General features: G+C 65.2%; 108 protein-coding genes and 3 riboswitches (2 of these 111 running past the window's edge). Of the genes, 77 read left to right on the top strand and 31 right to left on the bottom strand.

Going from position 1 to position 114,195, the window contains the following annotated elements; all coding sequences use genetic code 11:
* Positions 1-1,198: the 5' portion of an oxalyl-CoA decarboxylase gene (gene oxc / locus JJB99_RS25565; protein ID WP_200495030.1), read on the bottom strand. The gene continues 536 nt to the left of window position 1, outside the view; 1,198 of the gene's 1,734 nt are visible here — the first part of the coding sequence; the start codon lies at positions 1,196-1,198; its stop codon lies off the left edge, out of view.
* A 73-nt stretch (positions 1,199-1,271) separates the two neighbouring features.
* Positions 1,272-1,967, bottom strand: a complete 696-nt coding sequence (locus JJB99_RS25560) for a GntR family transcriptional regulator (RefSeq protein ID WP_200495029.1) — start codon at positions 1,965-1,967, stop codon at positions 1,272-1,274.
* Between the two features lie 351 nt (positions 1,968-2,318).
* Here JJB99_RS25560 and JJB99_RS25555 point away from each other — a divergent pair, with 351 nt between their 5' ends.
* From JJB99_RS25555 to JJB99_RS25510, 10 genes are all read left to right on the top strand, one after another.
* Positions 2,319-4,448: an acetate--CoA ligase family protein gene (locus JJB99_RS25555; protein WP_200495028.1), complete on the top strand. Its 2,130-nt coding sequence runs from the start codon at positions 2,319-2,321 to the stop codon at positions 4,446-4,448.
* Positions 4,449-4,646: 198 nt separating this feature from the next.
* Positions 4,647-5,489, top strand: coding sequence for an IclR family transcriptional regulator (locus JJB99_RS25550; RefSeq protein WP_200500302.1), 843 nt, complete (start codon positions 4,647-4,649; stop codon positions 5,487-5,489).
* A 115-nt stretch (positions 5,490-5,604) separates the two neighbouring features.
* Complete coding sequence (locus JJB99_RS25545) at positions 5,605-6,573, top strand: Bug family tripartite tricarboxylate transporter substrate binding protein (protein WP_200495027.1); 969 nt, start codon at positions 5,605-5,607, stop codon at positions 6,571-6,573.
* Positions 6,570-7,055 (top strand): tripartite tricarboxylate transporter TctB family protein, encoded by a 486-nt coding sequence (locus JJB99_RS25540; protein WP_200495026.1) that lies wholly within the window; start codon positions 6,570-6,572, stop codon positions 7,053-7,055. The genes JJB99_RS25545 and JJB99_RS25540 overlap by 4 nt, the downstream gene beginning before the upstream one ends.
* Entirely contained in the window at positions 7,055-8,554 is a 1,500-nt protein-coding gene (locus JJB99_RS25535) for a tripartite tricarboxylate transporter permease (RefSeq protein WP_200495025.1), read from the top strand. Before JJB99_RS25540 ends, JJB99_RS25535 begins: the two co-directional genes overlap by 1 nt.
* 115 nt (positions 8,555-8,669) lie before the next feature.
* Positions 8,670-10,472, top strand: a complete 1,803-nt coding sequence (locus JJB99_RS25530; RefSeq protein ID WP_200495024.1) for an adenine deaminase — start codon at positions 8,670-8,672, stop codon at positions 10,470-10,472.
* 152 nt (positions 10,473-10,624) lie between these two features.
* The gene (gene gcl, locus JJB99_RS25525) at positions 10,625-12,415 is read left to right on the top strand and encodes a glyoxylate carboligase (RefSeq protein ID WP_200495023.1); all 1,791 of its coding nucleotides are present in this window, start codon (positions 10,625-10,627) and stop codon (positions 12,413-12,415) included.
* An 11-nt stretch (positions 12,416-12,426) separates the two neighbouring features.
* Positions 12,427-13,212, top strand: a complete 786-nt coding sequence (gene hyi, locus JJB99_RS25520; RefSeq protein WP_200495022.1) for a hydroxypyruvate isomerase — start codon at positions 12,427-12,429, stop codon at positions 13,210-13,212.
* A gap of 210 nt (positions 13,213-13,422) precedes the next feature.
* The gene (locus tag JJB99_RS25515) at positions 13,423-14,310 is read left to right on the top strand and encodes a 2-hydroxy-3-oxopropionate reductase (RefSeq protein WP_200495021.1); all 888 of its coding nucleotides are present in this window, start codon (positions 13,423-13,425) and stop codon (positions 14,308-14,310) included.
* Between the two features lie 112 nt (positions 14,311-14,422).
* Complete coding sequence (locus tag JJB99_RS25510) at positions 14,423-14,806, top strand: DUF1236 domain-containing protein (RefSeq protein ID WP_200495020.1); 384 nt, start codon at positions 14,423-14,425, stop codon at positions 14,804-14,806.
* 72 nt (positions 14,807-14,878) lie between these two features.
* On the opposite strand, the gene JJB99_RS25505 is transcribed toward JJB99_RS25510, so the two are convergent.
* Both JJB99_RS25505 and JJB99_RS25500 read right to left on the bottom strand, forming a co-directional pair.
* Positions 14,879-15,475, bottom strand: coding sequence for a thiamine pyrophosphate-dependent enzyme (locus JJB99_RS25505; RefSeq protein ID WP_200495019.1), 597 nt, complete (start codon positions 15,473-15,475; stop codon positions 14,879-14,881).
* A gap of 8 nt (positions 15,476-15,483) precedes the next feature.
* Positions 15,484-16,044: a thiamine pyrophosphate-binding protein gene (locus JJB99_RS25500; protein ID WP_200495018.1), complete on the bottom strand. Its 561-nt coding sequence runs from the start codon at positions 16,042-16,044 to the stop codon at positions 15,484-15,486.
* Between the two features lie 246 nt (positions 16,045-16,290).
* On the opposite strand from JJB99_RS25500, the gene JJB99_RS25495 reads away from it, so the two are divergent.
* Positions 16,291-17,340, top strand: a complete 1,050-nt coding sequence (locus JJB99_RS25495) for a hydroxyacid dehydrogenase (protein ID WP_200495017.1) — start codon at positions 16,291-16,293, stop codon at positions 17,338-17,340.
* 212 nt (positions 17,341-17,552) lie between these two features.
* Entirely contained in the window at positions 17,553-17,762 is a 210-nt protein-coding gene (locus JJB99_RS25490) for a hypothetical protein (protein WP_200495016.1), read from the top strand.
* Between the two features lie 118 nt (positions 17,763-17,880).
* Here JJB99_RS25490 and JJB99_RS25485 read toward each other — a convergent pair whose 3' ends face one another.
* From JJB99_RS25485 to JJB99_RS25460, 6 genes are all read right to left on the bottom strand, one after another.
* On the bottom strand, positions 17,881-18,456 hold the full coding sequence (locus tag JJB99_RS25485) for a GNAT family N-acetyltransferase (protein WP_200495015.1): 576 nt from the start codon (positions 18,454-18,456) through the stop codon (positions 17,881-17,883).
* A gap of 6 nt (positions 18,457-18,462) precedes the next feature.
* Complete coding sequence (locus tag JJB99_RS25480; protein ID WP_200495014.1) at positions 18,463-20,820, bottom strand: Orn/Lys/Arg decarboxylase N-terminal domain-containing protein; 2,358 nt, start codon at positions 20,818-20,820, stop codon at positions 18,463-18,465.
* Positions 20,821-20,936: 116 nt separating this feature from the next.
* Entirely contained in the window at positions 20,937-23,153 is a 2,217-nt protein-coding gene (locus JJB99_RS25475; RefSeq protein WP_200500301.1) for a xanthine dehydrogenase family protein molybdopterin-binding subunit, read from the bottom strand.
* Between the two features lie 8 nt (positions 23,154-23,161).
* The gene (locus JJB99_RS25470) at positions 23,162-24,178 is read right to left on the bottom strand and encodes an FAD binding domain-containing protein (protein WP_200495013.1); all 1,017 of its coding nucleotides are present in this window, start codon (positions 24,176-24,178) and stop codon (positions 23,162-23,164) included.
* Positions 24,175-24,666: a (2Fe-2S)-binding protein gene (locus JJB99_RS25465; protein WP_200495012.1), complete on the bottom strand. Its 492-nt coding sequence runs from the start codon at positions 24,664-24,666 to the stop codon at positions 24,175-24,177. Before JJB99_RS25465 ends, JJB99_RS25470 begins: the two co-directional genes overlap by 4 nt.
* A 149-nt stretch (positions 24,667-24,815) precedes the next feature.
* A complete protein-coding gene (locus JJB99_RS25460) occupies positions 24,816-25,295 on the bottom strand; it encodes an Lrp/AsnC family transcriptional regulator (RefSeq protein ID WP_200495011.1) in 480 nt (159 codons plus the stop codon).
* 133 nt (positions 25,296-25,428) lie between these two features.
* Here JJB99_RS25460 and ald point away from each other — a divergent pair, with 133 nt between their 5' ends.
* The 30 genes from ald to JJB99_RS36965 all read left to right on the top strand — a co-directional run bounded on the left by ald (position 25,429) and on the right by JJB99_RS36965 (position 56,336).
* The gene (gene ald, locus JJB99_RS25455) at positions 25,429-26,544 is read left to right on the top strand and encodes an alanine dehydrogenase (protein ID WP_200495010.1); all 1,116 of its coding nucleotides are present in this window, start codon (positions 25,429-25,431) and stop codon (positions 26,542-26,544) included.
* Positions 26,545-26,722: 178 nt separating this feature from the next.
* Positions 26,723-26,941 carry a hypothetical protein gene (locus JJB99_RS25450; RefSeq protein WP_200495009.1) on the top strand — a complete coding sequence of 73 codons (219 nt, stop codon included), beginning with the start codon at positions 26,723-26,725 and terminating at the stop codon, positions 26,939-26,941.
* Positions 26,942-27,051: 110 nt separating this feature from the next.
* Positions 27,052-28,110: a YeiH family protein gene (locus JJB99_RS25445; RefSeq protein ID WP_200495008.1), complete on the top strand. Its 1,059-nt coding sequence runs from the start codon at positions 27,052-27,054 to the stop codon at positions 28,108-28,110.
* A 109-nt stretch (positions 28,111-28,219) separates the two neighbouring features.
* Positions 28,220-29,392, top strand: a complete 1,173-nt coding sequence (locus JJB99_RS25440; protein ID WP_200495007.1) for a fumarylacetoacetate hydrolase family protein — start codon at positions 28,220-28,222, stop codon at positions 29,390-29,392.
* 248 nt (positions 29,393-29,640) lie between these two features.
* A complete protein-coding gene (locus JJB99_RS25435; protein ID WP_200500458.1) occupies positions 29,641-29,922 on the top strand; it encodes a hypothetical protein in 282 nt (93 codons plus the stop codon).
* Positions 29,919-30,689, top strand: a complete 771-nt coding sequence (locus JJB99_RS25430; RefSeq protein ID WP_200495006.1) for a FadR/GntR family transcriptional regulator — start codon at positions 29,919-29,921, stop codon at positions 30,687-30,689. Before JJB99_RS25435 ends, JJB99_RS25430 begins: the two co-directional genes overlap by 4 nt.
* Before the next feature lie 2 nt (positions 30,690-30,691).
* Positions 30,692-31,618, top strand: a complete 927-nt coding sequence (locus JJB99_RS25425) for a Gfo/Idh/MocA family protein (RefSeq protein WP_200495005.1) — start codon at positions 30,692-30,694, stop codon at positions 31,616-31,618.
* A gap of 2 nt (positions 31,619-31,620) precedes the next feature.
* Positions 31,621-32,697, top strand: coding sequence for an aldose epimerase family protein (locus tag JJB99_RS25420; protein WP_200495004.1), 1,077 nt, complete (start codon positions 31,621-31,623; stop codon positions 32,695-32,697).
* Complete coding sequence (locus tag JJB99_RS25415; protein ID WP_200495003.1) at positions 32,694-33,575, top strand: SMP-30/gluconolactonase/LRE family protein; 882 nt, start codon at positions 32,694-32,696, stop codon at positions 33,573-33,575. Before JJB99_RS25420 ends, JJB99_RS25415 begins: the two co-directional genes overlap by 4 nt.
* Before the next feature lie 73 nt (positions 33,576-33,648).
* Positions 33,649-34,719, top strand: a complete 1,071-nt coding sequence (gene chvE, locus JJB99_RS25410) for a multiple monosaccharide ABC transporter substrate-binding protein (RefSeq protein ID WP_200495002.1) — start codon at positions 33,649-33,651, stop codon at positions 34,717-34,719.
* Positions 34,720-34,892: 173 nt separating this feature from the next.
* The gene (gene mmsA, locus JJB99_RS25405) at positions 34,893-36,470 is read left to right on the top strand and encodes a multiple monosaccharide ABC transporter ATP-binding protein (RefSeq protein WP_200495001.1); all 1,578 of its coding nucleotides are present in this window, start codon (positions 34,893-34,895) and stop codon (positions 36,468-36,470) included.
* Positions 36,467-37,657, top strand: coding sequence for a multiple monosaccharide ABC transporter permease (gene mmsB / locus JJB99_RS25400; protein ID WP_200495000.1), 1,191 nt, complete (start codon positions 36,467-36,469; stop codon positions 37,655-37,657). The genes mmsA and mmsB overlap by 4 nt, the downstream gene beginning before the upstream one ends.
* A 156-nt stretch (positions 37,658-37,813) precedes the next feature.
* The gene (locus tag JJB99_RS25395; RefSeq protein ID WP_200494999.1) at positions 37,814-38,473 is read left to right on the top strand and encodes an HAD family hydrolase; all 660 of its coding nucleotides are present in this window, start codon (positions 37,814-37,816) and stop codon (positions 38,471-38,473) included.
* 4 nt (positions 38,474-38,477) lie between these two features.
* Positions 38,478-39,428, top strand: a complete 951-nt coding sequence (locus tag JJB99_RS25390) for a sugar-binding transcriptional regulator (RefSeq protein ID WP_200494998.1) — start codon at positions 38,478-38,480, stop codon at positions 39,426-39,428.
* Between the two features lie 266 nt (positions 39,429-39,694).
* Complete coding sequence (locus JJB99_RS25385; protein WP_200494997.1) at positions 39,695-41,005, top strand: ABC transporter substrate-binding protein; 1,311 nt, start codon at positions 39,695-39,697, stop codon at positions 41,003-41,005.
* Positions 41,006-41,095: 90 nt separating this feature from the next.
* Positions 41,096-41,968, top strand: a complete 873-nt coding sequence (locus tag JJB99_RS25380) for a carbohydrate ABC transporter permease (RefSeq protein ID WP_200494996.1) — start codon at positions 41,096-41,098, stop codon at positions 41,966-41,968.
* Between the two features lie 3 nt (positions 41,969-41,971).
* Positions 41,972-42,802, top strand: coding sequence for a carbohydrate ABC transporter permease (locus tag JJB99_RS25375; RefSeq protein WP_200494995.1), 831 nt, complete (start codon positions 41,972-41,974; stop codon positions 42,800-42,802).
* Positions 42,803-42,818: 16 nt separating this feature from the next.
* Complete coding sequence (locus JJB99_RS25370) at positions 42,819-43,826, top strand: ABC transporter ATP-binding protein (protein ID WP_200494994.1); 1,008 nt, start codon at positions 42,819-42,821, stop codon at positions 43,824-43,826.
* Between the two features lie 30 nt (positions 43,827-43,856).
* On the top strand, positions 43,857-44,630 hold the full coding sequence (locus JJB99_RS25365; RefSeq protein WP_200494993.1) for an SDR family NAD(P)-dependent oxidoreductase: 774 nt from the start codon (positions 43,857-43,859) through the stop codon (positions 44,628-44,630).
* A 38-nt stretch (positions 44,631-44,668) separates the two neighbouring features.
* Positions 44,669-46,315, top strand: coding sequence for an FGGY-family carbohydrate kinase (locus JJB99_RS25360; protein WP_200494992.1), 1,647 nt, complete (start codon positions 44,669-44,671; stop codon positions 46,313-46,315).
* Positions 46,316-46,320: 5 nt separating this feature from the next.
* Positions 46,321-47,256, top strand: coding sequence for a carbohydrate kinase family protein (locus JJB99_RS25355; protein ID WP_200494991.1), 936 nt, complete (start codon positions 46,321-46,323; stop codon positions 47,254-47,256).
* 123 nt (positions 47,257-47,379) lie between these two features.
* Positions 47,380-48,801, top strand: coding sequence for an amidase (locus JJB99_RS25350; protein ID WP_200494990.1), 1,422 nt, complete (start codon positions 47,380-47,382; stop codon positions 48,799-48,801).
* 83 nt (positions 48,802-48,884) lie between these two features.
* A complete protein-coding gene (locus tag JJB99_RS25345) occupies positions 48,885-49,835 on the top strand; it encodes an ABC transporter permease (RefSeq protein ID WP_200494989.1) in 951 nt (316 codons plus the stop codon).
* Complete coding sequence (locus JJB99_RS25340) at positions 49,832-50,725, top strand: ABC transporter permease (RefSeq protein WP_200494988.1); 894 nt, start codon at positions 49,832-49,834, stop codon at positions 50,723-50,725. The genes JJB99_RS25345 and JJB99_RS25340 overlap by 4 nt, the downstream gene beginning before the upstream one ends.
* 2 nt (positions 50,726-50,727) lie before the next feature.
* On the top strand, positions 50,728-51,741 hold the full coding sequence (locus JJB99_RS25335) for an ABC transporter ATP-binding protein (RefSeq protein ID WP_200494987.1): 1,014 nt from the start codon (positions 50,728-50,730) through the stop codon (positions 51,739-51,741).
* A complete protein-coding gene (locus JJB99_RS25330) occupies positions 51,738-52,739 on the top strand; it encodes an ABC transporter ATP-binding protein (RefSeq protein WP_200494986.1) in 1,002 nt (333 codons plus the stop codon). The genes JJB99_RS25335 and JJB99_RS25330 overlap by 4 nt, the downstream gene beginning before the upstream one ends.
* A 55-nt stretch (positions 52,740-52,794) precedes the next feature.
* A complete protein-coding gene (locus tag JJB99_RS25325; protein WP_200494985.1) occupies positions 52,795-54,291 on the top strand; it encodes an ABC transporter substrate-binding protein in 1,497 nt (498 codons plus the stop codon).
* 400 nt (positions 54,292-54,691) lie between these two features.
* The gene (locus JJB99_RS25320; RefSeq protein WP_200494984.1) at positions 54,692-55,669 is read left to right on the top strand and encodes an ABC transporter substrate-binding protein; all 978 of its coding nucleotides are present in this window, start codon (positions 54,692-54,694) and stop codon (positions 55,667-55,669) included.
* A gap of 380 nt (positions 55,670-56,049) precedes the next feature.
* Positions 56,050-56,217, top strand: a complete 168-nt coding sequence (locus tag JJB99_RS36345) for a hypothetical protein (RefSeq protein WP_246774992.1) — start codon at positions 56,050-56,052, stop codon at positions 56,215-56,217.
* Positions 56,218-56,228: 11 nt separating this feature from the next.
* Positions 56,229-56,336: a hypothetical protein gene (locus JJB99_RS36965; RefSeq protein WP_246774991.1), complete on the top strand. Its 108-nt coding sequence runs from the start codon at positions 56,229-56,231 to the stop codon at positions 56,334-56,336.
* A gap of 41 nt (positions 56,337-56,377) precedes the next feature.
* On the opposite strand, the gene JJB99_RS25310 is transcribed toward JJB99_RS36965, so the two are convergent.
* Both JJB99_RS25310 and JJB99_RS25305 read right to left on the bottom strand, forming a co-directional pair.
* The gene (locus JJB99_RS25310) at positions 56,378-56,998 is read right to left on the bottom strand and encodes an alpha/beta hydrolase (RefSeq protein WP_200494983.1); all 621 of its coding nucleotides are present in this window, start codon (positions 56,996-56,998) and stop codon (positions 56,378-56,380) included.
* Positions 56,995-57,933 carry a ring-cleaving dioxygenase gene (locus JJB99_RS25305; protein ID WP_200494982.1) on the bottom strand — a complete coding sequence of 313 codons (939 nt, stop codon included), beginning with the start codon at positions 57,931-57,933 and terminating at the stop codon, positions 56,995-56,997. The genes JJB99_RS25310 and JJB99_RS25305 overlap by 4 nt, the downstream gene beginning before the upstream one ends.
* Before the next feature lie 129 nt (positions 57,934-58,062).
* Here JJB99_RS25305 and JJB99_RS25300 point away from each other — a divergent pair, with 129 nt between their 5' ends.
* The 3 genes from JJB99_RS25300 to JJB99_RS25290 all read left to right on the top strand — a co-directional run bounded on the left by JJB99_RS25300 (position 58,063) and on the right by JJB99_RS25290 (position 60,252).
* Complete coding sequence (locus JJB99_RS25300) at positions 58,063-58,956, top strand: LysR family transcriptional regulator (RefSeq protein ID WP_200494981.1); 894 nt, start codon at positions 58,063-58,065, stop codon at positions 58,954-58,956.
* Between the two features lie 47 nt (positions 58,957-59,003).
* Positions 59,004-59,402 carry a hypothetical protein gene (locus JJB99_RS25295; protein ID WP_200494980.1) on the top strand — a complete coding sequence of 133 codons (399 nt, stop codon included), beginning with the start codon at positions 59,004-59,006 and terminating at the stop codon, positions 59,400-59,402.
* A gap of 493 nt (positions 59,403-59,895) precedes the next feature.
* Positions 59,896-60,252, top strand: a complete 357-nt coding sequence (locus JJB99_RS25290) for a hypothetical protein (RefSeq protein ID WP_246774990.1) — start codon at positions 59,896-59,898, stop codon at positions 60,250-60,252.
* A gap of 197 nt (positions 60,253-60,449) precedes the next feature.
* Here JJB99_RS25290 and bluB read toward each other — a convergent pair whose 3' ends face one another.
* Genes bluB through cobU form a run of 3 tightly spaced genes read right to left on the bottom strand, consistent with a single transcriptional unit; the run spans position 60,450 to position 62,369 of the window.
* Positions 60,450-61,082, bottom strand: a complete 633-nt coding sequence (bluB, locus tag JJB99_RS25285) for a 5,6-dimethylbenzimidazole synthase (RefSeq protein ID WP_200494979.1) — start codon at positions 61,080-61,082, stop codon at positions 60,450-60,452.
* A 4-nt stretch (positions 61,083-61,086) separates the two neighbouring features.
* On the bottom strand, positions 61,087-61,869 hold the full coding sequence (gene cobS / locus JJB99_RS25280) for an adenosylcobinamide-GDP ribazoletransferase (protein ID WP_200494978.1): 783 nt from the start codon (positions 61,867-61,869) through the stop codon (positions 61,087-61,089).
* Positions 61,866-62,369 (bottom strand): bifunctional adenosylcobinamide kinase/adenosylcobinamide-phosphate guanylyltransferase, encoded by a 504-nt coding sequence (cobU, locus tag JJB99_RS25275; protein WP_200494977.1) that lies wholly within the window; start codon positions 62,367-62,369, stop codon positions 61,866-61,868. The genes cobS and cobU overlap by 4 nt, the downstream gene beginning before the upstream one ends.
* A 122-nt stretch (positions 62,370-62,491) precedes the next feature.
* On the opposite strand from cobU, the gene cbiB reads away from it, so the two are divergent.
* The gene (gene cbiB / locus JJB99_RS25270) at positions 62,492-63,433 is read left to right on the top strand and encodes an adenosylcobinamide-phosphate synthase CbiB (protein ID WP_200494976.1); all 942 of its coding nucleotides are present in this window, start codon (positions 62,492-62,494) and stop codon (positions 63,431-63,433) included.
* A gap of 11 nt (positions 63,434-63,444) precedes the next feature.
* Positions 63,445-64,410, top strand: a complete 966-nt coding sequence (gene cobD / locus JJB99_RS25265) for a threonine-phosphate decarboxylase CobD (protein WP_200500299.1) — start codon at positions 63,445-63,447, stop codon at positions 64,408-64,410.
* Here the strand turns inward: cobD and JJB99_RS25260 are convergent.
* Together JJB99_RS25260 and cobO are read right to left on the bottom strand one after the other, a co-directional pair.
* Positions 64,399-65,847 (bottom strand): cobyric acid synthase, encoded by a 1,449-nt coding sequence (locus JJB99_RS25260; protein ID WP_200494975.1) that lies wholly within the window; start codon positions 65,845-65,847, stop codon positions 64,399-64,401. The genes cobD and JJB99_RS25260 overlap by 12 nt on opposite strands.
* A 5-nt stretch (positions 65,848-65,852) precedes the next feature.
* Positions 65,853-66,488 (bottom strand): cob(I)yrinic acid a,c-diamide adenosyltransferase, encoded by a 636-nt coding sequence (cobO, locus tag JJB99_RS25255; protein WP_200494974.1) that lies wholly within the window; start codon positions 66,486-66,488, stop codon positions 65,853-65,855.
* 40 nt (positions 66,489-66,528) lie between these two features.
* A riboswitch (cobalamin riboswitch) is annotated at positions 66,529-66,745 on the top strand.
* A 96-nt stretch (positions 66,746-66,841) separates the two neighbouring features.
* Between cobO and JJB99_RS25250 the strand changes: the two genes are divergently transcribed.
* Genes JJB99_RS25250 through cobJ form a run of 7 tightly spaced genes read left to right on the top strand, consistent with a single transcriptional unit; the run spans position 66,842 to position 74,743 of the window.
* Entirely contained in the window at positions 66,842-67,216 is a 375-nt protein-coding gene (locus JJB99_RS25250) for a DUF1636 family protein (RefSeq protein ID WP_200494973.1), read from the top strand.
* Entirely contained in the window at positions 67,213-68,247 is a 1,035-nt protein-coding gene (cobW, locus tag JJB99_RS25245; protein WP_200494972.1) for a cobalamin biosynthesis protein CobW, read from the top strand. The genes JJB99_RS25250 and cobW overlap by 4 nt, the downstream gene beginning before the upstream one ends.
* Complete coding sequence (gene cobN / locus JJB99_RS25240; RefSeq protein WP_200494971.1) at positions 68,247-71,492, top strand: cobaltochelatase subunit CobN; 3,246 nt, start codon at positions 68,247-68,249, stop codon at positions 71,490-71,492. The genes cobW and cobN overlap by 1 nt, the downstream gene beginning before the upstream one ends.
* The gene (gene cobG / locus JJB99_RS25235) at positions 71,489-72,649 is read left to right on the top strand and encodes a precorrin-3B synthase (protein WP_200494970.1); all 1,161 of its coding nucleotides are present in this window, start codon (positions 71,489-71,491) and stop codon (positions 72,647-72,649) included. The genes cobN and cobG overlap by 4 nt, the downstream gene beginning before the upstream one ends.
* Positions 72,649-73,278 carry a precorrin-8X methylmutase gene (locus JJB99_RS25230; protein ID WP_200494969.1) on the top strand — a complete coding sequence of 210 codons (630 nt, stop codon included), beginning with the start codon at positions 72,649-72,651 and terminating at the stop codon, positions 73,276-73,278. The genes cobG and JJB99_RS25230 overlap by 1 nt, the downstream gene beginning before the upstream one ends.
* A 2-nt stretch (positions 73,279-73,280) precedes the next feature.
* Positions 73,281-74,012 carry a precorrin-2 C(20)-methyltransferase gene (locus JJB99_RS25225; RefSeq protein WP_200494968.1) on the top strand — a complete coding sequence of 244 codons (732 nt, stop codon included), beginning with the start codon at positions 73,281-73,283 and terminating at the stop codon, positions 74,010-74,012.
* Entirely contained in the window at positions 74,009-74,743 is a 735-nt protein-coding gene (gene cobJ / locus JJB99_RS25220; protein ID WP_200494967.1) for a precorrin-3B C(17)-methyltransferase, read from the top strand. Before JJB99_RS25225 ends, cobJ begins: the two co-directional genes overlap by 4 nt.
* Here the strand turns inward: cobJ and JJB99_RS25215 are convergent.
* Complete coding sequence (locus JJB99_RS25215; RefSeq protein WP_200494966.1) at positions 74,719-75,465, bottom strand: cobalt-precorrin-6A reductase; 747 nt, start codon at positions 75,463-75,465, stop codon at positions 74,719-74,721. The genes cobJ and JJB99_RS25215 overlap by 25 nt on opposite strands.
* On the opposite strand from JJB99_RS25215, the gene cbiE reads away from it, so the two are divergent.
* The 8 genes from cbiE to cobT all read left to right on the top strand — a co-directional run bounded on the left by cbiE (position 75,464) and on the right by cobT (position 82,671).
* Entirely contained in the window at positions 75,464-76,657 is a 1,194-nt protein-coding gene (gene cbiE, locus JJB99_RS25210; RefSeq protein ID WP_200494965.1) for a precorrin-6y C5,15-methyltransferase (decarboxylating) subunit CbiE, read from the top strand. The genes JJB99_RS25215 and cbiE overlap by 2 nt on opposite strands.
* The gene (locus JJB99_RS25205) at positions 76,654-77,022 is read left to right on the top strand and encodes a cobalamin biosynthesis protein (RefSeq protein ID WP_200494964.1); all 369 of its coding nucleotides are present in this window, start codon (positions 76,654-76,656) and stop codon (positions 77,020-77,022) included. The genes cbiE and JJB99_RS25205 overlap by 4 nt, the downstream gene beginning before the upstream one ends.
* Positions 77,019-77,801, top strand: coding sequence for a precorrin-4 C(11)-methyltransferase (cobM, locus tag JJB99_RS25200; protein ID WP_200494963.1), 783 nt, complete (start codon positions 77,019-77,021; stop codon positions 77,799-77,801). Before JJB99_RS25205 ends, cobM begins: the two co-directional genes overlap by 4 nt.
* A complete protein-coding gene (locus JJB99_RS25195; protein WP_200494962.1) occupies positions 77,801-79,111 on the top strand; it encodes a cobyrinate a,c-diamide synthase in 1,311 nt (436 codons plus the stop codon). The genes cobM and JJB99_RS25195 overlap by 1 nt, the downstream gene beginning before the upstream one ends.
* Positions 79,108-79,839: a uroporphyrinogen-III C-methyltransferase gene (gene cobA, locus JJB99_RS25190; protein ID WP_200494961.1), complete on the top strand. Its 732-nt coding sequence runs from the start codon at positions 79,108-79,110 to the stop codon at positions 79,837-79,839. The genes JJB99_RS25195 and cobA overlap by 4 nt, the downstream gene beginning before the upstream one ends.
* A gap of 45 nt (positions 79,840-79,884) precedes the next feature.
* Positions 79,885-80,105: riboswitch (cobalamin riboswitch) on the top strand.
* A gap of 37 nt (positions 80,106-80,142) precedes the next feature.
* Entirely contained in the window at positions 80,143-80,820 is a 678-nt protein-coding gene (locus JJB99_RS25185) for an energy-coupling factor ABC transporter permease (protein WP_200494960.1), read from the top strand.
* Between the two features lie 38 nt (positions 80,821-80,858).
* The gene (cobF, locus tag JJB99_RS25180; protein WP_200494959.1) at positions 80,859-81,608 is read left to right on the top strand and encodes a precorrin-6A synthase (deacetylating); all 750 of its coding nucleotides are present in this window, start codon (positions 80,859-80,861) and stop codon (positions 81,606-81,608) included.
* A 10-nt stretch (positions 81,609-81,618) separates the two neighbouring features.
* Complete coding sequence (cobT, locus tag JJB99_RS25175; protein ID WP_200494958.1) at positions 81,619-82,671, top strand: nicotinate-nucleotide--dimethylbenzimidazole phosphoribosyltransferase; 1,053 nt, start codon at positions 81,619-81,621, stop codon at positions 82,669-82,671.
* Here cobT and JJB99_RS25170 read toward each other — a convergent pair.
* Positions 82,664-83,236: a histidine phosphatase family protein gene (locus JJB99_RS25170; RefSeq protein ID WP_200494957.1), complete on the bottom strand. Its 573-nt coding sequence runs from the start codon at positions 83,234-83,236 to the stop codon at positions 82,664-82,666. The two genes, cobT and JJB99_RS25170, sit on opposite strands and share 8 nt — an antisense overlap.
* Positions 83,237-83,308: 72 nt before the next feature.
* A riboswitch (cobalamin riboswitch) is annotated at positions 83,309-83,510 on the top strand.
* Between the two features lie 117 nt (positions 83,511-83,627).
* Here JJB99_RS25170 and JJB99_RS25165 point away from each other — a divergent pair.
* The 9 genes from JJB99_RS25165 (at position 83,628) to JJB99_RS25125 (ending at position 95,784) form a co-directional block, all read left to right on the top strand.
* The gene (locus tag JJB99_RS25165; RefSeq protein WP_200494956.1) at positions 83,628-85,976 is read left to right on the top strand and encodes a TonB-dependent receptor; all 2,349 of its coding nucleotides are present in this window, start codon (positions 83,628-83,630) and stop codon (positions 85,974-85,976) included.
* A gap of 12 nt (positions 85,977-85,988) precedes the next feature.
* Positions 85,989-87,404 carry a PepSY-associated TM helix domain-containing protein gene (locus tag JJB99_RS25160; protein WP_200494955.1) on the top strand — a complete coding sequence of 472 codons (1,416 nt, stop codon included), beginning with the start codon at positions 85,989-85,991 and terminating at the stop codon, positions 87,402-87,404.
* Between the two features lie 143 nt (positions 87,405-87,547).
* On the top strand, positions 87,548-88,981 hold the full coding sequence (locus tag JJB99_RS25155; protein WP_200494954.1) for an NAD-dependent succinate-semialdehyde dehydrogenase: 1,434 nt from the start codon (positions 87,548-87,550) through the stop codon (positions 88,979-88,981).
* 243 nt (positions 88,982-89,224) lie between these two features.
* Positions 89,225-90,157, top strand: a complete 933-nt coding sequence (locus tag JJB99_RS25150) for an N-carbamoyl-D-amino-acid hydrolase (protein ID WP_200494953.1) — start codon at positions 89,225-89,227, stop codon at positions 90,155-90,157.
* Positions 90,158-90,290: 133 nt separating this feature from the next.
* Positions 90,291-91,892 (top strand): ABC transporter substrate-binding protein, encoded by a 1,602-nt coding sequence (locus JJB99_RS25145; protein WP_200494952.1) that lies wholly within the window; start codon positions 90,291-90,293, stop codon positions 91,890-91,892.
* A gap of 17 nt (positions 91,893-91,909) precedes the next feature.
* Complete coding sequence (locus tag JJB99_RS25140) at positions 91,910-92,851, top strand: ABC transporter permease (protein WP_200494951.1); 942 nt, start codon at positions 91,910-91,912, stop codon at positions 92,849-92,851.
* A complete protein-coding gene (locus JJB99_RS25135) occupies positions 92,848-93,771 on the top strand; it encodes an ABC transporter permease (protein WP_200494950.1) in 924 nt (307 codons plus the stop codon). The genes JJB99_RS25140 and JJB99_RS25135 overlap by 4 nt, the downstream gene beginning before the upstream one ends.
* A gap of 34 nt (positions 93,772-93,805) precedes the next feature.
* Entirely contained in the window at positions 93,806-94,795 is a 990-nt protein-coding gene (locus JJB99_RS25130) for an ABC transporter ATP-binding protein (protein WP_200494949.1), read from the top strand.
* A complete protein-coding gene (locus JJB99_RS25125; protein ID WP_200494948.1) occupies positions 94,792-95,784 on the top strand; it encodes an ABC transporter ATP-binding protein in 993 nt (330 codons plus the stop codon). Before JJB99_RS25130 ends, JJB99_RS25125 begins: the two co-directional genes overlap by 4 nt.
* An 87-nt stretch (positions 95,785-95,871) precedes the next feature.
* Here JJB99_RS25125 and JJB99_RS25120 read toward each other — a convergent pair whose 3' ends face one another.
* Positions 95,872-96,387 (bottom strand): SRPBCC family protein, encoded by a 516-nt coding sequence (locus JJB99_RS25120; RefSeq protein WP_200494947.1) that lies wholly within the window; start codon positions 96,385-96,387, stop codon positions 95,872-95,874.
* Positions 96,388-96,591: 204 nt separating this feature from the next.
* On the opposite strand from JJB99_RS25120, the gene JJB99_RS25115 reads away from it, so the two are divergent.
* A complete protein-coding gene (locus JJB99_RS25115; RefSeq protein WP_200494946.1) occupies positions 96,592-97,290 on the top strand; it encodes a winged helix-turn-helix transcriptional regulator in 699 nt (232 codons plus the stop codon).
* A gap of 84 nt (positions 97,291-97,374) precedes the next feature.
* Positions 97,375-97,797: a GFA family protein gene (locus JJB99_RS25110; RefSeq protein ID WP_200494945.1), complete on the top strand. Its 423-nt coding sequence runs from the start codon at positions 97,375-97,377 to the stop codon at positions 97,795-97,797.
* A gap of 431 nt (positions 97,798-98,228) precedes the next feature.
* Here JJB99_RS25110 and JJB99_RS25105 read toward each other — a convergent pair whose 3' ends face one another.
* The 11 genes from JJB99_RS25105 to JJB99_RS25055 all read right to left on the bottom strand — a co-directional run bounded on the left by JJB99_RS25105 (position 98,229) and on the right by JJB99_RS25055 (position 109,083).
* Positions 98,229-98,516 carry a YciI family protein gene (locus tag JJB99_RS25105; RefSeq protein ID WP_200494944.1) on the bottom strand — a complete coding sequence of 96 codons (288 nt, stop codon included), beginning with the start codon at positions 98,514-98,516 and terminating at the stop codon, positions 98,229-98,231.
* 64 nt (positions 98,517-98,580) lie between these two features.
* Positions 98,581-99,555 (bottom strand): sugar ABC transporter substrate-binding protein, encoded by a 975-nt coding sequence (locus JJB99_RS25100; RefSeq protein WP_200494943.1) that lies wholly within the window; start codon positions 99,553-99,555, stop codon positions 98,581-98,583.
* Positions 99,556-99,596: 41 nt separating this feature from the next.
* Complete coding sequence (locus JJB99_RS25095; RefSeq protein WP_200494942.1) at positions 99,597-100,574, bottom strand: ABC transporter permease; 978 nt, start codon at positions 100,572-100,574, stop codon at positions 99,597-99,599.
* Positions 100,571-101,521 carry an ABC transporter permease gene (locus JJB99_RS25090; protein ID WP_200494941.1) on the bottom strand — a complete coding sequence of 317 codons (951 nt, stop codon included), beginning with the start codon at positions 101,519-101,521 and terminating at the stop codon, positions 100,571-100,573. Before JJB99_RS25090 ends, JJB99_RS25095 begins: the two co-directional genes overlap by 4 nt.
* Positions 101,514-103,037, bottom strand: a complete 1,524-nt coding sequence (locus JJB99_RS25085) for a sugar ABC transporter ATP-binding protein (protein WP_200494940.1) — start codon at positions 103,035-103,037, stop codon at positions 101,514-101,516. Before JJB99_RS25085 ends, JJB99_RS25090 begins: the two co-directional genes overlap by 8 nt.
* Positions 103,034-104,428, bottom strand: coding sequence for an FAD-linked oxidase C-terminal domain-containing protein (locus tag JJB99_RS25080; protein ID WP_200494939.1), 1,395 nt, complete (start codon positions 104,426-104,428; stop codon positions 103,034-103,036). The genes JJB99_RS25085 and JJB99_RS25080 overlap by 4 nt, the downstream gene beginning before the upstream one ends.
* Before the next feature lie 55 nt (positions 104,429-104,483).
* On the bottom strand, positions 104,484-105,368 hold the full coding sequence (locus tag JJB99_RS25075) for an intradiol ring-cleavage dioxygenase (RefSeq protein ID WP_200494938.1): 885 nt from the start codon (positions 105,366-105,368) through the stop codon (positions 104,484-104,486).
* 14 nt (positions 105,369-105,382) lie between these two features.
* Entirely contained in the window at positions 105,383-106,285 is a 903-nt protein-coding gene (locus JJB99_RS25070; protein WP_200494937.1) for an NAD(P)-dependent oxidoreductase, read from the bottom strand.
* Positions 106,286-106,305: 20 nt separating this feature from the next.
* A complete protein-coding gene (locus JJB99_RS25065) occupies positions 106,306-107,679 on the bottom strand; it encodes an amidohydrolase family protein (RefSeq protein WP_200494936.1) in 1,374 nt (457 codons plus the stop codon).
* A 4-nt stretch (positions 107,680-107,683) separates the two neighbouring features.
* Positions 107,684-108,763 (bottom strand): maleylacetate reductase, encoded by a 1,080-nt coding sequence (locus JJB99_RS25060; protein WP_200494935.1) that lies wholly within the window; start codon positions 108,761-108,763, stop codon positions 107,684-107,686.
* The gene (locus tag JJB99_RS25055) at positions 108,760-109,083 is read right to left on the bottom strand and encodes a Dabb family protein (protein WP_200494934.1); all 324 of its coding nucleotides are present in this window, start codon (positions 109,081-109,083) and stop codon (positions 108,760-108,762) included. The genes JJB99_RS25060 and JJB99_RS25055 overlap by 4 nt, the downstream gene beginning before the upstream one ends.
* A 107-nt stretch (positions 109,084-109,190) precedes the next feature.
* Here JJB99_RS25055 and JJB99_RS25050 point away from each other — a divergent pair, with 107 nt between their 5' ends.
* From JJB99_RS25050 to JJB99_RS25035, 4 genes are all read left to right on the top strand, one after another.
* Entirely contained in the window at positions 109,191-110,114 is a 924-nt protein-coding gene (locus tag JJB99_RS25050; RefSeq protein ID WP_200494933.1) for a LysR family transcriptional regulator, read from the top strand.
* A 13-nt stretch (positions 110,115-110,127) separates the two neighbouring features.
* Entirely contained in the window at positions 110,128-111,573 is a 1,446-nt protein-coding gene (xylB, locus tag JJB99_RS25045; RefSeq protein ID WP_200494932.1) for a xylulokinase, read from the top strand.
* 129 nt (positions 111,574-111,702) lie between these two features.
* On the top strand, positions 111,703-113,226 hold the full coding sequence (locus tag JJB99_RS25040; protein WP_200494931.1) for a sugar ABC transporter ATP-binding protein: 1,524 nt from the start codon (positions 111,703-111,705) through the stop codon (positions 113,224-113,226).
* On the top strand, positions 113,219-114,195 hold the 5' portion of the coding sequence (locus JJB99_RS25035; RefSeq protein ID WP_200494930.1) for an ABC transporter permease subunit. The gene runs 64 nt beyond the window's last position; only the first 977 of its 1,041 coding nucleotides appear in the window; the start codon lies at positions 113,219-113,221; the stop codon falls past the right edge of the window. Before JJB99_RS25040 ends, JJB99_RS25035 begins: the two co-directional genes overlap by 8 nt.

Genomic DNA, 114,195 nt, shown 5'->3' with positions numbered 1-114,195 from the left:
CGGGATGATCCTTGATGACGTTCTTCAGCACGCCGAGCGCGCCGTGATAGTCCATCGGCGACTTGTTGTTCATCAGCTTCGGCGCCATCTTGGCGACGTTCTCTTCGCGCTTGGACGAGATCGCCTTGGTCCATTCGGCGGGCGGGGCAGCCCAGCTCGATCCCATCGCCTGGTTGAAGGCGGAGACGACCGAACCGATGTCGCCGACCACGGGCGCGACGATCTCGACGTTGGAGTCCATCTCGCGCGGCTCGATGTCGACCTGGATGAACTTCTTCGGCGTCTCGCCCCAGCTCTTGCCCTTGCCGTGCGAGAGCAGCCAGTTCAGCCGCGCGCCGATCAGCAAGACGACGTCGGAGTCCTTCAGCACGGTCGAACGTGCCGCGCCGGCGCATTGCGGATGCGTGTCGGGCAGCAGGCCCTTGGCCATGCTCATCGGCAGGAACGGCACGCCGCTCTTCTCGACGAAGCTCTTGATCTCCTCGTCGGCCTGCGCATAGGCCGCGCCCTTGCCGAGAATGATCAGCGGACGCTTTGCGCTCTTGAGCACGTCGAGCGCACGCTTGACCGAAGCGGGCGAGGGGAGCTGCGCGGGAGCTGCGTCGATCACCTTGACCAGCGATTTCCGGCCGGCGTCGGCGTTCATCACCTGGCCAAACAGTTTTGCCGGCAGATCGAGATAGACGCCGCCCGGACGGCCCGAGACCGCAGCGCGGATGGCGCGGGCGAAACCGATGCCGATGTCCTGGGCGTGCAGCACGCGATAGGCCGCCTTGCACAGCGGCTTTGCGATCGCGAGCTGGTCCATTTCCTCGTAGTCGCCCTGCTGGAGGTCGACGATCTCGCGCTCGGAGGAGCCTGAGACCAGGATCATCGGATAGCAGTTGGTGGTGGCGTGGGCGAGCGCGGTGAGACCGTTGAGGAAGCCGGGCGCCGAGACCGTGAGGCAGACGCCGGGCTTCTTGGTGAGATAGCCGGCGATGCCTGCGGCATAGCCGGCGTTCTGCTCGTGGCGGAAGGAGATCACGCGAATACCGGCGGCCTGCGCCATGCGGCCCAAATCCGTGATCGGGATGCCCGGCACATTATAGATGGTGTTGATGCCGTTCAGCTTGAGCGCGTCGATGACGAGATGAAAACCATCCGTCAGTTCCTGCTCGGTGCCCGGTGCCTCGGACTTGGTCGCGGTATTCAGCATGGGCCTTGTCTCCCTGGTCTCAAGTAGCGGGGCGAGTTTCTCGCCCTTCTGGTGAACGTTGCTAGGTGAAGAGTTATGTGAACAGTTCCTGGCCGTGCGCTTCGACGTAAGCGGCAAGGCCAAGGGTGTGATCGCGGGCGCGCTTCTCGGCGAGCTCGGTGTCGCGCGCCTCCAGCGCTTCGATCATGGCGAGATGCTCGGGCAGCGAGGTCGCGGTGCGGTCCTTGCGTCCGATGGTGAGCTGGCGGTAGCCGCGCACGTGCAGCAACAGGTCGTTGGTGAGGTCGACCAGAACAGGAGATTCCGACAACGAGATCAGCGCCTGGTGGAAGGCGATATTGGCGCGCGAATATTCCTCGACATGATCCTCGGGCAGACGGTCCTTGCCAAAATCCTTGAAGTAGTCGCGCAGCGCCGTGATGTCTTTCTTGCGCGCGGTGGTGGTGATGAGCCGGGCCGCCATGCTCTCCAGCGCCGCCCAGGCGCGGATCATGTCGACGATCTCGCTCTTGGTCCTTCGCACCACCATGATGCCGCGGCGCGGCACGGTCTTGACGAAACCATCCTGCTCCAGCATCGCGATGGCTTCGCGGATCGGGGTGCGGCTGACACCCAGGCGCTCGGACAACGCGCGCTCGTCGAGCATCACCGGCTCGGGCGTCGAATAGATGTCCATCTTGAGGATGGCTTCCTTCAAGGCGTCATACGCCTTGTTCTTGAAGCTGCTCTCCGGGGCAATACGAACGATTGCGATGTCTGCCTCGGCCATGTTCGGCAACGCCTTGGTTGGTTTCCGTAATGACACGACGAATCTCCTCCAGTGGGAGTCGTCTTTTACAGGATTATTGACGGGAAAGTTTTTGGCATACCACATGCCAGAATGTCAAGCTGGCTATTTTTTTGCGGCGTTCTAAGTGACCTGGCGGCTTGACAAGTTGGCTTCTGGCATACCAAATGCCATCGCCAGCCATTTTTGATCCAAGACGGCGGAGTAATGTCGGCTTTATGCCACTCCGTTCCGCCGCATGGAACAGAGCGCGGCGAATGGCAAGCATCACCGGCAGCCGCTAACCACGCGCGCGCTTTGCAAAGAACGAACTGAGGTCAAGGGAGAAGCCACATGTCCAATTCCAAAGATGCCGTCCGCAAGGTGCTTGACCAGGTCAAGGCGGACAACCGCACCAGCCTGACGGCGCCGGAAGGCAAGCTGGTCTGCGACGCCTACGGCATTCCGGTGCCGAAGGAGGGCGTGGCGAAGTCGGCCGGCGAGGCCGGCAAGATGGCCTCCTCGATGGGCTTCCCGGTGGTGATGAAGATCGTCTCGCCGGACATTCTCCACAAGACCGAAGCCGGCGGCGTCATCGTCGGCCTCAAGACGGCCGAGGACGCCGAGAAGGCTTACGAGACCATCCTCTCCAACGCCAAGAAATATAAGTCCGATGCCAAGATCGAGGGCGTCCAGGTGCAGCAGATGCTGGCCGGCGGCACCGAAGTCATCGTCGGCTCGATCACCGACGGCTCGTTCGGCAAGCTGGTCGCCTTCGGCCTCGGCGGCGTCCTGGTCGAAGTGCTGAAGGACATCACCTTCCGCCTCGCGCCCGCGACCAAGGAGGATGCGCTCTCGATGCTCGACGGCATCCAGGCGCATGAGATCCTGAAGGGTGTGCGCGGCGGCGAGCCGGTGAACCGCAACGCTCTCGCCGACGTCATCGTCAAGGTCTCGCAGCTCGTCACCGACTTCCCTGAAATCGTCGAGCTCGACCTCAACCCGGTGTTCGCGACCGCCAAGGACGCGATTGCGGCGGACGTCCGCATCGTCGTCGACTTCGCCTATGTGCCGAAGCCGAAGCCGCGTCCGACCGAAGAGATCGTCGCGGCGATGAACCGCATCATGCAGCCGAAGGCGGTCGCCGTGGTCGGCGCCTCCGCCGAGGACGGCAAGATCGGCAATTCCGTGATGAAGAACCTCATCAACGGCGGCTACAAGGGCGAGATCTATCCGATCCATCCCAAGGCTGCCGAGATCCTTGGCTACAAGGCCTACAAGAGCGTCAAGGACGTGCCTGGAGTGATCGACACGGCCGTATTCGCGATCCCCGCGAAGTTCGTGGCGGCGGCGCTCACCGAATGCGGCGAGAAGAAGATTCCGGGCGCGGTGCTGATTCCATCGGGCTTTGCGGAGGCCGGCGCGCCGGAGCTGCAGGCCGAAATCGTCGAGGTCGGCAAGAAGTACGACATCCGCCTGATGGGGCCGAACATCTACGGCTTCTACTATACGCCCGCCAATCTCTGCGCGACCTTCTGCACGGCCTATGACGTGAAGGGCCACGCGGCGCTTTCGTCGCAGTCGGGCGGCATCGGCATGGCCATCATCGGCTTCTCACGCTCGGCGAAAATGGGCGTGTCGGCGATCGTCGGCCTCGGCAACAAGTCGGACATCGACGAGGACGATCTGCTCGCCTTCTTCGAGCAGGACCCGAACACCAATCTGATCGCGCAGCACTGCGAGGACCTCAAGGACGGCCGCGCCTTTGCGGAAGCCGCCAAGCGCGTCTCCAAGAAGAAGCCCGTCGTCGTGCTCAAGGCCGGCCGCACCTCGGCTGGCGCGAAGGCGGCATCCTCGCACACGGGCGCACTCGCCGGTAACGACCGCATCTACGAGGACGTGTTCAAGCAGTCAGGCGTGATCCGCGCGCGCTCGCTGCGGCAGCTGCTCGAATTCGCCCGCGGCGTGCCGGTGCTGCCGACGCCGAAAGGCGAGAACGTCCTGATCATCACCGGTGCCGGCGGCTCGGGGGTGCTGCTGTCGGACTCCTGCGTCGACAACGGTCTGTCGCTGATGTCGATGCCGCCGGATCTTGACGCGGCCTTCCGCAAGTTCATCCCGCCGTTCGGTGCGGCCGGAAATCCTGTGGATATCACCGGCGGCGAGCCCCCGATCACCTATGTCAACACGGTCAAGCTCGGCCTGTCAGATGAGCGCATCCACGCGCTGATCCTCGGTTACTGGCACACCATCGTCACCCCGCCGATGGTGTTCGCCCGCAACATGGTCGAGGTGAAAAAGGAGATGGAGGCCAAGGGCTTTGTGAAGCCGATGGTCGCCTCGCTCGCCGGCGACGTCGAGGTCGAGGAAGCCGCCGAATATCTCTATCAGAACGGCATCCCGGCCTATGCCTACTCGACCGAGCTGCCGGTCGAGGTGCTCGGCGCCAAGTACAAGTGGGCGCGCGGGGCAGGGCTGCTCTGACGCTGCCTTCGCCTCTCCCCGCTTGCGGGGAGAGGCGAATGCGATCGGAGATCGAATTCGGGTGAGGGGGACTCTCCAGGAGTCCAATTCTCACCGTGTTCGTGGAGATAGCCCCTCACCCCGACCCTCTCCCCGTAAGAACGGGGCGAGGGAGAAGAGGCGGTTCGCGTCTTGTCTGATGGGCAAATGCAGGTCGCGATGAGCAAGAACGTGATCCGGCACAAATCGCTTGAACCTCGGTCGCCATCGGAGGCCGAGCACGAGGCGCGTGACGGCGGCGTGCAGTCCGTCGATCGCGCGCTGTCAATCCTCGAAACCCTGGCCGAGGACGACGAAGGCTATCGCCTCAGCGATCTCGCAATCCGCACCGGCCTGTCGGCATCGACCGTGCATCGCCTGCTGGCGACGCTGGAAAGCCGCCGCTTCGTGCAGTTCGACCGCGCTGAATCCAAATGGCATGTCGGCGTGCGCAGCTTCACGGTCGGGGCGAGCTTCGCCCGGCGCCGCAATTTCTCCACCCAAGCGATTCCATACCTCCGAAAGCTGCGCGATCTCACCCGTGAGACCGCCAACCTCGCCGTCGTGGACGACGAATTCATCATCGTCCTGACCCGCATGGAGAGCCGCGAGATCATGCGCTCTCTGACCCAGGTCGGCGGGCGCGTCCCCATGGTGACGTCGGGTGTCGGCAAGGCGGTGCTCGCGACCTATTCCGACGAGGACGTCGGCGCCGTGATCCGCCATCACGGCATGCCCCGCCTGACCGAGAAGTCGATCGTGCGGCCGAGCGACCTGTTCAAGGAGCTCGAAAAGATCCGCAAGCAAGGTTTCGCGCTCGACGACGAGGAGGCCTGCATGGGCCTGCGCTGTATTGCCGCAGTCGTCTACAACGACTGTGCCGAGCCGCTTGCGGCGATTTCGGTTTCGGGTATGACCAGCCGCCTGACCAACGACAGATTGACGGAAATCGGGCAGATCGTGCGCGAAGTGGCCGGCGAGCTGACGCTCGCGCTTGGCGGGGTGATGCCGAAGCCCGGCTGACTGGGAATCCGGGCTCCGTCGCTGGACAGCATCAGCCGTTTTGGTTGATATGCGACCAAACGACGACAATGCGGCACCCGATCAACACGTCCGCACGAGCCTGGAGACCGTCCCCATGTTTCAATTTCCTGCGCGCCTTGCCGGCGCAGCCGTCGCGCTGACTCTTGCGGCGGCGACGCCAGCCTTTGCCCAGCAGCTCGAACTCAAGCTGATGGCACCGGCGGCCCCGGGCGGCGGCTGGGACCAGACCGCGCGCTCGATGCAGCAGGCGCTGGTCGCCTCGGGCGTGGCGCGCAGCGTGCAGGTCACCAACGTTCCCGGCGCCGGCGGCAGCGTCGGCATCGCCCAGTTCGTCAACGGCGCCAAGGGCGACGGCAACCAGTTGATGGTCAACGGCTTCGTCATGGTGGGCGCGCTCGCCATGAACAAGTCGCCTGTCACGCTCGAGCAGGTGACGCCGATCGCGCGCCTCACTGAGGAAATCCAGGTGATCGTGGTGCCGGCGAATTCGCCGATCAAGACCGCGCAGGATCTGGCCACCGCGGTGAAGACCGATATCGCCAAGGTGACCTTTGCCGGCGGCTCGGCCGGCGGCGTCGATCATGTGATGGCGGCGTTGTTCGCCGCCGCCGTCGGCGCCGACGCCAAGAAGATCAACTACATCCCGTTCTCCGGAGGCGGCGAGTCGCTCGCCGCGATCCTCGGCGGCAAGGTCACCGCGGGCATTTCGGGACTGAGTGAATATGAAGGGCAAATCAAGTCCGGCAAGCTGCGCGCGATCGGCGTGACCTCCGAGCAGCGCATCGCAGGCAGCGACATCCCGACCTTCAAGGAACAGGGCATCGACCTGGTCATCGCCAATTGGCGTTCGGTGGTCGCGCCTCCCGGCATCACGCCGGAGCAGAAAAAGACGCTGAGCGATGCGGTCGAGAAGATGGTGAAGTCGGACGCCTGGAAGGAGATCCTTAAGCAGAAGGGTTGGGAGGATGCCTATCTCGGCGGCGACGCCTTTGCAGACTTCCTGAAGAAGGAAATTGTGCGCGTCACCGACGTCCTGAAATCGGTCGGTCTGGTCAAGTCATGACCTCAGGCGATCCCGTCCAGCCGCCGCGGCGCGTCGATCGCGCCGGTATCGTCATCGCCGCATTGCTCACAGCTCTCGCCGCAGTGCTGGTCTGGGACGCGCACGGCCTGCCATCCACCGCGATGTACGGGATGGGGCCGGAGGCGATGCCGGTCGTGGTCGCCAGCGGCCTTGCGCTGCTCGCGATCGGCAATTTCATCGATGCGCTGCGCGGCAATCTGCCGGCGCGGGAGAGCGCCGATCCCGTGCCCGTGGTTTTGATCCTCATCGGCCTCGCGCTGCTGATCGCCATCATTGGCTTCGGCGGCGGCTTTATCCTGGCGACGTCGGCACTGTTCGTTACCACCTCGGCCGCCTTCGGGCGCCGTGCCATCCTCATCGACAGCGTCATCGCTCTCGTGATGTCGACCCTCATCTATCTCGCGTTCGACCGCCTGTTGACGCTGAGCCTTCCGAGCGGCCCGCTGGAGCGACTGCTGTGATGGACACTTTTGCGGCGCTGGCGCATGGCATGGTCGTCGCCATCCAGCCCATGAACCTGCTCTATGCGCTGATCGGCGTGTTCCTCGGCACGGCCGTAGGCGTGCTGCCCGGCATCGGCCCCGCGCTGACGGTCGCACTGTTGTTGCCGGTGACCTACAAGCTCGACCCCGGCGGCTCTCTGATCATGTTCGCCGGCATCTATTACGGCGGTATGTATGGTGGCTCGACCACCGCGATCCTCATCAACACGCCCGGCGAAAGCGCCTCGATGGCGACCGCGCTCGAAGGCAACAAGATGGCCAAGGCCGGCCGCGGCGGCCCGGCGCTGGCGACCTCCGCGATTGGCTCCTTCGTTGCCGGCACCATCGCCACCATCGGGCTCGCGTTTCTCGCGCCATGGCTGGTCGATTTCGCCGTACGCTTCGGCCCTGAGGACTACTTCGCGCTGATGTGCGTCGCCTTCGTCACGGTGTCCGCGACCTTCGGCGATTCCCCAGTCCGCGGCCTCACCAGCCTGTTCATCGGCCTGACGCTCGGCCTCATCGGCATCGACAAGCTGACGGGGCAGGCGCGGCTTGCGTTCGGCGTGCCTGAATTGCTCGATGGCGTCGAGGTGACGACGCTGGCTGTCGGCCTGTTCGCGCTGGGCGAAGCGCTCTACGTCGCCTCGCGCCGTCACCACGCCGAGGAGAAGCTCGAGCCCGTGCGCGGCTCGCTTTGGATGACGAAGGAAGACTGGAAGCGCTCGTGGAAGCCGTGGCTGCGCGGCACCATGTTCGGCTTCCCGATCGGCGCGCTACCGGCGGGTGGGGCGGAGATCCCGACCTTTCTGTCCTATTCAACCGAGAAGCGGCTCACAAGGCACCCCGAGGAATTCGGTAAGGGCGCGATCGAAGGTGTGGCCGGGCCGGAAGCTGCCAACAACGCTTCCGCTGCCGGCACGCTGGTGCCGCTCTTGACGCTGGGGCTGCCGACGTCGGCGACCGCCGCAATGATGCTGGCGGGCTTCCAGCAATATGGCCTCAACCCGGGGCCGCTGCTGTTTGCCGAGCGGCCAGACCTGGTGTGGGGTCTGATCGCCAGTCTTTTTATCGCCAATTGCATGCTGCTGGTGCTGAACCTGCCGCTGGTCGGCCTCTGGGTGCGGCTGCTCGCGATCCCGCAGCCCTGGCTCTATGCCGGCATTCTCGTCTTCGCGACCATGGGCACCGTCGCGGCCAAGCCGTCGGTGATCGAATTGTCGATGCTGGCCGGCTTCGGGGTGCTCGGCTTTTTGATGCGCCGGTTCGATTTTCCGATCGCGCCGGTCGTTGTTGGCCTGATCCTCGGCCCGATCGCCGAGAGCCAGCTGCGCCGCGCGCTCGCGATCAGCCTTGGCGATCCCATGACCCTGGTGCAGAGCCCGATCTCGGCGACGCTGCTTGGCATCGCGTTGATCGCGCTGCTGGCACCCTTTGTGCTCAAGGGGCTCGGGCGGTTCAAGGCGAACGAGGATTAACGCGCAATGCGGCGCGCCTGCCCACTACGTAAGCAGAGGCGCCGTTTTATTTGAGTTGCCCCGCCGGCCTGCGGGCGCAATCATCGCTGGGCTGTCCCATCTTCGCGAGAGCCCCATGCCCAAGCTCAGCCGTTTTGCCGTCGCACCGCTGCACAGCATGACGCGGCGCCTTGCCGATGTTGCCTCGGCGCGCGCCGCGCCCGATCTCGTCGTCACGGGCGCGCGGGTGCTCTCCACCTATTCGGAGCGCATCCGTCCCGGTCGCGAGGTCTGGAGCACTGGCGGCCGCATCGCGGCGGTGAAACCGGCAGGCACTGCAAAGAAGGCCTGGAGCGAGGTCGCCATTTACGACGCGGCCGGCGGCATCATCGCGCCGGGGCTGGTCGATCCGCACATCCACATCGAATCCTCGATGGTGACAGCCTGCGCCTATGCCGAGGCCGCGCTGCTCAATGGTACCACCACGATCTTCTGCGACAGTCACGAGATCGGCAACGTCATGGACGTCGCAGGCGTCGAGGCGATGCTGGAAGATGCGCGCGAGGCGCCGCTCTCGATCTTTTTGACGGTGCCGAGCACCGTGCCGGCGACCTCGGCCGACCTCGAGACCGCAGGCGGCGATCTCACGCCGGACAAGATCGCCGGCCTGTTCGATCGCTGGCCCGAAGCGGTCGCGCTCGGCGAGAAGATGGATTTTGTGCCGGTAGCGATGGGCGACGAGCGTAGCCACGCCATTCTTGCCGCCGCACTGAAGCGCGGTCGTCCGGTGTCCGGCCATGTTTATGGCCGCGAATTCGTCGCGGCCTACGCGGCGAGCGGCGTCACCGACACCCATGAAGCGATCGACCGCGACATTGCCGACGACCTGCTCGATGCCGGCGTTTGGGTGTTTTTGCGCGGCGGCCCGCCGACCACGCCCTGGCATTCGCTGCCGCAGGCGATCCGGACGATCACCGAGCTCGGAGCCTCGCACAAGCGTGCGGCCGTCTGCACCGACGATCGCGATGCCGACGATTTGCTGCTGTTCGGACTCGACTGGGTGGTGCGCGAAGCCGTGAAAGCGGGGATGGCGCCGGAGCAGGCCTGGTCGATGGGCTCGCTGCATGGCGCCACGCGGTTCGGCATGGAGGGTGACATCGGCGGGCTCGGCGGCGGCCGCCGCGCCGATCTCGTGCTGATGGACGACCAGCTGAAGCCGCAATGCACCTGGTATGGCGGCGAGCTTGTCGTCGAGAACCGCAAGATCACGCCGCTTCTCGATCAGGCGCTGTCGCAGCGCTATCAATATCCGAAGGCGGCTTATGCGACAGTCAAATTGCCGGAGAAGATGAAGTTGACGCCGGAGCTGCCGGCGAAGGCCTGCACCGTCAATGCCATCAAGACCGCGCTGCCCGGCATCACGCTGATCCACGAGAAAGTTGCGATCGAGCCGGCCAACGACTGGCCGTCGCTGTTCGCGCGCTACGGCCTCTGCTTCGTCGCGGTGGTCGAGCGCCACGGCAAGTCGTCCGGCAACGTCGCCCATGGCCTGCTCAAGAATTTCGGTCTCAAACGCGGGGCGGTGGCCTCCAGCGTCGGCCACGACAGCCACAACATCATCGTGGCCGGAACAAATGAACCGGACATGCAAGTCGCGATCTCTGCCATCAAGGAAAAGCAGGGCGGCGTCTGCGTTGTCGCCGACGGCAAGGTGAGGGCGCTGGTGCCGCTACCGATCGCGGGCCTCTTGTCCGACAAACGCGTCACTGAAGTAGCCGAAGAGGTTAAGGCCCTGAAGAAAGAGTGGACCGAAGCCGGTTGCACCATCCCCTACATGGGTTTCAATTTGATTCCGCTATCGGTCATTCCGGAAATCCGGATCACCGACAAGGGCCTCGTGCTGGTGCCGCAGATGGAGCTGGCGCCGTTGTTTGAGTGATTTCTTTCATGCGTCTATCAACATAACTGCTTGAGAAATCCGGGATTTTTCCCCGGCTGCCGCATCGTGGAAAATAAAATCGATCTCGTTGAGATCGGCTTCTGCACACCCGATGATCTCGCTCGCTGACTTAAGCCAAAGCGAGGTCCGATATGGCGAAGATGCGAGCAATCGATGCGGCCGTGCGTATCCTGGAGAAGGAAGGCATCTCGACGGCCTTCGGTGTTCCCGGGGCCGCGATCAATCCGCTTTACTCGGCGCTGAAGAAGCGGGGGTCGATCCGACACATCCTCGCGCGCCACGTCGAGGGCGCCTCGCACATGGCGGAGGGCTATACGCGGGCCAAGACCGGCAATATCGGCGTCTGCATCGGCACCTCCGGGCCGGCCGGCACCGATATGATCACCGGGCTCTATTCGGCGATCGCCGATTCCATTCCGATCCTCTGCATCACCGGGCAGGCGCCGCGCGCTCGGCTCTACAAGGAGGATTTCCAGGCCGTCGACATCGAGTCGATCGCCAAGCCGGTGACGAAGTGGGCGGTGACGGTGCGCGAGCCGGCGCTGGTGCCGCGCGTGTTCAGCCAGGCCTTCCACGTCATGCGCTCGGGCCGGCCGGGGCCGGTGCTGATCGACATGCCGCTCGACGTGCAACTCGCCGAGATCGAGTTCGATGACGAGACCTATGAGCCGCTGCCGGTCTACAAGCCGGCCGCGACCCGCAAGCAGGTCGAGAAGGCGCTGGAGATGCTCAATGCCGCCGAGCGCCCGCTGATCGTCGCGGGCGGCGGCATCATCAATGCCGATGCTTCCGATCTGCTGGTGGAGTTCGCCGAGATCGCGAATGTGCCCGTCGTCCCGACGCTGATGGGATGGGGCGCGATCCCCGACGACCACGTGCTGATGGCCGGCATGGTCGGCCTCCAGACTAGCCACCGCTATGGCAACGCCACGCTGCTGGAATCCGACTTCGTGCTCGGCATCGGCAACCGCTGGGCCAACCGCCACACCGGCTCAGTCGAGACCTACACCAAGGGCCGCACCTTCGTGCATGTTGACATCGAGCCGACCCAGATCGGGCGCGTGTTCAATCCCGACCTTGGCATCGTCTCGGACGCCAAGGCCGCGCTCGAACTCTTCGTCACCGTCGCCAGGGAGTGGCGCCGGTCAGGCAGGCTTCGCGAGCGCCAGGCGTGGCCCGCGTCTTGCCGCGATCGCAAGAAGACGATGCTGCGCAAAAGCCATTTCGACAACGTCCCGATCAAGCCGCAGCGCGTCTATGAGGAGATGAACAAGGCGTTCGGCCGCGACACCACCTATGTCACCGTGATCGGCCTGTCGCAGATCGCCGGCGCCCAGTTCCTGGGCGTCTACAAGCCGCGCAACTGGATCAATGCCGGGCAGGCGGGCCCGCTCGGCTGGACCCTGCCGGCGGCGCTCGGCGTACGCGCGGCGTGCCCGGATCGCGAGATCGTCGCGCTGTCGGGCGACTACGACTTCCAGTTCCTGATCGAGGAGCTCGCGGTCGGGGCGCAGTTCAATCTGCCCTACATCCACATCGTCGTGAACAATTCCTATCTCGGCCTGATCCGCCAGGCCCAGCGCGGCTTTGATATGGACTATCAGGTCCAGCTCTCGTTCGAGAACATCAACGCGCCCGAGCTCGGTGGCTACGGCGTCGACCATGTGGCGGTGGCCGAAGGCCTCGGCTGCAAGGCGATCCGCGTCACCGATCCCAAAGATGCGCAGGCGGCATTCGCCACCGCGCGCGAGCTGATGGCCAAGCATCGCGTGCCCGTGGTGGTCGAGTTCATCCTCGAACGCGTCACCAACATCGCGATGGGGACCGAGATCGACAACATCGTCGAGTTCGAGGAGGTGCTGGACCTGCCGCTGGACGAGGTCGGGACCGTCAGGCCCGGCGTGCTGCAGCCGGCGGAATAGGGGAGAGCATCATGCCGAAATTTGCCGCCAACCTCACCATGCTCTTCAACGAGATGCCGTTCACCGACCGCTTCGCTGCGGCGAAGGCGGCAGGCTTTGCCGGGGTCGAGTATCTCTTTCCCTATGATTTCGAGAAGGCGCAGCTGCGCGAGCAGCTCGAGGCTCATGGCCTGACCCAGGTGCTGCACAATCTGCCCGCAGGCAACTGGGCCGGCGGCGAGCGTGGCATTGCGATCCTGCCCGATCGCGTTGCCGAATTCCGCGATGGCGTGTTCCGCGCCATCGACTATGCCAAGGCGCTCGATTGCGACCAGCTCAACTGTCTCGTCGGCATCGCACCTGATGATGCCGATCCGCGCGAGCTGAACGAGACGCTGGTCGGGAATTTGCGCTTCGCGGCCTCGACGCTGGCCCGCGAGAATATCAAGCTGCTGGTCGAGCCGATCAACACGCTCGACATCCCCGGCTTCTTCCTCAACGGCACCGAGCAGGCGGTGCAGCTGATCTCCGAGGTGCGGTCGAACAATCTGTTCGTCCAGTACGACATCTATCACATGCAGATCATGGAGGGTGATCTCGCCCGCACCATGCAGGAATATCTGCCTGAGATCGCGCACATCCAGCTTGCCGACAATCCCGGCCGGCATGAGCCCGGCACCGGCGAGATCAACTATCCCTTCCTGTTCCGTCACCTCGACGCGATCGGCTATCGCGGCTGGATCGGCTGCGAGTACAAGCCGCGCACCACGACGCTGGAAGGCCTGTCCTGGCACGCCGCGCAGTCGTTTGAGACGTGAGACACAGCGGAGGTGCGCTTCCTCTCCCGCTTGTGCGGGAGAGGGCTGGGGTGAGGGTGCCTCCGCGATGGGACTCGCGCGAGATGCATCGAGAATCCCCAAGAGGAGAGAAACCGTCACCCGGCACTGCGTGCCGACCTCTCCCGCAAGGGGGAGAGGTGTACCGAGTCCGCGGATCGATTTAGCCAACATAATCTGGGAAAGCACATCATGATCGACATCGGCTTCATCGGACTTGGCACCATGGGACGGCCGATGGCCGGCCATCTTCTGGCCGCGGGCCATCGTGTGCTCCTGCATGACGTCGCACCGGTCGCGCCGGAGCTGATCGCGTCCGGCGGTGTCGCCTGCAAGTCGGCCAAGGAGGTCGCGGAGGAGGCGGATGCCGTCATCATCATGGTGCCGGATACGCCGCATGTGGAGGCCGTGCTGTTCGGCAAGGACGGCGTCGCGAGCGGCATCTCCAAGGGTAAGATCGTCGTCGACATGAGCTCGATCTCGCCGCTGGCGACCAAGGAATTCGCCAGGAAGATCGAGGCGCTCGGCGCGGACTATCTCGACGCGCCGGTCTCGGGCGGTGAGGTCGGCGCGAAAGCCGCGAGTCTCACCATCATGGTCGGCGGCCCGGAGCGCGCCTTCAACACCATGAAGGGCGTGTTCAGCAAGATGGGCAAGAACGTCACCCATGTCGGCGCCAATGGCGACGGCCAAACCACCAAGGTCGCGAACCAGATCATCGTGGCACTGACGATCGAGGCGGTGAGCGAGGCGCTGCTGTTCGCATCGAAAGCCGGTGCCGATCCCGCGCTGGTGCGCAAGGCCCTGATGGGCGGCTTCGCCTCGTCGCGGATTCTCGAGGTGCACGGCGAGCGCATGGTGAAGCGCAATTTCGAACCCGGCTTCCGCATCGAGCTGCATCAGAAGGATCTCAACCTCGCGCTCGAAGGCGCTCGCGCGCTCGGCCTGTCGCTGCCGAGCACGGCGGTGGCGCAGCAATTGTTCTCGTCCTGCACCGCGCACGGCGGTAAGGGCTGGGATCACTCGGCGATGGTGCGGGCGCTGGAACTGATGGCGGGGCACGAGATCGCGGCGGTTTGAACTGTTACGCGGTAACACTCTCTAGACGTGATGCTTCTTTCATCACAGCGGAACCGGAACAATGATCCCGCCCCGCGGTTGAAGCCGCACAACAACACTGGAGAGTGTGGATATGAAAACCCGTCTTGCGATTTCGTTGGCTGCCGCGTCGCTGCTGGCGTCGAGCGCAGCCTTTGCCCAGTCGACGACCGTCGAGGGCGCCGCGAACGGCGCGCGTGCGGGCGGCGATATCGGCGGCCCTGTTGGCGCCGCGGTCGGCGGCACCGTCGGTGCGGCCGTCGGCGCTGGGCTAGAGATTCCGAACGCTATTCTGGGCGGTATCCCGCGTGATGATTCTGTGGTGGTGCACGAGCGCGTCGTCGTCGGCGAGCCGCTGCCGCCGACCGTGGTGCTGCGCCCCGTGCCAAATTACACCCAGTATCGTTATGCCGTCGTGAACGACCGCCGCGTGATCGTCGAGCCGCGCACGCGCCGCGTCGTCAAGATCATCGATTGATCGCGTAAGGCAGCGATCGGAATATCGGGCCCGCGGAGTGACTCTCCGCGGGGTTTTGTCAACGACTGGACGTCAGAGTGGCTCGCGCACGCCGAGGCCATGCATGAAGCGCTCCCGGATCTGCACGGGATCCCGGCGCGTGGTGCCGACGCCCGGCTTGTCGTCGATGCGGATCGCAATAAAGCTCGGCTCGGAGCGGGACATCGCCTCGTCGACCAGGCGCTCGAAATCCTCCTCGTCGGCGGCCCAGGCGCTGTTGGCGAGCCCCGAGCCGATGGCGATGGCGACGATGTCGGCCACACTCGCAGCCGGTGTCGGCTGCGCGCCGGTAATCTGGTAGATGCCGTTGTCCATCACGATCATGATCAGATTCTTCGGCTTCAACGCCGCAATGGTCGAGAGGGCACCGAGCTGCATCAGGAGCGAGCCGTCGCCTTCGAGCGCGAAGATGCGGCGGTCGGGCTGCGCCAGCGCAACGCCCAGCGCGATCGGGAAGGCGAGACCCATGCTGCCGAGCATGTAAAAATTCTGCGGGCGGTGGCCGGCGGCCCAGAGGTCGAAATTGGTGTTGCCGATGCCGCCGATCACGGCTTCTTCATGCTTGAGCTTTCCAATCAGGCGCGACGTGACGTCGTAGCGGTTCATCACTTTGGTGTTGCGTGTAGTCATGGCCGGACTCACTTGTCGAAAACCTTGCCGCCCGTGAGCAGCGGGTTGAGGATCAGCGCCACCGGCGCCTGCGTGGTCACGGCCTGCTTGATCGAGCGATCGGCGATGAATTCGAACTCGTCGAGCCGGGTGATGGTGTGGTGCTCGAGCGCGAGCGAGTCCAGCACGGGGCGCATGGTGCGGCAGACCAGCGACTGGCCGTAATTGAACTCGCCGAGCGTGCCGCGTTCGGACACGAACATGATCAGTGGGATCTGGTAGGGCACCGCCAGCGAGGCCAGCACATTGGCGAGCGTGGCAAAGCCCGAGGTCTGCATCAGCACCGCGCCGCGCCGCCCGCCCATCCAGGCACCCGAGACGATGCCGACGGCTTCCTCCTCGCGGGCGGTGGCAAAGGTGGTGAAGTAGGGATCGGCGTGCAGGTTCTTGATCAGCGGCGTCAGCACGCGATCGGGCACGTAGGGGATGAGACTGATCTCGTTCCGCTTCAGCGTCTGCAGGACGATGCCGTGCCAGCTTTTTTCGCTGGACCCCTGTGCCGCCTGGATCTGCTGTTCCGCAGTCGCCATTGCGTTCTCCCTCGAGCCGCACATGTTTTTTGGTCGTGCCATTGTCGTGGCCGTCTACCGAACTTGACGGAGCGGGCGGGATTGTCAACATGTCCGGGCCGGCACCGTGATCTGCGCCAGACGGCCTGCCGTCGCCGGCACCGCCATGTCATAAGCGGCGATAACGAGGAGACGGGAGGGACGTATGGACGGGGCGCAGCTCGCGCTGGCCTTGCGGGTCTTCCTGAGAGAGCCGGAAGGGTCCTGATGTCCGTCAACAGCAAGCGCATCTTCTATGTCAAATACCTCGCCAACCCGATCTATATCGACATCCTGAAGGCGCGCCCCGACGTCCGGCTCGATCGCATCGAGAACGAGAGCCCCGAAGATTTTTACGCGCCGATCCTGAGCGCGGCCCATGTCTACCAGATCGGCGCCGCCCGCGATGAGCTCGCCCCGCATTTCCATGTCGATGCCGCCTTCCTGAAGCGCACGCCGAACCTGCTGCTGGTCTCCAGCAACGGCGCCGGCTTCGATCCTGTCGACGTCGAGGCCTGCACCGATGCGGGCGTGGTGGTCGTCAACCAGTCCGGCGGCAACGCCCATTCCGTCGCGGAACATGCGCTGGCGATGATGCTGACGCTGTCCAAGCGCATCATCCAGTCCGACCGCCGCTTGCGCCGCGAGCGCGATGTCAACCGGAACGAACTCGTCGGCAACGAGGTCGAGCACAAAACTGTCGGCATCATCGGCCTCGGCAATGTCGGCAAGAGGATTGCCGCACTGTGCAAGGGCCTGCTCGGCATGAAGGTGCTGGCCTATGACCCGTATTTGTCGGCCGACGTGATGGCCGAGCGGGGCGGCGAGAAGGTCGAGCTCGACGAGCTGTTGCGCCGCGCCGATTTCGTCTCGATCTCCTGTCCCCTCAACAAGGGCAGCCGCAACATGATCAGCGTGCGCGAGTTTGGGCTAATGCAGCCGCACGCCTACTTCATCACCACCGCGCGCGGTTTCATCCACGACGAGGATGCGCTGCTCCAGGCGCTGCGCGACAAACGCATCGCGGGCGCCGGCCTCGACGTCTGGTCCAAGGAGCCGCCGCCGCCGGAGCATCCGCTGCTCCAGTTCGACAACGTGCTGGCAAGCCCGCACACGGCCGGCGTCACCATCGAGGCGCGCCAGAACATGGGCCGTATCGCCGCCGAGCAGGTGCTGGAGACGCTCGACGGCAAGCGCCCGCCGCGCATCATCAATCCCGAAGTCTGGCCGCGCTATGCCGAGCGGTTCAAGCAGGCGTTCGGGGTGGCGCCAGGGTAGCTTTCTTTGTCATTCCGGGCCGATGGGTAGCATCGAACCGGAATCCCGAGATTCTCAGGTGCGCAATTGTGCACCTGAGTTCGGCTCTTTGAGCCGCCCCGGAATGGCAAAAATGGGCAAGGGAACCATCGCCGACCTTGATCCGCGTAAAATCTCCTTCCCCCCTGCGGGCTAAATGGGATTAGAGTGCCGCCGGGGCAGCAGGAGGTCTCATGTCCACTTATGTCGTCAGGTTCATGAAGGACGTGCTCGGTCACGGCCGGCAGATCGAGGTTTGCCAGGGCACCCTCGAGGTCGACGCCTGCGATGAGAACGAAGCCAGAGAGCGGGCGAAAGCAAAATTCTGCAAGGACCAGGCCTTGCATCATTGGTCCCTGCATGCCGACCGGATTCAGGTGAACTCGGCTGACCTTCCGTCGTAAGGGCCGCGCAGGCCCAACTAAAGCATGATCCGGAAAAGTGCGAAGCGGTTTTCCGGAAAGATCATGCGCAAACAACAATCTAAAGCGCGAGGACGATTCAACCAAATCTCATCGCGCTTTAGCGTCCGGGTGACGCAACGGGCGGCGGCGCGGTGACGCCTGCGCCGAGCGAGCGCTGCACCATGACGGTATCGGACCAGCGGCCGTGGCGATACGCGACGCCGCAGAGCAGGCCGGCGCGCGCAAAGCCGAACTTCTCGTGCAGCGCCAGCGAGGGCGCATTGTCGGCATCGATATAGCCGATCATCTGGCGGAAGCCGGCGGCGGCACAGGCGTCGATCAATTCGCCGAGCAAGAGCCGCCCGACGCCGCGGCCGAGATGCTCGTGGTGGACATAGATCGAGTGCTTGGCGGTGTAGCGATAGGCCGGGCGCTTGCGGAACAGCACCGCATAGCAATAGCCGACGACCTCGCCGCGCCAGGTCGCGACCAGGTGTGGCAGGCGGGTCTGTTTCAGGTTCTTGCGGCGGTCGCGCAGGTCGTCCGGCTCGGGTGCGCCGGTTCCCTCGACGTCGCGCGGCACGCCATTGCGGACGTGATGGCGATAGATCGCCAGCATCGCCTCGACATCGCTCTCGCGCGAGGGCCTGACCAAGACCTGTTCGTCACTTGCGCGCGCAGCCGTTTCGTTCATCGGCACCTACTCGGCAACGACGTAAGTATAGAGCCCGATGCGCCCCTGTGCATCGATCTCCTTGTAAACGCCCTGGATTTCCACATCGAAGCCCGGGAAGGTGTTGAAGCAAGTCTCGAACATCTTGAGATAATCCACCATGGGCTTGGCCCGTTCCGTCAGCCGCTCGCCAGGCACGATGGTGGCGATGCCGGGCGGGTAGACCACGAACGGCGTGGTGGCGATGCGGCCCGCGATCGCCTCGATCGGTAGATAGTCGACGTCGTTCTTGAACAGGTACCGCGCGGCATCGCGGGGCGACATCGCGATCTCCGGCATATGCTCCGGCATGAACTGCCGCGCCTGGAGCGCGCTGACATCGGCGGCGCGGAAGAAGCGGTGCATCTCGCCGCAGAGATCGCGCAGCCGCACGCCGGCATAGCGCGCCTGCCGCCGCTGGTAGAACTCCGGAATGACCTCGGCGAGCGGCGCATTGTCGTCGTGCAGCTTCTTGAAGGCGACGAGACCTGAAATCAACGTGCCGGCCTTACTCGCCTCGACGCCCGGCGTGAGCAGGAAGAGCAGGGAGTTGAGGTCGTTCTTCTCGGGAACGATGCGGTTCTCGCGCAAATATTGCGCGACGACCGGGGCTGGGATGCCGTGCTCCGCATAGGCGCCGGTAGCGCGGTCGAAGCCGGGGGTCAGCAACGTGAGCTTGTTCGGGTCGGTCATGGCAAAGCCTTCCGCAAGATCGGGAAAGCCGTGCCAGCTGGTATCGGGAGAGAGCTGCCAGAGCGCGGGATTGGTGGCGAGCTCGTCGGTGGAGAGCGATTCCCAGGCGACGTTATGTGCGGCGCCAGGGCGGCTGACGTCGGGGATGGCGACCCGATCGGGCACGAACGGCTCGAAGAACCAGCGGCGGTCCGGATTCTGCTCCTTTTCCTCGAACTCCCGGCGCATCGCGCGGATCTTCTTGCGCAGCTCGATGCCGAGACGGATCGTGTCGTCCCACAGCACTTCGCCGGAGCGACCCTTCATCATCTGCGCGCCGACATCGAGCGAGGCGAACAGCGGATAGAACGGCGAGGTCGAGGCGTGCTGCATAAAGCTTTCGTTGAAGCGGCGGTGTTCGATGCGGCGCTTCTGGCCGCGAATGTGACGGTCTTTGATGTGGATTTGCGAGGCCTGCGAGAAACTCGCGAGCTGCTTGTGGGTCGACTGGGTCGCGATGATGCCGGGTGCCTCGGGGGGCAGGTTCGCCAGACCCATGGCGAAGCGGCCGGCATAGAGCGGGTGGAATTTCATAAAGCCGGCCCAGGCCTCGTCGAACAGGATATATTCGCAGAGATGGCCGATCCGCTTCAAGATCATCTCGGCGCTGTGGATCGAGCCGTCATAGGTGCACTGCTCGACCACGGCGACGCGGAACGGCCGCTCCTTGCGCCAGGCGTCCTTGTCCGTCACCAGCGGGTGGTTGCGGATCGCTTCGCGCAGGGCCTTCTCGTCGAGCATGTCCCAGCGCATCGGACCGATCAGGCCCCAGGCGTTGCGGACCGTCGGGACATAGACCGGGATGCCGCCATTGATCATCAGCGCGCCGTGATGGGCGGCCTTGTGGTTGTTGCGATCGAACAGCACGAGGTCGCCGTCGGTGACGAGGGCGCCGAGCGCGACCTTGTTCGAGGTCGAGGTGCCGTTGAGCACGAAATAGGTCTTCTCCGCACCAAAAATCTGCGCGGCTTCCTTCTGGGCCCGCAGCGCCGGCCCCTCGTGGGTGAGGAGGTCGCCGAGATCGAGCACGGAATTGTCGAGGTCGTCGCGGAACACGGATTCGCCGAGATGCTCGACGAAGACCCGGCCGATCGGGCTGCGGTTGTAGAACACGCCGCCGTTGTGGCCCGGGCAGGTCCAGAGCTGGTTGCCTTCCTCGGCATAGTCGACGAGGGCACCGAAGAACGGCGTCTTCAGTGTCTCGGCATATTGCTTGAGGCGGCTGATCAGGTTCTTGGCAATGAAGGTCGGCGTCTCCTCGGAGAGGAAGACATAGCCGTCGATGAAGTCGAGCACCTCGACCGGCAGGTCCTCGAAGCGCTTGCGCCGGATCAACAGGATCATCGGGAAGTCGAGGCCGCGGCGCCGCATCAGGTTGATCAGGGCCGAGGTCTTGCCCTCCAGGCCTTTCTTGCCCCAGTCCACCACCATGCAGCCGATCGCGGCATCGGTCTGCACCGCGATCTCGGCGTCTTCCAGCTTGCGGGCCCGGACCACCTCGAAGCCGGAACGCTGGATCTCCTCGATGATCTGGTTGAAGCGGAGGCCTTCGAGGTCGTCGGCATCGAACGCAGGTGCGGCGAACAGGAAGTTGAAGCGCTTGAAATAGTCCATGGCTTGTCCCGGATGTGCGAGACCGACAGGTCTCTGCACATTCGATGACAGTTTTACGACAGCGACGAGGTGCCTGCGAGGTCTGCGGCAAAAAGCCGAGGTTTGTTGCCGCAGGTTCAGTCCGCTCCATCAAGCAGCTTGTCCAGCGTGATCGGGAAGCGGCGAATGCGCTTGCCGGTGGCGTGGTAGACAGCGTTGGCGATCGCGGCGGGAACGCCGACCAGGCCTATTTCGCCCAATCCCTTGACGCCGAGGGTGTTGATGTGGGCATCGGGCTCTTCGGCAAAGATCACCTCGATCTCGTGAACATCGGCGTTCACAGGGATATGGTATTCGGCGATGTTCGCGTTCATGATGCGACCGAAGCGGTGATCCATCACCGTTTCTTCGTGCAGCGCCATGCCGATGCCCCAGACCAGACCGCCCATGATCTGGCTGCGCGCGGTCTTGGGGTTCAATATCCGACCTGCGGCGACGGCATTGACCATCCGGGTCACGCGGATGACATCCAGCTGTTCGTCCACCTTCACCTCGGCGAAAACCGCGGAATGCGCATTGCGAGCGTGCGATTTGTCCTCCGTAAATTGATTCAGTTTTTCCTTCTCGATACGGTCGACATGGCCGTAGCGCATCGCATCGGTGATTGAGACTGCACGGCTCCTGTCCCCGGTACTGGCGATGGTGCCGTCGGCGAGGACGGTGTCGATGACGTCGGCATCACCGAGCGGCGATCCGGGTATTGTCTTTGCAAGGCGCAAGAGTTCGCCGCGCACCTCCTCGGCTGCGGCGAGCACCGCATGGGCGGCGGAGGCGGCCATCCAGGAGCCACCTTCGACCGGAGCCTGCGGCAGCGTGGAATCGGCCAGCTTCACGCTGATGTTCTCGATCGGCAAGCCAAGCGCATCGGCAGCGACCTGCGCCACGATGGTATAGGTGCCGGTGCCGATGTCCGACGCCGCGCAGGCAACTTCGGCGTGTCCGTTCGCGGTCAGCACGATACGGGCCGCCACCGGCATCTGGAGGGCTTCCCACACGCCCGTGGCCATCCCCCAGCCGACCAGTTCGTTGCCGTCGCGCATGGCGCGTGGCTCGGGATTACGTTTGCTCCAGCCAAAACTGTCGGCACCCTGTTGATAGCATTCGCGAAGCCGCTTGCTCGTGTAGGGAAGGTCTCCGCTCTGATCGCGATCGGAATAGCAGCGCAAACGCAGTTCGACCGGATCGAGCCTGAGAGCCACCGCCAACTCGTCCATGGCGCATTCCAGCCCGCAGACACCCGTCGCCGCGCCCGGCGCGCGCATATCGCAGGGCGTGGAGACGTCGAGCGGCACCAGCTTGTGCGTGAGGAGGGTGTTCGGGCTCTTGTAGAGCTGATCCGCCCAGCCGGCATCATTACGGGAAAACTCTTCATAGCGCGATGTGATCGCGACCGCCTCATGCGCGATCGCATCCAGCGTTCCCTCAGGGCTTGCGCCAAGGCCGACGCGCTCGATGGTTGCCGGACGAAAGCCGAGGCCGTACATCTGTTGCCGCGTCAGGACCACGCGCACCGGCCGCTTCAGCGCCAGTGCGCCGAGGCTTGCCAGCACGACTTGATATTGCGGCCGCAGTCCGGACCCGAAAGCGCCGCCGACATAGGGCGAGATGACACGGATCTCGTCCGGCCCCTTCATCAAGGCGCCGCACAGATATTTCTGGACGTTCTGGACACCCTGCGTCTTGTCGTAAACGGTGAGCATGCCGCCGGGCTCATACACGACCGTCGAGGCAAACAGCTCCATTGGATTGTGGTGCTCGGTCGGGATGACGTAATCCGCCTGATGCATAACCGCGGCCGCAGCGAGGGCGCTCGAAGCGTCGCCGCGCGGCTTGTGCGGCTTTTCGACCTCGAAGGCCCTGTCGCGTTCGCGCTCGAGATCGGTCGCGAAGGATGGGTCCTGCTGATACTCGACATGGAGCAAGGTCGCGGCGAATTGGGCCGTCTCCGAATCCTCAGCAAGGACCAGCGCGATGGGCTGGCCATTGAACTTGACCTTGTCATCATACAGCGGACGGAACGGCGAGCCTTTTTCCGGCGCGACTTCGTCCTTCCAGGCGTCGTCCTTCTCGGCCAGAGCTGGGCGATGGGCGTGCGTGAGGATGTCCAGCACGCCCGTCACTTTCAGGGCGTCGGCCGTGTCCAGCCGCGAAATGCGTCCACGTGGGATGGTGGCTTCGACCACAAAGCCGTGCACAAGTCCTTCGGCGGCGAACTCGCCGGCATATTTTGCGGCGCCCGTGACCTTGGCGCGACCGTCGACGCGAGACGTAGGTGTTCCGACATAGGCATTCATCGGTGTCCTCACGCGATCTTCTTGTTGGATTGCGATTGCGGCGTGGCATTTGCGGCTTGCGCAAGCGTGCGAATGATAGCGCGGCGGGCAAGCGCGATCTTGAAACCGTTGTGGGCGTAGGCCTTGGCACCCTGCAACAGCGCATCCGCGGCGCGCGCGAAATTGGCTTCCATCGCCGCCTGTCCGCGCAGCAGGGCTTCGGCTTCCAGCTTGCGCCACGGCTTGTGGGCGACGCCGCCGAGCGCAAGGCGCGCCTCGGCGATATCCTGACCATCCAGCTCCAGCGCGGCCGCGACAGAGACCAGCGCGAATGCATAGGACAGCCGGTCCCGGATCTTCAGATAGCTGTAGCGTTCCGCAAATCCGCGCGGCGGCAGCTCAATCGCGGTGATGATCTCTCCCGCGGCCAGGTTGGTGTCGAGATGCGGCGTGTCGCCGGGCAGACGGTGAAAATTGACGAGCGGCATGGTCCGGTCGCCGGAAGGGCCGGTGATGTGCACGCGCGCATCCAGTGCCGCAAGTGCCACGCACATGTCAGATGGATAGACCGCGATACAGGAGGCGCTCGTGCCAAGGATCGCGTGATTGCGGTTGACGCCATCGGCCGCCGAGCAGCCCGTACCGGGCTGACGTTTGTTGCAGGGCGTGGCAGTATCGTAGAAATAGGCGCAGCGCGTTCGCTGCATCAGATTGCCGCCGACGGATGCCATGTTGCGCAACTGCGCCGACGCGCCGGCGAGAATGGCGCTGCCGAGGAGGGGATAATTCCGCACGACCAGCGGGTGATAGGCGAGATCGGAATTCGGCACCAACGCACCGACAAGCAGGCCGCCATCAGCTGTCTGCTCGACCTGCCTGAGCGGCAGGCGCGAGATATCGACCAATCGTGAGGGCCGCTCCACGTTCTCCTTCATCAGGTCGACTAGATTGGTGCCGCCGGCAATCAGCTTGGCCCCCGCATCTGCATTGAGCAGGCGAACCGCATCCGCGACGTCGGTCGCGCGGGCATACTGGAAATTGATCATGATTGAGCCATCGCCTGCTGGATCGCGGCGACGATGTTGGGATAGCCGCCGCAGCGGCAGAGATTGCCGCTCATTAGTTCGCGAATATCGTCGGTGCTCTTGGCGTGCCCCTCAGCCAGCAGCCCTGCTGCGGAGCAGATCTGCCCGGGTGTGCAGTAGCCGCATTGAAAGGCATCATGGTCGATGAAGGCCTGTTGCAGGGGATGCAGCGCGCCGTCGCGGCCGAGCCCCTCGATCGTTGTTACCTCCGCGCCATCCTTCATCACCGCAAGCGTCAGGCAGGAATTGACCCGGCGCCCATCGACGAGCACGGTGCAGGCGCCGCACTGGCCGTGGTCGCACCCTTTTTTGGTGCCGGTCAAATCGAGATGGTCGCGCAGGGCATCCAGCAGCGTCGTCCAAGGCGCAAGATCGAGCGTGCGTCTGTTGCCGTTGACGATGAGATTGACGGGAATGCGCTCGGGAATCTGTCGTGAAGTTTCGGCCATGTCGGAAATCCGCACTCGCTGCCGGAGAAAGCCAAGCGGCCACGTCCTGCGACGCCCTCCGGGCGCATGCAGTTCCGCTGGGCGATAGCGCCTAACGGGCGCTAGCTGCCTTTGTTCCTAGGAAATGCTTGATTATCGGCAGCAGCCAATCAGCGCTTCGCCTCGCCGAACACCACCGTCGGCACCGCGCGGTTGACGATCTCGCGCAGCGCGAAGCTCGATTGCACGCGCGCGACGCGCGGCAGGCGCGACAGCTCGGTGCGGTGGATGCGCTCGAAATCCTGGATGTCGCGGGCGAGCACGATCAGGATGTAGTCGTCGGTGCCCGACATCAGGAAGCAGCGCACGACGGAGGGGCACTTCACCACCTCGGCCTCGAATGCCTTCAGCGCCTCGTCGCTCTGGCTCTCCAGCGCAATGCGCACCAGCACGGTGGTGGTGAGGCCGAACTGCGCCAGATCGAGCGCGGCCTGGTAGGCCTGGATGTAGCCGTCGTCCTCCAGTGTCTTCTGCCGCCGCGCCAGCGCGGTGCTGGAGAGACCGACCTTGTTGGCGAGCTCGGTGTGGCTGGCGCGCGCATTGGTCGTGAGTTCCGCAAGGATAGCGAGATCTTTCCGGTCGAGGGCCAAGGTTTTGTTTCCAGCATGAAAGGGCGCTTCGGCGCCGGAAACCGGCGCACATGCGGCAAACCTAACGGATATTTGCACGAAACCAAACCGGGCTCGCCGCTACGATCACGAGGTGAATCTGGAGGAGCTCGAGATGCGTGTTGGTGTGCCCAGGGAGATCAAGGTGCAGGAATATCGCGTCGGGCTCACTCCCGACGCGGTCCGCGAATACGTCGCGGCCGGGCATCAGGTCACGGTCGAGACCGGCGCCGGCAGCGGCATCGGTGCGTCGGATGAGGTGTACCGGCGGGCAGGGGCCGCGATCGCCGGGAGCGCGCGCGAGATCTTCGCCGCATCCGACATGATCGTGAAGGTGAAGGAGCCGCAGAAGAGCGAATGGGTCCAGCTCCGCGAAAGCCAGATCCTGTTCACCTATCTCCATCTTGCGCCGGATCCCGAGCAGGCCAAGGGTTTGCTCGCTTCCGGCTGTACTGCGATTGCCTATGAAACCGTCACCGACGCGGCCGGTCACCTCCCCCTGCTCGCGCCGATGAGCGAAGTCGCCGGCCGCCTCGCCGTCGAGGCCGCCGGCGCCGCGCTCAAGCGGTCCTCCGGGGGCCGCGGATTGCTGCTGGGCGGTGTGCCCGGCGTGAAGCCGGCCCGCGTCGTCGTGCTCGGCGGGGGCGTGGTGGGAACGCAGGCCGCGCGCATGGCCGCAGGTCTTGGCGCCGAGGTCACCGTGATCGACCGTTCGATCCCCCGGTTGCGTGAGCTAGATGATCTCTTCACCGGGCGGGTGCGAACGCGCTTTTCGACCATCCAGTCGGTCGAAGAGGAGGTGTTCGCCGCAGACGTCGTGATCGGTGCGGTGCTGGTCCCGGGCGCCAGCGCGCCAAAGCTCGTCACCCGCGCGATGCTGAGATCGATGCGGCCGGGCGCCGTGCTGGTCGACGTCGCGATCGATCAGGGCGGCTGTTTCGAGACTTCGCATCCGACCACGCATGCCGATCCGACTTACGAGGTCGACGGCGTCGTGCATTACTGCGTCGCCAACATGCCCGGCGCAGTGCCGGTGACGTCGAGCCAGGCGCTGAACAACGCGACGCTGCCGTTCGGCCTGATGCTCGCGAACAAGGGCTTTGCCGCGGTGCTGGAAAACCCGCACTTGCGCAACGGCCTCAACGTGCATCGCGGCCGCATCACCAACAAGGCGGTGGCGGAGAGCCTCGGGCTGGAGTTTGCGCCAGTCGGGAGCGGGCTGGCGGCGTAGGAAAGATCGAGGGACCTTCCGGGGCCCCAAAGGCGGGCAAAAGAACAAAACCGTTGCCTTGAGGGTGCCCGACGGAAGGAGTTTCCCCGTCGAGGGACAAAAACGCCAATCGCTTCCATTGCCGTTTGGGGCCGAAACGACGACATTCCATCCAGGATTTGATGGGATTGGCGTAGCCATGGAACGCACTGCATTTGAACCCTTCGGCGAGCAGCTGGCGTCCGCGCCGGAGCCCCAGCCGAAGTCGCGTGCCTCAAAGCTGCTGTTGCGGGCCGGCACCACACTGTTCTGGTCGCTGGTCGCTGGCATCGTGCTTGCCCGCGCCGCCTTCTTCGAGCCGGGCGTCTATGACGGCTTCAGCCGCGTGGCCTCGCTGGCGAAGAGCCTGATCTTCTAACGCCGATTATTCCGGCCGAGCACAGAACTTCCCTCGGCCCTGATATGCCGAAAACTTATTCCCCAACGGAAGCGCCCTGCGTATAAATCTTTCTCCTCTGGGAGAGATTTGTGTCGCAGAATCAAGCATCCACCCCGGCCGAGGCCAAGCCGGCCACCGCAGCGAGCCGGGTTCTCGCGCTGATTCCCGGCATCCTGCTCTGCATCGCCGTCGCCGGTGTCTCGGCCCTCCTGGAGCGGGCTGAACTCGGCGTCTTCGAGCATCCTTATGTCGAGGCGCTTGTGATGGCGATCCTGCTCGGTATGGCGCTGCGCAGCTTCTGGATGCCCGCGCCGCGTTGGCAGGCCGGCATCGCTTTCAGCGCCAAGCAACTGCTCGAAGTCGCGGTCATGCTGCTGGGAGCCTCGATCAGCTTCGCCGCCATCGCAGCTTCGGGCATCACGCTGCTGGCATCGATCGCGGCCGTCGTCGTGATCGCGCTCTGCGTCTCTTTCGGTCTCAGCCGGATGCTCGGCCTATCGACGCGGCTGTCGATCCTGATCGCCTGCGGCAATTCGATCTGCGGCAATTCCGCGATCGCCGCGGTGGCGCCGATCATCGGTGCCAATAATGACGAGATCGCATCGTCGATTTCTTTCACCGCCATCCTTGGCGTGATGATGGTGCTCGGCCTGCCGCTGCTGATCCCGCTGCTGCAACTGTCCGCGACGCAATACGGTATCCTTGCAGGTCTCACCGTCTACGCCGTGCCGCAGGTGCTCGCCGCGACGGTCCCGGCCGGGCTCGTCTCGACGCAAATTGGCACGCTGGTGAAACTGATGCGCGTGCTGATGCTCGGGCCGGTCGTCGTCGGCCTGTCGCTCGCCGCCTCGCGCTGGCAGACCGGCGCCAAGAAGACCAATGTCGGCTTCTTCCGCCTGGTCCCCTGGTTCATCCTCGGCTTCCTCGCGCTCGCGACCCTGCGATCCCTCGAGATCGTGCCGTCCACGGTGGTCGGGCCGGTGACGAAGATCACAGGTTTCCTCACGGTGGTGTCCATGGCCGCACTCGGCCTCGGCGTTGACGTGCGCGTGCTCGCCAATGTCGGGGGCAGGGTGACCGCAGCCGTGACGCTGTCGCTCATGCTGCTGCTCGGCATCAGCATCGCGCTGGTGCACTGGTTCAAGTGAGGGACGCGCTGCCTCTCTGGACTTCCGCCGGCAGACCGCTATTGGTTTTCGCCAATATGATCGGCCGTTGAGCATAGACGGCCGATCCGACAAGAGCGAGGACGTGGCCATGACGACACTGACGGTAAAGGATCTTCTTCCCGAGGACGGAACACGTGGCACGCTCGCCGGCCGCGTCTGGCTGCCGCAGGTGAATGGCCCCGCCGTGGTCGCCGTGCGCGGCGATGGCGTGTTCGATATCACCGCAAAGTTTCCGACCATCAGCGCGCTTTGCGAAGAGGACAATCCGGCCAAGGCACTCGCCGCGATCAAGGGCGAGCGCATCGGCGATCTCGAGGCGATCGTCGCCAACACCGCCCCCGACGGACGCGACCCGCAAAAGCCGTGGCTGCTCGCGCCGGTTGATCTCCAGACCCTGAAGGCGGCCGGCGTCACCTTCGCGATCTCGATGCTGGAGCGCGTCATCGAGGAGCGCGCGAAGGGCAATCCGGCCTCGGCCGAAGCGATCCGCAAAGAAGTGACGCGGCTGATCGGCGATGATCTGTCGAAGCTCAAGCCGGGCTCGGACCAGGCCATGCACCTGAAGCAGGTGCTGATCGACCAGAACGCCTGGAGCCAGTATCTCGAGGTCGGCATCGGCCCCGATGCCGAGGTCTTCACCAAGGCCCCGACTTTGTCCTCGGTCGGCACTGGGATGGATGCCGGGCTGCATCCGAAGTCGACCTGGAACAACCCCGAGCCCGAACTCGTGCTGTTCGTCTCCAGCCGTGGCAAGATCGTGGGCGGCGCGCTCGGCAATGACGTGAATTTGCGCGACTTCGAGGGACGCTCGGCGCTGCTGCTGTCGAAGGCCAAGGACAACAACGCCTCCTGCGCGATCGGCCCGCTGTTGCGCCTGTTCGACGACAGCTTCACGCTGGACGACGCGCGCAAGCTCGACATCAGCCTGAACGTGAAGGGCGCGGACGGTTTTGTCCTCAACGGCCATTCCTCGATCAGCAAGATCAGCCGCGATCCGACCGATCTCGTCGCGCAGACCATCGGCAAGGTGCATCAATATCCTGATGGCTTCGCGCTGTTCCTCGGCACGATGTTCGCACCGGTCGAAGATCGCGATGCGCCGGGGCAGGGGTTCACCCACAAGCGCGATGACATCGTCACGATCTCAGCGCCCCAGTTCGGCAAGCTGGTCAACCGCATGCGGACCAGCGACGAGTGCGAGCCCTGGACGTTCGGCATCGGTGCGCTGATGAAGAACCTGGCGCAGCGGAAGCTGATCTAGCGTCGTTGTCCTTCGTCTCTCCCCGCTTGCGGGGACATGGGCGCAGCTGCAGACTTGGCGGGTACTTGTCTCCACAATTTCCTTCATCCCCGCGTTGTATCCCTGGAACAAAATCGCGCTCAGCGTGTCATCTGCGCAGCCACCCCGCATATCTGCATCATTCCGCCTAATAGTCAGATAATATGACTATACGGGGCGCTGCTTCCGTGAAATAGTGCTATCCGCCAGCCTCACAGGGCGGGCCGCGGGTGCCCTATTACCAATCGGCGCCCGAGAAAACACAAGATCACTCGGGAGACACGCCTGATGACCTCAGCATCGCCGATGTCGCGGCTGCGGAGGACGAAACCATGAAAGGCCTGCCGCCTGTCCTGATCACGTCCATCGTGCTCGTCCCGGGCTTTGCAGCCTGCGCGGTGCAGTTTCCCAACTTTGCCTCCATACGCGTGGTCGGCAATCTCCTCACGGACGCCTTGCAGCAGCTGCTGGCTCGCCGGCCCGTGGCGAGACGCGCTGGAGCTGCCTCATGACCTCGCGCATCGTCGTCATCCCGACGCGGCGGGCCCATTCCAACCATGCGGAAGTGGCCCGTTCGATCGGCGTCGACATCATCGCCGGCCGCTACGCGGAGGGAACGCGCCTGCCTGGCGATGCCGAGATGATCGCGATGTTCGGCGTGTCGCGGCCGGTGCTGCGCGAGAGTGTGAAGACCTTGGTCGCCAAGGGCCTGCTCACCACCAAGGCCCGGGTCGGCACTGTCGTGCGCGAGCGCGCCGCCTGGAACATGTTCGACGCCGACGTACTGGCTTGGCACCTTGACGCCGGCATCGACAAGCGTTTCCTCAACGATCTCGCCGAGATCCGTCTCGCGGTCGAGCCGCGCGCCGCCGTGCTCGCAGCCGCCCAGCGGTCCGAGCAAGATATCGCCGAGTTGCGCCGCTGCATGCAGCGCATGCGGCTTGAAGCCTCCGATTCCGTCGGCTTTGCCGACGCCGACCTCGCCCTTCACGTTGCCGTGGCGCGCGCCTCCGGCAATCTGTTCATGCGCTCGATCGGGCACGTCATCGAGGCCGCTCTTCGCGCCTCGTTCCTGCTCAGCGCGCCGGTCGAACCTGAAGACCGCGACACCGTGCTGGACTGGCACCAGAAGATCGTCGATGCCATCGCCGCGGGCGATGCGGAAGCCGCGTCGGAAGCCATGATCTATGTCATTCACAACGGCATGCGCCGCCATGAGGGCACGGTGATCGAGACCGCGCCGGCCGAAGCGCTGCCATCTGCAACGACTGGAGAATAGGCGTGACTGACCTTCGCATCGCCATCGTCGGCTTCGGCAAGATCGCGCGCGATCAGCACCTCAGTGCGATCGCCGCGACCCCGGGGGCGACGCTTGCGGCCGTAGCCAGCCGCAACGCCTCGCTGCCGGATCTGCCGCATTTTGCCACGATCGAAGAATTGCTGGAGCAGGGTCCGCCGATCGATGCGGTTTCGCTCTGCACGCCGCCGCAGGTGCGCCGCGCTCAAGCGGCTGCGGCGCTCGCGGCCGGCAAGCACGTGATGCTGGAGAAGCCGCCCGGTACCAGCGTCGCCGAGCTCGATCCGCTGATCGCGATGGCTGCGGATGCGAAGCGCACGTTGTTCGCAACCTGGCATTCGCGCCATGCGCCCGCCGTCGAGCCGGCCCGCGCATGGCTGGCAACGCGGCGGATCAAATCCGTGCACATCAATTGGAAAGAAGATGTCCGTATCTGGCATCCCGGGCAGGCGTGGATCTGGGAGCCGGGCGGCCTCGGCGTCTTCGATCCCGGTGTCAACGCGCTGTCGATCCTGACCCGCATTCTGCCAAGACCCGTGTTCGTCACCGCGGCCGAGCTGGCCTTTCCTTCCAATTGCCAAGCGCCGATTGCCGCGAACCTGACGCTGACCGACCTCGCCGGTCTGCCTGTCACCGCCGAGTTCGATTTCCGCCAGATCGGGCCGCAGAGCTGGGATATCCTCGTCGAAGCCGACCAGGGACAAATGACGTTGTCCCGCGGCGGCAGGATCATGGCGGTCGACGGCAAGGTTGTTGCTGACGCGCCCGACGAGGAATATCGCGAGCTGTACCACCGTTTCGTCGAGCTCGCCGCAACAGGCGCGAGCGACGTCGACCTGGCGCCGCTCCGTCTCGTCGCCGATGCCTTCCTGCTCGGCAGGCGCACGCTGGTCGAACCATTTGTGGTCTGAACATGGCTGGTTCAAAAATAACAAAAGACGTCTTCGGAACGCTGCCTGATGGCCGCAATGTCGAGCGCATCGCGCTGCGCGGCGAGGCCGGCTTCGAAGCCCGCATCATCACCCATGGCGCGGTGATCCAGGCCCTGGTCGCGCCGGACGCCAAAGGCGGCTATGACGACGTCGTGCTCGGCCACGATGCCTTCGCCGGCTATCTTGCCGAACGAAAATTCTTCGGTGCCACCGTCGGCCGCTACGCCAACCGCATCGCCAAGGGACAGTTTTCGCTCGATGGCGAGACCTTCCAGCTTCCTGTCAACAACGGTCCGAACGCGCTGCACGGCGGCATCGACGGGTTCGACCGCAAGCTCTGGGAGATTGACGAGATCGAGGAGGGCGGCGAGCCCGCGGTGACGCTCACTTATACAAGTCGGGATGGCGAGGAAAACTATCCCGGCAAGCTCGATGTGCGCCTGACCTATCGCGTCACCGGCCCGGCCGAGCTGTCGCTGATGATGGAGGCGCGGACCGACCGGCCCACCATCGTCAATTTGACCAACCACAGCTTCTTCAATCTGGAAGGCGCCATCTCTGGCACGTCCATTCTCGACCATCGCTTGACCGTCGCGGCTGATCATTTCCTTGCCATCGATCCGACCGCCATCCCGCTGCCGGAGCCGCCGCGCAGCGTTGCCGGCACGCCGTTCGATTTCCGCGACGCCCATGCCGTCGACGCGCGCATTCGCGAAAGCGATCAGCAATTGCGCAACGGCAGGGGCTATGACCACACCTACTGCCTTGGGCGCGACGGCAAGCTGACGCTCGCGGCGCGGCTGGAGGCGCCGCGCTCGGGCCGCATTATGGAGCTCTTCACCGATCAGCCCGGGCTTCAGGTCTATTCCGGCAACTATCTGGACGGCACGATCTCAGGCAAGGGCGGCAAGCTGATCCGGCAATCGGACGCCATGTGCCTGGAGCCGCACATCTGGCCCGATGCGCCGAACCGGCCGGATTTTCCGAGCCCGCGCCTCGATCCCGGCAAAGTCTATCGGCATCACACCGTCTATCGCTTCGCAGTGAGGGCGCCATGATCGAGCAGGTGCCGACCTCCGTTCTATCGACCGAGCAATGCCATCTCGGCGAAGGGCCGACCTATGACGTGGCCACCGATACAGCGTGGTGGTTCGACATTCGCGAGGGAAAGCTGTTCGAGGCGCATCTCGGCGGCGGCTCTATCAGCGTCCACGCGCTTGGCCGGATGGCCAGCGCGCTCGGGCGCATCGATGCCGAGCGGCAGCTGATCGTGGCGGAAGACGGCCTGTACATCCGGACGCTCTCTGACGGCGCGATGACGCTGTTCTGTCCGCTCGAAGCAGATAATCCCGCGACGCGCTCCAACGACTGCCGGGTGCATCAATCCGGCACGTTCTGGATCGGCACGATGGGCCGTAAGGCCGAACGCGGAGCAGGGGCGATCTACGCGCTCCATCGCGGCAAGATCTCGACGCTGTTTCCCGGCATCAGCATTCCGAACTCGATCTGCTTCTCGCCGGATGGCGCCACCGGCTACTTTGCCGACACCGCGCGCGCCGTGCTCTATGCCGTACCGCTCAATCCCGCGACCGGCCTGCCGCGCGGCGAGCCGGAGGTGCTGTTGCAGCACACCGGCGTCGGCGGCCTCGACGGCTCGGTGTGCGATGCCGACGGGAATATCTGGAACGCCTGCTGGGGCGCGAGCCGTATCGATGTCTACTCGCCGCAAGGCGAACGCCTGCGCTCGCTCAGCGTGCCGGCAAAGCAGTCGAGCTGCCCGGCGTTCGTCGGCCCAGATCTGTCGCGCCTTCTTGTCACCTCGGCCTGGCAGGACATGGACGCAGGAGCGCGTGCCGCCGATCCGCAAGCCGGCTGCACCTTTCTGCTCGACGCATCCGCGCCCGGTCGCGCGGAGCCCAACGTCAAACTCGCATAGGAGATCCGAAGTCGACCTCTACCGACGTTTTCGACCACACGAAGAAACAGTCTGACACCCAAGGGAGTGAAACATGCTGAAACTGAAGACGACATTCCTCGCGTTGGCGCTGGCCGGCGCTGCAACCATGGCGGCGGGCGCTGCCTCCGCGCAGGAGAAGGCGACCGTCGGCATCGCCATGCCGACCAAGTCGTCGGCGCGCTGGATCGACGACGGCAACAACATGGTCAAGGTGCTGAAGGAGCGCGGCTACAACACCGACCTGCAATATGCCGAGGACGACATCCCGAACCAGCTCTCGCAGGTCGAGAACATGGTGACCAAGGGCGCCAAGGCGCTGGTGATCGCCGCGATCGACGGTACCACGCTGTCCGACGTGCTCAAGCAGGCGAAGGCAAAAGGCATCATCGTGATCGCCTATGACCGCCTGATCCGCGGCACGCCGAACGTCGACTATTACGCAACGTTCGACAATTTCCAGGTTGGCGTCTTGCAGGCGCAGTCGATCGAGAAGGGGCTTGGTCTCAAGGAGGGCAAGGGTCCATTCAACATCGAGCTGTTCGGCGGCTCGCCCGACGACAACAACGCCTATTTCTTCTACAACGGCGCGATGAGCGTGCTGAAGCCCTATATCGACAGCGGCAAGCTCGTCGTCGTCTCCGGCCAGATGGGCATGGACAAGGTCGCGACCTTGCGCTGGGACGGCGCCACTGCACAGGCCCGCATGGACAATCTGCTCAGCGCCTACTACGGCAACAAGAAGCTCAACGCCGTGCTGTCGCCCTATGACGGGCTTTCTATTGGTATCATCTCATCGCTGAAGGGCGTCGGCTACGGCAGCGCCGACCAGCCGATGCCGATCATCTCCGGTCAGGATGCCGAGGTGCCCTCGATCAAGGCGATGCTGCGCGGCGACCAGTATTCGACCATCTTCAAGGACACCCGCGATCTCGCCAAGGTGACCGCCGACATGGTCGACGCCGCGCTTGCCGGCAAGCAGGTCACCGTCAACGACACCAAGACTTACGAGAACGGCGTCAAGACCGTGCCGTCCTATCTGCTCAAGCCGGTCGTGGTGTACAAGGACAATTGGGAGAAGGTTCTGGTCGACAGCGGCTACTACAAGAAGTCGCAGTTCCAGTAACACTCTCTTTTCTCCCTCTCCCCGCGTGCGGGAGAGGGTCGGGGTGAGGGGCTCTCTCCACATGGGCAGTTACCCTTGCGGAGACTCCCCCTCACCCGGAATTCAAGCTGCGCTCGAATTCCAGCCTCTCCCCGCACGCGGGGAGAGACGAAGTAACGCAAGGGACAACCACGATGACCGCCATGCTGGAGATGCGCAACGTCAGCAAGAGCTTTGCCGGTGTGCAGGCGCTACGTGACGTCAATTTCTCGGTTCACGCCGGCCAGATTCACGCGCTTGTCGGCGAGAACGGCGCCGGAAAATCCACGCTGATGAAGGTGTTGAGCGGTGTCTATCCGGCAGGCAGCTACGAGGGCACCATTGTCTTCGAGGGCGAGGAGCGCCGCTTTCGCGACATCAACGATTCCGAGGCACTCGGCATCATCATCATCCATCAGGAGCTGGCGCTGATCCCGCTGATGTCGATCGCCGAAAACATCTTCCTGTCGCATCCGCCATCGAAGCTCGGCGTGATCGACCGCGACGAGGTCTACCGGCGCACCCGGGAGCTGCTGGCCCAGGTCGGTCTCAAGGAATCGCCGGATACGCTGATCACCGATCTCGGCGTTGGCAAGCAGCAGCTGGTCGAGATCGCCAAGGCGCTGTCGAAGCGGGTACGGATGTTGATCCTGGACGAGCCGACTGCCAGTCTCAACGAGGCCGACAGTGCCGCACTGCTCGAGCGCCTGATGGCGTTCCGCGAGCAGGGCATCGGCTCGGTCCTGATCTCGCACAAACTCAACGAGGTCGCCAAGGTCGCCGACCACATCACTGTGCTGCGCGACGGCCGCACCGTGGACAGCATCGATTGCCATGCCGAGCCGATCCAGGAAGACCGCATCATCCGCAGCATGGTCAATCGCGATCTCGCCCACCGTTTTCCCGAACGCAGTGCAAAGATCGGCGAGCCCGTGCTGGAGGTTTCGAACTGGTCGGTTTATCACCCCATTCATCCCGAACGGCAGGTGATCAAGAACGTCGATTTCGGCGTCAGGCGCGGCGAGGTCGTCGGCATTGCCGGGCTGATGGGGGCGGGCCGCACCGAGTTCGCCATGAGCCTGTTCGGCCGCTCGTGGGGCACCAATATCAGCGGCCACATCAGGCTCGAAGGCCGTGAGATCGCGCTGCCGAGCGTTGCGGCGGCCATCGACGCCGGCCTTGCCTATGTCACCGAGGACCGCAAGCAGCTCGGCCTGATCCTCGCCGACGACGTCCGCAAGAACATCACGCTGGCGAGCCTCGACCAGGTCGCTCCCGGCAGGGTGATCGACGACATCGCCGAACTGAAGGTCGCCAGCGACTACCGCAACCGGATGCGGATCCGCTGTTCCGACGTCTACCAGGAGACCAGCCAGCTCTCCGGCGGCAACCAGCAGAAGGTGGTGCTGTCGAAATGGCTGATGACCGACCCCAAGGTCCTGATCCTGGACGAGCCGACGCGGGGCATCGATGTCGGTGCCAAATACGAGATTTACTGTATCATCAATGAGCTTGCGGAAGCTGGCCGCGGCGTCGTGGTGATCTCCTCGGAGATGCCCGAGCTGCTCGGCATCTGCGACCGCATCTGTGTCATGAACGACGGCGCCTTCGTCGGCGAATTCAAGGGCGCGGATGCGACACAAGAGAAGATCATGCGCGCGATCATGCGCAATGAACGAAGCATTGGAAACGCCGCGCCTGCGGCCGCGGAGATGGGAGGATCGCAGCCATGACCGACAAGACGGTTTCGCTGCCCGAGGAGCGCCGGCACGGCAGCTTCATCAAGAACAATTTGCGCAATTACGGCATGCTGATGTCGCTGATCGCGATCATGCTGTTCTTCCAGGTCATGACCGGCGGCACGCTGCTGCAGCCGCTCAACCTCACCAACCTGGTGCTGCAGAACAGTTACATCGTCATCATGGCGCTGGGCATGCTGCTGGTGATCGTGACCGGCCACATCGATCTCTCGGTCGGTTCGGTCGCGGGCTTCGTCGGCGCGGTCGCCGCGCTTCTGATGGTAACCTACAAGGTCGACTACACGCTGGCCTTCATCGCGTGCCTTGCGGTCGGCGCGGCCATCGGCGCTGCGCAAGGCTATTGGGTGGCCTATTTCAAGATCCCGTCCTTCATCGTGACGCTGGCCGGCATGCTGGTGTTCAAGGGCCTTGCGCTCGCGGTGTTGCAGGGCCAGTCACTCGGACCGTTCCCATCGACCTTCCAGAAGCTATCGTCGGGCTTCATTCCGGAGCTGTTGCCCGAAGCGGGCACGCTGCATCCGACCTCGATGCTGATCGGCGCGGTGCTGGCGCTGGGCCTGGTCTACGCCGGCGCCAAGAGCCGGGCGCGTGAAGTGTCGCACGGCATCGAGGTCGAGCCCTACGCGTTCTTCCTCGGCAAGAGTGTCGTGCTTGCTTGTGCCGTGCTCTATTTCACGTATCTGATCGCGACCTATCGCGGCCTGCCCAACGTGCTCGTGATCATGAGCGCCCTGATCGCCCTCTATGGCTTCGTCACCCGCCGCACCGTGATCGGCCGCCAGATCTATGCCGTCGGCGGCAACGCCAAGGCAGCAAGCCTGTCGGGCATCAAGACCGAGCGGCTGACCTTCCTCACCTTCGTCAACATGGGCGCGCTGGCCGCGCTCGCCGGCCTCGTCTTCGCGGCGCGGCTCAACACCGCGACGCCGAAGGCTGGTTTGGGCTTCGAGCTCGACGTCATCGCGGCCTGCTTCATCGGCGGCGCCTCCGCCTATGGCGGGGTGGGGCGCGTCGGCGGCGCCGTGGTCGGCGCCATGATCATGGGCGTCATGAACAACGGCATGTCCATCCTCGGCATCGGCATCGACTACCAGCAGGTCATCAAGGGCCTGGTGCTGCTCGGCGCCGTCTGCATCGACGTGTATAACCAGCGGCGATAGGGCGATCGGCGGTGCCATAAGGATGGCAAGGCGCTGGCGCCGTGCCAGCTCCCGCTCCGACACGCAAAAAGGGGTGGGCACGCTTCGCTTTGCCCGCCTATGGCTCGGGCGTGCTGAGCTATTGCCCAGGCAGTGAGTATATGATCGAATGGGCCGATGGATCCCGGCGGCCCCGATCTGATCATCTTCGATTGCGACGGCGTGCTCGTCGACAGCGAGCTGTTGAGCTGCCGCTGTCTGTCCGAGGTGCTGGCGGACTTCGGGTTCGAACTGGATGTGGAGCAGGCGCTCGAACTCTTTCTCGGGCGGAGCACGGCTGCGATCGGAGAATATTATCGCGGGCGTGGACAGATCCTGCCGGACGATTTTCTCTCGCGCCTGAAGTCGCGTGTGCTTGAGACGTTTGCCGGGGGGCTCCAGCCCATTGCCGGGGTGGGCGCTGTCTTGTCTGACTTGAAGACCCCGGGTTGTGTCGCGTCGTCGAGTGATCTCGACCGCGTCGCGCTGTCGCTGGAGGTGACCGGTCTTGCGCCGCATTTCGAAACGCGGATCTACACCGCGCAAATGGTCAGGCACGGCAAGCCGGCGCCCGACCTCTTTCTCCACGCGGCAGAGCAGATGGGCGCGGCGCCTGCGCGCACGCTGGTGATCGAGGACAGTGTCAGCGGCGTGCAGGCGGGCAAGGCGGCCGGCATGACGGTCTGGGGATTTGTCGGCGGCAGCCATTATCGAGGACGCGACGGCCGCGCTATATTATCCGCCGCCGGAGCTGATCGGGTCTTCGCGCAGATGAGCGATTTCTGGAAGGAGGCATGACGCCTTGGCTGGCGAGAACGACAAGTCGAGGCTTGACGATGCCGCGCGGGCCGGCTGGCTCTATTTCATAGCGGGCCATACCCAGGACGAGATCGCAAGAATGCTCCAGGTCTCGCGTGCCTCGGCGCAGCGGCTGGTCTCGCTCTGCCTCGCCGAGCGGCTGATCACCTTCCGGCTCGAACATCCCATCGCAGCCTGCATGGAGCTGGCCGCGCGCCTGAAGGAGCGGTTTGATCTCGTCCATTGCGAGGTCGTCCCGGCCGATCCTGCGGCGCCGCAGGCCACCGCCGGTATCGCCGAACGCTGCGCCAATCTGCTGGATGCGACACTGCGCTCGGAAACGCCGGTGATCGTCGCGCTCGGCACGGGGCGGGCGGTGCGCGCCGCAGTCGAGCGCGTCACGCCGATCGACCGGCCCAACCACCAGATCGTCTCGCTGGTCGGCAACATCTCCGCCGACGGTTCGGCAAGCTTCTACGATACCGTCGGCCGACTCGCCGACCGCACCGGCGCGCGGCATTATCCGATGCCGCTGCCGTTTCTGATGTCGTCGGAGGATGAGCGCAACAAGATGGTCCGGATCGAGCCGATCGCCAAGGTGAAGGCGGTTGCCGCCAAGGCGGATTTGCGCCTCGTCGGCATCGGCCAGATGGACCAGAAGGCGCAGGTCCACATCGACGGCTTCGTCACCCGCGACGAATTGTTCGAGATGATGCGGTTGGGTGCCATCGGCGAGATCACCGGCTGGGCCTACGATTCCAAGGGCCGCCTGCTCAAGGCCGGCGCCAACAAGCGCCTCACCAGCATCCCGCCGGAAGTGCCGGCCAAGACCACGACCATCGGTGCCGCGGTCGGTGCCGCCAAGGTGCCGGCGATCGCGGCGGCGCTGAACGGGCGCCTGATCAACGGCCTGATCACGGACGAGGCCACCGCGCGGGCGATCCTGGAGCGGTAGGGCACGATCTCGCCGCTTGCTCGGCTGTCGTCGTCCGCAAAAGCGGACGATCCAGTACGCCGCGGCCTGACTTGGGGCAAGCAACTCACGACGCGGAGTACTGGATGCCCCGCTTTCGCGGAGCATTGATGGGGAGGGTTGTCGCACCGCAGCACTCATAAGTTGCTGAAACATCCGTGCTCCTGCTTGACAACCGTCATCTCTGGATTGAACATACGCCCAACGCGTGGGCATATGCTCAAAACGCGAACTGGAGGGAGGTCATCGTGAAATACGTCCTCGGCGCCGTCTGCGGCGCGTCTGTCCTGCTGGCCGTCCCTGCGATGGCGGAAACCACCCTGACGATCGCCACGGTCAACAACGGCGACATGATCCGCATGCAGGGGCTGACCGGCGAATTCACCAAGAAGAACCCCGACATCTCGGTGAAGTGGGTGACGCTGGAGGAGAACGTGCTGCGCCAGCGCGTCACCACCGACATCGCCACCAAGGGCGGCCAGTTCGACGTGCTCACCATAGGTACCTACGAGGTGCCGATCTGGGCCAAGAAGGGCTGGCTGGTGCCGCTCGCCAATCTCGGCGCCGACTACGACGTCGCCGACCTCTTGCCCAAAATCAAGGACGCGGTCTCCGTCGACGGCAAGCTCTATGCCGCGCCGTTCTACGGCGAGAGCTCGATGGTGATGTACCGCACCGACCTGTTCGAGAAGGCCGGGCTCAAGATGCCGGAGAAGCCGACCTGGGATTTCGTCATCGACGCCGCCAAGAAGCTCACCGACAAGAGCGGCGGCGTCTACGGCATTTGCCTGCGCGGCAAGGCCGGCTGGGGCGAGAACATGGCGTTCCTCTCGGCGATGGCCAATTCCTATGGCGCGCGCTGGTTCGACGAGAAGTGGGTGCCGCAGTTCAACACGCCGGAATGGAAGACGACGCTCACGACCTACGTCAATCTGATGAAGGAAGCCGGCCCTCCCGGTGCGAGCTCCAACGGCTTCAACGAGAACCTCGCGCTGTTCAACGCCGGCAAGTGCGCGATGTGGATCGACGCGACCGTCGCGGCGTCCTTCGTCACCAACCCCAAGGACTCCAAGGTGGCCGACAAGGTCGGCTTCGCGCTCGCGCCCAACACCGGGCTCGGCAAGAACGCCAACTGGCTATGGGCCTGGAACCTCGCGATCCCCGCCGGCTCGAAGAAGACTGAGGCGGCCGAGAAGTTCATCGCCTGGGCAACCAGCAAGGACTACACCAAGCTCGTGGCATCGAAGGAGGGCTGGGCCAACGTCCCGCCGGGGACACGAACTTCGCTCTACCAGAACGAGGACTATCTGAAGGTCGCCCCGTTCGCGAAGCTGACGCTTGCCTCGATCGACGCGGCCGATCCGAACAAGCCGACGGTGAAGCCGGTGCCTTATGTCGGCGTGCAGTACGCCGCGATCCCCGAATTCCAGGGTATCGGCACGCAGGTCGGCCAGCAGTTCTCCGCCGCGCTTGCGGGATCGATGACGGTCGATGCCGCGCTCACGGCAGCGCAATCGGTGACCGAACGCGAGATGAAGCGCGCTGGTTACATCAAGTGAACCCGAGCTCTCCCTCCTGAGCTCAAACTTGCGGCCATCCACCCTTTTTGGATGGATGGCCGCCTTCTTCCCGCCAGCGGAGAAGCGTTGATGGCAACCCGGCAGACGCAGATTCTTGCGCGGTCGCTCCTGACGCCGGCCGTCGGGCTGCTCTTCATCTGGATGATCGTTCCGCTCGCGCTGACGATCTATTTCTCGACATTGCACTACAGCCTGCTCGATCCCGGCTCCGAAGCGTTCGTCGGACTGGAGAACTTCCGCTACTTCCTCACTGATCCCGCCTTTCTCGCCTCGCTCCAGAACACGCTGGTGCTGGTCGGCTCCGTGCTGGCGCTGACGATCCTGCTTGGCATTCCGCTTGCATTGCTGATGGACCAGCCCGTGATCGGACGCAATTTCGTCCGGTTGATGGTGATCGCGCCGTTCTTCGTAATGCCGACGGTGAGCGCGCTGGTGTGGAAGAACCTGTTGATGCATCCGGTGTCCGGCCTGTTCGCCTGGCTCGCCGCGCTGTTCGGGTTGACACCGATCGACTGGTTCAACGACGTGCCGCTGTTTGCCGTGATCCTGATCGTGACATGGCAATGGCTGCCATTCGCGACGCTGATCCTGCTGACCGCGCTGCAATCGCTCGACGAGGAGCAGAAGGAGGCGGCCGAGATGGACGGTGCCAGTGCGGTCTCGACCTTCATCTACATCACGCTGCCGCATCTGGCGCGTCCGATCACGGTGGTGATCCTGATCGAGACCATTTTCCTGCTCACGGTGTTCGCCGAGATCTTCGTCACCACCGGCGGCGGACCCGGTCTTCAGACTACCAACATTGCCTTCCTGATCTATTCGCAGGCGCTGATCCAGTTCGACGTCGGCAGCGCCTCGGCGGGGGGCCTCGTTGCGGTCGTGATCGCCAACGTCGTCGCCTTCTTCCTGGTCCGCATCGTCGGCCGCAATCTGGAAGCCTGAATCATGGCGCGCAAGACAACTACGCGGCACGTGATGATCTCGACGATCGGGGCATGGTTCTTCGGCTTCCTGATCTTCTTCCCGATCCTCTGGATGGTGCTGGCGAGCTTCAAGACCGAGCTCGAGGCTTTTGCCATTCCGCCGTCGTTCCTGTTCTTCCACTGGACCACGGAAAACTACGCCACGGTGCAGGAGCGCAGCGACTATTTTCTCCATGCGATGAACTCGATCATCATCGCCGGCGGCTCGACGCTGATTGCGCTCCTGATCGCGATACCTGCGGCCTGGTCGATGGCGTTCTCGCCGACCAAGCGCACCAAGGACATCCTGCTGTGGATGCTCTCGACCAAGATGATGCCGCCGGTCGGCGTGCTGGTGCCGATCTATCTCATTTACAAGAGCTTCGGCCTGCTCGATTCCCGCATCGGCCTCGTCTTCATCCTCTGCCTCGGAAATCTGCCGATCGTGATCTGGATGCTGTTCACCTATTTCAAGGAGATCCCGCGCGACATCCTCGAAGCCGCGCGCATGGATGGCGCAACAATAGGCCGCGAGCTCGTCTATGTGCTGACGCCGATGGCGATCCCGGGGCTGGCGTCCACGCTGCTGCTCAATTTGATCCTGGCATGGAACGAGGCGTTCTGGACGCTCAATCTGTCGACGTCGAGCGCCGCGCCGCTCACCACGTTCATCGCGTCCTATTCGAGCCCGGAAGGGCTGTTCTGGGCCAAGCTGTCGGCGGCCTCGACGCTGGCGATCGCGCCCATCCTCGTCCTCGGTTGGTTCAGCCAGAAGCAGCTCGTGCGCGGGCTCACCTTCGGCGCGGTGAAGTAAAAGGGGCTGCCGGATCATGGGGCAGATCACACTTCAGGACGTGCAGAAGTCCTTCGGCCCGGTGCACATCATCAAGGGCGCCGATCTCGACATCGCCGACGGCTCCTTCGTGGTGTTCGTCGGTCCCTCGGGCTGCGGCAAGACCACGCTCTTAAGGCTGATCGCCGGGCTTGAGGATGTCAGCGGCGGCAAGATCCTGATCGACGGCAAGAACGTCGTCGACACGCCGCCGGCCAAGCGCGGGCTCTCGATGGTGTTCCAGTCCTACGCGCTCTATCCGCATATGAGCGTGCGCGGCAATATCGGCTTCGGTTTGAAGATGGCCGGCCTTGCCAGGGACGAGATCAACCGCAAGGTCGAAGCGGCGGCCGCGACCCTGAACCTCACGCCCTATCTCGACCGCAAGCCGCGCGAGCTCTCCGGCGGCCAGCGCCAGCGCGTTGCGATCGGCCGCGCCATCGTCCGCGAGCCGAAGGCGTTCCTGTTCGATGAGCCGCTCTCCAATCTCGATGCTGCGCTACGCGTGCAGATGCGCATCGAGGTGACGCGGCTGCAGAAGCAGCTCGGCACCACCGCCATCTACGTCACCCATGACCAGGTCGAGGCCATGACCATGGCCGACAAGATCGTCGTGCTCAACGGCGGCAAGATCGAGCAATACGGCTCGCCGCTGGAGCTCTATGAGCGGCCTGCCAATCTCTTCGTCGCCGGCTTCATCGGCTCGCCCAAGATGAATTTCGTCACGGGCGAGCTCGCCAAACAGCAGGGCGCAACCACCATCGGCGTACGGCCGGAGCATCTGAAGATCGAACGAGACGGCACCGGGGGCTGGCAGGGAACCATCGCCGTCGCCGAACATCTCGGCAGCGACACCTTTCTGTATGTCGATGCGGGCCCCCTCGGTATGCTGACCGCGCGTTACATCGGCGAACTGAGCCTGCATGCCGGCGACCGGGTGTTGCTGGTGCCGGACCCCGCACGCATCCACCGCTTCGACCAGAGCGGCAACGCGCTTCGCGGCTGACAAGAAACGGCAAGAAAACGGAAAACGACCATGTACCTGGAAAAATTCAAGCTGAGCGGCAAGACCGCGTTCATCACTGGCGGCGGGCAGGGCATCGGGCTTGCCTGCGCGGAGGCGCTGGCCGAGGCCGGAGCCAAGGTCATCATCGGAGACCGCGACAGCAAGGTCGCCGACACCGCGAAAGCCGAGCTGAAAGCGAAAGGCTACGAGATCGAGACCGCGGTCATGGACGTGACCGATACCAGGCGCGTGGCCGAGGTCGCGGGCGACCTTGTGGCCCGCCATGGCAAGGTCGACATCCTCGTCAACAATGCCGGTATTGCGCGCAGCGAGACCCCGGCTGAGACCGTCACCGACGAGCACTGGCTCAACGTCATCGACGTCAATCTCAACGGCACCTTCTGGTGCTGCCGCGAATTCGGCAAGCACATGTTGAAGGCGGGAAGCGGCGCCATCGTCAATGTCGGCTCGATGTCCGGCTTCATCGTCAACAAGCCGCAGGAACAGTGCTTCTACAACGCCTCCAAGGCCGGCGTGCATCATCTGACCAAGTCGCTCGCGGCCGAATGGGGCGCCCGCGGCATCCGGGTCAATGCGGTGGCGCCGACCTATATCGAAACGCCGCTTAATGCTTTCGTGAAGAGCAATCCAAAAATGTACGACGCCTGGATCGGTGGAACCCCGATGGCGCGAATGGGGCAGGTCGAGGAGATCGCCTCCGTCGTGCTGTTCCTCGCCTCGGAGGCCGCGAGCCTGATGACCGGCAGCATCGTGCTGGTGGATGGCGGCTACACTTGCTGGTAGGCTTGCGTCAAAACTGACGAGAGCTTCCGGGAGCGACCATGCCGCGAGCGTATATCGGCGTCGATGTGGGGACCACGAGCACGCGGGCAGGGGTATTTGATGAGGCCGGCACGCTGCTTGCGACCGCACGGCATCCGATCCGGATCTGGCACGAGGCCGGCGACATCGTCGAGCAGTCCTCGCAGGACATCTGGGACGCCTGTATCAAGTCGGTGCGGGCGGCGATGGCGGAAGCCGCCATCGCGCCCGATGGCGTCGGCGGCATCGGCTTCGACGCCACCTGTTCGCTCGTGGTGCTGGACCGCGAGGGCGAGCCGCTCACGGTCAGCGCCTCGGGCATGCCGCAGCGCAACGTCATCGTCTGGATGGACCATCGCGCCACGGCCGAGGCGCGGCTGATCAACGAGACCGAAGACGCCGTGCTGCGCTATGTCGGCGGCTCGATCTCGCCCGAGATGGAGATGCCGAAGCTGCTATGGTTGAAGCGGCACATGCGCGCGAGCTTCGATACCGCCGGGCATTTTTTTGATCTGGCAGACTATCTGACCTGGCGCGCCACCGGCTCGCTCCAGCGCTCGACCTGCACGGTCACCTGTAAGTGGAACTATCTCGCTCATGACGGCGGCGGCTGGAGCGCGCAGTTCTTCAAGCGCATCGGCCTGTCGGAGTTCGTCAACGAGAAATACGCCCGGATCGGCACCGACATCGTCGCGCCTGGTACCCGGCTCGGCGAAGGGCTTACCCGCGCCGCCGCGGCCGAGTTCGGCCTGTCGCCGGGCACGCCGGTCGGCGCGTCCCTGATCGATGCGCATGCTGGCGGCATCGGGGCGATCGGCGGGCGTGACGGGTCGGGCGGAACGACGGATGTCACCGATCGCCTCGCTTACATCATGGGAACGTCGGCCTGTATCATGGCGACGACCACGCAGCCGTGCTTCGTGCCGGGCGTGTGGGGTCCTTATTATTCCGGCATGGTGCCGGACTTCTGGCTCAACGAGGGCGGCCAGTCGGCCGCGGGCGCTGCGATCGACCATCTCCTCAAATCGAATCCGGGCCATGCCGAGGCGAGCGCGGCCGCGCGCAACGAAGGGCTCGACCTCATCGACTTCCTCGAGCGCCGCATCATCGCGCGCGCTGGCAGCGCCAGCCGCGCCGCGTTGCTCGCCCGCGACGTCCATGTCCTCCCCGAATTCATCGGCAACCGCTCGCCCTACGCCGACCCTGACACCCGCGCGGTGATCGCCGGCCTCGATCTCGACACCGACACTGGCTCCATGGAGCGGCTGTTCATCGCCGGCCTGTGCGGGCTCGCTTACGGGCTGGCCGAGGTGATCGAAGCCTTCGCCGCGCACGGCGTCCGCTCCAGCCTCATGATCATGGGCGGCGGGGCGAGCCGCAGCCCGCTGGTGCGGCAGATCATGGCCGATACGACGGGCCTTGCCGTCGCGCTGCCGCAGACCAAGGAGCCGGTGCTGCTGGGCGCGGCGATGTTGGGTGCGGTCGCCGGCGGCGCCTATGCCTCGATCGGCGAGACTATGGCAAAGATGTCGGCGGTGGGAGGCAAGAGCGAGCCGACCGCGCCGGACATGGCCGCCTTCCACGCTCGCAAGCGCGAGGTCTACAAGCTGCTGCGCGCGGTCGATCGCGGCAGCCGCGCCGCCATGCGCGATATCGCTAGAAGTTGAACGACATGCTGATTGCCTGTGGCGATGCGCTGATCGATTTCGTGCCGACACAAAACGCTGCCGGGCGCGAAGCGCTGATGCCGGCGGTTGGCGGCTCCTGCCTCAACGTCGCGGTCGGCATCGCGCGCCTGGGCGCGCCGACCGGTTTTGTCGGCGGCATCTCGACCGACCTGTTCGGACAGATGGTCGCGGATCACGCCGCGGCGTCCAACGTTCGGCTGGATCTCGCCACCCGCAGCGATCACCAGACCACGCTTGCCTTCGTTCGCATCGTCGCCGGCGAGTCGCATTATGCGTTCTACGATGCCGGGACCGCGGCGCGGAACTGGACCTACCGGCGCGGCACGATCCCCTTCGAAGACATCGAGGCCGTCCACGTCGGCTCGACCACGCTTGTCAACGACCAGGGTGCGGCCGAGACCAAGGCGTTGATCGCGGACGCGCGGGCCTCCTCGACCATCTCCTTCGATCCGAACTGCCGGCCGAATCTCGTCAAGAACAAGCCGGCCTATGTCGCGCGGATGATGGAGTTCGCCGCCGGCGCCGATCTCATCAAGATGTCGGACGTCGACTTCGCCTATCTGTTCGGCGAGGAGCCTTATCACGAGCGCGCCAACGCGCTGCTCGGGCAGGGCACGCGTCTCGTCGTCCTCACCCGCGGCGACAACGGCGCCATCGCCTGGCACGCGGGGGCAGGGCAGATCGAGGTCGCTGCGCCTGAGGTCGAGGTCGCCGACACCATTGGCGCAGGCGACAGCTTTCAGGCCGCGCTGCTGTTCGCCCTGCACAAGCAGGGCCGCATGACCCGCGAAAGGCTGAAGGATATCGGCGCGGACGAACTCCGCCGCGTGCTGTCCTTTGCCGCCAATTGCGCGGGCCTCACCTGCACCCGCCCGGGTGCCGATCCGCCCTGGAGCCACGAGATCAGCTGGAGCTGGTAGGCCGCGCGTCCGGGGCCTGCGATGGCCGAGATGTCCCGGCGGACTGTGGCCATGCGTGAGCAGAAATGGACAGGACCGACGCCCGCTGGCAAGGTCCGCGCGTCCTGACGCGAGCCTGTCCTGATGAGCAATGATCTCTGTTTCCTCTCCGCCACCGAGCTGCGCGAACGCATCAGCAGCAAGGAGGTCTCGCCCGTCGAGGTTGTCAGCGCCGTGCTCGCGCGCGCCGAGGCGCTTCAGAGCGAGCTGAACTGTTTCATTACGCTGTGTGGCGATGAGGCGATGGAAGCGGCGCGCGACGCCGAGCGCAAGATGATGGCAGGCGAAGCGCTCGGCCTGCTGCACGGCATCCCCGTCACCGTCAAGGACATCGTCAATACCAAGGGCGTGAAGACGACGTTCGGCGCTGTGCCGTACAAGGACAATGTGCCGACTGAGGATGCCGTCGCGGTCGCGCGGCTGCGCAGCGAAGGTGCGATCCTGATCGGCAAGACCACGACGCCGGAATTCGGCAGCAAGTGCCTGACCGACTCGCCGCTGTTCGGCCGCACCCGCAATGCGTGGGACGCGCGGCGTTCCTCCGGGGGCTCCAGCGGTGGTGCGGCCGTCGTTGTTGCGAGCGGCATCGCGCCGCTGGCGATTGCGACCGACGGCGGCGGTTCGACGCGGATACCCGCAGCCTGCAACGGCGTGGTCGGCTTGAAGCAGAGCAACGGGGTCATCCCGCACAGCCAGGCGCTGGATGTGTTCGGCAATCAGACCTATGTCGCGCCGACCACCCGCACCGTCACCGACACCGCACTGATGATGCAGGTGATGGCCGGCGAGGATGCCTGCGATCCCTGGTCGATCGGCCTGCCGGTGCCGGATTTCGTCGGCACAGTCGCCCCGCGCGGCGACCTGCGCGGGCAAAAGATCCTGTACTGCCTGACCCCGCCGGGCCGCCCCGTGTCCGCCGATGTCGCGGCCAGCTTCAAGGCGAGTCTCGCGCGCCTGGCGAGCTTGGGTGCCGAGCTCGAGGAATTTTCCGGCGAGGGTTTTGACATCGAGCCGATATGGCGCGCCATCAACCACACCGTCTGGCGCGCGCGCTTTGCAAAGCTTGCGGCCGAGCACAAGGATGAGCTCAGCGAAACCTTCCTCAAGCAGCTGGCGCTCGCCACCGAAGTCAGCGGCGTCGACTACCAAGAGGCGATGTTCGCGCGCACGGCGCTGTTCCGCCGCGTTCAGTCGCTGCTTGCGCGCGGGCACCTCCTGGCGATGCCCACGCTGACGCGCACCGCGCTGCCGATCGAACAGGACCTATTCGGTACCATCGAGGTCGATGGGGCGCATTTCGCCAGCGTCCGGCCGCACTGGTTCCCCTGGACCATGCTGTTCAACATGACCGGGCATCCCGCGGTCAGCCTGCCCAGCGGCTTCGGCCGGGACGGCCTGCCGATCGGGCTCCAGCTCGTCGGCCGCTTCCGGGCCGATGCGGAATTGCTGCGGGTCAGCGCGCTGTTCGAGGCGTCAAGCAATCTTCTGTCCCGGTGGCCGGAATGACGCGACGGCATGCCGCAAAGGACTTGCTTCGGCTGCCCGGACATGTTGATCGTGCCAGGGATGAGCCCTGACCCCGACCGCGCATGAGCGTATTTGTCCTCCGACGTGTGTTGACATTGCTGGCGACGCTGGTCGGCGCATCCATCATCATTTTCCTGGTGCTGGACGCGCTTCCGGGCAATGCCGCGCAGATGCTGATGGGCGCCGACGCATCGGCCGATGCGGTGCGCGCGCTCACCGTCAAGCTCGGGCTCGATCAGCCGCTGGCGGTTCGCTATCTGCAATGGATCAAGGGGCTTCTGATCGGCGATCTCGGCAATTCCTACGTCTACGGCACGCCCGTCGCCAGCCTGATCGCTGAGCGGCTGGTGCTGACCATCCCGCTCGCGATCATGTCGATGCTGATCACGGTGACCTTGGCGCTCTCGGCCGGCATCTACACCGCCGCTAACCATAACAAGCTCGGCGATGTCGGCGTGATGTCGCTGACCCAAATCGGCATTGCGCTGCCGAATTTCTGGTTCGCGATCCTGCTGGTGCTCCTGTTCTCGGTGCGGCTGCAATGGCTCTCCGCGGGCGGCTTCGCCGGTTGGGATGAGGGCGTCTGGCCCGGGATCAAGTCGCTCTTGCTGCCGGCGATCTCGCTCGCGGTGGTGCAGGCGGCGATCCTTGCGCGCGTCACGCGCTCGGCCGTGCTCGAGGTGCTGCGCGAAGATTTTGTTCGCACGGCGCGCGCGAAGGGGCTCGGCAAGCGCGAGGTGCTGTGGCGCCACGTGCTGCGGAACGCCATGATCCCGGTGATGACGGTGATGGGGCTGCAATTCGCCAATCTGCTCGCCGGCACCATCGTGATCGAGAACGTGTTCTATCTGCCGGGACTCGGCCGGCTGATCTTTCAGTCGATTGCCAATCGCGACCTGATCGTGGTGCGCAACTGCGTGATGCTGCTGGCGGCCATGGTCGTCATCGTCAATTTCGTGGTCGACGTGCTCTATGCCTTTATCGATCCCCGCATCAAGGTCCACGACCTGTGAGCGCGCCGCTGATCACGCCGATCGACGCAGCCGTCGCAACACGCCCGCTGCCGGCACGCACGTTCTGGCGCCGCGCGCTGCGCCATCGCAGTTTTGTGCTGGGCGGGGCGCTGAGCCTGCTGGTGCTGGCCTCTGCGCTGCTGTCGCTGGTGTGGACGCCGTGGTCGCCTTACGAGATCGACATCGCCTCGAAGCTTCGGCCTCCATCGGCGGCGCACTGGCTCGGCACCGACCCCTTCGGCCGCGACATCGTCTCGCTGCTGCTCGCTGGTGCCCGTTCGACCATTGCGGTCGGCATCATCGCGGTGAGCATCGGTCTCACCTTCGGCGTCTGCCTCGGCCTGATCGCTTCGGCCAGGCGGGGCTGGACTGAAGAGATCATCATGCGATTCTCCGACTTCACCTTCGCCTTTCCGGCCGTGCTGTCCGCGATCATGCTCGCCGCGGTCGTGGGGCCGGGCATGGTGACTTCGATCGTCGCGATCGGCATCTTCCAGATCCCGACCCTGATCCGGCTGACGCGCGGCTCGGCCAACGCGATCTGGGCGCGCGAATTCGTGTTGGCGGCGCGGGCGTCGGGGAAGGGCAGATTCCGCATCACGATCGAGCATGTGCTGCCGAACATCCTGTCGATCCTGATCGTGCAGGCGACCATTCAATTCGCGCTCGCCATTCTCGCCGAAGCCGCTTTGTCCTATCTCGGTCTCGGCACGCAGCCGCCGCAGCCGTCCTGGGGGCGCATGCTGAACGATGCGCAGACATTGTTGTTCCAGTCGCCGATGCTGGCGGTCTATCCGGGCGCGGCGATCGCCATCGCGGTGCTCGGCCTCAATCTGCTCGGCGACGGGTTGCGCGATCTGCTCGATCCACGGCTGGCACGGGAGCGATGATGATGGCTGAGCGCCCCGACATGCCGCTGATCGAGGTCGCCGATCTCGGCGTTCGCCTCAATACCAGCCGGGGGCCAGCGCAGGCCGTGCGCGGCGTCAGCTTTGCGCTGAAGCGCGGCGAGACGCTGGGGCTCGTTGGCGAATCCGGCTGCGGCAAATCCGTGACCGCGTTGTCGCTGATGGGATTGTTGCCGGACAGCGCAATCGTCAGCGGCAGCATCAAGCTCGACGGCAACGAGCTCGTCGGACTTGCGGATGCGGATTATTGCCGGCTCCGCGGCAACCGCATCAGCATGATTTTTCAGGAGCCGATGACCGCGCTCAACCCGATGCACACGATCGGCCATCAGGTCGCCGAGCCGTTGCGGCGTCACAGGACATATTCGGCAGCGCAGGCGCGGCGCGAAGCGATCGCCTTGCTGGACCGGGTCGGACTGCCCGATCCGGCCAAACGGATCGATGCCTATCCGCACCAGTTCTCCGGCGGTCAGCGCCAACGTGTGACTATCGCCATGGCGCTCGCCTGCGAGCCTGATTTGTTGATTGCGGACGAGCCGACCACGGCGCTCGACGTCACCATCCAGGGCCAGATCCTCGACCTCATCGCCGATCTCGTCGAGGAGCGCGGCATGTCGATGATCCTGATCTCGCACGATCTCGGCGTCATCGCCGAGAACGTGCAGCGCATGATGGTGATGTATGGCGGCACTGTGGTCGAGAGCGGCCCGACGGACGAGGTATTCCGCAGCATGGGACATCCCTACACGCAGGGCCTGTTCCGCGCCCGCCCGAAGCTCGGCGCGCGCAAGGGGACACGACTGAAGACGATCTCCGGCACAGTGCCGGAGCTCGCCGATCTGCCGGCGGGTTGCACCTTTGCCGATCGCTGCCCGCTCGTGATCGATCGGTGCCGCGCCGCGCTGCCGCCGATGGTGGAGGTCGGGCCCGGTCATGGCGTCCGCTGCATCAGGACCGATGTCTCGATGGCCGAAAACGTCGGAGCGCTGTCCGCATGAGCACTGCGCCTCTTCTCGACGTGAAGGATCTCGAGCAGCGCTACATGCTGCCGCGTGAAAGCGTATTCCGCCCGCCCGGCCAGGTGCGCGCGCTCAACGGCGTGAGTGTGCAAGTGCGGGCCGGCAAGAGTCTCGGCATCGTTGGCGAGTCCGGCTCGGGCAAGTCGACCTTTGCGCGGGTCGTGATGGCGCTGGAGCGGCCGACCGCGGGAGAGGTCACACTGCTCGGGCGCGATCTCAATCGCATCCCGCCCGACGAGCTGCGCCGGGCCCGCCGCGATTTCCAGATGGTGTTCCAGGACCCCTACGGCTCGCTCGATCCGCGTCAGACCATCGCCCGCATCGTCGCTGAGCCGCTGACCGTGCTGGAGGGCGCCGACCGCGCCACCTTTCGCGCGCGCGTCGCCGCGGTGCTGCGCCAAGTCGGCTCGCGCGATGCCGATATGGACAAATACCCGCACGAATTCTCCGGCGGCCAGCGCCAGCGCATCGCGATCGCGCGGGCGCTGATCACCCAACCAAAACTGATCGTCGCCGACGAGCCGGTCTCCGCGCTCGACGTTTCCGTGCAGGCCCAGGTGCTCAACCTGATGCAGGACCTCCAGGAGCAGTTCGGCCTCAGCTACATCCTGATCAGCCACGACCTCGCCGTGGTCGACTATCTCTGCGATGAGGTCGCGGTGATGTATCTCGGCCGGATCGTCGAGCAGGGCAGGCCGGAGGACCTGTTCGAGCGCTGCGCCCATCCTTACACGCGGGCGCTGCTGGAGGCCGTGCCGCGGGCGCGTGCCGTCGGCCGGCGGCGTCGCGGGGCGCAAGTGATCGCCTCGCACTCGGCCGCTGCGGCCGGATGCCCTTATGTCGCGCGCTGCGGGTTCGCCGACCAGCATTGCCGCGAGGTTCCGCCCTTGCTACGCAAGGTGGGCGAGAGCCATCTCGCCGCCTGCCATAAGGCGGAGGCGGTGATGGCGTTGCCGCAAGTTGCGGTGGAAGGTTAGTGTCCGCCGCAGGATTGGCATAGGCTCAAAGAAAAGCAGGCCGGGGAGTTACGAGATGTTCAGGAAACTATCGATCGTCGCTTTTGCCGCAGCGCTCGCCGCGGCGCCGCTGCCGGTGCTGGCGCAAGGCAAGAAGGACAGCGTCGTCATGGCGATGGCGCTGGAGCCTCCCGGGCTCGATCCCACCAATGCCGCCGCTGCCGCGATCGCCGAGGTCACGCTCTACAACATCTACGAGACGCTGACCAAGATCAACGAGGACGGCTCGGTCTCGCCCTTGCTGGCAGAGAGCTGGACCGCATCGCCTGATCTCAAGACCTACACGTTCAAGCTGCGCAAGGGCGTCAAATTCCACAACGGCGAAGCCTTCAATTCCGCCGCGGTAAAGTTCTCGTTCGAGCGCAACGCGGCGCCTGCTAGCACCAACAAGGACAAGAGCCTGTTCCAGGCTTTCGAGAAGGTCGATGCGCCCGACGCCGACACGGTGGTGATCACCCTGAAATACGGCGAGCCGAACCTGCCGTTCCTGCTCGGGCAGGCGAGCGGCTCGATCGTGGAGCCGAAGAGCGCAGCCACCAATGTCACGCAGCCGGTCGGCACCGGACCCTATCAGCTCGCCGCCTGGGCCAAGGGCTCCTCGATCACCCTGAACAAATGGGCCGACTATCGGAGCGCCGCCGCGGTCAAGCTGTCGAAGGTGACGATCCGCTTCATCTCCGACCCGGCCGCGCAGACTGCCGCGTTGCTGTCGGGCGACGTCGATGCATTCCCGCGCGTGTCGGCCCAGCGCACCATCGCGCAGTTCAAGGCCGATCCGCGCTTCAACGTCATGGTCGGCGGCTCCAGGGCCAAGACCATCGTCGCGATCAACGAGCGCAAGAAGCCGCTCGACGACGTCCGCGTGCGCCGCGCCATCCTGGCCGCGATCGACCGCAAGGCGATGATCGACGGCGCCGTCGATGGCTTCGGCACGCCGATCGGCAGCTTCTACGTGCCGGGCGCGCTCGGCTATGTCGACACGACAGGTATCAACCCCTATGACCCCGAGAAGGCGAAGAAGCTGCTCAGCGAGGCGGGCGTCACCACGCCGCTGGAATTGTCGCTGAAGCTGCCGCCGCCGTCCTATGCGCGGCAGGGCGGCGAGATCCTCGCAGCCCAGCTCGCCAAGGTCGGCATCGTCGCCAAGATCGAGAACGTCGAATGGGCGCAGTGGCTGTCGCAGGTGTTCGCGGCCAACGGTCCGCACAATTACGATCTCACCATCGTCAGCCATGTCGAGCCGTTCGACCTCGTCAAGATCACCGAGCCGGACTACTATCTCGGCTACAACAACGAGGCCTTCAACGCGCTCTACAAGCAGATCGTCTCGACGCCGGATGAAGCGGCCCGCGCCAAACTGCTCGGCGACGCCCAGCGCATGCTGGCGACCGACGCGGTCGCCGGCTTCCTCTATCAGCCGCAGCTGATCACCATCACCAACAAGAAGCTGAAGGGCGTCTGGAAGGAAGTCCCGCAATACGAGAACGATTTTTCGACGTGGTCGTGGGAGTAGTGACCACTCGATCAAGTCGACCCTGTCGCCTGGACAATGGCCTCTTCCAATCTGGGAGAGCCCATTTGTTTTGAGCGCTCCAACCAAAAATCTGAAAACAACCCCATGCACAGTAGACGGGGATAGTCATTTCAATGGCTTGCGGGGTGCGCTGAAGCGGATGCCGAGCATCCGCGATGTCTTGACCCGTCGGGCAAAACACTGGCATGATGCCATCATCGGGAATTCCGAAGCTGATGCTCGTCAGCGGGGCGAAAATGCGCTGGACGGATTTGGGCCCGCTTGCGACCCGTTTCAGATTTCGGACCGTGTCAGCGCCTTGGCTGAGAGCCATGGATAGTTGCGCCAGGATCTGGGCTGCGATAGGCATTTCGCGACGCTTTTTTTTAGCAGAGTTAACATGAGACGACGTGATTTCATTGCCGGCCTTGGCGCCGCAGCGTTGCCTCTGCCAGCGTGTGCTCAATCGAAGAATGATCACATCGCCCATGTCGCCTATTTGGGCGTTGGGAGCCCGGGCGCTTTCGATCCCCGGCAAATCGAAGAGTTCAGACGAGGTCTGCTCGAGAATGGCCTTGTAGAGGGCAGAACAATCGAGATTGATTACCTGTGGGGCGAAGGCGATCCAAACCGCATCAAACAACTGGCAGCAGATCTCGGACAACGCAATCTCGATGTCATCATCACTGCCGGCTCCGAGACGACACTTGCGCTGATAGCCACTGGAACCAAAACGCCCATTGTATTTGCAATCATCAGCGATCCGATTGGCACCGGAGTCGTGAAGAGCCTCAGCCGACCCGGCGGTAATGTCACCGGTTTGGCGATGTCTGGCACAGATTTGGAAGCCAAACGCGTGGAGGTGCTGAAAGAGGCTGTACCCGCAACGACGAGGATCATGGTCCTGCATGACCCCAAGGTAGGGCAGGCTGGAGTGGCTGAGGTACAGGCGACCGCGCGTGCACTCAAGCTTGACCCAGTGGTTGTACAGGCCGCTGATCCCAGTGAATTTGACGGTGCGTTCGCGCACGCGAAGGACCAGGGCGCGGATGCCCTTGTAGCTATGGCATCTCCGTTCCTGAACTATCATCGCAAGCGACTGATCGAGTTGGCAGGACGCTATCGATTTGCATCGGTTTGGTATGGTGCGGCCTTTGTCAGAGAAGGAGGGCTGCTGTCGTATGGCCCTAACTTTCCGGATATGTACCGCCGGTCCGCCGGCTACGTAGCAAAAATTATTGGGGGCGCGAAGCCCGCCGACATCCCGGTTGAACAACCTGTAAAGTTCGAGATGGTCATAAATCTCAAGACCTCAAAGGCGCTCGGGCTAGAAATTCCGGCCATGCTGATCGCTCGCGCCGATGAGGTGATCGAATAAGTAGGCCACGCCCGCTCCTGGGCCGGCGCTGGTGTTCGGCCGCGTGTTGCCCGGATGCATCGCCGGGGTGGCGCACGGCATCGAACCTTTGGAACCCTGATGCGTTAGCCGGGCCGATGGAGCCGGATGCACGTTCCGGCATGACGATGCGGCGACCAAGTTTGCTCATTGCTCAAACTGTACAGGTGGCCGTCCGGCGATTGGCTCGGCATCGGCGTGGAGATGCCCTCTGGGATCATCTGGGCCGATTTGCTGAACGCGACCGAAGAGGAGAAGCAGTTCGTCGAACGCTTGCTGAAGACTCGTATCCCGTCGGAGGAGTCGCTCGGCGAGATCGAGGCGTCGAGCCGCGTGATCCTCGACCACGGCACGCGAAGGATGTGGCTTCGCCCAGCGATTACGAGACGCGGCTGATCGACAAGATCCAGCTGCTACTCGGCGCCGTGCTCGGCTTCATCAACATCCGGCGGAACGAGCTGTTCAAGATCCCGACGATCGTCTCCGTCGTCGGCGTGCCGCCGACGATCCTGGTCGGGGTCTGGGGCTGAACTTCAAGCACATGCCCGAGCTGGACTGGACCTTTGGTTATCCGCTGGCGTGGCTTGCGATCATCGCCAGCGGCGTGTTGCCGCTGATCTGGTTCAAGCGCCGCGGCTGGCTCGAGTGATGGAGCGGCGCGCCGTTCGGGAACGACGCGCCGCTCGTGAGTTATGCGGCTTCCGCGGCGAGACTGCCGATCCAGTTGCGGGCCAGCGTCACGTCGGCCTGCGACAATTGATGGCCTGCCGGCAGGACCTTGTGGCTCACGCTCGCGCCTGCTTGCGACAACAGCGCCGCGAGCTGCGCCGAGTTGCTTGCCGGCACGATCGGATCGGTCTGCCCGGACAGCAGCAGGACAGGCTTGCCGTCGAGCCGCGCGCTGGGCGGATCCGACAGCGGCACCATGGCGCGCAACAGGATCGCGCCCGCCAGCACCTCCGGCTTGAGCAGCAACAGCGCGGCTGCGATGTTGGCGCCGTTGGAGAAGCCGACCGCCACCGGCGCGGCGATGCCATATTGCTTCCGCGCCTCCGCGACGAACTCGCCGAGCTCGAGCGCGCGTCGCCGCACGTCCGCCTCGTCGAACACGCCCTCGGTGAGGCGGCGGAAGAAGCGCGGCATGCCGTGCTCGAGCACGCGGCCGCGCGGCGAGAGCAAAGCGGAACCGGGCGAGATCATCTTGCCGAGCCCGAGCAGGTCGTTCTCGTCGCCGCCGGTGCCGTGGAGCAGCAGGAGCGGAGGGGAGCCCGCGTCGCGTGCGGGCTCGTAACGATGGATGAAGTCGGTCATGATGCGCTCTCTTCCAGGCTCGGCAGCACGCTCTCAATCTGCTTGCGATGCTGTTCGAGAAAACTCGGCAGCTTCAAGTCGCGTCCCAATGTCGCGACCGGTTCGTCGACGGCAAAGCCGGGGATGTCGGTTGCGATCTCGAACAGCACGCCGCCGGGCTCGCGGAAGTAGATCGAGCGGAAGTAGTTGCGGTCGCGCTGCTCGGTCGGATGCAGGCCGTGATTGCTCACGAGCTTTTCCGCCATCTTGCCCTGTTCGGCGTCGTCCGCCGCGCGGAAGGCGATGTGGTGCACCGAGCCGCCGCCCTGATGCCCACGCAAAAAGCCCTTGGCCTCATAGATGTCGACGATGCTGCCCTCGGCATCGCCCGTCGCCTTGAAGCGGATCACCGAGCCTTCGCGCCCGGTCTCCTTGAAGCCGAACACGTCGGTGAGGACAGCAGCCGTATTCGCCGCGCTATCGAGCAGCAGGGTCACGCCATGGAAGCCGCGGATCGCATGCTCCGCCGGCACGTCGCCATTGCTCCAGCCGGGCTCGTTCTCGGCGCCGGGAATGCCGACCAGCGCCAACGCCATGCCATCAGGGTCAGTGAACGGCAGCACGGATTCGCCAAAACGCTTTTCCAGCGCCTCGTAAGGAATGCCCTTCTCGGTGAAGCGCTGGGTCCAGTAGCCGAGCGAGCGCTGCGGCACGCGAAAGGCAGTCTGATGGGTCTCGCCGACGCCGCGGCGGCCAGCGGGCACGCCGGCCCAGGGGAAGAAGGTCAGGATGGTCCCGGGACGGCCGGTCTCGTCGCCGTAATAGAAATGGTAGGTGCCGGGATCGTCGAAATTGACCGTCTTCTTGACGAAGCGCAGGCCGAGATCGCGGGTGTAGAAGCCAAAATTGCGGATGGGATCGCCAGCGATCGCAGTGACATGGTGCAGTCCAGACATTGTCGTCCTCCAGAATTTTGGGAGCGGTCTTGCTCTGGAGCGAAATATCGTTCCGCTTTGGATTGGAGACAATCCATGCAAATATGACTGCTATGTCTACGAATTGGAAACAATGGCCGGAGCCGACTCTTGGATAAGATCGCGAGCCTCCGGGCCTTCGTGAAGGTGGTTGAAAGCGGCAGCTTCGCCGAGGCCGGCCGCCAGCTGCGGCTGTCGCGCTCGGCCATCAGCAAATACATCGCCGACCTCGAGGAGAGCCTCGGCGTCCAGCTGTTGAACCGCACCACCCGCCACGCCAGCCCGACCGAGAACGGCCAGCGCTATTTCGAGCGTGCGGTCGTGATCCTCTCGGAGATCGAAGCGGCGGACCAGGCGGTCACGCAGGCGCAGTCCGCGCCGCGAGGCCTGCTCCGCGTCAACGCGCCGATGTCATTCGGCACGATACGGTTAGGTCCCGTGCTCGCCGATTTCATGGCGCGATATCCGGAGCTTCAGCTTCAGATCGTGCTCAGCGACGATCTGCTCGATCCCGTCCAGGACGGCTTTGACGTGACCTTGCGGATTGCGGAGCTGGAATCTTCGAGTTTGATCGCGCGAAAAATCATGCCGGTGGCGCGCATGATCTGCGCCTCGCCGGATTATCTGGCGCGTCACGGCACGCCAAGACATCCGCAGGATCTGCGTGAGCATGCGACGCTGACCTACGGCTTCCTGCTGACAGGCAATCAGTGGAAGCTGACCGGCGCGGACGGCGACCACTGGATCCAGCCGGCCTGGTCGCTCTGCGTCAACAATGCCGAAGTGCTGCGCGACGTCGCGATCAGAGGCAGGGGGCTGGCGCTGCTGCCGGAGTTCATCGCTGCGGATGCGTTAAAGAAGGGCGAACTGCGGACGGTGCTGGACGACTATTCCGCGCCGCCGCTCGCGCTGTACGCGGTCTATCCGCCGACGCGGCATTTGTCGGTGAAGGTGCGGCTGTTTATCGATTTTCTGGTAGAGAGGTTTGGGCGCGATGAGGTTTGAACTTTCAGTCCGCTATATCTCGCTGGCCCGCATCGAAGGCTTGAAATATGCACTACGACCTCGATCTGGTAAACCAGCTATGCCGCGAAATCGGCCTGATAGTGCGATTGGATACAGCTGATCGTATAGAGATCAACCTCGGCCGTAACGCAGTCCTGTACTTTCAAAACGCTGAACGTGAGGATGACTGCGTAATCGGCTTTCTTGGAGTGCCTTGGCACGTGCACGACAATCTGATCTTCGCCGATGCTCGGGGCAATTACATTGAACTCGATTACCTCAATTTGCTCACTGGCTTGAAGGACGGGCGAGTCCTCATTCGTGAACGGGAGGTGAAAGGCCGGACAGAGGATCTCTGGGTGGTGCACAGCGATTACAACGACGAGTTCAAGTATCTTGAAGAAGACGAGCGGATCATCGTGCGTCGTGCGACGGTTTCCGGCTGAACTAAGGAAACAGACCTCACCGGATGGCTTGAGCGCTTGCGAAACCCATCTCTTCGCAGTTTCCCTGCGGCGCATCCTCGAGACGCCCGCCTCTGGCGGGCCCACAGGATGAGGGCGGAGTGTGTGGCAACAGTTCTGACCGGCGCGACGCTGTTTAGCCTCACCCTGAGGAGACCGCGAAGCGGCCGTCTCGAAGGACGAGGCGTGTCCGCACAAATGAGAGCGATGGGTTTCGCAAGAGCTCAACCCATCCTACGCGCTTAATGGTCTGCAAACCCTAATCGTCAGAGAGCTGCCAGCTAAGAGCGTCCTCGTGCTACTTTAGCGGGCATGTCGCCCTTCAGCATTCGTTCCACCCTAATGCTCGTCCTCGTCGTCGGGGGCACATCCAGCATCTACGTGTTCCTCGGCCTCAACCTGATTATAGCATTGATAGCGTTGGGCTTAGCCTGCCTTCTGTACGTTCCGTTCGCTAAGCGCTACGGGTGGGGCAATGAAGGGCGTCTCACGAGGCATCTCAGTCGTCCGCCGTTCGAAGACGAACGCCGCAAATCGAATTGATTGTGCTGGAATGGTCTGGCTTGTTGCTCTTGCATTCTTCGGCTTTTGTTGGTGGCGCGCAGCAAAAGCGCGCGAACGAGCCGCTGAACTCGCAGCAACGGGAATTGGGCTCTCACCCTTGTATTGGGTATCGAACGCGCTGGTAGCTGTTCTATTGGGCCTCGTGTTGTACATTGCCCACATACACAATCAGTCGCCCGTCCCAGCTTTCCTCTGGCTCGCCGCCCTCGCGATCATTGTGGCTCTGCTTTTCCTGCGCCGCGCGTTGAAATGGCGCTACCCTGTTTAACTCGTAGGATGGGTTGAGCTCTTGCGAAACCCATCTCTACCCGGAACAAAGTTGCGGCGGTACGCGGCCATGGTGCGACGTTATCGCGAAAAACGTACGATGGGTTTCGCAAGAGCCATCCTACGAATCTCCCCGCGGTTGGTCTGCATGGACCCAAAAGCAGTCTGCGCCGCAAGGCGCTGCGAAGGTCTGCTGCTCTAGCGCCGCAGCGTGAATTCCTCCGCGCTGCGCCGGTGTTCCCATTTCGCCTGCTCCAGTTCGGGCCGGTCGCATTCGGCCTCGGGGTAGCCGATGCAGAGATAGGCGATGAACTTCCAGGTATCAGGCACATCGAGAATGGCGTGGATGCGTGCAGGGTTCAGGATCGACACCCAGCCCATCCCGATGCCTTCCGCGCGCGCGGCGAGCCACGTCGCGGTGATCGCGGCGACCACGGAATATTCCGTCATCTCCGGCATGGTGGCGCGGCCGAGACCGTGACCGATCTCGCTGGCCTTGTCGGCGAACACCGCGAGGTGGCCGGGGGCCTGTTCGAGGCCCGACAGTTTCAGCGTGGCATAGCGTGCGGCGCGTTCGCCGGAATAGCAGTTCAGCGCATCGGCGTTGCACGCCCTAAAGTCGTCGATCACGGCGTGGCGGCGTGCAGCATCATCGACGATGACGAAGCGCCAGGGCTGGCTGAGGCCGACCGAGGGTGAGAGGCAGGCGGTTTCGATCAGCCGCTCGATCGCGCCATCCGGCAGGGAATCGCTGCGAAAACGTCGCACGTCGCGCCGCCACACGAACAGCTCGCGCAGATGCTGACGAAAGATGTCGTCGAACTCGACCATGAGGTCAGCGTCCCATCTGGAAAGCTGCGGCGACCAGCAGGATCAGGATCTCACCGATCTGCTCGAACGCGCCGAGGATGTCGCCGGTCTGGCCGCCGACCTGGCGGATGGCAAGCCGCGCCAGCATCAGGCCGGCGAGCGAGAGCAGGATCAGACCAACCAGCGCCTTGCCTGGCCCCAACGCCAGCGCAAGCGCGAGCGTTCCAAGCGCGAAGGCGATGGCGACGCTGCGGCCCGGCGGCACTCCCGCGCTCGCCGATAGCCCGTCAGGCCGCGCCGGCGGGACCAGCGACATGAAGGCCGGCACGCCCGCGCGCGCCGCGGTGTGCGCAGCGCATAGCGCCAGCATGACGGGCCAGGGACTTGCGATCGCCGCGAGCGCGCTCCAGCGCAGGCCGAACGACAGCATCAGCGCGCAGACGCCATAAGTGCCGATCCTGCTGTCGCGCATGATCTCGAGCTTGCGCTCGCGCGTGCGGCCGCCGCCGAGGCCGTCCGCGGTATCGGCAAGCCCGTCCTCGTGCAGCGCGCCGGTGATGAGGGCGGTCGTGGTGAGTGTGAGCAGGGCCGCAAGGTTCGGTGTCAACCCGAAGCGGATGGCGACCTTGTAGACGAAAGCGCCGGCAAGGCCGACCAGCAGCCCCGCAAGCGGAAGCGCCCAGGTCGCGCGCGCGACCGCGCCGTCGGCTGCGGGCTTCGACGATGTCACGGGGAGGATCGTCACGAACGATGCCGCCATCCTGAGATCGGCGATGACATCTTTGAGAAACTCGGCGCGCGGCATCATTTCAATTTCATCGGCAAGCCGGCGACGATGAATTCGACCTCGTCGGCAACGCCGGCGAACGTCTGGTTCATGATCCCGGCGGCATCACGATAGGCGCGCGCCAGCGCGTTGTCGGGCACGATACCAAGGCCGACCTCGTTGCTGACCATGATGACCGGACTCCGCAAGCGGGGGAGAACGTCGGCGAGATGCGTCACCTCGCGCGACCAGTCGCGCTCGGAATGCAGCAGGTTGGACAGCCAGAGCGTCAGGCAATCGACCAGTCTCGCGCCACCGCCCTCGGTTTCGACCAAGGCCTGCACCAGGTCGAGCGGCACCTCGCGCTCGATCCAGTCGGTTCCGCGTCGCGCGCGATGCCTTTCAATGCGCGCCTCCATTTCGGTGTCTAACGCCTCGGCCGTGGCGATATACACGGGCTGCCCGGGAAAGGAGAGCGTGCGCATTTCCGCACGTTTGCTCTTGCCCGATCGCGCCCCGCCCGTGATCAAGATGACGGCCATCAAACTCTCCTGTGGGGCCCGACTAATCACCAAACGCGGCCAAAGACAAAGCCGAAATCAGCGAGCCGGGGGCTTGCGCCCGGGCCTTGCTTTGCGCAACAGGGGCGGGACGGGAGGCGGACGTGGGTTTTGCGGGCGCGATGGTGGTGGCGATGGCGGTGGATGCCCTGTTGGGCTGGCCGTCATGGCTGTTTGCGCGGATCGGCCACCCCGTGACCTGGCTGGGCCGGCTGATCGGTGACATCGATGCCGGCTGGAATCGCGGTTCCGATCCGCCGGCGCTGCGCCGCGCTGCGGGTGTCGCCGGAGCGCTCGCGGTGATCGCACTCTGCGTCGCGATTGGCTGGGTGTTTCAGTCTCTGCTGCCTTCGGGCTGGATGCAGATCGTGCTGGTCGGAATCCTGGCCTGGCCTCTGGTCGCGCTGCGCTCGCTGCATGATCATGTCGCTGATGTCGCCAAACCGTTGCGGGCCGGCGACATCGCCGGTGCGCGCGAGGCGGTCTCGCGTATTGTTGGCCGCGATCCGGCGGCGCTCGATGAAGCCGGCATCGCGCGCGCGGCGATCGAGAGCCTCGCCGAGAACGCCTCCGACGGCATCGTTGCGCCGGTGCTCTGGGGCGCGCTGTTCGGCTTGCCTGGCATCCTCGGCTACAAGGCAATCAACACGCTGGACTCCATGATCGGCCATCGCAGCGAGCGCCACGAGGCCTTTGGCTGGGCGGCTGCGTGCATCGACGATGTCGCCAACTTCATCCCGGCGCGCCTGACCGGATTTCTGTTCGTATTGCTGGCACCACGACGATCGGAGGCACTGTCGTGTATGACGCGGGATGCGCGCCGTCACCGCTCGCCCAATGCGGGCTGGCCGGAAGCCGCGATGGCCGGCGTCCTTGGAGTGCGGCTCAGCGGTCCTCGCGTCTATCACGGCAGCGCGACCGACGAGCCGTGGCTGAACGAAGTTGCGCGCGATCCGCTGGCTGCGGATATCGCTGAGGGACTGGCGGTCTACCGCCGCGCCATGCTGCTGCTCGCGGGCCTCCTTGCGATCCTGGCCTTCGCGTGAAACAACAGGACATGCGCGAGCACGGTGGAAATCTCGATCTGGCCCAGCAGCGGTTTGGCGGTCGCGCGGAAGACTGGATCGATCTGTCGACCGGGATCAACCGGCAGCCTTATCCCGTGGGCGAGGTGAGCGCGCACGCGTGGAGCGCTCTGCCGTCGCGCACCGAGATCCAGGCCCTGCATCAGGCGGCGCAGCACGCTTATCGCACGAATGCTGCTATCGTCGCGATAGGCGGCGCGCAGGCCGCCATTCAACTGCTGCCGCAACTCGCGCCAGCCGGCCGCGCGCGCGTCCTCGCGCCGACCTACAATGAATATGCCGGCGTGCTGGTCACTTCGGGTTGGGATGTCCAGGAGGTCGGCGTACTCGAGGCGCTGGCTGGAGCGGATATCGCGGTGGTCGTCAATCCCAACAATCCCGACGGCCGCAATTTTGCACTAGAGGATCTGCTGGCGCTGCTGCCCCGCGTCGGCCGTCTCGTGGTGGACGAGAGCTTTGCCGACGCCGTTCCGCAGCTGTCGCTTGCGCCGCAAGCGGATCGGCCGGGACTGCTGATCCTCCGCTCGTTCGGAAAATTCTATGGTCTTGCCGGCCTGCGGCTTGGGTTCGCGATCGGCAATGCGGCCGACATCGGCAAGCTCGCGGCAATGTCAGGTCCATGGCCCGTGTCCGGACCGGCCATCGCAATCGGCTGCCGCGCATTGCGCGATGATGGCTGGGCAGCGGCCACGTCGGCGCGACTTGCCCGCGACTGTGTTCGTCTCGATGCGATGGCGCAAGCGCAAGGCTGGCGGCTCATCGGCGGCACGACGCTGTTTCGTCTCTACGAGACGCCTGATGCGCTCGCCGCGCAGGAGAAGCTCGCGCGCGGCCAGATCTGGTCGCGCGTGTTCGCGAAAGCGCCGACATGGCTGCGGCTCGGCCTTCCCGGCAGCGAAGCCGAATGGACGCGCCTCGCCAATATTCTAGCGCGCTAGCGCGAGGAGGCCTTCGACGTCGAGGTGCTTTTCGATGTGATCGGCGAGGGCATCGAGCGCGCTTTCGACCCTGGCGTGATAGGGCTCATGGCCTGCGGGAATATCGAGTTTCCCCAAAAACGCTTTGCGAAACTGATCCGACGTAAACAGGCCGTGCAGATAGCTGCCCTGCACCCGGCCATCGCGCGAGACCGCGCCTTCCGGCTCGCCGTTCAGCTTTGCGAACGGGCGCGCCCGATCGGGGCCGTCGGTGCGGCCGATATGGATTTCGTAAGCCTCGATCGGTTGCTCCGTCGCAGCGTGCACGGCCGAAACACGCGTCAGCGTCTTCTGCGGGCTCATCACCGTCTCCACATCCAGGAGCCCGAGGGCAGGCGTGTCGCCCGCGGGGCCTTCGATGCCTTCAGGATCGGCAACGCTGCGGCCGAGCATCTGATAGCCGCCGCAGAGACCGAGCACATGGCCGCCTCGGCGGTGGTGCGCGAGGAGATCGATGTCCCAGCCCTGCGCGCGCAGGAAAGCGAGATCGCCGCGGGTGGACTTTGAGCCGGGGATGATGACGAGGCGTACATCGCCCGGAACGGCTTCGCCCGGACGCACCATCACGAGATCGACGCCTGGCTCGAGCTTGAGCGGATCGAGATCGTCGAAATTGGCGATCCGCGACAGCGCGAGGCAGGCGATCTTGCGCTGGCCGGGCTTGCGCGCATCGCTCAGGCCCAGCGCGTCTTCGGCCGGCAGCTCGCCGGCGCGCGAAAACCACGGCAGCACGCCAAGGCCGCGCCACGCGGTCTTTTGCTCGATCAGCCTGTAGCCGTCGTCGAACAGCGTGGGATCGCCGCGGAACTTGTTGATGACGAAACCCTGGATCATCGTGGCATCGTCGGGGTCGATCACCGTCTTGATGCCGACGAGCTGGGCGATGACGCCGCCGCGGTCGATGTCGCCGACCAGCACGACGGGCACGTCGGCCTTGCGGGCAAAGCCCATATTGGCGATGTCGGCCTTGCGCAAATTGACCTCGGCCGGACTGCCGGCGCCTTCGACGAGGACAAGATCGGCGCGCGCCTTCAGCCGCTCAAAACTCTCCAGCACTGCGCCCATCAAGGAGGGCTTCATCGCCGCGTAGTCGCGCGCACGCGCGGTGGCGATGCGCTTGCCCTGGACGATGACCTGCGCGCCGACATCGGTTTCGGGCTTGAGCAGCACCGGGTTCATGTCGGTGTGCGGCTCGACGCCGGCGGCCAGCGCCTGCAACGCCTGGGCGCGGCCGATCTCGCCGCCATCGACCGTGACGGCGGCATTGTTCGACATGTTCTGCGGCTTGAAGGGCAGCACGCGCAAGGCCCGCCGCGTGAAGGCGCGCGCGAGGCCGGCGACGATGAGCGATTTGCCCACGTCCGAGCCGGCCCCCTGGATCATCAGCGCGCGTGCCATCGATTTTAGAACTCGACGCCGGCCTGCGCCTTGATGCCGGAGCGGAACGGATGCTTGACTAGCGTCATCTCCGTGACGAGATCGGCGATCTCGATCAGCTCGTCCTTGGCGTTGCGTCCGGTGAGCACGACATGCGTCATCGCAGGCTTCTGCGTCGTCAGGAATTCGACCACTTCCGCGACGTCGAGATAGTCGTAGCGCAGTGCGATGTTGATCTCGTCCAGCACGACCATGCGCAAGTTCGAGTCTGATATCAGCTCCTTGGCCTTGTCCCACCCGGCGCGCGCAGCGGCGATGTCGCGGGCGCGGTCCTGCGTCTCCCAGGTAAAACCTTCGCCCATCGCGTGGAACTGGCAGAGCTCGCCAAAATGGCCAGTGAGCAGGCGCCGCTCGCCTGTGTCCCAGGCGCCCTTGATGAACTGCACCACCGCGCAAGGGAAGCCATGGGCGACGCAGCGCACGATCATGCCGAAGGCCGAGGACGACTTGCCCTTGCCGGCGCCGGTGTGGACGATGATGAGGCCCTTTTCGCCGCTCTTGGTCGCCATGATCTTGTCGCGGGCGGCCTTCTTCTTAGCCATTTTCTGGGCGTGCCGGGCGTCAGTTTGCTCAGCTGTTTGGGTTTCCGGTTCAGGCGTCATCGGTCCCGGTCCTTCGGCTTGACAAGAGGCGGCCGGGGGCAAATGGTGGCCCGGCGCTGGTTCCTGTCCTATGACAGGCGAAGAGGGAATGCGATAGGGTCCGAATCGGCAAGATTTGGGTCCAAAATGCAGCCGCCCCCGCGACCGTGACCGGAGAGATGCCCGAAGCCACTGATCCCCTGGGATCGGGAAGGCGGGGATCGAAGGGGAAACCCTGCTCCGCAAGCCGGGAGACCTGCCAGCGCGGACGAGTTTTGGACCGGCGGACGGGGTGTTCCGCGACGGGGAAACGGGCCTTCAGGAGAATGGTCCGTGCGCCTCTTCGCCTCCCGCTGTTATTTCTGGAAGAGGCGATGGCTGTCACACTTCACGTCTGCATCACCTGCCGCGCCGGCCAGACGCTCGGCGAGGGCGAGACCACGCCCGGCAAGCGCCTGCATGGGGCGATCCTCGAAGCCGGCGTGCCCGACGGTGTCAGCGTGGTTCCCGTCGAATGCCTGTCTGCATGCAGCCAGGGCTGCTCGGTCGCGCTCAGCGCGCCGGGCCGCTGGTCCTATGTCTATGGCCGCCTGTCGGATGCGAACGCGCATGACGTGATTGCCGGCGCTGCGGCCTATGCCGCCGCGCCCGATGGCCTCGTGCCCTGGCGCAGCCGTCCCGAGATCTTCCGCAAGCAGTCGCTTGCCCGCATTCCTCCCATTGCTGTCCTGCCAGAGGCCGCCGAATGAACTCGCTCGCAAAAGTCCCTGTCACCGTCGTCACCGGCTTTCTCGGCTCCGGCAAGACCACGCTGATCCAGCATCTGCTCGCCAATGCTAACGGCAAGAAGCTTGCGGTGCTCGTCAACGAGTTCGGCAGCGAGGGCGTCGACGGCGAGATCTTGAAATCCTGCGCCGATGCAAATTGCCCTGAGGAGAACATCATCGAGCTCGCCAATGGCTGCATCTGCTGCACCGTCGCCGATGATTTCATTCCGACCATGGAGAAGTTGCTGGCGCGGCCGGTGCGGCCCGATCATATCCTGATCGAGACCTCGGGCCTGGCGCTGCCAAAACCGCTGCTGAAGGCGTTCGACTGGCCGGAGATCCGCTCGCGCATCACGGTCGATGGCGTGATCGCGCTCGCCGATGCAGAAGCCGTGGCGGCCGGCCGCTTTGCGCCCGACCCGGCGGCCGTCGAAGCGCAGCGCGCGGCGGACGAGAATATCGATCACGAGACGCCGCTGTCGGAAGTGTTCGAGGACCAGATCGCCTGCGCCGATATCGTGCTGCTGACCAAGGCCGATCTTGCCGGCACCGCGGGCATCGAAGCGGCCAAGGCCGCGATCACCGCCGAGATGCCGCGCCGCGTGCCGATGCTGCCCGTCACCGACGGCGCGATCGATGCACGCGTGATCCTCGGTCTCGGCGCTGCCGCGGAGAACGATCTCGCCGCGCGTCCGTCTCATCATGACGGCGAGGAGGAGCACGAGCATGATGATTTTGCCTCCGTCGTGATCGACCTTCCTGAAGTTGCGGATGTCGATGCGCTGGTTGCGTCGGTCCAGCGGCTGGCGCGCGAGCAGAACGTGCTGCGCGCCAAGGGCTACATCGCGGTCGCGGGCAAGCCGATGCGCTTGTTGCTGCAAGCGGTCGGCGAGCGCGTGCGCCATCAGTTCGACAAGCCTTGGGGCGCAGGTCTCAGGCAGTCGAAGCTCGTCGTGATCGGCGAGCACGGCGATATCGACGAAGCCGCGATCAGGGCGGGATTGGGAGTCTGATGCACGTCGTCTTCCGCGAGAGCCGCGGTCTCGAGGAGACCGCGACGCCAAGGGAGATCGGCCAGGATCCGGCCGATCTCGTGGTGCTCTCGTACTCGGATTCCGACCTTGCGGCCTTCGCAGCCGGCTGGCGGCGCGGCCGTTGCAGCCTGCCGTCGCTGCGGCTCGCCAATCTCGCCGAGCTGCGTCATCCGCTGTCGGTCGACACCTATATCGAGCGCACGCTGTCGCAGGCGCGCGGCATTCTGGTGCGCCTGATCGGCGGCGAGTCCTATTGGCCCTATGGGCTTGCGGCCCTGCAGCAGCTCGCCAAGGATCGCAACATCGCCCTCGCCGTGCTGCCGGCCGATGGCCGCGACGACACACGGCTCGATGCCTATTCGACCTTGCCGGTCTCGACGCTGCAGCGGCTAAAAGTGCTCTGCGACGCCGGTGGTCCCGTCGCGGCGCAAGCGGCGATTGCTCAGCTCGCGCTGGCCTCGGGGCTCTATGCCGGCCCGGTCGTCGGCGAGATCACTGTGCCGGAGATGGGCTTTTACGATCCCGCGCGGGGCGTCATTGCCGCGCCGACGGGCGAAGGGAAGCCGCTCGCGCTGGTGACGTTCTATCGCTCCTATCTCGCCGCCGCGGACACAGGCCCGGTCGATGCCCTGATTGCCGCGCTGCGCGAGAAGGAGTTCGATGCGTACGGTGTATTCGTCGCCTCGCTGAAGGCTCCGGGCGTGGCGGATTGGTTGCGGGACCATCTTGCGAAAAATCCTCCGGCTGCGATCGTCAACGCGACGGCCTTTTCAGCGATGGGCGATGATGGCACGACGCCCTTCGATGCTGCGTCGTGCCCCGTCTTCCAGGTCGCGCTCTCCACGGCGCGGCGCGAAGACTGGGCGGAGTCCCTCCGCGGCCTCTCGCCGGGCGACCTCGCGATGCATGTTGTGCTGCCTGAGGTCGATGGCCGCGTGTTCACCGGCGTGCTGAGCTTCAAGTCAGCGGCGGTACGTGATCCGGATTTGCAATTCTCGCGTCTGGCCCACAGGCCTGACGAGGAGCGTGTGAAGGCCGTTGCCGCGCGCGTTGCGGCCTGGCGGCACCTCGCGGAGAAGCCAACCGCTGAGAAGCGCGTTGCGATCGTGCTCTCGAACTATCCGGGCCGCCCGCACCAGATCGCGCATGCCGTTGGGCTCGATGCGCTGGCTTCGCTGGAGGCGCTGGTGTCCGATCTCGCCGAGGCGGGCTTCGATGTCACGCCGATCCATGCGCTCGGCGAGACGCTGCTGAGGCAGTATCTGACCTGGAGTGTCACCGATTATCGGACGGCGCTGGCGCGCCTGCCGCAGATCTTGCAGGATGATCTCGCGCAAGCCTGGGGCGCCCCGGAAGATGACCCGAGCTGCCGCGACGGCGTGTTCCACTTCGCTGCGATCCAGTGCGGCCAGTCGATCATCGCAGTCCAGCCCGAGCGCGGCGATGCGACGACGCGCGATGCTGAGTATCACGATCTCGCCCGCACGCCGCGCCACGCCTATGTCGCGTTCTATCTCTGGCTCCGCGGGCAGGGCTGTGATGCCCTCGTGCATATGGGCGCACATGGCACGCTGGAATGGCTGCCCGGAAAATCCGTGGCGCTGTCCTCGCAATGCTGGCCGGAAGCGCTGATTGGCGATCTTCCCGTCATCTATCCCTTCATCGTCAACGACCCCGGCGAGGCCGCGCAGGCCAAGCGGCGCATCGGCGCGATCACGATCGGCCATCTGCCACCGCCGTTAGCAGCATCGGCGGTGCCGGAAGGCCTGCGCCGGCTCGAACGTCTGCTCGACGAATATTCGACCGCCGACGGTCTCGACCCCGCCCGCCGCCAGCGGCTGATCGCAGCGATTCGCGATGAGGCGCGTTCCGCGGGTCTCGAAGACGACCTCGGCCTCGATGCATCGGCCGCGCCGGCCTCGGCGATCCCACGGATCGATCGCTTCGTCTGCGACCTCAAGGAAAGCCAGTTCGGCGACGGTCTGCATGTGTTCGGCCGCGGCGCCTGCGGCGAAGCCGAGCGGGATGCACTGCGCGCCGCATTCGCGGGCCAGCGCGTCGCGCCAGGACCATCCGGCTCGCCCTATCGCGGACGCCAGGACGTGCTGCCGACGGGACGCAATCTCTTTGCTGTCGATCCGCGTGCGGTGCCGACCCCGTCGGCCCATGCGCAGGGGATAAAACTCGCCGAAGAGCTGCTGCGCCGCCATTTGCAGGATCACGGCGACTGGCCGAAGGGCCTCGTCGTCGATCTCTGGGGCTCGGCGACGATGCGCACTGCGGGCGAAGAGTTCGCCATGGCGCTGCATTTGGCTGGTCTCGCACCGCGCTGGGATCACGCCTCCGGCCGCGTCACCGGCTACGACATCATCGCGCCGGCCGAGCTCGGCCGTCCCCGCATCGACGTCACGCTACGCGTATCGGGCCTGTTCCGCGACGTCTTCTCTGGCCTTGCGCAATTGTTCGAGGCCGCCACGGAGGCGCTCGCTGGCCGCGAGGAGGAAGGTGAGGAGAATCCATACCGCCAGCGAACATCGCGCGTGTTCGCGCCGCGCCCCGGACAATATGGCGTCGGCCTCTCGGCGATCCCCGATGCCTTCACGCCGGAGACGCGTGGTGCGGCCGGCGAGGCCTGGCTGTCGGCCTCGTCCTGGGCGTTCTCCGCCGATGGCGAGATCAAGCCGGATCGCGCCGGCATCGAACAGCGGCTCGCCTCCGCCGATGCCTTCGTCCACATCCAGGACCTGCCGGAAACCGATCTCCTGCTCGCCGCCGACTATGCCGCGCATGAAGCCGGTATCGCGGCGGCGGCTACACATCTCGGTGCTGCGGGAGCCTCGCTCTATCATCTCGACACGACGCGCCCGGAGCAGCCGCACGCGCGCACGCTGACGGAAGAAATCTCCCGCGTCGTCCGGGCCCGCGCGGCCAATCCGGCCTGGATCACCGGCATGATGCGCCATGGTTTTCGCGGCGCCGCCGAGATCACCGCGACACTCGAGCACATGGCCGCCTTCGCGCATCTCGCCGGTGCCGTGCCGCCGCACCTATTCGACCTGTATTATGACGCGACGCTCGGGGACGCCGGGGTGCGTGCCTTCATGGCCCGCGAAAATCCGGCGGCGCTCGCCGCAATGGAGACCTGCTTCACGCGTCTGCACGAGGCCTCGCTGTGGCGAACGCGCCGCAACTCGATTGCGGCTGCGCTCAAGGAGGCGTCATGAGTGCGGCTTCGGTGAAGGGCTGGTGTCCCGGCGCGCTACGCCCGATGCAATCCGGCGACGGGCTCGTGGTCCGCGTCCGTCCGTTCGGCGGACGGCTTGAAGCCAACCAGATAGCCGGGCTTGCCGAACTCGCCGAGCGCCACGGCAACGGCCTCATCGATGTGACGCGCCGCGCCAACCTCCAGATCAGGGGTGTGAGCGAACAGAGCCATCGGCCGCTGATCGACGGCCTTGCGCGGCTGCAATTGCTCGACCCTGATACCGACATCGAAGCCCGCCGCAACATTCTGGTGACGCCGTTCTGGACTGTTGGCGACGAAACACAGGCAATGGCCGCGGAGCTTGAAGAAGCGCTCGCCGACAGCGCGCTCGATCTTCCCACCAAGTTCGGCTTCGCCATCGACGACGGGAAGTCGCGTGTGCTCGCCGGCGATTCCGCCGATGTGCGCATCGAGCGCGATCGCGGCGGCCGTCTGCTGGTGCGTGCCGATGGCGCAAGGTTCGGCCACTCCGTCGCGCGCGGAGAGGCCGTGAGCACGGCGCTCGCGCTCGCAAGCTGGTTCGTCACCTCGGGCGGCACAAAGGGGCGAGGGCGCATGGCGGCCCACATCGCGGCCGGCGCGACACCACCGCAGGCCTTGCGCGGCGAGACCGAGCCTGCGCCCGTGATGCCGGCGTCGCGGCCCGGGCATTATCCGCAAGGCGCCCTGGTCGGCGTCGCATTCGGCCAGATGCTGCACACGACGCTGCATCAGTTTTCCAGCAGCGGTCATGCGCTGCGCATGACGCCGTGGCGGATGGTTCTGAGCGAAGGCCAGCGCGCGATGCCTGTCGCGGCGGGCCTCATCACGGAGCCTCACGATCCGGCGCTGCGTGTGGTCGCCTGCAGCGGCGCGCCGCGCTGCCGCGAGGCGCACGCCGATACGCGCGCGCTGGCGGCGGCGCTTGCGCCGCGCATCGGTATCGATACGAAACTTCATGTCTCCGGCTGCGCCAAGGGCTGCGCCCGCTCCGGTGCTTCCGCGGTGACGCTGGTTGCGACCAGCGCCGGCTTCGATCTCGTCCGGAACGGCTCGACCCGCGACCAACCCGTGCTGCGCGGATTGAGTTGTGCCGACATCGTCAGCGATCCCTCCATCCTGGTCGGAGGGCACTGATGCCGCATGCTTACGAGACCGACGGCGCGGCGATCTACCGGCAGTCTTTTACGACGATCCGGGCCGAGGCCGATCTTGCCCGCTTCACGCCTGACGAGGAGCAGGTCGTGGTGCGGATGATCCATGCCGCCGGCATGGTCGGCCTGGAGGCACATATCCGCTTCACATCAGGCATGGCAATCGCCGCGCGCGCAGCCTTGCAGAAGGGCGCGCCGATCCTGTGCGATGCGCGCATGGTCTCCGAAGGCATTACGCGCGCGAGGCTGCCCGCAGCCAACGCCGTGATCTGCACGCTCGGCGATGAGGCCGTTCCCGCGCTGGCGCAAACCATGCGCAATACGCGCTCGGCCGCCGCGCTGGAGCTGTGGCGTCCGCATCTCGACGGCGCCATCGTCGCAATCGGCAATGCGCCGACCGCGCTGTTCCATCTGCTCAACATGCTGGAGGACCAAAGCTGTCCGCGGCCCGCGGCGATCATCGGCTGTCCGGTGGGCTTCGTCGGCGCAGCCGAATCCAAGGCCGCGCTGATGGCCGATCCGCCGGCGCCGGCGCTGACGGTCGAGGGCCGCCTCGGCGGCTCCGCGATCACGGTCGCTGCCGTGAACGCGCTGGCGAGCCGGAGCGAATAGCGATGGGACGCATCATCTGCTGCGGTCTCGGCCCCGGCGATCCCGATCTCATGAGCGTGCGAGCCGACCGCACCGTGCGCGGCGCCAAGCACGTCGCCTATTTCCGCAAGAAGGGCCGGCCAGGGCAGGCGCGGCGTATCGTCGAGGACATGCTGGCGGCCGACGTCACCGAATATGCAATGGAGTATCCGGTTACGACCGAGATCGCCTTCGATCGCCCCGACTATGTGCAGCTGCTGGCCGGCTTCTACGACGAATGGGCCGAGCGCCTCGCGCGTCTGGCGCGCGCGGTCGATGTCGTCGTGCTCTGCGAGGGCGATCCTTACTTCTACGGCTCCTTCATGCATCTGCACACGCGCCTGCAAGGCCGCGTCGAGATCGAGGTGATCGCCGGCATTCCCGGCATGGTCGGCTGCTGGAACGGCGTCGGCCAGCCGATCGCGCTTGGCGACGACGTGACGACGGTGCTGATGGGCACGCTTCCGGAAGCCGAACTCGAACGGCGCATGCGCGATTCCGACGCGCTGGTCGTCATGAAGACCGGGCGTAATCTCGCCAAGGTGCGGCGCGCGCTCGCTGCCGCGGGCCGGCTCGACGATGCCTGGCTGGTCGAGCGCGGCACCATGCCGGGCGAGCGCGTGGTGCGGCTGGCTGAGATCGACACCGCCGATTGCCCTTACTTTGCGATCGTGCTTGTGCACGGCAAGGGCCGGCATCCGGGCGCCGCCGAATGACGGGCACGCTGACCATCGCAGGCCTCGGGCCGGGCAGCGATGCGCTGGTGACGCCCGAGGTCTCCGCCGCGCTTGCCGTCGCGACCGACATTTTGGGCTATGGGCCCTATGTCGCGCGCGTGCCGCCGCGACCCGGGCTCAAGCTGCATCCGTCGGATAATCGCGAAGAGCTGCAGCGTGCGAGCGAGGCCTTGCGGCTCGCGGCCGAAGGCGGGCAGGTGGTGGTCGTCTCCTCCGGCGATCCCGGTGTCTTCGCGATGGCGTCCGCCGTGTTCGAGGCGCTGGAACTGGCGCCGCAATGGCAGGAACTGCCGATCCGCGTACTGCCCGGCATCACCGCGATGCTGGCCGCGGCCGCGCGCGCCGGTGCGCCGCTCGGCCATGATTTTTGTGCGATCAACCTCTCGGACAATCTCAAGCCCTGGGCGGTGATCGAGAAGCGGCTGCGGCTCGCCGCCGAAGCCGATTTTGCCATTGCGATGTACAACCCGCGCTCGGCGAGCCGGCCGGAAGGATTTGGCCGCGCATTGTCGGTGCTGAAAGAAGCCGGCTCCGGCGACCGCCTCGTGATCTTCGCGCGGGCGATTAGCACGGCGGACGAAAAGATCGAGACCGTCACGCTGAATGAAGCGACGCCCGAGATGGCCGACATGCGCACGCTGGTGATCGTTTGTAATTCGCAGGCACGCCGCGTCGGCCGCTGGGTCTATGCGCCGAGGCGGGTCGGATGACCGAGCCACTGCATGATCTCGGCCACGCTCTCGACCCGCAGCCGCTCGGGCAGCTTTGGTCGCGAGATCATGATCACGGGCAGGCCGAGCACGCGGGCGGCGTCGATCTTGGCGCGCGCGCCGACGCCGCCGGAATTGCGGGCGACGATCCAGGCGGTGCCGCGCGTGCGCAGCATCTCCAGCTCGCCGTCAAGCCTGAACGGTCCGCGCGACACGATGACATCCGCGGCAAAGGGCAGCGGCGCTTCGGGCGGATCGACGAAGCGCAGCGTATAGGCGTGCTGTGGTCTCATCGCGAACGGCGCGATGTGTTGGCGGCCGATCGCCAGAAACACTTTTGTGGGCCGTTCGGGCAGCGCGGCGACTGCGGCGTTGACGTCGGCGACCTCGATCCAACTGTCGTTCGGTGCGCGGGTCCAGGGTGCGCGCTCCAGCGCGATCAGCGGCGTGCCGGTTTGCGCGCACGCCTCGGCCGCGTTGCGGCTCATCTGGGCCGCGAACGGATGCGTCGCGTCGATCACATGCGTGATGCGTTCGCGCCGGATGTACTCGGCCAGCCCGCTCGCGCCGCCAAAGCCGCCGATGCGGGTTGGCAGCGGCTGATCAGCGGGCACGCGGGTGCGGCCGCCGTAGGAATAGACGGCTTCGATGCGCGTGCGCGCGATCTCGGCCGCAAGCAGGCTCGCATCGGCAGTTCCGCCCAGAATGAGGGCGCGTATCATGGTTGATTCCTCGGCTGATCCCTGGCTGACCATCATCGGTATCGGCGAAGATGGCCTTGCCGGCCTGTCCGAGGCAAGTCGAAAGGCGCTCGCCAAAGCAGAAACGGTCTTCGGCGGCGAGCGTCATCTTGCACTGGCAGATGTAGGGAGCCGCAGCCGCCCGTGGCCCGTGCCGTTCGATGCGGAGATCGTGATGAGTTGCCGGGGCCGGCCGACGGTGGTGCTCGCCTCCGGCGATCCGTTCTGGTACGGCGCCGGTGCAAGTCTCGCCGAGAAGCTCGACGGAGACGAGTGGATCGCGCATCCGGCGCCGTCGACCTTCTCGCTTGCCGCCGCGCGACTGGGCTGGCGCCTTGAAGCTGTCATCTGTCTTGGACTTCACGCCGCACCCTTCGAACGTCTCGTGCCGCACCTGGCGCGAGGCGCACGCATCATTTGCCTGGTGCGCGACGCGACGGCGGTCGCCGATCTCGCGAAATGGCTGACGGCGCACGGGTGGGGCGCGTCGGCGTTCTGGACTCTCGCCGCGCTTGGCGGGCAGCGCGAAAGAATCCGGGAGTCTCGCGCCGATAATCTTGCTGGTGATGGCGCTGGCAACCTGGTCGCGGTCGCCATTGAGGCGAGGGGCGGGCAGGGCATACCGCGCAGCTCCGGCCTCTCAGACGATCTCTTTGCCCATGACGGCCAGATCACCAAGCGGCCGCTGCGCGCGCTTGCGCTCTCGGCGCTGGCGCCGCGTGCGGGCGAACGGCTGTGGGACATCGGCGCCGGCTCGGGCTCGATCTCGGTGGAGTGGGCGCTGTGCGGCGGAACTGCGACCGCCATCGAAGCGCGTGAGGATCGCGCCGCCAATATTCGCACCAATGCAAGGGCGTTCGGCTTGGTGCATCGGATCACCGTCGTCACGGGGAAGGCGCCTGAAGCTCTTGCTGGCCAACACGTGCCGGATGCCGTGTTCATCGGCGGCGGCCTTGATGGTGCGATGTTCGATGCGGTCTGGTCGCGGCTCTCGCCCGGTACGCGGCTTGTCGCGCATGCGGTGACGCTGGAAACCGAAGCGCTGCTCGGCGAGCTGCACCAGCGCCACGATGGCGAGTTGATGCGGGTGGAGATCGCGCATGCCGCTCCGCTCGGCCGTTACCGGTCCTGGGAGGCGGCACGGCCGGTGGTGCAATGGAGTGCGGTCCGATGAAAGTCGCCGGGCTCGGATTCAGGAAAGACGTCACGCTGGCCTCGCTGCGCGAGGCGTTGCTGGCCGCCGGCGGTCCTGAAGGCCTGGCGGCGATAGCGACCGTGAGCGATAGGGCCGACGCGGAAGTGCTGAAGCAGCTCGCGTGTGAATGCGGCGTGCCGATCAAGGCTGTCCCGGCTGAAGCGTTGGCCGGTGTCGATACGCCGACGCAGTCGAAGATCGTCGCGGACAAGTTCGGAACAGGATCGGTTGCAGAAGCCGCTGCGCTCGCCGCGGCCGGGCCTCGCGCACGCCTGATTGCGACGCGTGTGGTTTCGCGGGATCGCACTGCGACCGCGGCGGTCGCCGAAGGAGACGGCGCATGACCGTGCATTTCATCGGCGCCGGGCCGGGCGCTCCCGATTTGCTGACGCTGCGTGGCCGCGATTTGATCGCCGCCTGTCCGGTCTGCCTCTATGCGGGCTCGCTGGTGCCCGAAGGCGTGCTGGCGCATTGCCCGCGTGGGGCGCGCATCGTCAACACGGCGCCGCTGTCGCTCGACGAGATCATCGCGGAGATCGCCGCCGCGCATGCGGAGGGCAAGGACGTCGCGCGGCTGCATTCCGGCGATCTCTCGATCTGGTCGGCGATGGGCGAGCAGCTTCGCCGTTTGCGGGCGCTCGGCATTCCCTTCACCGTCACACCTGGCGTGCCGTCTTTCTCGGCCGCCGCGGCGGCGCTGGAGGCCGAGCTGACGCTGCCGGGTCTCGCCCAGAGCGTGGTGCTAACGCGCACGCCGGGCCGCGCCAGCGCGATGCCGGAAGGCGAGAAGCTGGCCGCTTTTGCCGCAACCGGCGCGGTGCTCGCAATCCATCTGTCGATCCACCTGCTCGACAAGGTCATTGCGGAGCTGACGCCGCACTATGGGGAAAACTGCCCGGTCGCGATCGTCTGGCGCGCGAGCTGGCCGGACCAGCGCATCGTCCGCGCGACGCTCGCGACCCTCGATGCCGCTGTGGGAGCCGAGATGGAGCGCACCGCGCTGATCCTGGTCGGCAAGACGCTTGGCGCGGCGGATTTCGACGAGAGCCGTCTTTACGCCGTCGATTACGATCGCCGCTACCGTCCCGTTGGCGCCGAGCCGCGCTTTCCGGAGGCGACGTGATGCCGGCAGGCCTCGTCATCTCCGCGCCGGCCTCTGGCGTCGGCAAAACCACGCTGACGCTGGCGCTCGCCCGCGCCTGGCGCCATCGCGGCTTGAACGTGCAGTGCTTCAAGAGCGGGCCCGACTATATCGATCCCGCCTTTCATGCCGCCGCAACGGGACGTGCTTCGGTGAATGTCGACAGCTGGGCGATGGACCGCGGGACGATTGCGCATCTCGTCAGCCGCGGCGCGGATGCCGATGTCGTGCTCGCCGAGGGCTCGATGGGCCTGTTCGACGGCGTCGCCGCGCGCGGTGTCTCCGGCACCGGGGCGACCGCCGACATCGCGGAGATGCTGGGCTGGCCGGTGGTGCTGGTGATCGATCCCTCCGGACAGGCGCAGACGGCAGCGGCGATTGCCGCGGGCCTTCGCGATTACCGCGCCGGCCTGCGTCTTGCCGGCGTCGTGCTCAACCGTGTCGCCAGCCCGCGCCACGAAGATCTCGTGCGGCGCGCGCTCAACGATTCCGGCATCGCCGTGTTCGGCGCACTGCCGCGCCATGCCGAGATCAGCCTGCCGAAGCGGCATCTCGGCCTGGTGCAGGCTGAAGAGCAGGCCGAGATCGGCAAGCTGATCGACGAAGCCGCGCGCTTCGTCGCAGCGCATGTTGACCTCGATGCGGTGCTGCGGTCGGCCGCCGGCTGGTCGCCGCAACCAACGACAAATGCATTGAACGTGACGCCGCCCGGGCAGCGCATTGCGCTCGCCCGCGATGCGGCGTTCTCCTTCGTCTATCCGCATATGCTGGAGGCCTGGCGGGCGGCGGGTGCGGAGATCTCGACATTCTCGCCGCTTGCCGATGAAGGCCCTGATGCGAGCGCCAATGTCTGCTGGCTGCCCGGCGGCTATCCCGAGCTTCACGCCGGCAAGATCGCCGCCAATGCGCGCTTCCGTTCCGGCCTGCGCGCCTTCGCCGAGACGCGCCCGGTGCATGGCGAGTGCGGAGGATATATGGTGCTAGGGACTGCTTTGACCGATGCCGACGGCGTCTGCCATGAGATGACGGGCCTGCTTGGCCTCGAGACGAGCTTTGCCAAGCGCCGCATGCATCTGGGCTATCGACTCGCCACGCTTGCGGCGCCCATGCCCGGGCATCAGGCCGGCGCGCGCCTGCGTGGCCATGAATTCCACTATTCGACCATTCTTGCGCAGCCTGACACGCCGCTGGCGGTCGTGCATGATGCGACCGGCGCGGTCATCGCGGAGACCGGGTCGCGGCGGGGACAGGCCACCGGCACGTTTTTTCATCTGATCGCGGAGGACCGGTGAGCGGCTTTGTCTCCTTCGTCTCCGCCGGCCCCGGCGATCCCGAGCTTCTCACTCTTAAGGGTGCCGCACGGCTGCGGGAGGCCGATGTCGTGCTGTATGACGACCTCGCCTCCGGCGCGATCCTCGATCTCGCCAGGCCCGGGGCCAATCTCGTCGCGGTGGGGAAGCGGGCGGGGCGGCCGTCGACCAAGCAGCACCACGTCAACCGTCTCCTGGTCGACTATGCCGTATCAGGTGCGCGCGTGGTGCGCCTGAAATCGGGCGATGCCGGCATCTTTGGCCGGCTGGAGGAAGAGCTCGAGACGCTGCGTCAAGCCGGCATCGGCTACGAGATCATTCCCGGCATCACCTCGGCCTGCGTGGCCGCTGCGCAAGCCGGCATTCCCCTGACCCGGCGTCACACCTCGCGCCGGGTGCAGTTCGTCACCGGGGCCGACGTCACCGGCGAGCTGCCGCAGAATTTGAACTGGGCGGCGCTGGCCGATCCTGACGCGACGACCGTGGTCTATATGGGCCGGCGCACCTTTCCGGATCTTGCCGCAAAATTGATCGCGCACGGCCTCGCCCCAAGCACTCCGGCGCTGTTCGCCGAATCCCTTGGACGCGACGACGAACGGCTGGTCCGCACCACCATTGTCGAGCTTGCCGAACAGCTTGCGCGCGGTGGCGCCGCCTCGACGGCCGCCGTCATCCTGTTCGGCGCGCTGGCGGGAGATTATCCGTCATGAGCGCTCCGGCCGCCCTTCGGCCCTTGACGCCCGGCTGGCGATGGGGGCACACAGGAGAGGCATGGTGCTCGACGCGGCGCAAAGCGCTTAGAGCATAATCGGGAATGGGGATGGGCGGACCCAGTTGCGGCGCCCAAAACCCCAGCCGCCCCCGCGACTGTAAGCGGTGAGGGGCTCCGAACCGCCACTGGGCCGCAAGGTTCGGGAAGGCCGGAGAACCCCTGTGAACCGCGAGCCAGGAGACCGGCCGTGCGTGTTTTGAGGCCAAGGCCGTCGGGTGTGACGGCAGGAAGGATCTGAGCCATGCATATCGAACCCGGAATCGTGACGGGCGCCAAGCTCGTCTTGAGTTACGCAACCGGCATCGCCGCAGGCGGCGTTGCCTTGAAGCTCGCGGCCGAGACCGTGCGCGAGCAGGGCATCGGCTCGTTCGCGATGCGGACGCTCGCCACCACCGCCCTCGTGTTCACTTTCTTCGAGATTCTGCCGCACTTCCCGGTTGGCGTCTCCGAGGTGCACTTCATCCTCGGCTCGACCCTGTTCCTGCTGTTTGGCGCGGCGCCCGCCGCCTTCGGTCTCGCGTTCGGCCTGCTGCTTCAGGGCGTGTTGTTCGAGCCGGCCGACCTGCCGCAATATGGCATGAACGTCACCACGCTGCTGGTGCCGCTGTTCCCCATCCAGGCGATCGCCACACGGATCATTGCGCGCAACACCGCCTATGTCGATTTGAAGTATCGTCAGGCGCTGGCGTTGTCGACGACCTATCAGGCCGGCGTGATCGCCTGGGTGGCGTTCTGGGCGCTCTACGGCTCCGGCTTTGCCATGAGCAACCTCGCGAGCATCGCGACCTTCGCGGCCTCCTATGCGCTGGTCATCGTGATCGAGCCGCTGGCCGATCTCGCGGTGCTGGCACTGGCGAAATCGCTGCGCGGCGTCACCGCGCCCGGCCTCGTCACCCCGCGCCTGCATAACGCGGCTTAAGAGACAAGGGGCGGCCGCCATGGCCGCCCCACCACGCGATGCTCACACTCTCCCTGATCGGCATCGGTTGCGGCGATCCCGGGCAGCTCACGCGCGCTGCGATCACGGCCATCAACTCGGCCGATCTCGTCCTGATCCCGCGTAAAGGGAGCGCAAAGTCCGATCTCGCCGATCTCAGGCGCACGATCTGCGCGGACGTGCTCACCAGCGACAAGACGGACATCGCCGAGTTCGATCTTCCCGCGCGCGATGCCGATGAAGCTGATTACCGCAAGGGCGTGGACGATTGGCACGATGCCGTCGCCGCGGCCTGGTCACGGACGATCGCAGATCATCTCGGGCATGAAGGCAAGGTCGCGCTGCTGATTTGGGGCGATCCCTCGCTCTATGATTCCTCGCTGCGCATTGCGCGGCGGCTCGATCCCTTGCCTGATATCGAAGTCGTGCCCGGCATCACCTCGATTCAGGCGCTGTGCGCGGCGCATGCGCTGCCGCTCAATGACATCGGCGAGCCGTTTCTGGTTACGACCGGACGGCGCTTGCGTGAAGGCGGCTGGCCGCAAGGTGTCGATACGGTGGTGGTGATGCTCGACGGCGGCACGGCGTTTCAGGCGCTCGATCCGGCAGGGTTTTACATTTATTGGGGCGCTTATCTCGGCATGTCCGATCAGATCATCATATCAGGCGCGCTGGCCGAGGCCGGCCCGCGTATTGCTGCTGCGCGTCAGGACGCGCGCGAGCGGCATGGCTGGATCATGGACAGTTACATTCTCAAGCGCAGGGCGTAAGCGAGGCAGCATGCTCCCGGAATGGGTCTATCGAAAGTGCCCCGAGATCTCCGCGGCCCACCGCGACGCGGCGATCGCGCGGCAGGCGCAACTGACAAAGCCGACCGGCGCGCTCGGCCGGCTCGAGCAGCTCGCGATCGAGCTTGCAGGCCTGCAGGCGACCGAGCAGCCGCGTGCGGCGCGGGTGCCGATCATCGTCTTTGCCGGCGATCACGGCATCGTCGCGCAGGGCGTGTCGGCCTATCCGCAAGCCGTCACGATCGCGATGATGGCGAATTTCGCCTCCGGCGGCGCCGCGATCTCGGTGCTGGCGCGCGAGCTTGGTTCGACCCTGGAAGTGGTCGACGCCGGGACACTGGCACAGGAGGCGATGAGTGGCGTCGTCACGGACAAGCCGCGCAGCGGCACGCGCGATTTCAGCATCGAAGCCGCGCTCACGCCTGCCGAGCTGGCGTTTGCGTTCGAAGCCGGCCAGCGCGCGGTGGCGCGTGCGGAGGCCGGTCAGCCTGATCTGCTGATCTTCGGCGAGATGGGCATCGGCAACACCACGACCTCGGCCGCCGTTGCCGCGAGCCTGCTCGGCATCAGCGCCGAGGAAATTGCGGGCAGCGGCACCGGTGTCGATGCGGCCGGCCGCGTGCACAAGGCGCGCGTGATCGATGCCGCGCTTGCCCGCCATGGTGTTGCGGGCGCTTCGCCCGAAAAAATCCTGTGTGCTGTCGGCGGCCTGGAAATTGCGGTGATCTGCGGCGCCATCATCGCGGCTGCACAGCGCCGCATCCCTGTATTGATCGACGGCTTCATCGTGTCGGTTGCGGCGCTGGCAGCGGTGCGGCTGAACCCGTCGTGCCAGCCGTTCCTGTTGCCATCGCATCGATCGGCCGAGCAGGGCCATCGGCTGGTGCTGCGCGCGCTGAACGTGCAGCCGCTGATCAGCCTCGATCTCAGGCTCGGCGAAGGATCGGGCGCCGCCATCGCGCTGCCGCTGGTGCGCTTCGCTTGCGCGCTCCACAACGGCATGGCGACGTTTGCGCAGGCCAATGTGCCGGATCGCCCTAGCTGATCCGCTGATTGGCGGAGACGACGCGCCAGCCGCTGGCGAGACGGTCGATCCGGGTCAGCGACAGCGGATCTATCACGAAGCGCAAGGCGGCCTCCGGCGTGAGGTCCAGCGCGATGCACAGCGCCGCGCGGATCGTGCCGGAATGGACGACGAGTGTTGCTGGTCCAGCTCCGATCCGCGAGAGTCCCAGCCGGACACGCGCGACCTGGTCTTCAAAACTCTCGCCGCCTGGCGGCCGTCCGCGTGCCGGATCGCTCCAGAACTGTGCGTAGGCCTTGCCACCGGTCGCGGCAAGCTCGTCATGTCGACGACCGATCCAGCCGCCAAAGTCCTGCTCACTGAATTCGCTCACCAGCATCGGTTCGAGCCCCAGCGCGCGCGCCGTCTCGGCCGTGCGCCGCGCCGGGCTGGCATAGCTCGCGGCGTTTCGCGGCAGGCGCTGTCGCAGCGTATCCAACTGCGCGCGGTCGCCGAGATCGGCCGGCGCGTCGGCGGCATGGATCGTGCCTTTGACGCCGTCGACCGGTGCATGCCGAATCAGCCAGAGGAAGGTCTCGCCTTCCATGCTCGTCTCCAGGGAAGTTGGGCGCTGCGGCAACAACGCCGCAGCTTGCACATTGACTCTGTGTTAGTCGTAATCCTACATGTTCGCGACGGTTTCCCCGAGAGGGGATGAAAAGGGAATGCGGTGCGGGGACATTGTCCCCAATGCCGTAGCTGCCCCCGCAACTGTAAGCGGTGAATCCTTCGTCAGATGCCACTGGGTCCTCGGTCCCGGGAAGGCGACGAAGCGGTCACGACCCGCGAGCCAGGAGACCTGCCGTCAGCCGTGGTCACACGCGAAGATGTCGGTCGGGGAGTACAGACATTCGGCTTCATCGGACGGCTGACAAGCCGGAACATGGGAGCTTGGTTCGCTGTGACGTGCCACTGACGTCATACCGAGGTCCAACGCCGTGTCTTGCATCCGTATCGTACGACCGCGCACATTCCTGCTCGCATCCGCCGCGCTCACGTCGCTTGCGGCGGCCGATATCCCTGCCGCGCTGGCGCAGCAGGCGCGCGAGCCGCTGCCGCCCGTCGAGGTCTCGCCCGCCCAATCGCGCAAGCCGGCAAGGCTAGCCGCCCGCGAAGCGCGAGGCCCGCGCCGCGCGGCAGCGCGCAGGCCAGCGGCCGCACCGACCGCGCCCAAGCCCGCAGTGCCGACGGCAGCGGCGCAAACACCGCTCAACAGCAATGCAGTCGCGGAAAGCGCCTCGCGCCTCGGCCTGACGGTGCGTCAGACGCCCGCGACCATCGAGGTGATCTCGGCCGAGACTATCGGCGAGCAGGGCTACCGCACCGTGTCCGAGGTGGCGCAAGGCGCGGTCGGTCTCACCTCCGGCGACAATCCCGCCGAGCCCGCTGCCTTCTCGATGCGCGGCTTCACCAACAGCCAGATCAACACGCTCTACCACGGCATCAAGATCGGTCCGCAGAACATGACGTCGCGGATCATGGACACCGCCAATCTGGAGGCCGTGGAAATCCTGAAAGGCCCGGCCTCGCTGATGTCGGGCGAGGGCGCGGCCGGCGGCGCCATCAATTTCGCCACCAAGCAGCCGCACACCGGCCCGATCCGGAATGAGGCCAATTTCTCCTGGGATTCATTGAACTCCTTCCGCGCGCATTACGGCTCCGGCGGCAGCACCAATGTAGAGGGACTCGACTATCGCTTCGACATCAGCCGCTCCTCGCTCAACGGCTTTGCCGACGATACCAATACCAGGACGCTGGACGTCTCCGGCCAGCTCAACTACCGGATCTCAGACAGCCTCAAGGTCTGGGGCGCGATCGAGTACCGCGAGGATCGCTCGGAGGCCTATTGGGGCGCGCCATTGGTGCCGGTCGCTTTCAGCGGCTCGCATGCTACGAGCGGCATCGTCTCGGGCAACTATTCCAACCGGACTGATCTTGGCGCAGTCACGATCGACGACCGCACCTTCAACACCAACTACAACGTTCTCGACAATCGCAACGTTGCGCAGGAGGTGTGGCTGCGCGGCGGATTCGAGTTGAAGCTGGCGCCCGACCTGACGCTGAAAAGCCAGGCCTATGGCTACGGCGCGGAGCGCAGCTGGTTCAACAACGAGATCGAGGCGTTCGATTCCACGACGAACGATGTGTATCGCGAGCGCTTTTACGTCGCGCACAGCCAGCGCCTCGTCGGCAACATCACCGACTTGGTCTGGGACACTGACATCGCAGGCTTCGACAACCGCCTGGTTACGACATTGTCGTCAAGCTATCTCGACTTTGTCAGGCCGGGCGCGGCGAACTTCCCGTTCGATCATATCCCTCTGGTCGATTCTCCGCGCGGCTATTACGGCGTGCTCACGACCAAACAGCAGACCGCGCGTATCGATAACGAGGCGCTGTCGTTCGAGGATCGGCTGAAGCTGACGCGAACCTTCGCGCTGATCGGCGGCCTGCGCGTCGAGCATATCGGGCTCGACCGCAACTCAACCGACCAGTTCGGTTTGGAGAACGCGGGCTTCCCGTTCACGAACGACTGGGCACCGGTCACCGGCCGCATCGGCTACACCTGGGAGGCCGTCCCCGGCCTGACCTTGTTCAGCCAGTACGCCACCGGCGCCGACGTTTCCGCCAGTAACATTTTCCTGCTTTTGCCGACCCAACCGCTCGACCTGACCACCACGCGCACCTATGAGACCGGCGTCAAGCATCTGTTCTGGGACAACCGGGCGGAATGGTCGTTCTCCGCCTACGACATCCTGCGCAAGAACGTCTATGCCGCCGCCGGCGGCATGGCGCTCAATATCGCCGGACGGCAGGAGTCGAAAGGCGTAGAGCTTGCGGCGTCCGTGCGCCCGATCGAGCCTTTGCGTCTCTGGGGCAACATCGCCTATGTCGATGCGCGCTACGCCGACTACAATTTTGTCGGCGGCTCGTTCTCCGGCAACACCCCGCCGAACGTGCCGCGCATCGTCGCCAATGGCGGCGCGTCCTGGCGTTTCTTCACGTCCTGGCCGGTGGAGTTCGGCATCACCGGCCGCCATGTCGGCGACCGCTACAACACCGACGCCAACACGGTAACCATGAAGGCCTACACCGTCGCCGACGTCTATGCCTTCGTCGACATCCCCAAGACGGTGTTCAACGCGGTCGACCAGGCCCGCCTGAGCTTCCGGGTGCGCAACATCGCCGACAGGCGCTACGCGATCTGGGGAGATCCGTTCTATCCCGACCAGATCCTCCTCGGTGCGCCGCGCACCTATGAGCTCTCGGCCGCGTTCAAATGGTAGGGCGCTGACCACATGATGGGCGCGATCGTCCTCACGCACCGCTGGCTCGGGATCGCGTTTGGCCTGCTGTTCGCGATGTGGTTCGCGAGCGGCATCGTGATGCACTTCGTCCCGTTTCCGTCGTTGACGGAATCGGAGCGTTTTGCCGGATTGACGCCAGTGGAGCCTGGGGAGGTGAGGATCGCGGTTGCCGATGCCGTGGCCGCAAGCGGGATCGAGGATGCCACGCGCGCGCGACTGATCCAGCGGAGCGATGGAGCGGTCTATATTGTGTCAGGGCCATCGCATGTCGGCGCGGTCCGCGCCTCCGGCGGAAGCGACGCGGCGGTGATCTCTGCGGACGTCGCGCTCGCCACCGCTCAGGCGCATGCGCGCCAGCGCGGGATCGATGCCGCGCGGGCTGCGATTGTCGCGCGCTCGGACTATGACCAATGGAGCGTGCCCAACGGATTCGATCGCTACCGGCCGTTGTTTCGCGTCGCCCTCGGCGACGCCGCCGGGACGGAGGTTTACGTCTCGTCGCGTACCGGTGAGATCGTCTTGGATACGACGCGTAGAGAACGTGGCTGGAACCTCGCCGGCAGCGTGCTGCACTGGATTTATCCGACGGTTCTCAGAAGCAACTGGGCGCTGTGGGATCGCCTGGTCTGGACGCTGTCGCTGCTGGCCTCGATCGCAGCTCTGCTGGGCGCGGTGCTTGGCGTTGTTCGGATCAGGCAACGAGGGCGGTTCGTCGGCTCGCCCTATCGCGGCTGGCACGCCCTGCATCACATCATCGGACTCGTCGTGACCGTTTTCGTGCTGAGCTGGACTTTCAGCGGCTGGCTCTCGATGGATCATGGCCGGTTGTTTTCGCGCGGGCAGTTGAGCGCGGCCGAGGCCGGCATGGTGGATGCGTCGCCGGACTGGCGGGCGGCACCGTCGTTGGACCCGATATCCCCCTCGGCCCGAGAAATCGAATGGTTCGCCTTCGACGGCCGCGTCTACCGTCGCGAAAGGACGGGGCTCGGTCAACAGTCGTTGGCCAGGGCCGGTGGCGGTACGCAGGAATATCTTGGCGCGCAAGATCTTCAGGGCTTGGTGACGCGTCTCGCGTCCGGGTGCGACACGCCGTCCGTCCTTGCCGGCAATGACGATTACCCCGCGCGATCCAGCGTCCCCGGTGCGCCCGTGTACCGCGCGCGCTGCGGCGAACTCTGGTTCGACATAGACGGTGCCGATGGGCGCGTGCTGCAAAGGCTTGACGCTTCCCGGCGGGCCTATCGCTGGTTCTACAGCGCGCTCCACACGCTGGACTTTCCGATCCTCCTGGCGCACCCGTTATGGCGGGATGTCCTGATCGTCGGGCTCTGCACGCTGGGGCTGGTATTCTCCATCACGGGTATCGTGATCGGCTGGCGCCGCTTGCGGCTCTCGTTCTCGGCCTGAGCGATGGAGCGAGGCCTCGGCCGAAACGCATGTGCAATGCCGATTGATCCCTTCTCGCGGGCTGCCTTTCGGTGTAGCTCTGCGCCCACTTATTGGGCAGGCGGCAATGCCCATGCCGCCGAAATCACGCAGGAGAGCCACGGATGTATCCGAAAGTTCAGATGTTCATCGCCGGCGAGTGGACCGACGGCAGCTCCGGCAAGTCGGAGGACATCCTCAATCCCGCCACCGGCCAGCCGATCGGCAGGACCCCGCATGCCTCAAAGGCGGACCTCGATCGTGCGCTGGAGGCCGCGAGGGCCGGCTTTGAGGTCTGGCGCAAGACCTCGCCATTCGACCGCTACAAGCTGATGCGCAAGGCTGCGGACATCATCCGCTCCCGCGCCGCCGAGATCGCGCCCGTGATGACCATGGAGCAGGGCAAGCCGGTCGTCGAAGCGCAAGGCGAGACCATGCTCGCCGGCGACCTCATCGACTGGTTCTCCGAAGAAGCCCGCCGCGCCTATGGCCGCATCGTGCCGCCGCGGATGGGCAACGTCACCCAGCTCGTGACCAAGGAGCCGGTTGGCCCGGTCGCGGCCTTCACGCCCTGGAATTTCCCGATCAACCAGGCCGTGCGCAAGATCTCGGCCGCGCTCGCCGCCGGCTGCTCGATCATCGTCAAGGGTCCGGAGGAGACGCCTGCAAGCTGCATGGAGCTGGTTCGGGCCTATGCCGACGCCGGCATTCCGCCCGGCGTCGTCCAGCTGGTGTTCGGCGTGCCGTCGGAAGTGTCGGAATATCTCATTCCGCATCCGATCATCCGCAAGATCAGTTTTACGGGCTCGACCGCGGTGGGCAAGCACCTGGCCGCGCTCGCCGGCCTGCACATGAAGCGCGTCACCATGGAGCTCGGCGGCCATGCGCCGGCGATCGTGTTCGCGGACGCCGATCTCGACAACGCCGCAAAGATCCTCTCCGCCAACAAGTTCCGTAACGCCGGCCAGGTCTGCGTCTCGCCGACGCGCTTCCTGGTGCATGAAAGCGTCTACCAGCCCTTCGTCGACAAGTTCGTCGCCGCAGCCAAGAGCCTCAAGGTCGGCAACGGTCTCGACAAGGATACCCGCATGGGCCCGCTGGCGAACCCGCGACGCGTCGATGCCATGGAAGGCTTCGTCTCCGACGCGGTTCAGCGCGGCGCCAAGATCCAGGCTGGCGGCAAGCGTATCGGCAATGAGGGCTTCTTCTTCGAGCCGACGGTGCTGACCGACGTGCCGCGCGATGCCCGCATCATGAACGAGGAGCCGTTCGGCCCCTTGGCGCCAATCACCGCATTCCGCAGCTACGATGAAGTCGTGGCGGAAGCAAACCGTCTGCCTTACGGGCTTGCGGCCTATGCCTACACCACCTCGACCAAGACGATGCAGGCGATCGGCGCCGACATCGAGAGCGGCATGGTCTCCATCAACCATCACGGCCTCGCGCTGCCGGAAGTGCCGTTCGGCGGCGTCAAGGATTCCGGCTACGGCTCCGAAGGCGGCCTCGAGGCGATCGAGGGGTACCTCAACACCAAGTTCGTCACGCAGGCGAGCGCATAAAACCGCGCGCGATGTCCTTAGCAGGGCGCGTCACGGCAGGCCGTGACGCGCCTTTCTTTATTTTGCGGGCACAGTGCCGCGCCGGAACAACGCCAAAGGTTCGAACCGAGGGATACCGAGTAGGGGCGAACGGCATGAAAGCTGCTTGGGTGGAAACGGCGCGAGACTGCGTTATGCTGCGCGCGCCGGTAGGCCCTTGAGCTTGCGATCCCCAGCCTCGTCAAGAAATCCGGAAAGTCGCCAATGCGTATCGTTAACGTTGCTGCCGCCCAGATGGGCCCGATCCAGAAAGCCGACAGCCGCGAGGTCGTGGTCAAGCGCATGATCGCGCTGATGGATGAGGCCAGCGCCAGAGGCGCCGACCTCATCGTCTATCCGGAGCTGGCGCTGACCACGTTCTTCCCGCGCTGGTACGTCGAGGACCGGGCCGAGTTCGACGGCTGGTTCGAACGCGAAATGCCGAATGTTGCGACGAGGCCGCTGTTCGAACGTGCGGCGCAGCATCGGATCGCGATGAATTTTGGCTATGCCGAGCTGACACCCGACGGCCATCACTTCAACACGGCGATCCTGACCGACAAGTCCGGCAAGATTGTTGGCAAATATCGCAAGGTCCATTTGCCGGGCCATGCGGACTACGACACCAATCGGTCGCACCAGCATCTGGAGAAGCGCTATTTCGAGCCGGGCGATCTCGGTTTCAACGTCTGGCGCGAACTGGGCGGCATCATTGGCATGGCCATCTGCAACGATCGCCGCTGGCCCGAGACCTATCGCGTCATGGGCTTGCAAGGCGTCGAGATGGTGCTGATCGGCTACAATACGCCCTCGGAGAACGCGGAGCGACGCGAGGAGGGCATCGAGAAGCGCATGTTTCACAACCGCCTCTCCGTGCAGGCCGGCGCTTATCAGAATGCGACCTGGGTGGTCGCGGTGGCCAAGGCCGGCGTCGAGGACGGTCACGCCCTGTTTGGCGGCAGTCTCATCGTCGATCCCGACGGCGAGATCGTCGCCGAGGCCAAAACCGAAGGCGACGAGCTCCTTGTCCACCGCTGCGATCTCGATGCCACGAGCTTTGGCAAGACCACCATCTTCAATTTCGCGCAGCACCGCCGCATCGAGCATTACGGTCTGATCACCAGCCAGACCGGCGCGGTGCCGCCACCGGAGAAGTGACGCCCCGGTCTTCCCGTGAGATCCCGCTGGCGAAGGCCGGGATAGTGGCATACCATTTGCTTGCAAATGGGCTCGGTTTCACTTGCCCTTGGCCAACGAAAACCTGGCATCACGGCATTAGCGGGAGGACGTCATGGATCGCAGGACCGTATTGAAGGGACTGGCCGGCGCGGGCGGTCTGGCATTGACCGGCCTCTCGGCTCCGGCGATCGCCCAAGGCGCAGCAGCCCGCACCCTCCGCTTCGTACCGCAGGCCAATCTCGCGAATTTCGATCCGATCTGGGGCACGCAATATGTCGTGCGCAATGCCGCCGCGCTGGTCTGGGATACGCTCTACGGCATCGACGCGCAGCTTCAGCCGCAGCGCCAGATGATCGAGTCCGAGGAGACCAGCGACGACGGCAAGATCTGGACCTTCAAATTGCGCCCGGGCCTCAAATTCCATGACGGCGAGCCGGTGCTGAGCAAGGATGTCGTCGCAAGCCTTTCGCGCTGGGCCGCGCGCGATCCGATGGGCCTGATGATCATCGCGATCCAGCAGGAATTGACCGCGGTCGACGACCGCACCTTCAAATGGGTCCTGAAGCAGCCCTTCCCGAAAATGCTCTACGCGCTCGCCAAGAACAACGCGCCGTGCTCCTTCATCATGCCCGAGCGCATCGCCAAGACCGATCCGTTCAAGCAGATCACCGAATATGTCGGCTCGGGGCCGATGAAGTTCGCCAAGAGCGAATGGGTGCCCGGCGCCAAGTCTGTGTTCGAGAAGTTCGCCGATTACGTGCCGCGGCAGGAGAAGGCGTCGTGGCTCGCCGGCGGCAAGCAGATCCTGGTCGATCGCGTCGAGTGGCTGGTGATGCCGGATCCCGCCACCGCGGCCGCGGCCTTGCAGAACGGCGAGGTTGACTGGTGGGAGAACCCGATCGCCGATCTCGTCCCCGTGCTGAAGAAGAACAAGAACATCAGCGTCGATATCGGCGATCCCCTCGGCAATATCGGCTCGTTCCGCATGAACCATCTGTTCGCGCCGTTCAACGACGTGCGGGCGCGGCGCGCGGTGCTGATGGCGCTGAGCCAGGAAGATTACATGCGCGCGATCGTCGGTGACGACGACAAGCTGTGGAAGCCGCTGCCCGGCTTCTTCACGCCTGATACGCCGCTCTACAGCGAATTGGGCGGCGAGATCCTCAAGGGCAAGCGCGATCTCGATGCTGCCAAGAAGCTGCTCGCCGAGAGCGGCTATTCCGGCCAGCCGGTGACCTGCCTCGTCGCGCAGGATCAGCCGATCACCAAGGCGCAAGGCGACGTCACGGCGGACCTGCTCAAGCAGCTCGGCATGAATGTCGATTTCGTTGCCACCGATTGGGGCACGGTCGGCTCCCGCCGCGCCGCCAAGACGCCGCCGGGGCAGGGCGGCTGGAACATGTTCCACAGCTGGCATGCCGGCGCCGATTGCATCACGCCGGCTGCCTACACCGCCATCCGCGCCAATGGCGACAAGGCGTGGTTCGGCTGGCCCAACAGCCCGAACACCGAGAAGGAGATTACCGCCTGGTTCGAGGCCAAGAGCCTCGACGAGGAGAAGGCCGCAATCGGACGGGTCAACAAGGCGGCGCTCGACGACGTCGTCTACGCGCCGACCGGCTTCTTCCTGACCTACACGGCCTGGCGCAAGAATGTCTCCGGCATCGCCAAGGGACCATTGCCGTTCTTCTGGGGCGTGTCGAAGTCCGCGTGACGGTGCGGTAGAGCCAGATGCTGTCCTTTATCCTCCGGCGCATCGTCGCGACCTTGCCGGTGATGGCGATTGTCGCGCTGTTCGTGTTCAGCCTGCTCTACATCGCCCCGGGTGATCCCGCGGTGGTGATCGCGGGCGACCAGGCGAGCCCGGAGGATGTGGAGCGCATCCGCCAGAGCCTCGGCCTCGACCGTCCGTTCCTGATCCAGTTCGGAAGCTGGGTCTGGCGCATCCTGCACGGTGATTTGGGCACCTCGATCTTCACCAATCTGCCGGTCTCGGCCATGATCGGGCAGCGGCTCGGACCGACGCTGTCGCTGATGATGGTCACGCTGCTGCTCACCATCGTGGTCGCGGTGCCGCTCGGTGTCGTGGCGGCGTGGAAGGCTGGCAGCCTGATCGACCGCGCCATCATGGCCTTCGCCGTGTTCGGATTCTCGCTGCCGGTCTTCGTGGTCGGCTACATGCTCGCCTACATTTTCGCGCTGGAGCTCGAATGGCTGCCGGTGCAGGGTTACACGCCGCTTAACCAAGGGTTCTGGCCGTGGCTGGAGAATTTGATCCTGCCGTCGGTCGCGCTCGGCTGCGTCTATATCGCGCTGGTCGCGCGCATCACCCGCGCGGCCATGCTCGAAGTCTTGCAGCAGGATTACATCCGCACCGCGCGCGCAAAAGGCCTCGGGCAGGGCGGCATCCTGTTCATCCATGCGCTGAAGAACGCGGCGGTGCCGATCGTGACCGTGATCGGGATCGGCATCGCGCTCTTGATCGGCGGCGCGGTCGTCACGGAAAGCGTGTTCGCGATCCCCGGCCTTGGCCGGCTCACCATCGACGCGATCCTGCGCCGCGACTATCCGGTGATCCAGGGCATCGTGCTGCTGTTCAGCTTCGTCTACGTCCTCGTCAACCTGATGATCGACGTCATTTATACGCTCGTCGACCCGAGGATCCGCTATTGACCGACACGACCGTCAATCCGCAAGTGCTGCCGGCCGGCCTCGTGCTCGCGCCGCAACTGCCTGAGATCCTGCGGCCGGTCACGATCCGGCGTGGCTTCGTCGGCTTCTTGCGCGGCCATCCCACCGTTGCGATTGGCGGCGCGCTGCTGCTGACGCTGGTCCTGATCGCGATCTTTGCGCCGTATCTCTGGACGGTCGATCCGACGGCACTCGCGCCCGCCAAGCGCACCCGCGCGCCGTCCGCGCTTTACTGGTTCGGCACCGACGTGCTGGGCCGCGACATCTACTCGCGCGTGCTGTTCGGCGCGCGGGTCTCGCTCACGGTCGGACTGTCGGTTGCCATACTCGCATCCGCGGCGGGGCTCGCCATCGGCATGGTCTCCGGCTTCATCCGGTGGGCCGACGGCATCCTGATGCGCTTCATGGACGGATTGATGTCGATCCCGCCGATCCTGCTGGCAATCGCGCTGATGGCGCTGACGCGCGGCAGCGTCGGCAACGTCATCCTGGCCATCACCATCGCCGAGATCCCGCGCGTCTCGCGCCTTGTGCGCAGCGTCGTGCTGTCGCTGCGCGAGCAGCCCTATGTGGATGCCGCGATTGCGTGCGGCACGCGCACGCCGATGATCATCCTGCGCCACATCCTGCCCAACACGCTCGCGCCCATGCTGGTGCAGGCGACCTATATCTGCGCCAGCGCCATGATCACCGAGGCGATCCTGTCCTTCATCGGCGCCGGCACGCCGCCCACCATTCCGTCCTGGGGCAACATCATGGCCGAGGGCCGCGCGCTGTGGCAGGTCAAGCCCTACATCGTGTTCTTCCCGGCAGCGTTCCTCTCCGTCACCGTGCTCGCCGTGAATCTGCTCGGCGACGGCCTTCGCGATGCGCTCGACCCGCGCATGGCCAAGCGTCTTTAGATGTCCCAAGGCTGATCTTCCAAGGCTGATCGCGATGGCGTTGCTCGAAGTCCAGAACTTGCAGACCCACTTCCGCACCCCCGGCGGCATCAACCGCGCGGTGGACGGGGTGTCCTTCCACGTCAATGAGGGCGAGACGCTGGCGATCGTCGGCGAGTCCGGCTGCGGCAAGTCGGTGACGTCGATGTCGCTGATGCGGCTGATTCCGGAGCCGCCGGGCAGGATCGCCGGCGCCATCCGTTTTGCCGGCAAGGACCTGCTCAAGCTGTCCGATCGCGAGATGCGCGCCATCCGCGGCAACGACATCTCGATGATCTTCCAGGAGCCGATGACAAGCCTCAATCCGGTCCTCACCGTCGGCCGTCAGATCCGCGAGACCTTGATGATCCATCAGGGCCTCGACAAGCAGGCTGCCGAGGCGCACGCGATCGAGATGCTGACTCTGGTCGGCATTCCCGAGCCGAAGCGGCGCGTGCGTGAATATCCGCATCAGCTCTCCGGCGGCATGCGCCAGCGCGTCATGATCGCGATTGCGCTGGCCTGCAACCCGAAGCTTCTCATTGCTGACGAGCCGACCACCGCACTCGACGTCACCATCCAGGCGCAGATCCTGAAGTTGATGCTGGATCTCAAGCGCCGGGTCGGCGCGGCGATCATCCTGATCACCCACGATCTCGGCGTCGTCGCCGAGATCGCCGAACGCGTCATGGTGATGTATGCCGGCCGCAAGGTCGAGGAGGCGCCGGTGGCCGAGCTGTTCCGCTCCCCGCGCCATCCCTATACGCAAGGCCTGCTCGGCGCGGTGCCGCGGCTCGGTTCCTCGCTGACCGGCACCGCGCGGCGGCTCGCCGAAATTCCCGGGCAAGTGCCTGATCTGCGCAAGCCGATCGCCGGCTGCGTCTTCGCAGGGCGCTGTGCGCTCGCGACCGATCTCTGCCGGCAATATGCGCCGGGGCTCGAAGAGAAGGGGCCGCGCCACATCGCGGCCTGTCACTATGCAGCCAAGGGAGCCGTCGCGGCATGAGTCCTCCGCTGCTCCAGGTCAACGACCTCAAGAAGCATTTTCCGGTCAACAAGGGCCTGTTCGGACGCAAGTCCGAATATGTCCATGCGGTGGACGGCGTCTCCTTCGAGATCGCAAAGGGCGAGACGCTGTCGCTGGTCGGCGAATCCGGCTGCGGCAAGTCGACGGTCGGCCGCGCCATCCTGCGGCTGTTCGACATCACCGCAGGCCAGGTCATCCTCGACGGCCAGCGCATCGACGATGCCCATCCGAGCACGATGCGCCAGATGCGCCGCCGCGTGCAGGTCGTGTTCCAGGATCCGTTCTCCAGCCTCAATCCGCGCATGCGCGTGCGCGACATCCTCGCCGAGCCGATCCGCAATTTCGGCCTCGCCAAATCGGCTGAAGATCTCGAGGTCCGCGTCACCGCGCTGATGGACACCGTGCGCCTGCCGCGCGAGGCGCTGAACCGCAGGCCGCACGAATTCTCCGGTGGCCAGCGCCAGCGCATCGGCATCGCGCGGGCGCTCGCGGCCGAGCCGGAGCTGATCGTCTGCGACGAGGCCGTCTCCGCGCTCGACGTCTCGGTCAAGGCGCAGATCGTCAACCTCTTGCAGGACCTTCAGCAGAAGTTCGGCCTCGCGCTGCTGTTCATCAGCCATGACCTCGCCATCGTCGAGCATATGACCCATCGCGTCGCGGTGATGTATCTCGGCAAGATCGTCGAAGTGGCGCCGCGCCGGGAGATCTTCGCCGCGCCAAGACATCCCTACACCAGGGCGCTGCTCTCGGCGGTGCCGCTGCCGGAGCCGGGCGCCCACCGCAATCCGATCATCCTCAAGGGCGATGTGCCGAGCCCGATCAATCCGCCGAAGGGATGCCGCTTCCACACCCGCTGTCCGCTCGTCTTCGACCGCTGCCGGAGCGAGGAGCCGGTGCTGCGCGCGGCCGGACCCGAGCAGTGGGTCGCGTGCCATATCGAGGACGGTGCGCCAGCCACGGCTGGATAGCAATTGCCCGAGCGCCCACGCGACCAGCCGGCCGGAACGACGGAACTCCGGCCGACTTCTCGGTTTCACGGCGCCACAGCCGTGAACTTACTTGGCAAGCCTCGTCTTGATCTCCGAGAGCCCGGCTTCGTAGACGCCGGTCAGCGCTTCCTTTGCAGCCGTTTCCTTGCCCTGGTCCGGCGTGTAGGAGCCGCTCCAGGTCACGGTTGATGTCCCGTCCGCATTGGCCGTGACCTTGATGGTCGACGCATAATCGGTGACGGGAAGCGGACTGGCGAGGAATGCGTAGGAGTAGCTGCGCTCGGCTTCGTTTCGCGCCGTTTGCTTTTCCACGAAGGCGGTCTTGCCGTCCTTCGTGACGAGAATGCGGGTCGAAGGTGCCTTTCCATCCTCGATGCATTCGCCGACCGGCGGCAGCCACGCCTTGATGGCGCAGAACGGGCCGATCAGGGACCACACGGCTGATGCAGACGCTTTCACCTCGGCGCTGCGCGAAATTGTCTCGGCAAGGGCGGGTGGGACACCCAGGCTCGAAAGCAGGGCGATACTGAGCATCATCAGCAGCATCGAACGAAGGGTGGGATGGCTCAAATGTTTACGCATTGGAAGTCCTGTTCATCTAAGGGGGCGAGACGTCTCTCCTGTCGGAGAAAGCGAGGCGGAGCCCGGAAAGCCCGCATGAGAGCCAGGTATCAGCCGGCGTCATGCGCAACGAGTTCAGGAACTGAATCGAGGCCGGTACAGAATCTGAACTGGAGTCGGCGCCCCGCCACGGTTAGATTTCCCGTTCGCGTACAGGAGGGAAACATGGCCGTCGGTAGCTATAAGCAGTTCTGTCCGGTCGCGATGGCGGCCGAGGTCCTCTGCACGCGCTGGACCGTGGTGTTGCTGCGCGAACTCGTCGCTGGCTCCACTCGCTTCAACGAATTGCGGCGCGGAGTGCCGCGCATGTCGCCCGCCTTGCTGTCGCAGCGATTAAGAGACCTCGAAGCTGCCGGCATCGTTGCTCGCGAGCTCTCGGTGTCAGACCCGGGCATATTCGAATATCGTCTCACCGCATCCGGGCGCGAGCTCGGGCCGATCGTCGAGGCCTTCGGCATCTGGGGCCAGCGTCGGATCGAAGCAGACCTGTCGCTCCAGCATCTCGACGTCCAGCTTCTGATGTGGGACATGCGGCGCAATCTGAATACGACGCCGATGCCGAAGGGGCGCAACGTGATTCAGTTCGCGTATCCCGAGCTTCCAGCCGCCCAGCGGTGCTGGTGGCTGATCGTCGATCCCGCGGACGGCGTCGATCTCTGCTCGGTCGATCCCGGCTTCGACGTCGACCTATACGTCTCCGTCGACCTGCGAACAATGACGGCGATCTGGATGGGGCTGGACACCGTGCGGGCGGCGGTCGGGAACCAGCGAATGTTATTGACCGGCGACCGCAAAATCGCGTCTGCCATGCAGACCTGGCTCGGCCTCAGCCCGTTCGCGAAAGAGCGCAAGCTGGCGAGCTGAGATCGCAGTACAGTTCCAGTACTGGAAGTGACCCGAAGCTCCCTGCTAGTCGAAGTGAGTTGTCCAACTTCGAAAGGGATTTGAATGAGTCACGCTGGAAGCTGCTTTTGCGGAGCCGTCACGCTTGTCGTCAGCGGCGCGCCCGAGGCCATGGGTTACTGCCATTGTCGTTCTTGCCGCTCCTGGTCGGGCGGGCCGGTCAATGCCTTCAGCCTTTGGAAGGCTGGGATGGTGGAAATCGTATCCGGAGCCGAGAACGTCGCGACCTACCAAAAGACGCCGCTCAGTGAGCGGCAGTACTGTAGGCAGTGCGGCGGTCATCTCCTGACAAATCATCGGCCGCTTGGACTCGTCGACGTGTTCGCCGCGACGATACCGACGCTGGATTTTGTGCCCGCGGTCCACGTCAACTATGCCGAGACTGTTCTGCCGATGCGCGACGGCCTGCCGAAGCTCCGCGATTTTCCGGCTGAGCTCGGCGGGTCCGGCGAGACCGTTGCGGAGTAACTGTCTCATTGGATTCGAGAATACCCCAGGCACACGGCCGTCGGGCCGCTGCCTGGGCCATGCGCTTGTTCAACAAGAGGAGACCAATGTGACAATTGCAACCGCAACGACCACCATCCGCGTCAGGCGCCCTCGTCTGATGGCTTTCGCATGCTCCGCGATCGTTCTGCTCGCGTGGTGGACCGGACCGGCTTCTGCCCGCGCATCCCTGTGTGACCGGAAGTGGCTGAGCTGCAACAGCCCAAAATGCACCGGCACGAAATGCATGCAGAAATGCGACCAGCAATATTCGAAATGCAGAAGCGGTCCGTTCGCGGATTGAAGCTAGGCCCTCACTTGGGCGAACACGAGGTGAGCGGGGCCGAGATCGCCGGCCTCGCGCTTCGCAATCACGGAACGGAGGCGTTTTCGCATTTTTAGTTTAGCCGCCCTTAGCCCTGGCGGCGCAGGAAGCCGGTGATCGTGACCTTGTCCCAGATGCCGGCGGCGGCAAAGGGATCGGCGCGATTGAAAGCTTCCACCTCGGCGCGGCCGGGCGCCTCAATCAGGAACAGGCTGCCGATCATGGTTGCGCCGTCGTCGGCGACGAGCGGCCCCGACATCACGATCTTGACGCCGAAGGGCGAGGTGTCGCTCAGGAAGGCTTTATGTGCATCGTAACTGGCGAGCCGGGTCGGCAGCGCGCCGGCGCGGTCGACGGCATGGATGGCGAACAGCATGGTGTCTCCGTCTTCTTGGGACGGCCGCTAATACGGCCGTCCGTAATTGTCGTGATGGAAGGACTTATTTTGCGCCGAGCTTGCCGGCGTCCTCGAAGGTCGGGCAGGTGCGCTGCTCAAGCGGCACGTCGAACGGCCCAAAATTGTCCTTGGTGATGACGGTCGGCTTCAGCACGATCTCGCTGATGACCGGCTGGTTGCGCAAGGCGCGGATCGCCATCATGGTGCCGAGGCAGCCTTGGGCAAATCCGTTGTAGTCGCCGCTCGCGAGCAGCTTGCCGGACTTGATCGCGTCGATCGCCTCCTTGGTGCCGTTGATGCCGATCACTTGCGCCTTCCGGTTCGCGCCGTCGAGCGCCTCGATCGCGCCGACCGCCATGGCATCGTTCGCAGCGAGCACGCCGTCGATCTGCGCATTCGACTGCATCAGGTTCTCCATCACCTGGAGCGCCTGCAGCCGCTGGTAGTTGCCGGGCTGTGAGGCCAAGAGCTTGGCGCCTGGATTTTCCTTGATCGCGTCGTTGAAGCCGCGGACGCGGTCGACATTGGTCAGCGAGCCCTTGACGCCCTCGATGATGACGATGTTGCCCTTGCCGCCAAGCGTCTTGAGCAGGAAGCGCGCGGTCTCGAGCCCGAGGCTGTAATCGTCGGCGCCGACGAAGGAGAGGAACTTGCCGCCGGCCGAGCGGTCGGTGATGTTGACGACCGGGATCTTGGCCTCGTTGATCTTCTCGACCCCCGGCACCATCGCCTTGTAATCGACCGGCGTGAACACGATCGCGCTCGGCTTCTTGACGACGACGTCCTCGATCTGGCTGAGCTGCTCGGGGATCGAGTCCGGCTTGGTTGGGATGTATTGCAGCGTCTTCCCGTTCAGCGATTTTGCCATGTTGTCGGCGCCGACCCGCACCGTCTGAAAGAACGGGTTGGTCTGGTTCTTGGTGAAGACGGCGATGGTCTCGCCGTCGGCACGCACTTCGGTGGTGAACGCGGCCGCCATCAGCAGCGGCAGCGCGAGATAGCCCAGTGTCTGTTTCATGTTGCCTCCATCCCTCATTTTGCTTGTTGAAACTCTAGAACTCATTGCGCGCGGCGGCGGGTCTTCATGTCGAGCCAGACCGCGAGAATGACGATGATGCCTGTCACCAGCGGCTGCCAGTTGGCGCTGACCGACAACAGATTCATGCCGTTGAGCACCAGCGTCAGGATCAGCGCGCCGATGAAGGTGCCGAACACGGTGCCGACGCCGCCGAACAGCGAGGTGCCGCCGATCAGCACGGCCGCGATCGCCGGCAAGGTCAGGCTCTCGCCGATATCGGCTTCGGCCGAATTGAGCCGCGACAGGAAGATGATCGAGGCGAGCCCCGCCATGATGCCTGAGACCGCGTAGACCAGCAGCAGGCGCCGCGCGACGGGAATGCCGGAGAGGCGGGCGGCGACCGGATTGGCGCCGATCGCATAGATCTCCTGGCCCCAGATCGTGCGCTGCGCGAACAGTGTTCCGATCCCGAGAAACACCAGCAGCAGATAGACCGGGATCGGCAGGCCGAACAGATAGCCGCTGCCGATCTGGCGGAAGCCTGCCGGGAAGCCGTGCAGCGTCTCGCCGGCCATGTACCAATAGGTCAGGCCGTTCAGCACCCAGAGCATGCCGTAGGTGGCGATAAAGGAGGGGATGCGGAGCGCCGTAACCATGATGCCGTTGAGGAGGCCGACGATGCCGCCACAGGCGAGCCCGGTGAGAATGCCGAGCGCCGGCGAACCGGTCTTGTGGATCACCGTGCCGGCGATACAGGCCGACAGCGCGACATTGGCGCCGACGGACAGATCAAGCCCGGCCGTGAGCACCACCAGCGTCAGGCCGGAGGCGATAAAGAAGGTCAGGCTTGCCTGCCGGAGCACGTTAAGAATGTTGCCGAGGCTCAGGAAGGAGTCGCTGAACACGGCGAGCACCGCGCAGATCAGCAGCGCGGCGAGCAAGCGATAGAATAGCTGGATCGCGTCCTGCGACAGGAACGAGCGGGGCGGCATCATCGTCTCTTTGGTGATGTCGGTCATGCGCGGCTCCTGAGGCCGTCGAGGAACAGGGCAACGATGACGAGGACGCCGACGCTTGCGACTTGCACCGAGGACGGCAGCGAGATCAGGTTCAGCCCGTTGCGCAGCACGCCGACGGAGATCACGCCGAGCAGCGTGCCGAGCAGCCACCCATTGCCGCGCTCGAACGAGGTGCCGCCGACGGCGACGGCGGCGATCGCGTCGAATTCGAGGCCAAGGCCGGCAGTCGGATGACCGGAATTCATCCGCGCAGTCATCAATAGGCCCGCGATGCCCGCCATGGCGCCGCCGATGGCGTAGACCGCGATCAGCAGCTTGTTCGGCGACAGGCCGGCATAGCGCAGCGCCTCACGATTTCCTCCGAGCGCGAAGATGTAGGTGCCGAAGCGGGTGTGATAGAGCAGGCCATGGAACGCTGCGTAAGTCACCAGCGCCATCACGATCGGCACCGGCACGCCGAGCAGCGTCGCCGAATAGATGTCGCGCACGCTGTGGGGGATGCCGACCACGCTCTGGCCGTCGCTGACGATCAGCGACAGGCCCTGCGCCATGCCGAGCGTGCCGAGCGTCGCGACGAAGGGCGGGATGCCAAGGATCGCGACCAGCCAGCCGTTGACCGTGCCGAAGGCCGCGCCGACCACAAGGCCGGCGCCAAGGCCCAGCAGCATCGACTTGGTCGCGAGCGAGACGATGGCGACGCAGAGCGAGGTCAGCGTCAGCACCGCGCCCATCGACAGGTCCAGCCCCTCTGTCATGATGATCAAGGTCATCGGCAGCGCCAGCATGGTGAGAATCGTCGACTGCACCAGCACGTTGGAGAGGTTGGCAACCGACAGGAAGCCGGGCGCGATCGCGCTGAACAGCGCGATCAGCAGCACCAGCACGATGGCAACGCCGGGAATGCGTTGCAGCGGATTCGGTTGAGCGACGACGGCGGCCTCACGCATGATGCATCCCCAGTCGCACGATGTTCTCCTCGGTCAGTTCGCTGCGGGTCAAATGTCCGGCGATGCGCCCCTCCCGCATCACATAAGCGCGGTCGCAGACATGGCAGATCTCGACCTGCTCGGACGAGATCATCAGGGCGGCCGCGCCTTCCGCGACGAGACGGTCGATCAGCGCAAAAATCTCGGACTTGGCCCCGATGTCGATGCCCCGCGTCGGCTCGTCGAAGATGAAGAGTTTTGAGCCGGCCGCCAGCCATTTGCCGATCACGACCTTCTGTTGGTTGCCGCCCGAGAGCAGGCCGACGGTCTGCCGCGCGCTGGGCGTCGCAATCCGGAGCTGCCGGATCAAGCCGTCGGACGTGCGCTGCGCGCTGCGCTGGTCGAACAGCCCGCTCGGGAACAGCTTTCGAAGAGCCGACACCACCAGATTGTCGCCGACGGAGCGCAGCAGCGCGAGGCCCTCGCTCTTGCGGCTCTCCGGGATCAACGCGATGCCGCGGCGGGCGGCGAGGTCAGGCTGGCCGGACATGGTCCTGCCGTCGAAGATGATCTCGCCTGATGTCACGGGATCGGCGCCGAAGATGGCGCGCGCGACCTCGCTGCGGCCGGAGCCGACCAAGCCGCACAGGCCGACGATCTCGCCGCGGCGCACCTCGATGTTGATGTCGGAGATGCCCGTCGCCGCAGTCAGGCCCTTGACCTCTAGCAGCAGCTCGCCGGGCTTGTCGGCAAAATGGCGCGGATAGGTCATGTCGACATTGCGGCCGACCATCATGCGCACCAGCTGGTCTGGCGTGACATCGGCCGGCTTGACGCCGTCGATGCGGCGGCCGTCGCGCAGCACCGTGATGCGGTCGCCGAGCGCGAACACCTCGGCCATGCGATGGGAAATATAGACGATCGACACGCCATCGGCCTTCAGCCGCGCGATCAGCGCGAACAGGAGCTCGGTCTCGCGGTCGGACAGCGCCGCGGTCGGCTCGTCCATGACGAGGATGCGGGCGTTCTGGCTGATCGCCTTCGCGATCTCGACCATCTGCTGCTGCGCCACGCCCAGCTTGTCGACGATGGTGGAGGGATCGATGTCGAAGCCGATCGTGTCGAGCACGCGCTTGGCGTCGGCCAGGATCTTGCGGCGGTCGATGGTGCCGGGGATGCGGCCCTTCGGCTCCCGGCCGAGGAAGATGTTCTGGGCAATATCGAGATAGGGGACTAGCGAGAATTCCTGGAAGATCACGGCAATGCCGAGCTTCTGCGCATCCGCGGTCGAGGAGATCGCGACCTTGTTGCCCTCATAGTAGAATTCGCCCGCGTCGGCGCTATAGGCGCCGCACAGTACCTTCATGAGACTCGACTTGCCGGCACCGTTCTCGCCGAGCAACATGTGGACTTCGCCGGGATAGACGGCGAACGACACGTCGTCCAGCGCCTTGACGCCGGGAAACTCCTTGCTGATGCCGCGCAGTTCCAGCAGCGGCGTCGGCGAGGTGACCTCGATCGGGAGCGCATCGCTCATGCCTTGGCTCCCTTTGCAAAGATCTTTCCGGGGTTCATCAGCCCATCAGGATCGAGCGCGGTCTTGACCTGTCGCATCACATCGACGGCCTCGCCGAGTTCATCCGCGAGATAGTCGATCTTGCCGAGACCGATGCCGTGCTCGCCGGTGCAGGTGCCGTCCATGGCGATGGCACGGGCGACCATGCGGGCTTGCAGCGCCTTGGCGCTTTCGGCCTCCTCTGGCTTCGAAGGATCGATCAGGATCAGCATGTGAAAATTGCCGTCGCCGACATGGCCGACGATCGGCGCGGTAAAGCCGTGCGCGTCCGCATCGCGCCGCGTCTCGGTGAGGCATTCGGCCAGCCGCGAGATCGGCACGCAGACGTCGGTGATGACCGCACGCGCGCCGGGGCGGAGGCCGAGGCCGGCATAGAGCGTGTTGTCGCGTGCGTGCCAGAGCCGGCTGCGGTCTTCCGGCGCCTTGGCCCAGGCAAAGCCGTGGCCGCCATGGTCGGCGGCGATCGCCTCGGCGGCCTCGGCCTGCTCGGCGACGGAGGTCTCGGAGCCATGGAATTCGAAGAACAAAGTGGGCGCCTCGCGGTAGCCGAGCTTGGCGTAGGCGTTGATGCCGCGCATCATGACGTCATCGAGCAGCTCGATGCGGGCCACGGGAATCGCGGACTGGATCACGGAGATCGCGGTGTCGACGGCATCATGCAGGGTGTCGAAGCTGCAGACCGCCGCTGAGATGGCTTGTGGCACCGGATGCAGCTTCAGGGTGATCTCGGTGATGATGCCGAGCGTTCCTTCCGCACCGACGAACATCCGCGTCAAATCATAACCGGCGGCCGATTTGCGGGCGCGCCTCGCGGTGCGGATGACGCGGCCGTCGGCAAGCACCACCTCCAGCGCCATCACATTGTCCTTCATGGTGCCGTAGCGCACCGCCATGGTGCCGGAGGCGCGCGTCGAGGTCATGCCGCCGATCGAGGCGTCGGCGCCGGGATCGATCGGAAAGAACAGGCCGGTATTGCGCAGCTCCGCATTGAGCTGCTTGCGGGTGATGCCCGGCTGCACCACGACATCCATGTCGCTGTCGTGCACGGACAGCACCTTGTTCATGCGCGCGAAGTCGAAGCAGACGCCGCCCGCGACCGCGGCCGCGTTGCCTTCGAGCGAGGTTCCGGCGCCGAACGGGACGATCGGCATGTTCGCGCCCGCGCAGAGCTTGACGATCTCCGCGACCTCCTGCGTGGTTTCTGGGAAGACCACGATGTCGGGCGGCAGGTTGCGATAGTGCGACTCGCTCTGCCCATGCTGATCGAGCACGCCGCGCGCGACGCTCGCGCGCGGGCCGATCATGCCGGTGAGGCGATCGGCCAATATGCTGGTGCTCACTCGCGGTCCCATCCCTAGCTCCCGTCTGCTCCCTGTTAGCGGACTCTTGTCGGCCCGCTGCTCAAGCTTAGGCGGCTCTTGCGCTACTCGCGAGCTGCTTCAGGCCGAAATCGTAGTTCAGGTGAAAATACTCGCTGTCGACCATGCGACCATCCGGCGCACGGCCGGGCGGGCAGCGCACAAATTCGCGGATCAGGCTGTCCTTGACGCCGAACACCACGTCGCTGTCGAGATACCGGTCCCCTGCGACGAACACGTGCGTCACCAGCTGCTCGAAGCCGGGCGCCGAGATCATGAAATGCACATGCGCCGGGCGCCAGGGATGGCGGCCCTGCGCCTCAAGCATCTCGCCGACCGGACCGTCATGCGGAATCGGATAGGCGGCCGGCTTGATCGACCAGAAATGGAAGCGGCCGTCGGCACCGGTGTGGAAGCGCGCGCGCATCGCGAGATCGCCGATGTCGTCGAGCTGCTGCACGTCGTAATAGCCGTTGCCGTCGGAGTGCCAGACGTCGACAATCGCGCCGACGAGCGGCTTGCCGTCGACGGTCGAGACCGAGCCGGTGACCAGCATCGGATCGCCTTCCATCGGGCCGGAGATATCGGCGCCGCTGTCCTTCTCCGGTGCGGCTTGGACGAAGAACGGGCCGAGCACGGTGGTCTCAGTCGCGCCCTCCGGCACTGGATGGTTGATCGCGTCGACCAGCATGGAGACGCCGAGCGTGTCCGACAGCAGGATAAACTCCTGGCGTTTGTCGTCGCACATGTGGCCGGTGCGGGTCAGGAAATCGATGCCGTACTCCCATTCCTTCTGGGTCGGCCGCACCTCGCGGACGAAGGCGTGCAGGTGACGCACCAGTGCCTCGCTGATCTGCTTGATCCGAGGATCGGTTGCGCCCGCGATCCGCTCCAGCACTGCGTCGGTGATCGTGTTCTCGTTGAAGTTACGCATCTGTATCTCCGCGATCAGAGTTTGGGTTCGCCAAGTCCGGACAGACGTTCCAGGTGCTTGACGGTCGCGATGAAGTCGGCCTCGCCGTCGCCCTGTGCGACCAGCGAGCCGTAGGTCTCGCGCACTTGCGCGGCGAGCTGAAGCGGGACGCCGACGGCGTGGCCGGCACCGAGGATGAGATCAAGATCCTTGGCCATCTGTTTGCAGGAGAAGGTCGACTCGAAGTCGCGGGTCCGCAGCGGTGCAGTCTTGTACTTCACCATCGGGGACGCCACCGCGCTGTCGTCGAGCACCTTCAAAATGTCCTGCCAGGCGATGCCGCCCTTGCGCGCCAGCGCCAGGCTCTCCGCCATCATCGCGGCCGACACCGCGATCATCAGATTGACCGAAAGCTTTGCGTAGCGTGCTTCCTCCGCCGGACCGAGATAGGTCTGGGCGCGGGTGAAGGCAGCGAACAGCGGTTTTGCGGTCTCGAAGGCGTCCTTCGGCCCCGAGACGAAGCAGGTCAGCGCGCCGGTGTGGACGATGCTGGCATTGCCGGAGACCGGCGAACGCAGATAGGCGATGCCGCGCGCCTGTGCGGCGGCCGCAACCTCGGTGGAAGCCTCAACGCTGACGGTGCTGGTTTCGATCAGCACAGATCCGACAGCCATCGCGGCGATGAGGCCGGTCGGGCCGAGCAGCGCGCCTCGCAGAGCGACATCATCGGGTAGGGAGGTGATGACAACGGCCTTGCCGTTCGCCGCCTCGGCCGGCGAAGCGGCAATCGCGATGCCTTGCGCGCGCGCCTCGTCGGTCCGCGCCGAGTTCTGGTCGAACGCGGTGACGGCGTATCCGGCCTTGGCGACGAGCATTGACATCGGCAGGCCCATCTTGCCGATTCCGATGAAAGCAACGTTCTTTGCGCTGTCCGTCATTGTTGTTGTCCTTGGCCGCGTCAGGCGGCGCGTCCCTGTCGCTCGATGTCCTGCACCAGCCGCCGGCCGGATTGGGCCAGCAGCTCCTTCTTCGCGTCCAGCCCCTCGACCAGCAGCCTGCCGTTCCGCTTCTTCCAGGTGCCGCCGATCATCACCGCCTCGATATTGGCAAGGCTCGTCTGCATCACCACGGTGGCGACGGGATCGTGCACCGGAAAGAGGTTGAGATCGCTGGCGTTGATGATGACAAGGTCGGCAAGCTTGCCCGGCGTCAGCGAGCCGATCTGATGTCCGCGGCCGAGCATGCGCGCGCCCTCCGTGGTGATCCAGCGCAGCGCCTCGCGCACGGGGATCGTGGTCGTCGCGGGAATGGTGCCATTGGTCTTGCGCTGCTCCGCATTGTCGAGCGCCCGCTGCATCGACAGCGCGACGCGCGCGACGGAGAGAAGATCGCCGGCCAGCACGGATTCAAGGTCGATACCAATGGTCGGCCGCACGCCGCGCTTGAGCAGCCGTCCAGTGATCGGGAAACCGTGGCCCTGGATCATCTCGTTCTCCGGCGTCACCGAGAACGACACGCCGAGATCGACCATCCGGTCCAGGAGATCGTCGGGCAGGTCGTTGCCATGGACGATGTTGATGCCGGCGCCGACCAGGCCGGCCTCGATCAGCTTCTCCCAGCCGCCGGGCGTCTTGGCCGGACCTCCGCCCTGATGCATCGAGGCGATCAGGTTGAGCTCACGGGCCAGGCGGAAATCGTGCATAGCGACGTCGAGCGTCGAATAGTGTGGCCCCAGAATCGCAAGCCCAAGTGTGACGAGGCCGTCGCGGTCGGCGAGGGGTCCCGCCAGCAGCCGTTCGACCTCGCGGCGTGGATGCGGCACTTCCGAGAAATGCGGCTCGCCCGGTTTCGGCTCTGGCTTGGGCGAGCCATGGAAGAAGGCGGCGCGGATGCCGCTCTCGATCAGGCCGCGGACCGCGGCGTCGGTGTGATCAGGCGTCGGGTTGTTGTGGCACCAGTCCACCAGGGTGGTCGTGCCGTAATTGATCTGGTTCAGCGCGCCGACGAGGGTCGCGATGTGAATGTCCTCGGGCCGGAACACGGTCGCGAGGCCCGCATGCATGCGGCGGAAATATTCCAGCAGCGTCCAGTTCGCGGCATAGCCGCGCAAGCCCGTCTGCCAAGTGTGCATGTGGGCGTTGATCAGGCCGGGAATGACGATGCGGTCTTTGCCATCGACGATCTCGGTGTCGGACGCGCCGCTGCCGAGCTCGATCGACGGCCGCACCTCGGCGATGCGGTCGCCCTCGACCAGCACGTCGCCAGCCTCGAAGTCGCCGATCGCGTCATCCATGCTGATGACGGTGGCCGATCTGATCAGCGTGCGCCGCATCGTGTCACGCCGCCGCTGTGACGGTGCCGGGCGGCTCGCCGGCCCAGGCGCGTGCGATCAGGTCGCGGATGGCATTGCGGTCCAGCGGGCGCGGGTTCCAGTAGGCGTTGGTGACGGCGAGATCCGCGGCCTTGTCGATGCCGCTCTCGGGCATGCCGACATCGCGCAGCGCCAGCTTCGCGCCCAGTCCCTTTGCAAGGTCGAAAAGTCCTTGCGATGCATCGGCCGCGCCGATCGCGCGCGCGATGCGCGCCATCGCATCCGGCACGGCCGGCGCATTGTAGGCCAGTGCGTGCGGCAGCACGATGGTGTGGGTCTCCGCATGCGGCAGGTCGAAGGTGCCGCCGAGCGTGTGGCAGAGCTTGTGATGCAGCGCCATGCCGACGGTGCCGAGGCAGACGCCGCACAGCCAGGCGCCATAGAGCGCTTCGGTGCGGGCCTCGCGGTCGTCGCTGCTGGCGGCAATGGCGGGCAGGGCGCGTGCGAGGGCGCGGATGCCTTCCTCCGCCATCAGCGATGTCACCGGATTGGTGTCGCGGGCGTAAAGCGCTTCCGCCGCATGGGCGATCGCGTTGATGCCCGATGTCGCGGCGAGGCCTACCGGCAATCTGATGGTGAGGTCGACATCGTAGATCACGGTCTCGGGCAGCACCGCTGTGTCGCGCACCGTCGTCTTCAGGCCGTTCTCGGTCTGGCCGACGATCGGGGTCATCTCCGAGCCGGCATAGGTGGTGGGAATGCAGAGCTGGTTGACGCCGGTGCGCAAGGCCAGCGCCTTGCCGAGGCCGGTGGTGGAGCCGCCGCCGAGCGAGACAACGCAGTCGGCTTGGCACGCCTTCATCGCCGCGAGCGCGCGTTCGGTGACCTCGACCGGCGTGTGCATCGTGGCGCCCGGAAAAATGTCTGCATAGACCGGACCAAGCGCGGCACCAAGGCTCTTGCCCTGTGCCTCCTGCTGCGGCGTCGTCAACACCAGCGCGCGCTTGCCGCCGAGCCGCTCGACCTCGGCCTTGGCGCTAGCCAGCGTTCCGCTGCCGAACACGACGCGGCAGGGCAGGTTTTCAAAGGTGAACGAACCGATCATGCGCCGGTCTCTTTGATGGGATAATCGACCTGGAAGCGCCCGATCCGCAAGTCGCCCAGTGCCTCGCGGACGCGCAGGTGCTCCGGGTGAGTGGCATAGGCGCTGAGCGCCGCCTGGCTGGTGAACTCGGAGAACAACACCACGTCGCAGGCGTAATCGACATCGCTAACGTCGAGGCCGACCTCAATATGGGTCAGGCCGTCGATCCGGCCCTTGAGCCCCTCGAACAGGGTCTTGAGCTTGATCCGGGCGGCGGAGCGCTCCGCTGGGGTTTCCCCGCGCAGCCGCCACATCACGATGTGCCTGATCGGGCCCGACATTTCCTTATTTCCTCGCCTGCCATTGTCTTTTGTTGGCGCCATTTTGCCTTGCGCAAATCGGAAATAAAGGTCAAACTTTGTAAGTCTCTTTTCCTGTTTATGCAAAAATGGACCGGCTGCTCCAACTCGAAGTCTTCTCCAGAACCGCCGAGCTCGGCAGTCTGTCCAAGGCCGCCGAGATCCTGCGGATGTCGAATGCGGCCGCCAGCCGCCATCTCAGCGCGCTGGAGGAGCGGCTTGCGGTTCGGCTGATCGAGCGCAACACGCGCCGGCAATGGCTGACCGAGGCAGGCCAGGAGCTGTTGCAGCGCTGCAGCACGCTGCTCAACGAGCTCGCCGAAGCTGAGGACGCGGTCTCCGACCGCGCGCTGTCGCCGAAGGGCATGCTGCGCGTGACGTCTTCGCTGTCCTTCGCGATGATCTATCTCGCGCCGATGTTGCCGGCCTTCCGCGCGCTTTATCCCGATCTGAGCGTGCAGATCATCAGCGCCAATCGCTATCTTGATTTCATCGAGGCCGGCATCGATGTGGCGATCCGCACGCGGGAGCACGAGCCGGATTCCAACATCATCGTCCGCCGCATTGGCCAGATGCACCGCGTGCTCGCGGCGGCTCCGTCCTATCTGGAGAAGCACGGCCGTCCCGAGCATCCTGCCGATCTCGCCCGCCACAACATGCTGATCTACAACCTCGCCAATGATCCCTATTCGTTGCGGCTGAGCCAGGGCAGCACGACACAGACGATCCGGGTCGCGCCGACACTCGACAGCAATGACGGCCAGATCATCTGCGGCGCGGCGCGTGCCGGGCTCGGCATCCTGATCCAGCCGCTCTACATCGTGCAGAGCGATATCGCGGCCGGCCGGCTGGTGCCTGTCTTGAGCGGCTGGGAGCTGCCGCTGCTCACCATGAACATCGCCTATCAGAACCGCGTCAGGCTGCCCGCCAAGATCAGGGTCTTTTCCGACTTCCTGGTCGCCCACATCCGCGAGCATTCGGAGCCCGGGATCTGGATCGACGCGGCGAAATGAGCGGGACGCATCCATGTATCTCGGCATCGATCTCGGCACCTCGGCAGTCAAGACCGTTCTTGTCGATAGCGCCCAGCGCGTGATTGCAAGCGAGAGCCGGCCGCTCGCGACCGCCTCGCCGCAATCAGGCCATTCCGAGCAGGACCCTGCGCAGTGGATCGATGCGGCCTTCGCCACGCTGGACGCGCTGAAGGCGAGCCATCCTGGCGCGCTGGCGGCAGTCGAAGGCATCGGACTGTCCGGCCAGATGCACGGTGCCACGCTGCTCGATGCCAGCGCAAAGCCGCTGCGGCCCTGCATCCTCTGGAACGACGGACGCGCGGCCGCGGAGTGCCGTATCCTGGAGCAGCGCTGGCCCGCCTTGCGTACGGTGACGGGCAACAAGGCGATGCCGGGATTCACCGCGCCAAAACTGCTCTGGATCGCGGCGCACGAGCCTGAAATCTTTGCAGCGACAAAACTCGTTCTGATGCCAAAGGCCTATTTGCGCCTGGTGCTGTCAGGCGAGGCCGTCGAAGATGTTTCGGACGCATCGGGATCGCTGTGGCTCGACGCTGCGCGCCGGGACTGGTCGGATGCGGCGCTGGCGGCGACCGGCCTGTCGCGCGATCACATGCCGCGCCTGGTCGAGGGATGCGCGCCCGCAACGACACTGCGCGGCGAGCTCGCGCAGCGCTGGGGGATGACCAGGCGGCCGGTGATCGCGGGCGGCGCCGGCGACAATCCAGCGGGCGCCGTCGGCATCGGCGCGATCCGGCCGGGAAGCGCGTTCGTGTCGCTGGGAACCTCGGGTGCCTTGCTGGCGCCGACCAGCAGGATCGCGGCCAACCCGGACCGCGCGGTGCATACATTCTGTCACGCCGTTCCCGACATGTGGATTCAGGCCGGTGCGATCCTCTCGGCTGCCTCCTGTCTCGCCTGGGCCGCGCGCCTGTTCGGCGTCACCGAGGCCGAGCTATTGGCGCCACTTGGATTTCGCCCGCAGGCGCCGTCGCCGGTGAGCTTCCTGCCTTATCTTGCGGGTGAGCGGACGCCGCACGACGATCCCGCCGCGCGCGGCCTGCTCGATGGTTTGAGCCACGGCACCGATCGCGGGATGATCGTGCAGGCGGTGCTCGAGGGCGTTGCCTTCGCGCTTGCCGATTGCCGCGACGTGCTCGCGGATGCCGGCATTGCGATTGCGGAAGCCGACGTCATCGGCGGCGGTTCGCGGTCGGGGTTCTGGCTCTCGGTGCTGGCCAACGTGCTGAATGTCCCCGTCCATCGCTTTGCCGGCGGTGAGACAGGCGCCGCGTTCGGTGCGGCGAGATTGGGGCGGCTTGCTGTCACCGGTGAGGCGGTCGCCGACGTGTGCACCCGGCCGCAGCGCGTCGAGACGTTCGAACCCGACGCCAGGTTGGTCGATGCCTATGCCGAACGGCTTCCCGCATGGCGCGAACTGTATCGGCCGCGCCACTAGTATCGCTCGACGCTGCATTTCCCTCTGTTCGGTATTGCTCTGTGCCGCGGCCTTTTGTTTAATGCGTGAACCGCGCTGACAAAATGATTGAGACGCGGGTGGGAAACGCATTGTGCACCGGGAGGCACGATGAACGATCCGATCCTCGAGATGCGCGGGGTCTCAAAATCCTTCTTTGGCATCAAGGCGCTGCGTGCCGTCGACCTCACCGTCTATGCCGGTGAAGTTCATGCCCTGATGGGTGAGAACGGCGCCGGCAAGTCGACGCTGATGAAGATCCTGTCCGGCGCCTACAGGCCCGATCCCGGCGGCGAGATCCGCATCGAGGGCAGGCCGGTGCGGATCGAAGGTCCGCTCGGCGGCCGCGCCGCGGGCATCTCCATCATTTATCAGGAATTGTCGCTGGCTCCCAATCTCAGTGTTGCCGAGAATATCTATCTCGGCCGCGAGATGTCGCGCTCGGGCTTGCTGGCGCGCGGCGCCATGCGCGAGGGCGTCGGCCCCATCCTGAAGCGACTGGGCGCGGACTTCCTGCCATCGACCCTGGTGGCGCACCTCTCCATGGGCCAGCGGCAACTGGTCGAGATCGCCCGTGCGCTGCACGTGCGATCGAAAATCCTGATCATGGACGAGCCGACCACCTCGTTGTCGGCCGCCGAGAGCGAGCGGCTGTTCGCGCTGATCCGGCAGCTTCGCTCTGAGGGGCTTGCCATCATCTACATCTCGCATCGCATGGACGAGGTCTACGCGCTCGGCGACCGCGTCACGGTGCTGCGCGACGGCCGCCTGGTCGGGGCGCTCGACAAGCAGGACATCCGCGCCGACACCATCGTCCGCTTGATGGTCGGGCGTGACGTCTCCTCGTTCTACAAGAAGGATCACGATCCGGAGGCGGGGCGGGGACATCCCGTGCTCGCAGCGATCGACATGGCCGACGGCCGGCGTGTCAAAGGCTGCTCGCTCACCGTGCATGCGGGCGAAGTGGTCGGCCTCGCCGGCCTGATCGGCGCGGGCCGCACCGAGCTTGCGCATCTCATCATCGGGGCGGCGCCCAAAACCTCGGGTCGGCTCGAGCTGGAGGGACGCCCGGTCGAGATCCGCACGCCGGGTGAGGCGCTCGAGGCCGGCATCGCCTACCTGACCGAAGACAGGAAGGCGCTCGGCTTGTTCCTGGACATGTCGTGCCTGGACAACATCAACCTCGCGGTGCTTGGCCGGGACGCGAAGTTCGGCGGGTTCCTGGACCGCGACAAGGCGCGCGCGCGCGCCGACAGGGCCTTCGCGGGACTCAGCATCCGCGCCGCCAATGTCGGCGTCGCCGCAGGTAGCCTGTCCGGCGGCAACCAGCAGAAGGTGTTGCTGTCGCGGCTTCTCGCCATCGCGCCGAAGGTCCTGATCCTCGACGAGCCGACGCGTGGCGTCGACGTCGGCGCCAAATCCGAGATCTATTCGATCATCGACAATCTCGCCAAGGCCGGCACTGCGATTCTCGTCATCTCGTCCGACCTGCCCGAGATCATCGGCATCTGCGACCGCGTCGTCGTGATGCGTAGCGGGCACATCGCGGGCGAGGTCAGGCGAAGCGAGGCGGCGCCGCTGAACCAGGAAGACATCATGACGCTCGCGACGGGGATGGAGCAAATCGATGCCTGACAATGCCGCTTCGAAGGCCCAGCCCGCCGCGACGACGACCAACGGTGCCGCCGCCGAGACAAAGCGTCAGCGGATGAGGGTGCTGATCAGCGCGCTCGGCATGCTGCCGGTGCTGCTGATCCTCTGCATCGGCTTCCACCTGCTGTCCGAGGGCCGCTTCTTCACCGGCCAAAATCTCGGCATCGTGTTGCAGCAGGCCGCGGTGAACACCGTGCTCGCCGCGGGCATGACTTTCGTCATCCTTACCGGCGGCATCGACCTTTCGGTCGGCTCGATCCTGGCGGCCTCCGCGATGGCGGGGCTGACGCTGTCCAAGCTGCCGGAGCTCGGGATGCTGTGGCTGCCGGCCGCGCTGCTCACGGGCCTTGGCTTCGGAATCGTCAACGGCGCGCTGATCGCGCTGCTCCGTCTGCCGCCCTTCATCGTCACGCTTGGCTCGCTCACCGCGGTGCGTGGTCTGGCGCGACTGCTCGGGGCCGACACCACCGTGTTCAATCCGTCGATTCCCTATGCTTTCATCGGCAATGGCTCGCTGACGCTCGTTCCCGGCGTCGCGTCGATCCCGTGGCTCTCGGTGATCGCCTTGCTGGTCATCCTCGTCTCGTGGCTGGTGTTGCGCCGGACCGTGCTCGGCGTGCACATCTATGCGGTGGGCGGCAATGAAAGCGCGGCGCGGCTTGCCGGCATCAAGGTCTGGGCCGTGCTGATCTTCGTCTACGGTGTCTCCGGACTTTTCGCCGGGCTCGGCGGCGCCATGCAGGCGGCGCGGCTCTATGCCGCCAACGGCCTGCAGCTCGGCCAGTCCTACGAGCTCGACGCGATCACCGCCGTGATCCTCGGCGGCACCTCCTTCGTCGGCGGCATCGGCTCGATCTGGGGCACGCTGGTCGGCGCGCTGATCATCGCCGTCCTGTCGAACGGCCTCATTCTCATCGGCGTCTCCGACATCTGGCAATATGTCATCAAGGG

The organism is Bradyrhizobium diazoefficiens, assembly GCF_016616235.1.
GTDB classification, from domain to species: domain Bacteria; phylum Pseudomonadota; class Alphaproteobacteria; order Rhizobiales; family Xanthobacteraceae; genus Bradyrhizobium; species Bradyrhizobium diazoefficiens_H.
This window is presented reverse-complemented; position numbering and strand designations above follow the sequence as displayed.

Coding starts and splice junctions, on each gene's coding strand:
- cobO (WP_200494974.1), bottom strand. CDS start 66,488: ATGACGCCTGAACCGGAAACCCAAACAGCTGAGCAAACTGACGCCCGG.
- JJB99_RS25230 (WP_200494969.1), top strand. CDS start 72,649: ATGCCGCATGCTTACGAGACCGACGGCGCGGCGATCTACCGGCAGTCT.
- JJB99_RS25380 (WP_200494996.1), top strand. CDS start 41,096: ATGGCAACCCGGCAGACGCAGATTCTTGCGCGGTCGCTCCTGACGCCG.
- cobM (WP_200494963.1), top strand. CDS start 77,019: ATGACCGTGCATTTCATCGGCGCCGGGCCGGGCGCTCCCGATTTGCTG.
- JJB99_RS25170 (WP_200494957.1), bottom strand. CDS start 83,236: ATGGAAGGCGAGACCTTCCTCTGGCTGATTCGGCATGCACCGGTCGAC.
- JJB99_RS25110 (WP_200494945.1), top strand. CDS start 97,375: ATGAGTCACGCTGGAAGCTGCTTTTGCGGAGCCGTCACGCTTGTCGTC.
- mmsB (WP_200495000.1), top strand. CDS start 36,467: ATGACCGACAAGACGGTTTCGCTGCCCGAGGAGCGCCGGCACGGCAGC.
- JJB99_RS25250 (WP_200494973.1), top strand. CDS start 66,842: ATGGCTGTCACACTTCACGTCTGCATCACCTGCCGCGCCGGCCAGACG.
- JJB99_RS25290 (WP_246774990.1), top strand. CDS start 59,896: ATGAAGGGCGTCTCACGAGGCATCTCAGTCGTCCGCCGTTCGAAGACG.
- JJB99_RS25495 (WP_200495017.1), top strand. CDS start 16,291: ATGTCCGTCAACAGCAAGCGCATCTTCTATGTCAAATACCTCGCCAAC.
- JJB99_RS25450 (WP_200495009.1), top strand. CDS start 26,723: ATGGAACGCACTGCATTTGAACCCTTCGGCGAGCAGCTGGCGTCCGCG.
- JJB99_RS25085 (WP_200494940.1), bottom strand. CDS start 103,037: ATGAGCGATGCGCTCCCGATCGAGGTCACCTCGCCGACGCCGCTGCTG.
- JJB99_RS25140 (WP_200494951.1), top strand. CDS start 91,910: ATGCTGTCCTTTATCCTCCGGCGCATCGTCGCGACCTTGCCGGTGATG.
- xylB (WP_200494932.1), top strand. CDS start 110,128: ATGTATCTCGGCATCGATCTCGGCACCTCGGCAGTCAAGACCGTTCTT.
- JJB99_RS25050 (WP_200494933.1), top strand. CDS start 109,191: ATGGACCGGCTGCTCCAACTCGAAGTCTTCTCCAGAACCGCCGAGCTC.
- JJB99_RS25545 (WP_200495027.1), top strand. CDS start 5,605: ATGTTTCAATTTCCTGCGCGCCTTGCCGGCGCAGCCGTCGCGCTGACT.
- JJB99_RS25080 (WP_200494939.1), bottom strand. CDS start 104,428: ATGGGACCGCGAGTGAGCACCAGCATATTGGCCGATCGCCTCACCGGC.
- cobW (WP_200494972.1), top strand. CDS start 67,213: ATGAACTCGCTCGCAAAAGTCCCTGTCACCGTCGTCACCGGCTTTCTC.
- ald (WP_200495010.1), top strand. CDS start 25,429: ATGCGTGTTGGTGTGCCCAGGGAGATCAAGGTGCAGGAATATCGCGTC.
- JJB99_RS25430 (WP_200495006.1), top strand. CDS start 29,919: ATGACCTCGCGCATCGTCGTCATCCCGACGCGGCGGGCCCATTCCAAC.
- JJB99_RS25330 (WP_200494986.1), top strand. CDS start 51,738: ATGAGCACTGCGCCTCTTCTCGACGTGAAGGATCTCGAGCAGCGCTAC.
- JJB99_RS25150 (WP_200494953.1), top strand. CDS start 89,225: ATGCGTATCGTTAACGTTGCTGCCGCCCAGATGGGCCCGATCCAGAAA.
- JJB99_RS25485 (WP_200495015.1), bottom strand. CDS start 18,456: ATGAACGAAACGGCTGCGCGCGCAAGTGACGAACAGGTCTTGGTCAGG.
- cobJ (WP_200494967.1), top strand. CDS start 74,009: ATGACGGGCACGCTGACCATCGCAGGCCTCGGGCCGGGCAGCGATGCG.
- mmsA (WP_200495001.1), top strand. CDS start 34,893: ATGACCGCCATGCTGGAGATGCGCAACGTCAGCAAGAGCTTTGCCGGT.
- JJB99_RS25550 (WP_200500302.1), top strand. CDS start 4,647: ATGAGCAAGAACGTGATCCGGCACAAATCGCTTGAACCTCGGTCGCCA.
- JJB99_RS25095 (WP_200494942.1), bottom strand. CDS start 100,574: ATGACCGACATCACCAAAGAGACGATGATGCCGCCCCGCTCGTTCCTG.
- JJB99_RS25500 (WP_200495018.1), bottom strand. CDS start 16,044: ATGGCGACTGCGGAACAGCAGATCCAGGCGGCACAGGGGTCCAGCGAA.
- JJB99_RS25370 (WP_200494994.1), top strand. CDS start 42,819: ATGGGGCAGATCACACTTCAGGACGTGCAGAAGTCCTTCGGCCCGGTG.
- gcl (WP_200495023.1), top strand. CDS start 10,625: ATGGCGAAGATGCGAGCAATCGATGCGGCCGTGCGTATCCTGGAGAAG.
- JJB99_RS25225 (WP_200494968.1), top strand. CDS start 73,281: ATGGGACGCATCATCTGCTGCGGTCTCGGCCCCGGCGATCCCGATCTC.
- JJB99_RS25195 (WP_200494962.1), top strand. CDS start 77,801: ATGCCGGCAGGCCTCGTCATCTCCGCGCCGGCCTCTGGCGTCGGCAAA.
- JJB99_RS25540 (WP_200495026.1), top strand. CDS start 6,570: ATGACCTCAGGCGATCCCGTCCAGCCGCCGCGGCGCGTCGATCGCGCC.
- JJB99_RS25475 (WP_200500301.1), bottom strand. CDS start 23,153: ATGAATGCCTATGTCGGAACACCTACGTCTCGCGTCGACGGTCGCGCC.
- JJB99_RS25205 (WP_200494964.1), top strand. CDS start 76,654: ATGAAAGTCGCCGGGCTCGGATTCAGGAAAGACGTCACGCTGGCCTCG.
- JJB99_RS25535 (WP_200495025.1), top strand. CDS start 7,055: ATGGACACTTTTGCGGCGCTGGCGCATGGCATGGTCGTCGCCATCCAG.
- JJB99_RS25555 (WP_200495028.1), top strand. CDS start 2,319: ATGTCCAATTCCAAAGATGCCGTCCGCAAGGTGCTTGACCAGGTCAAG.
- JJB99_RS25375 (WP_200494995.1), top strand. CDS start 41,972: ATGGCGCGCAAGACAACTACGCGGCACGTGATGATCTCGACGATCGGG.
- JJB99_RS25480 (WP_200495014.1), bottom strand. CDS start 20,820: ATGGACTATTTCAAGCGCTTCAACTTCCTGTTCGCCGCACCTGCGTTC.
- JJB99_RS25185 (WP_200494960.1), top strand. CDS start 80,143: ATGCATATCGAACCCGGAATCGTGACGGGCGCCAAGCTCGTCTTGAGT.
- cobU (WP_200494977.1), bottom strand. CDS start 62,369: ATGGCCGTCATCTTGATCACGGGCGGGGCGCGATCGGGCAAGAGCAAA.
- JJB99_RS25350 (WP_200494990.1), top strand. CDS start 47,380: ATGAGCAATGATCTCTGTTTCCTCTCCGCCACCGAGCTGCGCGAACGC.
- JJB99_RS25395 (WP_200494999.1), top strand. CDS start 37,814: ATGGATCCCGGCGGCCCCGATCTGATCATCTTCGATTGCGACGGCGTG.
- JJB99_RS25440 (WP_200495007.1), top strand. CDS start 28,220: ATGACGACACTGACGGTAAAGGATCTTCTTCCCGAGGACGGAACACGT.
- cbiE (WP_200494965.1), top strand. CDS start 75,464: ATGGTTGATTCCTCGGCTGATCCCTGGCTGACCATCATCGGTATCGGC.
- JJB99_RS25120 (WP_200494947.1), bottom strand. CDS start 96,387: ATGCGTAAACATTTGAGCCATCCCACCCTTCGTTCGATGCTGCTGATG.
- JJB99_RS25345 (WP_200494989.1), top strand. CDS start 48,885: ATGAGCGTATTTGTCCTCCGACGTGTGTTGACATTGCTGGCGACGCTG.
- JJB99_RS25355 (WP_200494991.1), top strand. CDS start 46,321: ATGCTGATTGCCTGTGGCGATGCGCTGATCGATTTCGTGCCGACACAA.
- JJB99_RS25465 (WP_200495012.1), bottom strand. CDS start 24,666: ATGGCCGAAACTTCACGACAGATTCCCGAGCGCATTCCCGTCAATCTC.
- JJB99_RS25305 (WP_200494982.1), bottom strand. CDS start 57,933: ATGTCTGGACTGCACCATGTCACTGCGATCGCTGGCGATCCCATCCGC.
- JJB99_RS25040 (WP_200494931.1), top strand. CDS start 111,703: ATGAACGATCCGATCCTCGAGATGCGCGGGGTCTCAAAATCCTTCTTT.
- JJB99_RS25090 (WP_200494941.1), bottom strand. CDS start 101,521: ATGCGTGAGGCCGCCGTCGTCGCTCAACCGAATCCGCTGCAACGCATT.
- cobD (WP_200500299.1), top strand. CDS start 63,445: ATGCGCGAGCACGGTGGAAATCTCGATCTGGCCCAGCAGCGGTTTGGC.
- JJB99_RS25365 (WP_200494993.1), top strand. CDS start 43,857: ATGTACCTGGAAAAATTCAAGCTGAGCGGCAAGACCGCGTTCATCACT.
- JJB99_RS25325 (WP_200494985.1), top strand. CDS start 52,795: ATGTTCAGGAAACTATCGATCGTCGCTTTTGCCGCAGCGCTCGCCGCG.
- JJB99_RS25560 (WP_200495029.1), bottom strand. CDS start 1,967: ATGGCCGAGGCAGACATCGCAATCGTTCGTATTGCCCCGGAGAGCAGC.
- JJB99_RS25215 (WP_200494966.1), bottom strand. CDS start 75,465: ATGATACGCGCCCTCATTCTGGGCGGAACTGCCGATGCGAGCCTGCTT.
- JJB99_RS25295 (WP_200494980.1), top strand. CDS start 59,004: ATGCACTACGACCTCGATCTGGTAAACCAGCTATGCCGCGAAATCGGC.
- JJB99_RS25065 (WP_200494936.1), bottom strand. CDS start 107,679: ATGCGGCGCACGCTGATCAGATCGGCCACCGTCATCAGCATGGATGAC.
- cobG (WP_200494970.1), top strand. CDS start 71,489: ATGAGTGCGGCTTCGGTGAAGGGCTGGTGTCCCGGCGCGCTACGCCCG.
- JJB99_RS36965 (WP_246774991.1), top strand. CDS start 56,229: ATGCCCGAGCTGGACTGGACCTTTGGTTATCCGCTGGCGTGGCTTGCG.
- JJB99_RS25145 (WP_200494952.1), top strand. CDS start 90,291: ATGGATCGCAGGACCGTATTGAAGGGACTGGCCGGCGCGGGCGGTCTG.
- JJB99_RS25505 (WP_200495019.1), bottom strand. CDS start 15,475: ATGACTACACGCAACACCAAAGTGATGAACCGCTACGACGTCACGTCG.
- chvE (WP_200495002.1), top strand. CDS start 33,649: ATGCTGAAACTGAAGACGACATTCCTCGCGTTGGCGCTGGCCGGCGCT.
- JJB99_RS25420 (WP_200495004.1), top strand. CDS start 31,621: ATGGCTGGTTCAAAAATAACAAAAGACGTCTTCGGAACGCTGCCTGAT.
- JJB99_RS25100 (WP_200494943.1), bottom strand. CDS start 99,555: ATGAAACAGACACTGGGCTATCTCGCGCTGCCGCTGCTGATGGCGGCC.
- JJB99_RS25060 (WP_200494935.1), bottom strand. CDS start 108,763: ATGATCGGTTCGTTCACCTTTGAAAACCTGCCCTGCCGCGTCGTGTTC.
- JJB99_RS25055 (WP_200494934.1), bottom strand. CDS start 109,083: ATGTCGGGCCCGATCAGGCACATCGTGATGTGGCGGCTGCGCGGGGAA.
- JJB99_RS25335 (WP_200494987.1), top strand. CDS start 50,728: ATGGCTGAGCGCCCCGACATGCCGCTGATCGAGGTCGCCGATCTCGGC.
- bluB (WP_200494979.1), bottom strand. CDS start 61,082: ATGGTCGAGTTCGACGACATCTTTCGTCAGCATCTGCGCGAGCTGTTC.
- JJB99_RS25530 (WP_200495024.1), top strand. CDS start 8,670: ATGCCCAAGCTCAGCCGTTTTGCCGTCGCACCGCTGCACAGCATGACG.
- JJB99_RS25105 (WP_200494944.1), bottom strand. CDS start 98,516: ATGCTGTTCGCCATCCATGCCGTCGACCGCGCCGGCGCGCTGCCGACC.
- cobT (WP_200494958.1), top strand. CDS start 81,619: ATGCTCCCGGAATGGGTCTATCGAAAGTGCCCCGAGATCTCCGCGGCC.
- JJB99_RS25320 (WP_200494984.1), top strand. CDS start 54,692: ATGAGACGACGTGATTTCATTGCCGGCCTTGGCGCCGCAGCGTTGCCT.
- hyi (WP_200495022.1), top strand. CDS start 12,427: ATGCCGAAATTTGCCGCCAACCTCACCATGCTCTTCAACGAGATGCCG.
- cobS (WP_200494978.1), bottom strand. CDS start 61,869: ATGATGCCGCGCGCCGAGTTTCTCAAAGATGTCATCGCCGATCTCAGG.
- JJB99_RS25155 (WP_200494954.1), top strand. CDS start 87,548: ATGTATCCGAAAGTTCAGATGTTCATCGCCGGCGAGTGGACCGACGGC.
- JJB99_RS25310 (WP_200494983.1), bottom strand. CDS start 56,998: ATGACCGACTTCATCCATCGTTACGAGCCCGCACGCGACGCGGGCTCC.
- JJB99_RS25360 (WP_200494992.1), top strand. CDS start 44,669: ATGCCGCGAGCGTATATCGGCGTCGATGTGGGGACCACGAGCACGCGG.
- JJB99_RS25490 (WP_200495016.1), top strand. CDS start 17,553: ATGTCCACTTATGTCGTCAGGTTCATGAAGGACGTGCTCGGTCACGGC.
- JJB99_RS25075 (WP_200494938.1), bottom strand. CDS start 105,368: ATGCGTAACTTCAACGAGAACACGATCACCGACGCAGTGCTGGAGCGG.
- JJB99_RS25115 (WP_200494946.1), top strand. CDS start 96,592: ATGGCCGTCGGTAGCTATAAGCAGTTCTGTCCGGTCGCGATGGCGGCC.
- JJB99_RS25070 (WP_200494937.1), bottom strand. CDS start 106,285: ATGACGGACAGCGCAAAGAACGTTGCTTTCATCGGAATCGGCAAGATG.
- cobN (WP_200494971.1), top strand. CDS start 68,247: ATGCACGTCGTCTTCCGCGAGAGCCGCGGTCTCGAGGAGACCGCGACG.
- JJB99_RS25125 (WP_200494948.1), top strand. CDS start 94,792: ATGAGTCCTCCGCTGCTCCAGGTCAACGACCTCAAGAAGCATTTTCCG.
- JJB99_RS25415 (WP_200495003.1), top strand. CDS start 32,694: ATGATCGAGCAGGTGCCGACCTCCGTTCTATCGACCGAGCAATGCCAT.
- JJB99_RS25130 (WP_200494949.1), top strand. CDS start 93,806: ATGGCGTTGCTCGAAGTCCAGAACTTGCAGACCCACTTCCGCACCCCC.
- JJB99_RS25260 (WP_200494975.1), bottom strand. CDS start 65,847: ATGGCACGCGCGCTGATGATCCAGGGGGCCGGCTCGGACGTGGGCAAA.
- JJB99_RS25510 (WP_200495020.1), top strand. CDS start 14,423: ATGAAAACCCGTCTTGCGATTTCGTTGGCTGCCGCGTCGCTGCTGGCG.
- JJB99_RS25160 (WP_200494955.1), top strand. CDS start 85,989: ATGATGGGCGCGATCGTCCTCACGCACCGCTGGCTCGGGATCGCGTTT.
- JJB99_RS25515 (WP_200495021.1), top strand. CDS start 13,423: ATGATCGACATCGGCTTCATCGGACTTGGCACCATGGGACGGCCGATG.
- cobF (WP_200494959.1), top strand. CDS start 80,859: ATGCTCACACTCTCCCTGATCGGCATCGGTTGCGGCGATCCCGGGCAG.
- JJB99_RS25470 (WP_200495013.1), bottom strand. CDS start 24,178: ATGATCAATTTCCAGTATGCCCGCGCGACCGACGTCGCGGATGCGGTT.